The organism is Vibrio sp. SSH13-20 (assembly GCF_040104475.1).
Lineage (GTDB): Bacteria > Pseudomonadota > Gammaproteobacteria > Enterobacterales > Vibrionaceae > Vibrio > Vibrio harveyi.
In genome coordinates this window covers 574516-668247 of the sequence record NZ_JBECOU010000004.1, presented here as the reverse complement: position 1 = coordinate 668247, position 93732 = coordinate 574516, and the positions used below count along the sequence as shown (strand labels likewise).

The window sequence follows — 93732 nt, the reverse complement described above, 5'->3', positions numbered from 1 at the left end:
TCCAGTGTGGCTGATCATCCTCTCAGACCAGCTAGGGATCGTCGCCTTGGTGAGCCATTACCTCACCAACTAGCTAATCCCACCTAGGCATATCCTGACGCGAGAGGCCCGAAGGTCCCCCTCTTTGACCCGAAGGTATTATGCGGTATTAGCCATCGTTTCCAATGGTTATCCCCCACATCAGGGCAATTTCCTAGGCATTACTCACCCGTCCGCCGCTCGACGCCGTTATCGTTCCCCGAAGGTTCAGATAACTCGTTTCCGCTCGACTTGCATGTGTTAGGCCTGCCGCCAGCGTTCAATCTGAGCCATGATCAAACTCTTCAATTTAAAGTTTTTGATTCCCTAAATAAATAGGGAGAGGCTCAATGAATACTGACTTCAAAACTACTAATGTAACTTTAAAGCTATTATCGTTCCAACAGAACGATAATGAATTGACTGTGCCAAGTCCGAAGACTTGATTGGTCACTTCGTTTCATTGAAACCTAATTTGAAACTGCTCTTTATTAAGAGAAATTTCTAATTGGATTATCATCAACGAGTGCCCACACAGATTGATAGGTCTATATTGTTAAAGAGCTTGCTTCGTAAGCTTTGCTATCGAAGCGGAGGCGTATTCTAAGGAATTAATTCTTAGTGTCAAACACTTTTTTAAATTAATTTTTAGAAGCTTTTTCTTTCGCCTCATTGCCAACCGCTTTTGCGTTTCCGCTTTGCCCTGACAACGGAGGCGCATTATAGGGAGATGATTTTTCTTGGCAACCCTTTTTTAGAAAAAAACTTAAAAAAAAGCGTTGAGTGATGAAATCTCACTCAAACGCTTATTTTTAGCACTTAGTTGTTAACTTCAAGTAGCAAATAGGCAATCAATATGTGTCTATCCAAGACTCTTCAAAGCTAGCGATATCCAGATCCAGTGATTGCGCCGCTTCTATTTGTTCAATTGCCTCTAATTCTTTATTTACACTGCTCATCGTTAATGTGTTGTTGTCTAACTCAAACACCTGACTTTGAGTCGTATAGTAGAACTTAAGTATCGTCAGCGCTTTTACATCGTGCTCAACAGAAGCGGCTTTAATGCTTTTCAGTTTGCGAAAGATCTTGTTGTGCAGTTGCTTGAGTTTCCAGACATACAACACTTCTTCCATATAAGGGCGTGTTTTGAATTGGTTCAACAAAGACAGTGAAGTGGCTAAGGCGAGCACAACACCAATTAAGTTCCAATGAAAGTTCCCCGTCGATTGTTCAGGTACTACATCTGTATTACCGAACAAGATAATTAATAAAGTACTAAAAGCAAGAGAAGAGATCGCAAGCAAGGCAACAAAGCCACCAATCACTAGGTTGACCTTCTTTCTATAGACTTGTTTGTTTATTTTTTTGATTTCCATATACCGCTCCTAACAGGTTGCCTCTATTCTAACCAGCACACTCCTTACGACAATCGAAGCTTTGTAAGTAAGTTCACATTTGCTATTAAACTCGCATCCCTTCCCTGCTTGGGTATATACTTCCGCGCATTCACTCTTCCTATATAGAGGCTAAATTCATGCGCTCTTTTGTTTTACGAGCTCGCGCGGCGCCAACCACCAGCAAAGCACTGTTAGAAGGTGTTGGTAATGAAGCGCATACAGAGATTCTTGCTCATACCATGATGAACACTATGTTCGTTGCTCAATCGCACCGCGAAGATGTGGTTGTGCACTTGGTTTTAGAAAGCACAAAAGATTTCTCACGTACCATTACCATTCGCTCCAACGACATAACCAACATTGGCGGCTTCCATGAGTCAACTTTGATTGCAGCGGTGGCTCGCGCTTTAGACGCTTCGGTTGGTATGGGTAAAGAGCAGCTTCGTGAAGTCGAACCTGGTATCACCGTTCGTACAGTCAGCTTTGAACGCCTAGTGCAAGAACTGGCAGAAGATCACCAACTATATATGTTGGATAAAAAAGGCGAATTTGTTCGTGATGCAGAAATCGGTGGAAACCCATGTTTCTTGCTAACTGACCATATTCCGATGCCGAAGAAGTCTTTTAACAGCTTAAAGCGCCTTGGCACAGAGAAGATCAGCTTAGGTCCTAAGATGCTGTTCGCTTCTCAGTGTGTGGTATTGATCCACAATGAGTTAGACATTCGCGAATTTTAATTCTCACGAGTTAAAAGAAAGAGGACTCCATTGAGTCCTCTTTTTGTTTCTATAGGAATGCCGGAGTTATTTACCGCCAATGCTCAAACGAGCAAAACGAACGTCTGGCGAGAAGAAAGTACGGCTATCGTTAATTAGCTGAGTATCACCCACAGCCTCAACTTCTTGCAGCATCTTGTAGAAGTTACCCGCTACAGTGATACCACGCACTGGTTGAATGCGCTCACCATCACGGCACAAGAAGCCACTCGCACCAAACGAGAAATCACCACTCACCGCATCCGCGCCAGAGTGAACACCCTGCAGTTCGACTAACTCTAGGTACTCACCCGCTTTTACTTCTGACGCACTACTGTTGCCTGTCGCAATCACTTTGTGATTCGCTGATACTTCTAGGCTCGATTTTGCACCGCGAGCGGCACTTGCTGTCGAGACTGCACCCAAGTAACTTGCGGTCTGGCTGTTGTGTAGCAAGGTTTTCAACTCACCATTAGCAATCATCACATTGTCTTGAGTAGCAAAGCCTTCACTATCAAAACTTGCGATTGCCATACCATTTGGCATGTAAGCCGTATCAGTAAAGCTAATTAAATCACTCGCAACACGTTGACCAAGCTTGTCACCCAGTGGCGTAATGCCTTTCATCGCGCTTACGCCAGAGAAAGCACTGCCGAAAGCACCGAATAAACTTGCTAGCGCATTGATATGGAAGATAGCAGGGTAGTTACCCGTCGCAACCGGTGCACCTTCAAGAAGATCTCGAGCAAGGTTGTAACCGCCTTCTATACAGTAAGCTGGATTCAACTCATCAAAACGGCGACCAAGTGACATTCTCCCCGCCATTGACTGTTTGCCGTCTTTTTCAAACAAGGTATACGCGTAACAAGTGAACGAGCGCTCGAAGTGTTGACACAATGTGCCTTGAGTATTGGCAATGATTAGTTGTGTTTCGCCATCGCTGTAACCATTGTAAGGTGCGCTAGAAGCGTGAGGTAGAGCGACTACGCCTTGCTCAAGTGCGAGAGACAGTTCAATTTTTTCATCAACAGAAGTCGTATCTTCTTGTGAAATCTCAGCAACATCAGTCGCAATTTGGCTGTTCACGCAACTAATCGTCTGATGTTCATCTTGCTTGGAAAAGCGAGCGCTTTGCAGTGCGTTGGTCAGCATCAAATCTAAGCTTGGTTGCTCTAACGACTCAGAATAGCTTGTTGCAACACGCGCATCTTTCACAACACGAACACCCAGAACTTGGCTTGAGCTTACTTTGTACTCATCCAGCTTTCCTTGGTTCGCTTTCAAAGAAAAGCTGCTGTTGCGGTTTACAATGACGTCCGCTTCTGCACCTTGGCGTTTTGCTTCTGATAGGACGTAATCAACCGCATTAAGAAGTTGTTGTTCTTGGCTCATTAGTTACCGCCTCCTACCAGAATGTTATCTACTTTCAGCGTTGGCTGACCGACTGTTGTTGGCACTGAACCACTCACGGAACCACACATGCCCGGCGCAAGCGCCATGTCTTTGCCGACCATGCTGATTTCTTTCAACACTTTTGGACCCGTGCTGATCAGCGTTGCTGTTTTCAGAGGCTTGGTGATTTTGCCATTTTCAATGAGATAAGCTTCACGAACAGCAAAGTTAAACTCACCCGTACCCGGTTGAACCGAGCCACCGCCCATCTTCTTCGCATAGATACCACGTTCGATGCCTGCCAGCATGTCATCAAGTGAATGCTCGCCCTCTTCGATAAAGGTGTTACGCATACGCGAGGTTGGTGCGAACTTGTAGTTTTGACGACGACCAGACCCCGTAGGTTCGTAACCTGTCTTCATGCCCCCCATTTTATCGACCATGAAGCTGGTAAGCTTACCGTCTTTGATCAATTGAGTGCGCTGAGTCTTCATGCCTTCATCATCAACATGAATCGAGCCCCATTCGTTAGTCATGGTGCCATCATCGACTGCATTCACTGCGGTGTGAGCAACCATTTCGCCCATCTTGTCGTGGAAGACTGATGCTTTCTTCGCAACTGAAGTGGTTTCTAACAAGTGACCACATGCTTCATGGAAGATAACGCCACCAAAGCCGTTACCAATCACCACCGGCATTTCACCCGATGGACAAGCATCCGCACCAAGTTTAACCAACGCTTGCTGCGCGATAGTTTGACCTAGCTCTTTGGCATCAAGCTGTTCACTGAATTCCCAACCCGCAAGAGCGCCAGGACCTTCCATACCTGAAGACTGCTCATTACCTTTTTGAGCGACGGTATTACCAGCAACTCGGATGTAGTGGCGAGTATCGTCAACGTGTAGACCTTCTGAGTTGAAGATAGACACTTGCTGTTCGCGCTGAAGCACGCTGCCGATGAACTGGCTGATATGTTCACTCTCTGCGCGTGCGGCTTGGTCAACTTGCAATAAGAAAGCAATTTTAGAATCTAGGTTAGCGTCTTTGCCAAGTGGCATACGACAACCATGTTGAATTGGGTAGCGGTTCAGATTGAGAGAACCTGCTGACACGATTTGCTCACGCTTGTCTTTTGCTGCAAGCAGTGAGGTTACGCATTTAAGCTCGGCTTCATCGGTGCTGTTGGTGTAACCGTAAAGCACTTTATGACCGAAGAAGAGACGAATACCGATACCAAAATCGATACCCGAGTTCACCTTGTCCACCTCACCAGATGCGATCTGGACAGTGTTGGTTTGATGGTGTTCAACGAATAGCTCAGCGAAATCAGCCCCTAAAAAGAGGGCATGATCGATCACCGCTTTCGCTGTTACAGAATTAAGCATGAAATCTCCTTGCTCATTGATCGTCCTAGCCTTCCCCACCTTTGAGTTAGACTCTGTTTATAACAGTCATAACCTAAATTGGATGACTCAAAAGGATATTGGCAACGCGTTAAATATTAACACTTTTTTAACCTTGTTTTATGCTAATCCTTGCTAAATCAAAGAACGAATCGTTACGTATTATGTCGACATCTCACTATTAGATAGTGTCTTGAACTGCCAGTTTCAATGCAGCACGTTATTTACACTAAATTCTGCCACCACATTGCTGTTGGATTCGCAAAATAATTAGGGTTCAAGCTAGGCAACAAGCGAAAGAGTCCCATGAGCATAGTTAGCCTATGTGATTGAGCGAGCGAGCGCAGTTAACAACGCTGGGGCTCTAATTACGAAGAGAATCCAGTTCTCATATTTAAATGATGACTCTCTCTAGCCATAAAAAAACACGTGCACCGTAACTGAGTGAACTGCTATTATCTTGACGAAATAGTCGGGGGGCCCATGCAGTGAATGCATCGGCTGAGATCGAAATTCGAGACCCGTTGAACCTGATTCAGTTAGCACTGACGTAGGGAACTATCATCACTTTGCCACTAGCTTGCCTTGAGTCTCTACCAGTGCAGCTATCCCAATGGATCCGATCACCGATCTTCCCTTGCTTGGCCAAGTCAGTTCCTGTACGTCTTGTAATAGGAGCGACCATGGCGCAGCAGTCAAGCCAAGAAAAACCATCAACACAGCCGCAAGCAGCAACTTCAACAGACACACCGATTGTGTTAACGATTGCAGGTTCTGATAGCGGTGGCGGCGCAGGCATTCAAGCCGACATAAAAGCGATGTCCGCAACCGGCAGTTTTGCTTGCTCGGTAATCACGGCGATTACTTCGCAAAATACCCAAGGCGTTTCTGCGATTTTCCCAATCCCTCTCGACCATGTAGAGAGCCAACTTGATGCGGTATTTACCGACCTCAACATCGTTGCAGTTAAAGTGGGCATGCTGGCCGATTCCAATATCATCAAAGTCGTTGCAGACAAAATTAAACAATACCAGCCAAAACACCTCGTGATTGACCCTGTTATGGTGGCCACCAGCGGCGATCTATTACTGGAACAGTCGGCAATCAGCACTTTAAAAGAAGAATTGATTCCGCTCGCAGACATCATTACCCCTAACCTACCTGAAGGTGCTGCATTGACAGGTAAACCAGTTCCTCAATCAGAATCTGAAATGAACGATATGATTGCTGACTTGCGCGCATTAGGGGCAAAAGCGGTGCTGTTAAAAGGCGGTCATCTGGAAAAAGACGAAAACAGCAACGATCTGCTGATCATGCAAGACAATGCCGAGTTAATTAGCGCTAAACGCTTTCCAACCAAAAACACCCATGGCACAGGCTGCACGCTGTCTTCTGCTATCGCGTCTTACCTTGGTCAAGGCAACAACCTGCACAAAGCGGTGCACCTAGGTAAGCAGTACATCAGCCAAGCTATCGCACACGCTGACGAATTGGATGTCGGTAAAGGTCATGGTCCTGTGAACCATTTTTTTACAGGTCACACGCATGTGCGCTAATGCACTCGGCATTCAGCTTACCGAAGCAAGTCTGCAATACAAAGACAGCCAAACACCAACATTAGCAGGGTTGAGTATGACCATCCCTGCCAATCAATGGACGGTGTTACTTGGTCGCAGTGGTTGCGGAAAAACGACGATCCTTCGTTATCTAGCGGGTTTGTTAGACGACAAAGTCGAATGGCATGGCGAGTTAACGACCACGGATGGCATCACCTTACACAAGCGTATTGCCTACATGGCGCAGCAAGACTTGTTGCTGCCGTGGTTAAATGTGTTAGACAACGTCTGCCTAAGTTCTCGATTTTCTCAAGATCAAGCACCAGAACAAAATAAACAACGTGCACTGACTTTACTCAGCCAAGTGGGACTCGCCGATTACGCGGATGCTAAGCCAGCTCAACTATCTGGCGGCATGAGACAACGTGTTGCCCTTGCTCGTACTCTGATGCAAGACAAACCTTTGGTTTTGATGGATGAGCCTTTCTCTGCGTTGGACGCGGTTACTCGCCATAAATTGCAAACCTTGTCTGCCGAATTATTGAAAGATAAGACGGTCGTTCTTATTACCCACGACCCGCAAGAAGCGGTGCGATTAGCGCACCAACTCTATGTGTTGCAAGGCACACCTGCGCAAGCTCAGCACTTAGTCGTTCCAGACTCCAAGCCGCCACGAGTTCTCGATGGAGAGTGCGCAGCGCTACAACAGGCGATTTTGGATCAATTGGAGAAAGACTATGAGTGATATGACTCAGTACAACTCCGTTTCGGCACGTATTAATAAAAAAGAACGCGTGACCCATCCGGCTCTGCGCTTGGTCATAAGCACTGCGGTGATCTTGGGATTGTGGCAGTTGGTCGTGGTGATATTCGATATGCCAAGCTTCATCTTACCTTCACCAATTGAAGTGCTGGATAGATTGGTCACTCGTTACGATGTCCTACTCAAACATACTTGGGTCACCGCGCAAGAGATCTTACTTGGCTTGGCGCTTGGATTATCGATGGGTTTGCTGTTCGCATTGCAAATGCTGATGTTCGAGCCGCTGAAGCGTTGGTTACTGCCAATTCTGATTGCTAGCCAAGCGATCCCTGTGTTCGCCATCGCGCCAGTGCTCATGCTTTGGCTCGGTTACGGCATTGCTTCAAAAGTTGTTATGGCGGCGATCATCATCTTTTTCCCCGTCACGACATGTTGCTACGACGGCTTACGCAATACACCAACAGGTTACCTCGATCTTGCCAAGACCATGGGCGCGTCTAAATGGCAGCTACTTCGTCATATTCAATTGCCAGCCGCACTACCAACTTTAGCCTCAGGTATTCGTGTTGCCGTCGTTATTGCGCCAATTGGAGCAGTGGTCGGTGAGTGGGTAGGTTCAAGTGAAGGCTTGGGTTATCTGATGCTCCAAGCTAACGCTCGCATGATCATTGATGAGATGTTTGCGGCGCTGTTTATCCTCGCCGTGCTGTCTATCGCACTCTACTTCATCACCGATAAATTATTGAAAAAAGCCATCCCTTGGGAAAGCAAGTAATTGCCGAAAATAACCAAAGGAAATTGGGAAAGAAAAGGAAGAACCCCGTGAATAAAAACAAACTTATGAGCGCTGCTGCTCTACTCGCTTCAGTGGTATCAACCAACGTCCTTGCCGCTGAAAAAGAGATGACACTGATGTTGGATTGGTTCGTCAATCCAAACCATGGTCCTATCGTGATTGCCAAAGAGCGCGGTTACTTCAAAGAACAAGGTTTGAAGGTCAACATTCAAGAGCCTGCAGATCCAAGTACACCACCTAAGTTGGTCGCTGCTGGCAAGGTCGACATGGCGATTTCATACCAACCGAGCCTAACTATCGATGTCGCAGCTGGTTTGCCACTAATCCGCTCTGCGACTTTGATTGCTACGCCACTCAACACTCTGATGGTGTTGGATAACGGTAAGAATGAAAACCTTGGCGACTTAAAAGGTAAGAAGATCGGTATTGCGATCGCAGGCAACGAAGAAGCAACAATCGGCACTATGTTAGCTCAAGAGAATGTGAAGTTTTCTGACGTACAAATCATCAACGTAGGTTGGGCGCTATCTTCGTCTCTTGCGTCTGGCAAGGTGGATGCGATTTGGGGCGGTCTACGTAACTTCGAAACCAACCAACTGGCACTAGAAGGTTATAAAGCTAAAGCCTTCTTCCCTGAAGAACACGGCGTGCCAGCGTATGACGAGTTAGTCTTCGTAGCCAATGCAAAAACCTACGACAAAGAAGCCATCAAGGCATTCAACAAAGCACTGGAGCAAGCGACCACTTACATCGTTAACCATCCAAAAGAATCTTGGAAAGAGTTTGTGGCTTATTCACCAGACACCCTCAACAACGAGCTTAACCAACGCGCTTGGAATGACACGCTAACTCGTTTCGCTCTTCGTCCATCTGCAGTAGATCTGAAACGCTACGATGATTATGCCGAATTCATGTATTCACAAAAAATCATCGAGACACAGCCAAAAGCGAAAGATTACGTACCGAGCTTTGACTAATTCTACTGACCTTAGGCTCAAAGCCTAAGGTCTTTTGATAACGAGATATCCATAATGAAATACCAAGACTTGATCGACGCTTGCCACCAAGATTGGCAAGAATACACTGAGCATGCTTTCGTGCAGCAATTGGCGCAAGGCACTCTGGCTCAGCCTTGTTTTCTGCACTATCTAAAGCAGGATTTTCTGTTCCTAAAGCAGTACGCACGAGCTTACGCATTAGCGATCTACAAAGCGCGTACTTTGGATGACATGCGCCGCGCTCTCCCAAGCGTACATGCATTGCTCGATTCTGAAATCGCCCACCACGTGACTTACTGTGAGCAATGGGGGCTGACGGAATCCGACTTAGAAAACGAGCCAGAAGATTTCGGCACTGTGGCTTACACCCGCTACGTATTGGATGCCGGCATGACGGGCGATCTTGTTGATCTATACGCGGCACTAGCGCCATGCTCTATCGGTTATGCCGTTATCGGTAAGATGCTGATTGGAGATGAAAAGACAGTAATCGAAGGCAATCCATACGCAAGTTGGATTAATCTCTACGGTGGTGAGGAGTTCCAATCTGGTGTCGCAAAAGGTGCAGAACACTTTAACCAGTTATTGGCAGAAATTGATATCAATAGCCAGCGTGGTCAAAACCTGATTCAGGTATTCAAAACTGCAACGCGTATGGAAGTAGCATTCTGGCAACAAGGTCTGAATGCTCAGCAAGATTAATCGGAGAGTCTCATGTTAATTGAACAAATCACCCAAGCATTAACCGCAGTACGCCAGCAAAAGCCATTAGTCGTTAACATCACTAACTACGTGGTGATGAACAACACGGCAAACGCGCTATTGGCTATCGGCGCTTCTCCAATCATGGCGCACTCCAAGCAGGAAATGGCAGAGATGATGTCGTTCGCTGGCGCATTGGTTATCAACATTGGAACCCTAGACAGCGTCTGGACACCGCGTATGAGCTATGCCGTAGAACAAGCCAATGCCAATGGTAAAATCGTTGTACTCGACCCTGTCGGTTGCGGAGCAAGCTCACTACGTACAGAGACATCACGTGAGATCGCACGCCTTGCAGACAAACTCATCATTCGTGGTAACGCCTCAGAAATCATTGCTCTTGCTGGCGAGCAAGCACAAAGCAAAGGCGTCGATGCGTTAGACAGCAGCGACGCGGCACTTGGTGCAGCCAACTTCTTAGTCACAGAGTTTGATGCAAGCGTGGTGATTTCTGGCGAGACCGATTACATCGTCACGAAAGGGCAAACCGTGCAACTGAACAATGGTCACGAGATGATGCCATACGTAACAGGAATGGGCTGTACGCTCACGGCACTAACGGGCGCTTTTGCTGCCGCTGGTGATGACACTGGTCTCGCAGCAGCAGCGGTACTGGGTGTTGTTGGCGAGATTGCAGCGGAACAAGCTCGTGGTCCAGGTAGCCTGCAAATGAACCTGTTGGATGAGCTTTACCAGTTGGATGAAGAAACATTGGCGAAGCGCCTCAAACTGCACGTGCAATAAGCTTTTATCTCTTTTAACACTAGCCTCTCAACCCTCTTTCAATGAGAGGCTTAAAGGAAACCCAATGAACGCCTATCGTTTATATTTGGTCACCGATGACCAACAAGATTTAGCCACACTAAAGCGTGTTGTGAGAAAAGCGGTGGAAGGTGGCGTGACTATGGTACAAGTCCGCGAAAAACACGGTGATGTGCGTGCGTTTATCGAACGAGCTCAAGCCGTCAAAGACATCCTTAAAGATACCGATGTGCCTTTGATCATCAATGACCGCGTAGATGTCGCACTGGCTGTCGATGCTGATGGGGTCCACCTCGGGCAATCAGACATGCCAGCAATCATTGCTCGTGAGTTGATTGGACCAAACAAAATTCTCGGTTTATCTATCGAAAATGAAGAGCAGCTTGCAGAAGCCGACTCTCTGCCGATTGATTACATCGGTTTGAGTGCGATCTTCGCGACGCCAACCAAAACCAACACCAAAAAACATTGGGGTATTGATGGTTTGAAAATGGCGTTAGTGACCACTTCGTTACCGATTGTTGCTATTGGTGGTATTAATGAAAGTAACATTCCGCAGCTTAGCGCCACTGGTGTTCATGGCTTGGCTTTGGTTTCAGCAATTTGCCACGCTGAAGATCCAAAAGCCGCATCGGAGTACCTATTGGGTTTGATGAGCTAACCTTGCTCACTCCAGAGCAAAGCGCTTATGGATGAGCGCGTTCACCTCTCAAAACTTTCAAAAGTCCCTACTTTCACAGCGAAGACCTGCAATGTCACTTTCACACTCGAATTGACAGAGCGTTGATAAGTTTTTCACATCAATTGTCGTAAGATAGCCGCCTATTTTCGACTGCTGTATGACTTTTCATGAAAACAAAAAAATATGGTTTGATGATGCTCGCCTTGTTCATTCTTGGCATCATCCCGCTTTCGCTGTTTGCCTCGTTCCACGATCTTACTTCTCACGTTTCTGATGGTACTGGCATCCTATTCACCTTGCTGACAGACTCTGCAGGCAGCAAAGGCTTTTTAATTACCTTGACGTTGTTGGTGCTGTCCCTTTACCGCTTTAAACCATCTCGCACCGACTGGATGCAAAAACTGTCGATGCTGGGGTTGCTACTGGTGATTGGTTTTGCCAGCAAAACAGGCTTGAAGCTAATGACAGAAAGCCCACGTCCCTACACCGAGTTGCTTGCTGCAGAGCAATTAATTGAACATCCAGAAGCGTTTTATCAACTAGAAACCGCTCAGCAAGCGAATGTGATTGGGCAGATTTCTGAGAAAGTCAGCGAATGGCGCACTCGCCACTGGCAAGGTGAAAAAGATTACTCTTTCCCATCTGGTCATACGATTTTCGTTTCAATCTGTTTAGCCTTCTTCGGTGGGTTATTTTTGCAAAATAAGTGCTATTTTTCTGCTGCAACTTTGTGGGTGTGGGCTTTGGGCGTAGCGTACAGCCGTTTGTGGCTAGGCATGCACAGAATTGAGGATTTGATTGGTTCAGTGGTGTTTGTCGCTGTGGTATTTACCTTACTGCCTACGTTTCAAATTACAAAAAAAGCGCCTTTCGTTGCCTTAGCAACCAAGTAAAAGTCTTAAAAAATAGATAAAAAGAAGCCAGCAACTTGCTGGCTTCGTTCATTTTAAACATTGGATTCTAAACTGAGACTAAGCATTCTTAGGTGGTGTAAATGCCGTTAGCTCAAGGATTGGTCCTTCGTATTTCTCGATACGAACCAACGCAGAGTTTGCCGCACAACCGTTCGCAAGACGAGAAGTCGGAATATCTAGCGTTAGAACATTACAACCACCGTTTTTACAGATGCCTGTTTTCGGATCTAGATCTGGCCAACCACCTTCGTGAATACAAACAGAACCTTGCTTGATGCCATCAGTAACCAATGCCCCCACCAGAACTTGACCGCGACCATTAAAGGCACGAACAAGATCACCGGTCTTAATACCTCGCGCTTTTGCATCTTCTGGGTGGATAGAAATCGGCTCACGATCAGCAATCGCGTACTCTTCACGAATCTTCGCATAGTTGAACTGGCTGTGCAGACGATGCGCGGCGTGCGCCGTCATTAGCTGAAGCTCACCATCAGTGGCATTGCCCGTGTATTCTGTTGGCTCCATCCAAGTTGGGTGTGGAGGACAGTCTTCTAATTGGTAGCCTTCAATTGTCTTAGAGAAGATCTCGAACTTACCACTTGGCGTACCTAGTGGGCTCATGATTGGGTTTTCACGGAATTCAGCGTAACGTACAAACTGCGCGTTTTTCTCGTTCCACTTCATTTCGATCAACTGATTATCTTCCCAGAATTTACTGAAGTTTGGCATTGCGATGCGTTGACCACGACCGCCTTGCTGTGCTGCTTTATAGAAGCCATACAGCCATTCCATTTCCGTTTTGCCTTCGGTGTAGACATCACGTCCACCCGGAGCAAGCAATTCTGCCATGTCCGCAAATACATCAAAGTCGTTACGAGCTTCACCTTGAGGCTCTACCACTTGCTTCATTGGTACTAGGTGTTGGTTACTGTAGTCACCTGTCATGGTCATATCGTTACGCTCAAACGATGTGGTGATAGGTAGAACAATATCCGCGTGCTTCGCTGCCGCTGTCCAGTATGGTTCAGAGATAACGATAAGCTCTGGTTTTTGCCACGCTTTGATCAAACGGTTGGTATCTTGGTGGTGAGTAAAGTTCGCACCGCCTGCCCACCAAATCATCTTGATCTCAGGGAACGTTAAGTCATGACCATTATGATGGTAGCTCATTCCTGGGTTTTCTAACGCTTCAACAATACGTGCTACTGGGAACGCATTAACAGAGCCAGAAACCGCCCAATCGTTACCCGCAGAAGATCCGCCACCTAGTGATGCTGAAATCGCAGGAAGCACACCCGCATCACGTGCAGGGTTACCACCGTTTGAGTAATGGTAAGAGAAGCCAAAACCACCACCCGGTAAACCAATTTGACCCAGCATAGTGGCTAGCGTCACTAGCATCCAGTGGCGTTGCTCTCCGTATTGTTGGCGCTGCATACCCCAGCCCGCCATCAGCATTGTGCGGTTTTTGCTGAAGATGTCTGCAAGCAGCTCAAGTTGCTTAACTGGCACGCCACAAATCTTAGATGCCCACTCTGCAGATTTCTCAACGCCGTCTTCTTTACCCATTAGGTAAGCTTCGAATACGTCGTAGCCTGTGGTGTATTTCGCTAAAAATTCTTTGTCGTGCTTGCCTTGTTTCACAAGCGTATGCGCGATACCCATCATCATTGCCACATCCGTCATAGGATGCGGAGCGATCCATTCTGCGTTTTCGCCGAAGAACTCGATGGTTTCTGAACGCATTGGGTCGATAGCGATAACCGTCTTACCTGACTTCTTAAGCTGATGGAAGAACTCAAGACCCGCACAGTCTGTTGAGCTCCAAGCGATTTTTAGGGTATTGATTGGGTTAAGCCCCCAAAGCACCACAACGTCACTGTGCTCAAGAACCACAGGGTAAGTGGTTTGCTGTTCGTATACTTCAATAGAACCTACCACGTGCGGCATGATCACCTGCGCTGCACCTGTAGAGTAGTCACCAAGGTGACCTGAATAACCGCCTGCCATGCTCATATAGCGCTGTAGAAGCGTTTGCGCTTTGTGCAATACGCCACTTGAACGCCAACCATAAGAACCAGCAAACACCGATTCAGCACCATGCTCTTTGCGAATGCGCATGTGTTGTTCGTGAATCAGTTTGTAAACTTCATCCCAAGACACGCGAACGAATTCATCACTACCGCGCACACCCTCTGGCGCAGATGGGTTTGCCAAATAGCCTTTACGTACCATTGGGTACTTAACACGAGCTTTAGTATGAACTTGGTCAGGTCCCGTAGTTTGAAGACTGTTCGGTACCGTTTGTGGCAATGCGTTCGTGGTAGAAATCAGCTTACCGTCTTTCACTTCACATAGCATTGGACCCATGCGACCCGCTGTGAGTACACCTGAACCACGCTTATCGGACGCTAGCGCGCTCATTGGCGTCAATGAAGTGAAAGCTAGAGCACCAGCAGTTAGACCAGTGCCTTTTAGAAATCCACGACGAGTTAAATTAGTCATACTCTTATCCTTCTATTTATCTATTAGTGACCAACCACATCTTTCGCGTGGTGCTGGAAGAACTTAGTCAAAATTTCTAGGTTTTCTGCTGAAATATCAGTGCGATCACCCATACTCTTCGCTACAGGTCCCCATGCGTTCACAGTAAAGTGATTTGAAGGAATTTTCGCGTGGCAAGTTGCACAGTAAACGTTGTCCAACTCTTCCGCGTATGACCAAACTGGCTCTAGCGTATCAACGACTGGAGAATCAATCGTTGCCGTTAGAGTGACAGGGCGCCACTCGTTGCCATATACATCTGCCTTGAACTCACCAGCTTCAACTGCTTGTTGACCTTGTTCAGATAGTGTTGCGACAATCGCGCGTTGACCTTCACCCATGTAAAGCACTTGTTCTGCACCTTTCATTTGGAATGCGTTGATCTTAACCGTGCGGTTGTCTCCCTCAGCTTTCACAACGTCCAGCTTGGTTGTTGGATTCACCGTACCAAAGTCGCCCATGCTGATAGACGTCACTGGATAAACCACTTTCGCATCTGCTGCTGTCTTGGTTGTGAAGCTCATCAGTGTTTCAAACGCTTTGCTATCAAGTTCCGCTTCTGGAGCAAAGTGCGCTACACCTTTGTGACAGTCGATACACGTTTGGTCATTCGCTTTACCGTAAGCGTGCATCTTCGCCGCGTCACGTGATTGCTCGAACTCTTCCATTGCATCGAAATCGTGGCAAGAGCGACAGGTTGCCGAATCATTTGCTCGGAACTGCGCCCAAACCATCTCAGCAAGTTCAGTACGATGTGCTTCGTACTTCTCAGGCGTATCGATCTTGCCAGTCACAAACTCGTGGTAAATGTCTTTTGAGGCACGGATCTTAGTGATCAAGTAATCCATTGGCTCTTTCGGAATATGACAGTCTGAACACTCAGCTCGAATACCTTTAGCGTTACTGAAATGCACTGAGCCTTGATACTCTTTGTATGGAATTTCCATAGAGTGACAAGAAAGACAAAACTCAGTGTCCGATGTGTAATGCATCACTGCTGCGGTGCCGCCTAAAGTTAGCCAGCCCACACCAATACCCACTGCCACCATTGCGGCGATATAACGTTTTTTAATTGACATAATTAGAAATAAATACTCACAAAGTTACATGCTTTGTCGCATATTTACCCCTTTAGTAGTAATTTCGACTTGATCTGAGTCATGCCTATTCTCTATGTGGTGACTTATTTTTCGTTATTGAGAGGCTCCTTACCATATTCCATTTTTTAAAAAAATCTTTCTTGACCACACGTATTCGCCATAACGATAGATGTTGTTTATCAAAGCACTTTTGATATGTTTGTGTGAAATATGAAAACTCGATCACATGGAGGCGAATCGCACGTGCTATCTCAATCTATTTCTACCCCAAGAACCGAGCTAAAACCGCTCACTCAGGACAATTGGGATCTCTATCGACGTCTATCCAGTGATCCAGAAATCATTGCTCTTTGTTTTGATCCGCCAACAGAAGCTGACATGAGACAGAAATTTGAATCGCGTCTGCCAATATGGACTCCCCAAAGTGAACATTGGTTATGTTTGGTGATTTATGAAAAACACAGTTCACAGCCAATCGGTATCACTGGCTTTGTACTGCAAAATGGGATTGCTGAGGTCGGATATTTGTTGTTGCCAGAGTTTTACGGTAAACAATTTGGTACCGAATCTCTTGCGGGTGTAATTGATTGGGCATTTAACCAGCACAATATCTCTGAGTTTTCTGCCACCGTGACGGAAGGTAACATTGGCTCTGAGCGAGTACTGGAAAAGTGCGGATTTAAACTTACTGAAATCATCCCTGAAGCCTATGAAATCGGTGGGAAAAAGTACGCTGATAGGCTCTATTCATTACAAAAATAATATTAACTACAAAAACAAGGATATGTTATGCAGAAAGTAGTCATCATCACCGGAGCCAGCCGAGGCATTGGTGCAGCAACTGCTAAGCGATTGGCAGCACAAGGTTATTCTGTGTGCGTAAACTATCGTACGCAGACTGACGCTGCCACACAAGTTGTCAACGAAATAGAAGAAAATGGCGGTAACGCAATCGCTATTCAAGCGGATGTTTCCAATGAGCAGCAGGTACTCTCATTGTTTGAACAAACTGAACAAGCGCTTGGTAAAGTCACTCACCTCGTCAACAATGTTGGAATCTTATTCACTCAATCTCGCCTTACCGACATGAGTCTTGAGCGTTTCCAAAGCGTGATGAATGCTAACGTCACTAGCTGCTTTCTCTGCTGTCGAGAAGCGGCGAAACGATTTGAATCTGGCAGTGCCATTGTTAATGTCTCCTCTGCCGCATCTCGCTCTGGTGCGCCATTCGAATATATTGATTATGCAGCATCAAAAGGAGCAATGGACTCTCTCACTAAAGGGTTGTCTTTGGAATTGGCTGTGCAAAATATTCGCGTTAATGGTGTTCGCCCCGGCTGTATCTACACTGACATCCATGCCGACGGCGGAGAACCCAATCGCGTCGACAGACTCAGCGAAAAAATCCCTCTCAAACGAGGTGGTACTGTGGACGAAGTTGCCAATGCCATTGCTTGGTTACTGAGTGATGAAGCCTCGTATGTCACCGGCTCCTTTATCGATCTTGCTGGCGGAAATTAAGGAACAATCATGGAAATAAGACGAGCTACACCCAAAGATCTTGATGCACTATTTGTGTTAAACAAACAGATCAGTGAACTTCACCATCTCAATGCTCCTGAAGCCTTTGTCGCCCCCTCGGAGCAAGACAAACAATTTCTTGCCAATGCTCTGGAAGATAAGGAACGTTTAATTCTAATTGCTGAAGAAAACCAACAAGCGATCGGTTTTGTGACCGCAAGCATTACGCAGAATGAAACCATTAGTTTTCTGATCAAAGACCCAATCTGCCGTATCGGAACCATAGTTGTGGATGAAAATCGGAAATCAAATGGAGTGGGAAGTCTACTCATGAATCAAGTAGAGCAATGGGCCATTGAGTCAGGAGCCGTTCAAATTAGGCTGGAAGTAATGGAGTTTAACCAAGCTGCTCAGCAGTTTTATGACAAACTCAACTTTACGACGAGCTCGCGCATCATGTTGAAATGTTTGTAACGATCACGGCATTTAAGCGAAATTTACTATTAAAGCTAACCTGAATCGCAATTCTTTCTGGCACCTTCCTCCCCCTTTTTGAAAAGACGATATGATGTACGGATATACCCAAGTGACTTCAAGATGCGGGATTCAGAGCGTTGTCATTGATTCGAGAGCAAGGAAAATAACGCAGTGTAATAGCCAGCTATTTTCAAGTTGTTTGACGCAGCCATTGGTTTAATTAAAAAAGCGAGTCAATGACACGCTCCCGAAGGGCACTCTTTACAAATAGTAAGGTTACAAATAGTAAGGGCCTTGGCTTGTATACTTTGTTGCCGATTCTTGATTTAGAGTGACTAGATCTTTAATCGCCTCCGCGTCTACAAACCGAGTCATTCTCGCTGAACCAAGCATCTCGAGGTTACTTAGGTATAATGGAGATTCGAACATGATTTATCTTTTCGATTGGGGGAACACCTTAATGGTAGATTTCCCTCACGTACAAGGAAAAATGTGCGATTGGGAACACGTCGAGACCATGCCTCTCGCCAGAGAAACGCTAGAAAAACTGTCACAGCAGCATAGAGTTTATATCGCTACCAGTGCATCAGACTCCGCAATGGAGGACGTGCAAAAGGCATTTCAGCGAGTCGGACTGGACCAATACATCAGTGGTTACTTTTGTTTTGCCAATCTTGGTATTGCGAAAAATCAACCTAGCTTCTATCTCGCGGTCGCTGAGCAATTAAACGTAGTACCCAGCCAGCTCACTATGGTGGGAGACTTACCAGAAAAAGACATTTATCCCGCAATGGATGCAGGGCTAAACGTCATTTGGTTCAATCCTAAAAACCTTCCTGTTCCAAGTAAGCCTATTCCGTCTCAAGTGCATTGTTTATCGGAGCTGATGCTAGGCTAACCAACAAGGCTTTACTGGAACTCTCGTTTAACCAACTACACTTAATGCACTAATCAAGGAAGATGAATGCAGATCAGACCGATTACTCTCAACGATATCGACCATTTTATTGCGCTCTGGAACCGTGTATATGAAGAAGGCGAGTATTTACGATCTCCTGCGCCTGACCGAACAATGTTGAGTGATGTGATCACGCGAGTAGAAAAAGAATCCATCCCTCAGTTTGTCGCCTTTGATGGGAGGCAATTAGTGGGAAGTATTGAGATCTTCCCTGCCGAAATGTGCGGTTATGAAGGTGGAGAGTTTGCGAAAACTGGTATTCTTGGCATTCACATTGATCGTCATTATCGCAACCAAGGACTAGGAACAAAACTTCTAGCAACCGCCATTCAAAGTGGTTGGAAGTATGGTTATGATACCATTGTTCTCAATGTTTATAAGACCAACCAAGCAGCGATTGCTTTGTATGAACAATTTGGCTTCGAACATGGTGGTGAGCTAGGAGAAGTGTTACTACCCAATGGCAAATATCTGATGAGTCAAAAAATGGTGTTAAAGCAAGACGAAATGAACGCTAGCAGCAAAAGCCATTCTTGATAAGCTAAGATTCCAAGGCTACTTGGGTGCAAAGCCGACCTTTCGATATACTCGCTCGCCCAACGACTTAACACGTAATTGTGATGATTGAATTTAAACCTTTACCACCAAACCAAATTCCAATGACTTTGCTGCTAGAGGCAGACCCTAATCAAGATAACATTGAGCGATATCTTGATACATCCATTGGCTTTGCCGCTATTGAAGACAATCAAATTGTTGGTGCATGTGTGATATTACCTCATTCGAAAACACAAGCTGAAATCATGAACGTTTCAGTCGCGCCAATACATCAACAACGCGGCATTGGTTCAAATCTATTGCGTTTTGCAATTGAAGCCATGAAAAGTCAATCATTTCAAAAACTGATATTGGGAACGGGTACCTTTGGTTATCAACTGACGTATTATCAGCGATTAGGTTTTAGGGTAGAGAGCGTGGACAAAAATCATTTCTTACTCCACTACCCAGAACCAATTTGGGAAAACGGCATTCAACATAAAGACATGCTACGCCTTTATCTTGAGCTTTGAATAAAGAGACTTTCGGTTAACTTTTCATATCTAACTTTTTACCCAAGTATTCAATTTCAAATGTCGCATAGCCAAGCTGAACCGCTTCAAAAGAGTACATTAGGTTTTGTGCCTGCTGCGCATCCTTGGCTAACACAGCGACTGAATAGATTGGACGCTCAATGCCATTGTCGAGTACTTGGGTATTGATATAAGACGAAGTGATTAAACCAGAGTTGTTCAGATTGATAACACGCTGTAAATCGACACCCAATACGCGGTCCATTTCTAAAGCCTCAACCCCCTCTTTCCAACGCAATGTCACACTGTAGTTATCACTCTCAGGCGTGTTATCTAACCATTTAGCACCCAAAGGTTGGATACTCGCGATCTTCACCAAATCTTGTTGGTACATGGGTAAGTCTTGCAGTTTTGCTTGTACTTCCGCTTCGTTTTCTGCTGATAAAACAAAACGCAGAATTTGTACCACTTTACCATCAATACTGCTTGGTAAAACGAACATGTCTTTCACATCACCTTGCTCGATAAGTTGATTAAATGCGGCTTTCTGTTTTGGTAATGTCTGTAAAACCTGCTCCACATCGTTAGTATTCCAGGCTAGTTCAACGCCGTAATCAGCAGCAAAACTTGAGAAAGACGCAACAGCAAGTGTGCTCAATAGGATGATTCTGTTCATAAGGTTACCTTTCATTTTACGATTTTCTTATCTGCTTCAAGTTAAATTCAATGTGGTTGACTCTATTACCAGCGGCTACGATATGCGCGATGGCAACTACGACAAGTACTCTGGGCTTGTTTGAGTCCAGCCTCGGCTGCTGAAACTTGTTGATCTTGCGCTGCTTGATACAGTTGAACGAACCCTTCATCCATTTGCACCATCAAACGATTGAAGTTCTCTGGCTTGCTCCACACTTCTTTCTTCGCTTTGCTATCAGCTTGGCTACCTTGCGGAAACGCTTGTAGCAAATGTTCGCTATGACGAGAGAGTTCATTGCCGATCTGCGCTAAAGCTTGCCAATCGGTATTACTGCCATTCAGAGTCTTGTCCGCTTGCTTCGATAGAGATTCAATTTGCTCAAACGCATTCTGGCGCATGTCGATTTGAGAGCTGAAGTCTTGAGCAAAAAGCGTTGTTGGTACAAAAATGGTCGGTAAAAGTGCAATCAGTGCCAGTGTCTTTTTCATGTCTTTCTCCTAATCGTTCTTCATTGTTGGGTTGTTGGATTTAAATTTACACGACAATCATTGCGCACGCAACTATTGTTGTGTAAATTACCGTAAAGAAGATCATCACACAACAAAACGATCGAGGTAAATGATGAAGATTTGGGACTTAGCAACAAGGCTCTACCACTGGAGTCAAGTTTTACTTTTTATAGCATTGATGGCATCTGGGCTGTCTGGTAACGGTCCTCATATCCAACTTGGATTGGCATTATTCACACTGCTAGTATGGCGAATGGTATGGGGATTCATCGGCAGTGAGACTAACCTATTTCGTCAGTTTCTCCGCTCCCCGGAAGACATCATTTCTTATTTAAAGGGAAAATCGGCAGCCACTGCTGGTCACAACCCTGCTGGCGGCTGGATGGTAGTAACCATGCTGACAGCACTCTTGCTTCAATGTATTTCTGGAATGGCTCTTGGTGGCGTATTCGACACATGGCCTTATTCGGAAGTTTGGCTTAACGATGACGTATTCGCTGGCATGGAGTGGCTACATTTAACCTTGGTCGATCTTTTACCAATATTGATCGCTTTACATATTGGCGCGATCCTTCTTTATAAATTAAAAGGCAAACCATTAGTGAAAGCCATGATCACTGGTAAGCAGACCAAAACAATCAAAGAAACCTCTGTTGCTGAGCAAAAAATTGTCTATCTCGCACCGCAAAGCCGCGCGTTGGGGGTGCTAGTTGCCGCAACATTGGTTACCATGACAATCGTTGCTTTATCATAAGAGAAAGAAAATGAGCGAACAGTTTGATAGACAAGACAGTTTTGGTTGGATGATCAACGTGGTTGCACACGATGCGGCAAAGCGATTTGAGATCGAACTCAAGAAGCATGGTCTCACAGTAGCGCTTTGGCCAACCATGATGTGTTTATGGGAAGAAGAAGGCGTAACACAGCGCGATATTGCGGCGAAATCTAAGGTAGAAAACTCAACCACGACTCGCACTTTGGACAAGCTTGAGAAGCTTGGTTTAGTGGAGCGCCACCCTGATCCAAATAGCCGCCGATCATTCCGAATTTACCTCACGGAAGAAGGGCGAAACCTCAAAGAAACCTTGCTGCCAATTCCGTTGAACGTCAATAAAGCACTAATGAGCCCGTTAGAGCCGGCTGAACAGAAAGAGATGTTACGCCTACTAAAAAAGTTGGTCGCAGAGATTTAGCGCTTCGCTGAGTTTTCCAACCCAAGAATAAACAAAGCCCTAAGTTCTGAACTTGGGGCTTTGTGTTTTTAGGTGAACGCCAAGTTTGCCCGTACCTAACACCCTTCAGTAACATGCCCTCTTACCACTGAGCGATTTGATGCTTGATTAACGTAATAGAAATAACACGCCTCACTTTCCAAGGTATAGCCCTGCGGCCAGATGTACACCACACGATCTAGACCAGAGTGATCAATAAATTGGTATTTTGGGATCTCAACAAAGTGTGTACTGTTAGGAAATTGATTGCCCATAATACAAAAATCGCTGCCATGGCACGGCTTATCGATGGGTGAATTGCCCTTGGCGGGTAATCCTATTTCCAATAAAGCACGGATACTGTTCGCACTTGCTTCCGGCATGCCACTGAGCATCTTCACTTGATGGTCAACATAAGTGATTTGTTGACTATCCTGTGCATCATCAATAACAACTTTGGCATGAAAAAACTTAAGAGATGTCCCCAGAGAGGACTGTGAACTGTGCAGCATAGACGCGTATGCTTGGCGGTGGATATCGAGCAAGACAGGTAAAGCTGCGAGAGCAATGGACCCCAATGTTGCGAGCACAATGGTGATTTCCATCAACGTAAATCCTTTTGCTTTCACTTCTTATCTCTCGGCATACAGACAAATGATAGTTACCCAAGTAGCCTCTTGATGTTTGATTCAGCGAAATGGCCGAGGGTAAAGGTCGTCGCTCCCACTTCCATGTGAGAACCGAGCCAATATATCGCTGAAATTACGCAGAGAAACGCACTAACTGAGAGAAAAACCGAACCAATTAAGAACTTGAGACCAGCCACTAAGTTGTGCTGAAACATACTCAGCAATTAGCTAAAAAACTCGACTAAATTCAAACTACTACGGCACAAACGATCAGGTTAAGTATTTGTTTCTAAAATAAGAATCTTATTTAGTTAATACTTTTGATGTATTCAAATATGTCATTGACTTCGTTTTCACTCAGCACAGTTTTGAATGGTGGCATTGCACCGCCCTGCCCATTACCACCTTCCAAGACAGAACCAATCAGCTCCACTTTCGTCCCAAACGGGTTTAAGAGCTCGGCAGATATATTATCGGGTTTAATGTCCATGGCTTTGGCAACAAGACCATCTCCATGCCCTTTATCACCATGACAAGAGACACAATAAGACTCAAAACGCTGCTTTCCTGCGACTAGGTCCGCCTCGCCGTATTGGTTATCGGTAAACCATTTATAGCCTGCAAATCCAAAGCTGGATACAAGCAATAAGAAAACAACAGAGAAAAAGAATTTACGCATGGGTGCCCCTTGTCTTCATTTGCTATATCAATGAAGACAAGGTAACGAAGGGGATGTCGAAAAAGTGTTGATTAAGCGTTCAACAAAGGGACGTTATTACGTACTAGACCTCGACGCACGCTGGTGCACATTTTGCCAAAGCGACGAATTTCATCAAATTGAGGAGTGATACCGCGTTCCATCGCCGATTCCCAATAACTCAATTCTGAATCGACCATCTCCAACAGTTTTTTAGGACAACCAATGCATTGTCCTTCAGGACCACAAACAAACGTCTCTGGTTCATAAATCGGCAGTTCAGCTTTTACTTGTGCAATGATATCGCGCATTGCGGTCATTCGATCTGGCTTGACGGTCATTACCCGGCTCCACACAATATTGAGAGCCGGATTGTACTCTCTGGCACGCAAATGTCCCTACCTAATTTAGGTATATTTTACGTTTTTGCTTTGCAAACTTTGATTTAAGCGTTGGAAATTCAGGCTTTTTCGCCACCAAATATACTGCGGTCGCTGCCAACACAAAGCCAATAATACCCATCCAATCAAATGACTCACCGAACGCAAACCAAGCTTGAAGCGCCGTGGTTGGAGGCACAAGGTAAAACACAGAAGCAACGCTTGATGCCGCACCATTCTTGACCATGTACAGCAACAATAAAATTGCTACGCAAGACAGAACAACCACTAACCAAATCAAGGTGAAAATAAACTCCGCTGTCCATTGCACCTGCATGGTTTCAAACTGCATTGCAACAGGTAGAAACATCACCAATGCCGCCAAATATTGCACCGTTGCGCCTCCCACCATGTCCACTTGTTGACAGTATTTCTTTTGATACAACGTGCCGACGGTAATACCAAACAGAGATGACAAACACACACCAATCGCTAAAGTTTTGTGCAAATCCGACTGCCATTCCATCTTACCCATCAGCACCATCGCAATGCCGACAAAGCCCAATGACAAACCAATCCATTGTGATGGCTTAAATTGCTCAGAAGCGAACACTACCAACAGCACGGCAGTTAAAATGGGCTGTATACCTACCAATAACGAGCTTAGTCCTGCTGGCATACCCAAACTAATAGCAAAGTACGTCCCACCTAAATAAAAACCGTGAATCAATACACCAACCACACAACTGTGCCAAAAGTCCTTGCCCGTTGGAATACGACGACGCAGCAAGACCACTATCACTAGGAACAGCAAAACATTAAACGCCATGCGAATCGACAATAAGGTTGCTGGTTCAGCGTATTGCAAACCAAAGCGCGCGCCGACAAACCCAGAAGCCCAAAGGATAACGAATACAAAAGGAATGGCTCTGATTAACATGATGCGCCCTCACTCTACCTGTTTTTAAATTTTGAATGTTTTTCAATCTCGAATGTTGCTAATGTAGTTAGGTACAGTGTTTTCAAAAAGTGACAGATGGAAGTGTTTTTATGGGTACAGATTTAATCAGTACGCTTGATGCGAATAAGTACTTGATCGTCGAGCATCACCTCAAACAAGCGATCAGTAATGGGGTCTATCAACCGGACGATAAGTTACCTTCCATCCGTCTATTAAGCACCGAGCTTAAAGTAAGTAAAAACACGGTGATCCGTGCCTACCAAGAGCTGGAAGCGCAAAGCATGGTTTATTCTGTGCCCAAATCCGGTTATCGCGTAAAACCCACGGAACAAAGTGAAGCCAAGATCGCCAAGCCTACGCGTGTGGATTTACTTTCCGTGTGTAAGCAAATCCTCACTTACCCTGAGTATCAAGAGCGGCTTCCGACTGGTTCTGCACACCCAAATATTGATGCCCCAGCAATCAAAAGTCTGTATGCCGAAATTGGTCGCCATAGTCGCCAGCAAAGCCATATATCCAGCCATTATCAATTGCCACCAGGCGATGATTTGTTGATCAAACAGTTGGCTAAGATCACTCAAGATCTGGGAACCCCTGCGAATGTTGACGATCTTCTGGTAACCCATGGTGCCCAACAAGCAATCAGCCTTGCATTAAGAGCAACAACACAAGCCGGCGATATTGTCGCTGTCGAATCACCGTGCTATTTCGGTAACTTATTAATGCTTGAATCGCTTGGTTTACAAGTGGTTGAGATCCCAAGCTGCCCCAGAGATGGTATGGACCCAGACGCACTAGAAAAAGCAATGGCAACATGGGAGGTCAAAGTCATTGTCGTCACACCGAACTTTACCAATCCAACCGGCTCTCTGATGCCACTTGAAAGACGAAAGCAGCTACTCGCGGTCTCTAGAGACGTTCCCATCATTGAAGATGATGTATTTGGTGCGTTGAGCTTCGATAAGACTTTGCCAAGCCTACGAAAATTGGATGAAAAACAACGAGTGATCTATGTGAATTCTTTATCGAAAACACTCGATTCACGGCTTCGCATTGGTTGGATGCTGGCAGGGCGTTATCGTGCTCAGGTCGAGCAGTATTTATTGTGTGAAAACATGGGCAGCTTGAACTTGATGCAATCAGCGGTAGCGACCTTTTTGACGTCGGGGAAATATCGCACGCATACGGCGCGAATGTGTCGCGTGTACCAAGCAAACGTCCGTCGATATTTGCAAATGCTAAATCAATGTTTAGACGCACACTTTGAATTAAAAAATAATTATCAAATCAATGCCGTACAAGGCTCATTCTTACTTTGGTTACGCTTACCACCAAAAACTGACAGCTACGCGCTCTATCAAGCCTGTAATGAACACAAGATCAGTATTCTACCCGGCTCTGTATTTGGCACGCAGGGGCAGTACCAAAACTGTATCCGCCTCAGTGTGGCGAACTTCGGAGCTGAAAAAAACTGGCAGCCAGCTATGGAAACCCTCGCCAAGCTCATCGCGAAGTTTGCACAATAAAAACAAAGCCGCCCAAGTGGACGGCTTTATTGGGGTCTGTTGACGAGATTAGTTACCCCAAACCATTTCGACAAATTCCGGATGATCGATGTACGGGTTACGGTTACCCTGGAAATCAAATACCTGTTGGTTACGATTGATTTCTTTCGCGCTCACCGGATCGTTTTTGTGCCAACGCTTAAGCATGTTAAGCATCCATGGTTCAAATACCGTCGTGCTTGTGCCATTGAGTACAGCGTCTGAACTGCTTGAGTTCTTTTCCCAATTACCAATCACGTTTTCGTATCGTGTTGCCATGTAGAAGTAAGCACGAGCGAAGTCACCTTTAAACTCATCAATTGGCTCAAATACTGTGCCTGAGTAGCCCAAAGATGCAGTGGCTGAACCTAATTTTGAGCCATTATTAGAAACATAAGTGCTGCTACCCACCTCGCCAAATGGCCAGTTGCTACGCTTAGCATTCACATAACCATCGGTCGCAAACAAATGGTGACCGTCTGAGTTCATTGGTTCAACTTTGCCACCAAACCAGCTTTTCGGGAATGAGTGTTCGCGGTTATAGCAATCCCCTTCAGCTTTGTATTGACCACACTGATCTGTCACTTTGGTGAAGCTGACAGCATCATTACCCAATGGTTTTTCTGAGTACATGTCTAGGATTGTGCCGTCTTTTTCATAGTAGTTGTCCAGATCGGCATCTTTCACCAATGTCCAAATCGCAGAGTAGCCACGACCAGTGTGGTTATTGATGATATTGAACAACGCCGTTTTCAATGCAAAACCTGTTTTGCCTTCCGCCGCTTTGTAATATTCCCCGACGACCGGTGGTGTAGTTGTTTCACCAAGCGTGAAACTAGTGGTTTGCGTTTTAGTAAATTCACCACCTGAAGCAAGCGTTTTTTGACCAAGCATCAAAGCGTACGAGCCGTTACCGCTGCTGCAACAAATGCCGTCACCGTAGCTATCATTGATGGTAAATTGATAGTCACCATCGGTTAAGCACATGGTCTTTTCATAGGTTTTATAAGAGTCGAAACCTTGACCAGAGAAGAGTACTTTTGATTGACTGTCCTTCAGTTCCCAGCTGGTTTCTGAGCCGTAACTATCAGTCGTCAAAGTCAGTCGGATTTCATTATCATTGCAGCTTTCAACCGGAGGCTGAGTACCTCCACCGTCTTGGTTAGGTAGGAAGTTATCGACATACACTACTTCAGAGCCATCAAAGCCCGATTCATCATAGAATCTCAGACCAACGTTAATGGTTTTATTTGATGATGCGGTATAACTGTGTGTGAGCTGTTGCCATTGATTGGTTTGCTTAGGGTTTGAATAACCATGGTACCCATCAACAATCAGACGCGCTTTAACATTGCCTTCAGTGTGATAAACAGACACTGCAAATGGATAGGTTTTCCCTTGCTCCACATTAATGGTTTGCAGAAAGTCCGTGTTGCTTTGGGTACCCGTATTCACGACTACTTGCGCCGCTAAACCGCCGGACTGCACTTGGTTACTAGTGGGAGATACCGCAATACCAGAGTCAATCACAGCCCATTGTGTTGGCGAATTGCCATTCCACTGTTCGAAGTCACCGTTGATGACATCACTGTAGGCGAATGGAGAGCAAAGCAAAGGTAGGATAAAGAGGGGTTTCGCTATGGATTTCATTATAATTTTCCATTGGTTATATAAATCCAAGAAAAGATAAACATAATGATCGCATATAAATAAGCGTTAACTCACAATTTTACGTTGCACGAATGTGAATATTCTCATTATCGTGCAGAGCATCTCACAAATTGCGTACTGTTTCTCGATTTAGATAGCATCGTTTGTTCGATATAAAACAGTAAGATAGAACATGCGTATAGAGATAGAGATAGGAATCGAAACAACAGAACTTGTCATACCCAAGTCACTTCAAGATACAGGATTCAGAGCGTTGTCATGGATTTCCTGTTTCCCCGAAGGGTACTCTTTGCAAACAGTAAGACCTTGTCCTGTAGACTTTACTGTCGGCTCTTGATTTAGAAGAACTAAACCTTTAAATCGCCGCCACGTCTACAAACTAAATCACTCTCGCTGAGTCAAGCATCTTGGAATTAGCTGGGTATATGATTTCTAAAACGTACAAAAAAAGCCAAGTGAGTCTCTATGGGGGTAGAAGACTGCACTTGGCTTTGGATAGAAATAAAATACTAATGAGCAAGTAGCCTTAGATGCTATTGCACACTCGACGTTACTTTAAAGAATCGCCCTTGTAGTGCGGACATTGGGATCTGGTATTGCCCATTACTTGGTGTGATTGTTTGGTTCGTTAGCAAGTCCACCAGCGCTTGAGAGCTACCCACTTGCGCCTCGGTCAAAATAACGTTTCGAGCGCTTTCTAATGTATTAAGCGCAAACAACACCTGATCACTGCCAGACTTTTTCAGATCGACATAACTACCATTGCTCGCCGCTAAGTTAACGCGAGAACCTTGATACAGGGCTGGATGAGCTGCACGCATCGCCATCAAAGATTTAACGTAATTTTTTAGGTCAACTTGATTTGCATCCAAGGTTGCTGTCACACCCTCAATCTTAGCGCTGCTGCGGGCGACATGGTCATCGCACACGCCTCGCACGGCGCAGGTGTTATTGTCTTCTTTCGCAGCAAACCCATCAACTTGATCGCCAATTTCGTCGCCGTAGTAGAGCGTAATTGGTCCGGTATAAGCCGCTTGGAAAGCAAACGCAGCCTTATGACGTTGCCAATACTCGGCGTCATTAATATCGGCCATACCACCGCGTTGAAGTAAGTCACCAAAACGAACTAAATCGTGGTTGCCAATCATTAAGTTTGGCTGCGCATGGGATGGATACTGATTGTGCGTTTGGTAGCCATTATCTAACCAATCAACACCTCGCCCACCCACGCCACTTTCATTTACCGCTAACGTTTCTACAATGCGGTAACGCATTGGGAAATCGAACGCCGAGCACAACGCGGGATCATCCGCAGACCCATACGCTTCACTTGCGATATCAGATTCGCCCTTCCAAATCTCTGCAACCATATAGCCAAGAGGGTTAACGTCTTTGCCATCAGCATTGGTGTAAGTCACACTTTGCGAAGCATCATCGACGGCTTTGCGGATCTGTGTCCATGCATCCGTTGGTACTTGATACGCCTGATCCAAACGCCAGCCGTCGATCTTCAGCTCTTTCACCCAATAGGTCGCCACTTCTTTGTAGAAGTCTAAGCTGGCAGGATAATCAACAGGATTACTACCACCAGTAGGCAGCAAGCCAGACGGAGAAGGTTTGATCAATCCATCTTTGTGGTGACCGAATACGCCATCAAAAAAGACATACAAACCACGCTTGTGTGCCTCATTAACTAAGGTTCTTGCCGTTTCTAAATCGCCAAAGCGAGGATCAATCTTAAAATAATCCGTAGCAAAATAACCCGTTGCATCCAAGCGATCTGCCCAGTGATCTTGTCCCGTAATCGCTTGAGACTCAAAAACTGGCGTCAACCAAATCGCATTCATGCCTAAGTCTTGGATATAATCCAGGGAATCAATGATGCCTTGTAAGTCGCCATTGTGATGACTGGTACCATATCCGGTCCCATGACCTATGTTTGAATCACCATCGACAAAGCTCTCAACCATGATCTGATACGTGCGAAGCTGATTACTCTGCTCCATCACATTCGTTTGGCAGGCATAACTCGAATCTGGAAGTGGTGTACTGCCACTATCACTGCCGCCAGAGGAATTACATGCCGATAAAACACCGACAACACTCAACGCAATAAGCGATTTACCAAGCAGTTTATTATATCGGACATTGTGCATTAAACTCTCCAAAATAAAATTAACCCCGACACGTTCTCCATGTAGGGGTTAATAAAAAAGCAAATCTAAATAACGAAATGGAATATTATTGGCACTTATTAACCATTACATGAAGTGGTTTGCCTTCGCCTTCAAATTGAAGACTCCAAACATATTTACCATCTTCTTTAATATCAACCGCTGTATCCGTTCCGTAGCCACCGAAAGTCAGTGGTGTTAATTCACCCACGTTCATTCGATTGCCTTTCGCAGTAAATTGTGGGAACCACAACTCTGTCGCGTACTGCATTTTGTAAGAGCCTACTTTTTCTTGCGTCACAACTTGGTAGAAGTTATTACCTTTATAAGTGTATTGGCGTTGAGGTACATGCTTCCAATCTGAATCAGCAAACGTACCAACAACAAACAGTGGCTTAGAAATTGGACCTTTCGCCGTACTATCTGGGTTATCACAAGCCGCCATAAAAGCGACGACTTCATCTTGAGATAGATTAACAATAGGCTCAGCCGCCGCTTCTGGTTCTGCCGTTGATTGACAACCAGCAAGAGCAACAAGTAAGGCAGCAGCAAGTGATGTTTTCATCATGTTCATTTTCACGTTAATTCCTTTTTAATATTCCAAAGTAAATAAAAACTCACCAAGTTGGTAAAAGTTTAATATTTAAAAAGAACAAAATATCGAACCACCGATAAAGAATATTATTCTATATCTTGCTGAGCCAGATTACTTTGATAGGTTTAATTATTTCCTAATCGATGACGAGTAAGGTTAGGAACACAATTTAATTATTGATCTGTTAAATATAAAAAACAAAGTAAAACAAATAAATTTGTGAATAAGCTAACTATATGTAGGGGTGAGTTTTAAACACTCAAATAGAGTAATAAAAAAGGTCAGCATATCGCTGACCTTTTTTAAATTATTTTGTATTTACTGCTTTCACAAATACTTCTTGTGCACCTTCGATGCCCAATTCTTTCGCTTCATCAAGCAGTGTTAGTGCTTTCGGAATATCATTAGCCGCGACCGCTGCTTTAATCGAGCTGTGGTAGTAGCTGGTTAAATCCGTACCTTGTGGGATATTGTCGTTTTTCGCGACAATTTTAGTATTCACGATATCGTTCGCGGATACTGAGAAGCGGAACTGACCAAGTGGGCTGTGTTTCGCTTGAGGATCTGCAATATCTGGCGGCTGAGTGTGATTTGCCAGTGCGAAGGCTTTTGCAGGGTGAAGAACTTCTGAACTTCCTTTTAGATCATCGGAAGTGGTGTAAACCAACACATGCAAATCGTTACCTGTCATGTCTGGAATTACATTCATTTCAAGTACGAACTTATCGTTGTCCAGTAGTTTTGCTGGCACGTACTCAAACTTTGAAAAATCTGCTTGGTAAATAGGTTCACCCGCCGCATTCATTACAACGACGTTTGGTGCATAGAACTCTAGGTTCTTGTTTACGAATGTCTCTAGTTTGATATCGAGACTGCCGCGATTACCTGGTAGAGCGAACGCTGCAATTGCGCCTGCGCTATTACCATCTAATAGCATTTGGCTTTTATCAGTCAAAGCGAACTCAGTAACCGCAGGTACATCAATTGGTACCCATTGAATATCACCCGACTGCGTGATCACTTGTTGCTGACCTTTCGGGCTCATGTCTACTTGTTCTACAGAAGAACAACCCGTAGCCAACATTCCCAACAGCACGGGAGCAAGCCATTTTTTCATTACCGTCTACCTCGACTCGTTATTGTTTTTGAAATAAATACAGCCAGATAGGTTCTGGCTGTATCATTCTAGGACAATTTAGGACTTAATGGTTAGATGATTACCACCAAGCTTCCGCTTGTACACCGAACTGGAATGTATCGTCAGAACGACCGTTGTCGAATGTGTTTGAGTTGTCCGCTTTATCCGCTGTTAGGTAAGAAGCGTATAGACGGATTTCAGGACGAGCCCAGAAGCTAGAACCAGCAGACCATGCTTGAGCAACTGTTAGCTTACCGTATTTGTTTTCGTCACCGTCGTTATCATCAATCGCGTAACCCGCTTCGAAGATAGTTTTGTGGTTGTCGTCCCATTTGTACATTGGACGAACGACTACAGACATAGTTTCCCACTTGTCTTGACCAGCCCACATTTCTTCACCAACACCGTATACTAACTGGTGACCCATTTCCCAGCTGTCACCCATGCCGATTACACCCCAGTTGATTAGGCGGTAACCAGATGCGCCATCTTTCGCTTCTGCACCGTACCAGCTACCGTCACCGTAAAACGCCATTGTTTTAGAGTAACCTTCAGTACCGTACTGAACTACAGTTTTGTTGAAGCCTGAATCTAGACCTTGAGTCAATTCAGCTGTGAACATTACGCCATCTTTTGCATCTTTAGTGCTGTTTGGCGCAGCGTCAGTTTCGTTAACTAGTGCGTAGTTAAGACCTAGCTCTAGAGAAGCGTTGTTCCATAGTTGAAGACCTGCGTAACGTGCATCAAGTGTGTTTACGTTTGCAGCTTTACCGTCGTTACCTGGGTCAGTGATGTCGCTACGGTCGTTACGTACCCATGCTAGAGATAGTTTACCTGGACCCGCTTCGATGTTTTCGATACCAGCACCAGCACCAGAAATGTTCCAGTAGTAGAAGTCAGAGATATGGATATCGTGACGTTGGTAGTAACGTTTACCAGCCCATAGCGTTGCTTCTGGAGCGAAGTCTAGAACGCCTTTAGCTTGAACGTTGAACTGACGTAGAGCAAATTGTGCATCGTCAACACACTCTACTTTGTCGCCCTTAGCATTTAGACCACAGTTAGCCGAAGTGCTTTCCCAGTCGTTTGAACCGTTAGAAGTCATTGCGAACATTGAGTCAACGTAGAACGTTTTACCGTTGTTGTTGTAAACTTCTTTACCTAGTTGAACTTCACCGTATACATCGCCTTCGTTACCTAGACGACCGATTTTGTTCTTCTCAAATGTTACTTGTTGGCCACCATCAGCGCTCACACCAACACCAGCACGCATGTAACCGTGGAAATCCACTGCGAAAGCAGAACCAGCAGCTAAAGTTGCAGCAACAGCAGCAGCAATTACACTTACTTTTTTCATTCTTAACTCCATTAAGGGTATTTATAATTCTGTCTTCCCTGCTCACTCTTTTAGGTGAATATAGGCAGTAAAAATGCACCTAAAGAAAGAGAGGTAAGATGGGAACAAGTCCCCGTTTGTTTCAACAGTCTTAAGATTACCCAAGGCGTACAAGGATGACGTCCTCCACCCCAAACTAATTTAGGGGGGATGAGAAAGGATGAGAAAAATTACCGAATGGTGTTTTTTCGAGTCAGATCACCAATCTAGGGAGGAATTAGTAAGTTTCTTCGGTTTATAGTGGCTACAAAGTGATAGCCATTTCATATTTTCGTCAAAAATAGGACGTAGAAAGTAATTTAATTACAGTGATAATTTTCGTTCTAAGGTGGTTGACCTAAGTAAGACAAAGTTTTTTACTTATAGTTTCTTAAAGGTAGCAATAAATATTAAAAAAAGTATCTCTGATGACACGACTTCACTCTCGCCCCTACCCACTTGGTGCAACCCTAAATAAAGAAGGTTGTAACTTCGCTATTCATGCGCCAAGCAGTAAAGACATTCAACTTGCGCTCTTTGCAGAAGACGGCAGCTATGCACTGCACGACTTACCAAATGAATATGCAGGTATTCGTCATACTTTTATTCCAGACATTAAATCTGGGCAGAAGTATGGCTTTGTGGTGACGCATCAAGACCAACCTTTGCTGATTTCTGATCCTTACGCAAAGTCGATTGATAAAGCCCTCCACTACCAACCTCCTTTCTCTCCTGCAAAAAGCTTTGATATGCCTAAATGTGTCGTTATCGAGGATCACTTCGATTGGCAAGACACCGATCACCCTCGCATACCAAGAGAAGAGATGGTGTTATTTGAAACCCACGTAAAAGGGTTAACTCAACAACACCCAGAGGTCCCAAGTGATGACAGAGGACGTTACCTAGGTTTATCGTCACCTGAGATGTTGGCGTTTTACAAACAACAAAACATCAATACGTTGCAATTGCTACCTGTTGCTGCGTGTATGCACGAGCCGCATTTGCTTAAGATGGATAAGGTGAACTATTGGGGTTACAACCCTTACCTTTTCATGGTGCCAGATCCTCGTTATGCCGAAAAAGATGCCGTCACAGAACTCAAAACTACCATTCGAGAGCTGCACAAGCACGGCATCGAAGTGATTCTTGATGTCGTGTACAACCACACGGCGGAAGGCGGTGAAGGTCCGACTATCTTCAACCTAAAAGCACTCGATCCTCGCTGTTACATCAAGCATGGTCCTCACTATGCGAACTTCACTGGTTGTGGCAACACGGTGGACCTGACTTATCAGCCAGCACTTAACCTCGTTATGGATACGCTACGTTACTGGGTGAGCGAATTTAAAGTTGATGGTTTCCGTTTTGACTTGGCTGCAACACTCGGTCGCCAAGGGGACGATTACAACCCTGAAGCGGCATTCTTTAAAGCGGTCGCGCAAGACCCAGTTCTTCGCGAGACAAAGCTGATTGCAGAACCTTGGGACATCGGTCCTAATGGCTACCAAGTGGGTAACTTCCCATTTGGTTGGAACGAGTGTAACGACAAACTACGAGACATCTCCCGCAGCTTCTGGCGCGGCGATCAAGGTTACCTAAAAGAGTTTGCGACGCGCTTGATGGGCTCTCGTGATATCTACAGCGCAGCGAACTGGCCTTACAAACTCACAGTCAACTACATCACATATCACGACGGTTTTACCTTGCAAGATCTCGTGTCTTACAAGCAAAAACATAACGAAGCCAACGGCGAAGAGAACCGTGACGGTCATGGTGATAACCGCTCGGAAAACTATGGCGCTGAAGGTGAAACCGAAAACCTAATGATCATCGCCACACGCGAAAAGCAAAAACGCAACCTGATTGCTAGCTTGCTGTTCGCGTTCGGTATTCCTCATATCCTGACTGCAGATGTGCTATCCCATACGCAAGGTGGCAACAACAACGCCTACTGTCAGGATAACGAAACTAGCTGGTTGAACTGGGCGACATCTGAGCGCAAGCAAGATTTCAAAGCATGGATTTCACAAATGGTGGCAAACCGTAATCAATACATGGTGCCATTCATTCGTGCTTTTAGTGGTGAAAATCGTAATAACAACCGCATCTTCTGGCGTCGTATTGATGGCAGCTTGATGGAACATGACGATTGGAACCGTTTAAGCTCAGTCGCGCTGCATTTAGGCATTGGTAAAGAAGGGCAAGAGTTGGTTTACTTGATCAACCAAACCAATGCACCAGCGCGCTTCAAGCTGCCAAGTGAGCGTGGTCAAGAATGGGTGACGGTGTGCGATACCAACGTACGTAACCTAAACCCAGGACATGCGGAAGGAGAAGTCCTGTTGTCTCCAACTTCGATGGCAATTTTGCACTATAGCCCAAAGCAAGAAGCCTAACGGATTCGCCATTCATTACTACAAGTTCTTACAAACCCAGCTGCATGCTGGGTTTGTTTTATGGACGTTTCGAGCAAACATCCATCAATCAGGTCAAAGAACACACCATACGCATTGATGCAATAATGAAACTAATCTAATATCGTTAGCCAAATCACATTTATAATATCTACAACGTAATTTGGCACCATGGCTTTACCTAAATTCTTAATCCGTATTCTGCGGCCTTACCTGCTACTTCTCGCAGGATTTATGGTCTATCTGGCTTATGCTCAGTTAGTTGATTCTGAGTCGATGGTTTATCGGCAATCTCAAACCAATATCATCACCGCCGAGCGGCTAATCCACTCCCAAATCGAAGCGGCTTTCAGCAAATTCTATCTACTAGAAACCGCACTAAAGACGAGCAAGCAAGACCTTAATGATCCTGACTTTCATGAGCTAAGCCAAGGCATCATCGATTACTCACCACAGTACTCCAACATTCTCTACACCACGACAGATAGCAACATTGCCTATGGCCTTTCTGGTCAGGTAAAACAAGCGGATATCAGCAAGATCTTATGGCATAAGCTGAATACCGTCAGTGATAAATTTTCCATCTCTTCGCTATACCAAAACCCGCAACAACGCTGGGTATTTGCCATCAAACATGACAACCCAGACCTCAAACACCAACTTTGGTTAGAGTTCGATCTCCTCCATACGACTCAGCAGCTACGCGGTCTTAAAACTTTGAACAAAGGCTATGTGTTTGTCGTAGACAGAGACACCGAACGCTTGGTGTTCCATCCTGATCCAAGCCGAATTGGCGATAACTCTGTCAGTTATCACGGTGGCATTAGCGAGAAAGTAGCCGCAGGATTGTTGTTTGGTAAACATGAATACTATTACCAAGATAACTTTAAGATTTCGGTCTTCGACGCAGACAACGGATTAAACTGGGTGTTTGTGGCGGGCACAGACCGCGCCGACATCCTCAACAACAGTTATCCATTTACTCTTACTGCAGGTGTCATTGCTTCTTTATTAGCTCTAGCGATTGGTATCAATTACCTCACTTACCAACTGCATTTGTCACTCGCACGCCTAAATGGCACTGAGAGCGTTGATGAGTTCAAAACCCAACTCAAGCATGTTTTGGATCGTTTCTGCTATCACCGAGGCATACAGTTCTGTTTATACGACAGCTTGAATTACAGCTTTTACACCCTCGATTATCACGGTAACAAAAAGCTCGTCTTAAACGATGCCGAACTCGCGGCGCGTTTTTCTCATAGTGCGTTGACTTACCGCAACAAGAAGTACGGCGACGAGTTGACGAAAAAGCTCAAGATCAACAGTAACCACTACTGCATTCCGTTGTTTGATGGACGAGAACTGCTTGGGGTGACTTACGTCAGTTGCCGATTCCCAACCTACAAATGCGTGCTCAGTTTGATTCAGAACTACGCCCAAGTAGCGTTGGCAAACCTCAAATTGCATGACCGTTTACGCCATCAAGATCCAATGACGCAACTCGAAAATAAAGCGTGTTTAGCTGCAAAAGTGTCGAGAGAGCTTCATTCAGAGAACCGTTTTATAGCGATGGTCGATATTGATAACTTCAAATACATCAACGATAAATTCGGTCATCCAGTGGGCGATTTGGTCATCCAAAAAACAGCTGAAGTGATGCGCGACTGTTTCCCTAAACCAAAAGGGATTTGTTTAGCGCGCTATGGTGGTGAAGAGTTTGCAATCGTGTTCCAAGCCAATGACGAATTCGATGCCAAACACCAACTGGATAACTTCCTAACGGTGCTGCAAAGAAGCCATCTCACTTTGGGTTATGGCGATGTGCGATTTACGGCAAGTGTTGGATTTACACCATTAGAAACCAGTTACCATCACGTGGTGGAGCAAGCTGACAAAGCACTTTATCAAGCAAAAAGATTGGGCAAGAATCGCGTCTGCCACCTAAAAGCAGCATAACGCTTTTCTTTTCCAAAAACGACAAAGCCAGAGCAAACATCGCTCTGGCTTTTTTATTTTTATTACAGTCAGTTAAATCAAAAAAACTGACACTCCCCTTTCCTCTTTCCCGTCTTTTAACCGACTCAAGTTCTGCCCCCAAACACCTCTCGTTAATCAGTTCTGAACAGGTGTTTATTTTTCTTTGATTTAACTTAACGGCTCTCACCAATAACCTTAAATGCATCAGGGGATTGCATGAAGCCAATTGAAAATGAAAGAACTGGACGATTACATAGAGCAAATAAATTTAGACCTGACTAACGAGATGTTAGAGGAGCTAGGTTGGATTAGCGACAACGTTCATCAAGTGTTTTATTGGCTCATTGCCGCCATCCTATTCGTTGTATTGATTTGGGGTATTTTTTAATGAAGGCATCCAATCCATCTTATGGTCAGGTTTATTTGGTTGGGGCGGGCACAGGCGATGCATCACTGCTCACCATTAAAGCATTTCGTCTGCTCAATCGCGTTGATGTTGTGCTTTATGACCATCTGGTTTCGGAAGAAGTCTTGGATGTAATTCCACGAAAAACCCTAAAAATCTGCGTAGGCAAACACTACGGTAAGTGTTCGCAAACTCAGGCAGAAATCAACCAAATGATGAAGGGCTACGCAATCACAGGTCTGACGGTATGTCGCTTAAAAGCGGGCGACCCGTTTGTATTTGGTCGAGGCGGTGAGGAAGCGACCTATTTAGCTCAACAAGGTATCAACTATGAAGTTGTGCCGGGTGTAACTGCAGCGCTCGGGTGCTGTGCTTATGCGGGGATACCGGTCACTCATAGACAAGTTTCGAGGGGTGTCACCTTGGTAACGGGTCGAAACTGTAATGATGCTAGCGAACCAAATTGGAGCGCACTTGCCGCCATCGACCACACCCTAATTTTCTACATGGGGCTACACAAAGCAGAAGCGATCGCAGACAACCTGATTGCTCACGGTCTCGCGCCAGATACACCTTGCGCTATCGTCAGCAATGGGACACGAGAAAATCAAAACAAGATCGTCACTACCTTAGCTGGACTGTATGAAACCTGCAAAGCGCAAAAACCACCACTGCCAGCAATCATAGTGGTGGGAGACGTGGTTTCCCTTTCACAGTCACTGGAATGGTTTGAGTCCACCGCCGAGCCCTGTTTAGAACGCACGATTCATTAGTTTTTGAAAATAACGAGATAGAACAATGCCTAAGTTTTTAACTACTCAGCAAATGGGTTCGGCGATCGAGGCGTTACGTCAGAGCTATAAGGTGATGGCGCCCGTCTATGAAGAATACGCAGGTCGTTTTGCCCATACCCCAAATTTGGATTACCAAGAACTCGAACGTTACGATCAACTGGAGTGGAAAGAGAAAAGCCATTTCTCACCCAAAGAAATCGTCTTCCCAATTACCGAAACCCTGTTTTGGTTTAACGCCGACGAGTTGCGAGAATCCAGCGTCGATGCGCGTCCTGTGTTTCTGTTTCTCAGAGCTTGTGACATCAATGCGCTCAAAAGCCTTGATTACATGTTTTTAGAAAACGGCGGTCACGAAGACTTCTACTACAAACGTCTGCGCCAAAAACTCAAACTCGTACTGATTGAATGCAGCGAAAGTTTCGAAAACTGCTTTTGTGTCTCTATGGGCACCAATAAAACTGACAACTTTGCGGCTTCAGTTCAATTTAGTGAGCATGGCGCAATTGTCACTATTAAAGATCCAGAACTGACACCGTATTTTTCACAAGGCAAAGACGTTGAGCACAATGTCAGCTTCGTCAAGTCCAATCCTGTCAAAGTGCGTACGCCAGATTCGGTTTGCGATGATCCGGCTAAAGTACGCGAAGTGTTACTCGGTCATCCAGTGTGGTCAGAATACGATTCACGCTGCATTGGTTGCGGTCGCTGCACTTCCTCATGCCCGACTTGCGCCTGCTTCAACGTGTTTGATGTGGTTTATAACCAAGAAGCCAAAGTGGGTGAACGTCGCCGCCAACACGCCAGTTGCATGATTGATGGTTTCTCGGATATGGCAGGCGGTCACAGCTTCCGTCATAAAACTGGAGAGCGCTTACGTTATCGCGCCTTACACAAGGTCAACGACTTTAAGTCTCGCCAAGGCGAACACCATATGTGTGTCGGATGCGGGCGCTGCGACGACCGATGCCCTCACTACATCTCATTTAGCAACATCATCAACAAGATGACATCGATTGTAGAGGAGGCGCTCTAATGTGCGATTGTGAAAACAAAATGCTGCCGAAAAGCTACCCGATTATTCATATCGAAAAGCACACAGAACTGGAATGGAACTTTCGCGTTGCGTGTGACTTTCCGGTGCACTACGGACAATTTGTCGAAGTAGGTTTATCCCTTGTGGGCGAAGCACCTATTTCCGTCTCCGACTACGGCTTAGGTTACGTCGACTTGCTGATACGTAATGTCGGCAAGGTAACCAGCGAGCTGTTTCAATTAAACGCCAGTGACCGCGTGATGATGCGCGGCGCAATGGGCAATGGCTACCCGATGGAAGAGTACCAAGATAAACACCTCATTGTGGTCGCGGGCGGCACTGGCGTTGCTCCGGTTAAAGGGCTGATTAACTACTTTCACAACAACCCAAGTGATGTGAAGAAGATGTCTTTGATCCTCGGATTCAAAAACCAAGATGCCGTGTTGTACAAGAACGACTTGCTGAATTGGTCTTACTCCAATCACGTCATCACCACCTTGGATGACGGTGGCGACGAACACTTCTATGAAAGCGGCTTAGTTACCGAACACATCAGCAAACTTGATCTCTCTGACAAGGAAAACATCCGCGTCATCGTAGTAGGTCCACCGATCATGATTAAGTTCGTCGTGCAGGACTTCTTATCCAGAGGCATTCAAGAGGACCAAATTTGGGTCGACTACGAACGCAGAATGGCTTGCTCAGTTGGTAAATGCGGCCACTGCCGAATTGGCGACAAGTACGTGTGCTTGGATGGTCCGGTTTTCCGTTATGACCACGCCAGAACCATGATCGATTAGGAGGGAATCACAATGACGATGGACGTAGATATCATCAAAATGCGCGCCAATGGCGATTACCGCCTATCGAAAGTACGTGGCGAGTGCATGATCAGCGTGCGCATTCCGGGTGGCATTATGCCTGCTTACCTGCTCGGCGCTGCACAAGAGATCGCCGAAAAGTGGGGCAATGGTGTTATTCACCTCACCACGCGACAAAAACTGGCGATGCCCGGTATTCGCTATAAAGATATTCCAGAGGTCAACAAAGCGCTGGAGCCCTTCATCAAAGACATCACTGTCGATACGTGCGGCATTGATGTCGAAGACACACAAGCAGGTTATCAGTCGATTGGTGGGCGTAATATCGTCGCGTGTCAGGGCAGTCGAATCTGCCAGAAAGCCAATACCGATACCACTGGCTTGGCACAGCGAATGGAGCGTCACGTTTACCCAAGTAAATACCATTTAAAAATGGTCATGGCAGGCTGTCCGAACGATTGTGCCAAAGCCAATATGGCAGATTTCGGCATCTTAGGTATCGCCAAGATTAATTTCGAAAGTCATCGCTGTATTGGTTGTGGTGCTTGCGTCAAAGCTTGTGCGCACCACGCAGTAGATTGCTTGTCACTCAAAGACGGTAAAGCGGTGAAGGAAGAAAGCAAATGCATTGGCTGCGGCGAATGTGTGCTTGCTTGTCCGACACTGGCTTGGCGTCGAGATCCAAAACAATTCTATATGGTCAAACTGGGCGGTCGAACTTCGAAGAAGACCCCTCGCGTTGGCAAGATGTTCCTCAATTGGGTAACGGAAGACGTCCTACACCCTGTCATCGACAATCTGTTCGAATTTGAAAAAGAGATGTTGGGCGGTAAGCCGATTTACCTTCACATGGGACATCTGATCGATAAAGGCGGCTACTTGCGTTTTAGAGAGCGTGTCTTAGATGGCGTTAGCCTAAATCCAGAAGCCAAAGTCGCCGAACGTATGTATTGGGCAGAAGATGAATACGTAGCGAACATGCACGTGAAATAGGCATAATATGAACAAACTAGAAGAAATGTTTAGAGAGGCGTTAGCCCCGGCAGGTATTACCATTAACGGCTCGAATCCGTGGGATATCCAAGTATTTAACCCAAAAGTGTATGAGCTTGTGATGCAGTCAGGCTCCTTGGGTTTAGGGGAAGCGTACATGTCCAAGATGTGGGATTGCAGTCGCTTGGATCAGTTCTTTGAACGCGTACTTTTAAACGACATTGAAGGCAAACTGGGACTGGCTGAAAAACTCAAGTTTGCCTCTTCCGCTGCGAAACTAAAATTGAAGAGCTGGGTTAACCCGCAGAGCATTGAGCGCTGTAAATTCGATGTACCGCACCATTATGACATCGGCAATAAGCTTTACCAAAAGATGCTCGATTCACGCATGACTTACACCTGCGGATACTGGAATCGAGCTTCGACACTGGATGAGGCGCAAGAGCACAAGATGGATTTGATTTGTCGCAAGCTCGATCTGCAACCGGGGATGCGTATTCTCGATATTGGCTGTGGTTGGGGAAGCTTTATGATTTACGCAGCGAAGAAGTATGGCGTAATTTGTGATGGTCTGACTCTATCCAAAGAACAGAAGAAGCTCGGCAGCAAACTGGCAATAGAAAACGGCGTAGTCACGAACTTCATTTTGAAGGACTACCGCGAGTTCAAGCCCACCGTACAATACGATCGCATCGTTTCTATCGGTATGATTGAACACGTGGGACCGAAGAACTACGCGGAATACTTCGAGTGCGCAGAGCGCTTCATGAAAGATGATGGCGTGTTCTTGCTACACACCATTGGTTCACACCACAGCACTACCGCATCGGACCCGTGGATCTCGAAATACATCTTTCCAAATGGTGTCATTCCATCGATGAAGAACCTCGCAGAGGCGATGGAAGATCGATTCAACATCGAAGATGTGCACAATTTCGGTGAAGACTACGACAAAACCCTGATGTGCTGGTTCTCCAACTTCCAACAATCGTGGAATCAAATCAAAGGCGATTACAGTGAAGATTTCTACCGCATGTGGAAATACTACTTACTCAGCTGTGCTGGCGCCTTTCGCTCACGAGATTTGAGCCTATGGCAACTCGCCCTAACTAAGATTGGTCGCCGTCGTCCACTGACCGTACGTTCCATGTAAGCAATCTGCCTCCAGATTGTGTTTTGAGCACCTTCGTTTGGCTCCAAGCCAGAATGGGCGGTTTCATTCTGGCTTTTTTTACCGTTCACAGTTCACTTCCACAGTCCGAAAAGTCCCATTTAGGGGGCTTTTATAGTGACTCTCCTCGCAAAAACTAATACTTAGTAACGTCTAGTGTTACTTTTAGTCTTGTGCGCTATGACTTGTTGAGCATTGATGGTGCCGTTCGCTCGACTCAGGCAATCTTCCTCTCAACCAAGGCTCATCCCAACAAACAAAACCAGAGCCAAGATACCATTTTGAGAGTCACCACTATGAAAGCCATCAAATCAATCATCATCGCACTACTGTTTACATCGACACTTCCTGGGTGCGTTTCAACGCCCGGTCACTATCGCTTGGCACCCAACGTTCGTCCTACTTTGATGAATGCCAATATCAACGTTCAACCACTGGTTAACACCGCAGTCTCCGTCGGCAAAGTCGTACTGCCTTATGCGATATCAGCGGGACATGCTTACGTTAATACGCCTTACTTCTTATTGCGATAAACCCGCCAAACTCATTCATTTCCCAGAAAACTAGCCAATTTCTTCGGCTAGTTTTCATTTATGTATCATAGAGATAAAAAATCATTACCTTATATATGGGTCATTTGGTGTTGTGAGAACAAATGAACCAGTGTATATTTATGGACCATTACAGTATATGAGCCATTCAGACGAGGCAATTCGCGATCATGAACACCTTTCTCTATACGCGCCACTCACCAAAGAATCGAGCTTACCCCGAACAGCTTAACACTCTGCGAACTTTTGCCCCTAAAGCCGTTCACTTTGAAGACAAAGTACGTGGCTGCACACCACCAGCAGAACGGCACGCTTTTCAGCAACTCATCAACACCGTTCAATCCGGTGACACTGTCGTACTTTGGTGGCTAACCGCGTTTGGGCGCGATTTCAACCAAGCATTAAACACAATACAAGCTCTACTTGATCAAGGCGTCACCCTAAAAACGGTTTGTGAGCCGTTGACCTTTGAACCAGGTTCGGTACAAACACAAACCTTGATCTCACTGCTTTCTGGCTATGGGCAAGTCCAAACTCAACACCGTCTATTTGCCGCGGAACAAGGTCGCAAGGCGCTCAAAGACAATCCACAGATGTGGAAGCAGAAATTCCGAGGCCGTCCGGCAGATAAAGCAAAACATCAACACATCGCGACGCTATTGTTGGAAGGAAACACGCTCCAAAGTGTCGCAGAGCAATGTGATGTGAGCCTATCGACGGTAAAACGGGTGAAAGCCAAGCTGAATCAGTTCGATGAAGAAGGAAGCCTACGTCGCCGCGGTGATGGTGAAAAGTCATGACTCGAACATTCGAATTTAAAACCATCTTGCTAGCTTGTTTGATCATCAGCGTTGGTCAACTCAGCATGGGCTTGGTGTTTCCATCATTGCCTTGGATTGCGAAAGACTTTGATATCTCCCTCGACCAAGCTCAGCTATTGGTAAGTGTTTACTTACTTGGATTCGGTCCCTCTCAGTTTATCTACGGCCCAGTATCTGATGCACTAGGTCGTAAAAAAGTCCTACTGACCGGCTTGTTGATTGCTATGCTCGGTCTGCTGATGATCATCTTCTTCAGCAATACCTTCACTGGTATGGTGATGGGGCGTTTTCTGCAAGGTCTAGGAACAGGTTGTTGCGCCGTATTAGCTCGTGCATCCACCCGTGACCGCTTTAGTGGACCAGAGCTGCCTGTCGCCCTTTCCTACATCGCAATGGCTGCGTCTATCACACCATTAGTTGCCCCCGTTATTGGTGGCTTCATTAACGCCCACTTCGGCTGGACCATGGTGTTTATTTCACTGCTCGGTTACGTCTCACTAGCTTGGATTGTTATATTGGTGCGCTTTAAAGAGACCATCACACAAACCTCCCCACTGCCATCACCGAAAAAAATGCTGCTGCAATATCGTGATCTGTTGACTTCTCGTTACTTCATGAGTTTTGCCAGTATCGGTTGGCTTAACTTCAGCTTGATGATCACCACTGTTTCGGTAATGCCTTTTATCATGCAAAACCAAATTGGCATGACATCTGATCAATACGCGATGTGGGCACTGATTCCTGCATTTGGCATGATTTGCGGCACCAGTATTTGTAACCGTGTGCGCCCAATCATCGGCACGAAGAAGATGCTACTGGCGACGCCTATCCTGCACCTAAGCTCCGCAGTGTGGCTGTTCTTTTGCCCAGTCGAACCGCTATATTTGATGCTTGGTCAACTGCTGATGATCTTAGGCAATGCGATCGCTCTACCTTGTGCTCAAGCCATGGTTATGCAGCCATACAAGAAGCAAGCAGGAGCGGCGGCTGCCATGTCGGGCGGTGGTCAAATGGTGGTGTCATCCTTGGTCAGTATGGCGCTCGTGCAGCTCGGTTTGAGCCAAGCGTGGCACTTGTCGTTAGTGATTGTGGTATTCGCGACAATTACATTGACCAATATCTTGCGAGGCTTTGCAACTGAGCAGCCTTCAGAGCAATAGCAAGGATAGATAAACAAAAAGACAAGTTAATTTTGCTTAGCTTGTCTTTTTGTTTTTTAAAGCAGGAACAAATTAATCGTTATTTTTCTTTGCGTCTAAGATAGCTTGAATACGAGGATGCAGCTTATTACCGTGCTCATGTTCGTATTCTTCACGCTTTAAATCCGTCATGCTTTTCACCGAGTGAGTCGGTAAAGCAATAGGTGCTGTCGTGAGCTTTCCTTTCTCAAGCAATTTCATCGCCTGACGGTAGTATTCACGGAATTTCTTTAAAATCAGATGCTCAGGCAGTCGACGTAGCTCGTAGAACTTGCTTTGCATTAACCACAATTCAATATCGTCATTTGGCGTGCGTGCCACGACTCGGTTTAACGCATCCTCCAACTCAGATTCCGTTGGTAAATCTTTCAATACCACCAATTCACCCATAATTGGCGGCCATCGGTCCCCCGATTGCAGACGCTCGCGACAGTGCTGGATAATTCGCACTAACTCTTTATCTGTAAGCGAATCCGCGAAATCTAAAAAGCGACCTGTTGGACGTTTACCGTAGCTTTGCACCCATGTTGATTCATAGATACTAAAGAGCGTACCAAACACCTCATTGCATCGATCGCTCGCTTCTTGAGTAACGACAAGCGCTTGCTCAGAAAACGTCGGCTGTGGTTCAGTGACAATGGGTTGCTCCCAGCTTACGCTAGGTTCATTTTTCACAGTAAGAGATTGACTGGTAGATACTTTATCTTTGTTCAAGTGATCCACGTTAGCTTCAATACCAAGTTCACGAAGTCGACTTTCGAATGACGAAAAGTCCACTTTTTTTGGTTTTTTAGAATAGCTCATAGCTTCTATCTCTTTGGGTCAATTAGAAGGATGGTTTCTTGCCTTGCTCTCTCAAAAATTGTCTAAATTCTTCAGAAGGGCTGACATGTTTATCTCGAGCACTGCTGTGCTGTTGATATCTCGCTTGTTTTTGGCGATCTTTTTCCATCCACTGCTTCTTCAAGTTAATCGAATATCTTAGCTTGTTGACGAATTGGGTAACAGGACCAATAAAGTTTGCCTGCGTTTTTTGGTACAACACGAACTCTTTCCAGAATACACGTAAATCCATATCTAAAGCAGAGTGGTGCAGCTCTCTTTCCGCCCAGTTTGGAATTGTGTTTTCATCGAGATCGTAGGAGTTGAGATAACCACTATTCGGACGACTGCTACTTTCAACGTTTCGATAACTATTTGGCGCTGCTGGTTCTTCGGCTTGGTGGTTACTGGTTAGTTTTTCTAAACGCCCAGTCCGTTTACTTTCTTCAAGCCAGTTTTCAAAATTGCGCTCCAACCTTGAAATGTTGACATTGCCCCGACCATTTTGGCGAATAAATTCACGCCAAACATCGTCTCTATAGCTTGCCGGAACCTTATAGAAATCACATGTTTTATTTGCCCATTGCGGCAAGCCAGCTCCTTCTAACGTCGTGATCGACGGTTTCTCTGTCATTGGCGCGGCTTGTTGTACCGATGGTTGAGGCGCAGATTGAGAATCGGAGTCTAATGTGAGCTGACATGAATGTCTCTCTACACTGCCTTCGCGTGTGGTTCGCCCCATCGCGAGCAAACCTTTTTGCGATAAAGCAAACAAGATGCTACTTAACTTGAACTCTTCGCACAGACACTCTTGTGTAATATCACGCAAGACAAACGATGCTTGTCCATCTGCGCTTGCGATGTCCGATAGTTTTAGAAGAACCAGCTTCTCTTCAGCACTAACGTTGTGTGCCTGCCAAGCTAAATAGGTGTGTTTATAACTCATGTAATACTCCCAAGTTGCCCGCAGATTTTACTAAGATGCTACAGAGAAGAAAACAGATAACTTTTACTCCATCACTTTCATTGATGGTAAATCACACGCTTTTCAACATTAGCTTGAGCAAATGCGCAACAATCCTAATTAATTATATACCCAAGTGACTTCAAGATGCAGGATTCAGAGCGTTGTCATTGATTCGAGTTCAAGGAAAACAACACAGCGTAATAGCCAGCTCTTTCCAAGTTGTTTGACGCAGAAAGCGGGGCAATGACACGCTCCCGAAGGGCGAGCTGTCTTGGCTTGTATACTTTGTTGCCGATTCTTGATTTAGAGTGACTAGATCTTTAAATCGTCGCCGCGTCTACAAACCAAGTCATTCTCGCTGAACCTAGCATCTCGAGGTTACTTGGGTATATACAACGCCGTCCGCGCTGTGTCTCTGTTGGGTAATGAGTTGGACAGTTTTATACTTGGAAAATCAAAATAAAACGCCCACTTAAACAAAGTAGGCGCTGTTATTTTCAAACCATGTTGGAGGTTTCAACTAAGAACTTTGCAGGCTTACCAAAATCACGCCAGCGGTGATCAAGCCAATCCCCATCCAGTTAACCATACTGAGCTTCTCTCCCAGCAAAACCACACTGAAGATCGCAACTAACACCACACTCAGCTTGTCGATAGGTGCAACTTGAGAAGCTTGCCCCAATGACATAGCGCGAAAGTAACACAGCCATGATGCGCCGGTTGCTAAGCCCGACAACACCAAAAACACCATACCTTTGGTCGAGATCTCACCTATGGCACTGAATTGCTTAGTCGCGTAAGCAATCAAACCGACTAAAACAAGGATGACGCAGGTACGAATAAAGGTCGCCAAGTCTGAGTTGATATTGGCGACACCCAGTTTGGTCAATACTGCAGTCATCGCTGCGAACACAGCTGACATAAGCGCCCAAAATAACCAAGAAGTTTGTAGCATTGCCTTTCCCCATTCATCCCTAAAAGCAAAAAAGGCGTTGCAGAGTATACTGCAACGCCATGTGTTCAAATCAGTGTCTCACCAGAGCTTAGAAGTCTGCCGTCATACCAACGTAGTAAGTACGTGGCGCTTCTACATAGCCGATGTTCTCTAGTTCTTTAGATACACGTTCGTCAGTCAGGTTAGTGATACCCGCACGAATACGCAGCGCATCGCTCACATGATAAACCGTGCCTAGATCCATTGTGGTGTAAGCATCTTGAGTTAACTCTGAATCAATCTTACGCTCACCACGGTAGCGCGCGCTAGCAAACAGATTCAAATCTTGAGTTGGGTACCAGTTTAATCGTGCAAACGCAGAGTGCTTGTAACGCTCGTTCAACTCTTCACCTGTCGACTTATCTTCAGTATCCAGATAAGTGTAGTTACCTGACATCGCCCATTGCTCGGTAAACTGAATGCTACCGGTCAGCTCCACACCTTGAATTACCGCTTTTGATACGTTTTGGTAAGATTTGTACGGGTTAGACAACTCACGATCGATAGGGTCACCATTGTCATCGATACAGCTCATCACCGCACTCGACCATGTACCCACTTCACAGAAGATATCCGTTTGTTCGATCAGGTTTTCGATTTCGTTACGGAATACCGCACCTTCTAGGTTCCAGTTACGACCGCTGTACAATGCCGAGAACTCATAGTTAACGCTGGTTTCTGCTTCCAGATCTTCGTTACCTACGATGTTACAGTTGCCCTTACAGCTGTTCATCGAGAAGTCTGGATGGTTTTGCGTCATGGTTGGTGCTTTAAACGCTTTACCCACACCACCTTTCAATACCAAATCATCCGTTGTTTGATGTACTAGGTACACACGCGGACTGAACTCTTCACCGTAGTGTTCGTGCTTATCCAAACGACCACCAACCGTTGCCGTCAACGTATCGGTCATTTCCCATTGGTCTTGAACGAATACGGCACCTTGGTATGCCTCTGCTTTGTTGCCCTTAATATGCTCAGGGTTCGTAAGTTGGCTAGTTTGGTAATCCACACCAAAGGTTACTGTGTGGCTTTCACCTAGATAAGTCGTTGCTGACGCCTCAAAGATTTGTGTCAGCTCTTCAATTGAATCAGCACCATCGTTTGCCGCTTCAATGTTCTCTACGTTTTCACGTGAGTAACGAACTTGCGTATCACCCCAAGACCAAAACCCAGTGTGCGATAACGCTTGGCTGTTACGTTTAACGCGAGATTCAGAGTAAAGCACAGTCGTTGCACTTTCAGCCGCCGTATCACGTTCATCATCGCTGTAACCAAGATCTAAATCGATGAATTGGTTATCAGCCAAATGCCAAGAAAGTGTACCGAACATCGCTAAACTGTCACGACCTTCAAGAGCAGTAATTTCTGAACGGTCGTAATCTTGACCTTTCACGCTCTTAATTCCTGTGTACGGCTGCCATGCATTGCGGCTAGTTTGAGAAACCGAAAAACGAGCAAATAGTGTGTCGTCAATCAGAGCGCCAGATGTAGTCAAACCTACGGTGTATTCTTGACCGCCATTGCCATCATTCGGCGATGTGTTATCTAGGCTAAGCTGTGAGCTCCAATCGTTGTCTGGCGACTTGGTGATAATGTTAATCGTACCGCCCATGCCGTCTGAACCATAAAGCGCCGACATAGGACCACGGATGATCTCTACTCGCTCAATTGAATCCATTGGGATCGCAGAAAGATCAAAGTCGTTACCACGTACAATCGCACTTGCTGAACTCATGCGACGACCATTTACCATGATCAATGTGTACTTAGAATCCATACCACGGATAGAAATTTGCTGACGACCGGCACGTGTGCTGTCGAAGTCTGACTCCACGCTGGTTGCATTAGACACGATGTCTGCCAGCGTGATGCCCGGATCGTTTTCGATATCTTCAGCGGTGATCACCGACATAGAAGCTGGTGCGTCTTTCAGCTCCATCTGGGTACGAGTTGCTGTTACAACAAGCTGCTCATCAGCTTCGATTGGCGTTGTATCAGCAAAGACAGAAAAAGAAGTGCATAGCGCACCGATCACCACTGCTAATGGTTTTGGCGCAAACGGAGTCGTCTTCGACATGGTAAAAACCTATAAACTTTAATGGAACTTATAATGATAATGGTTCGCATTAAATAGCCTTTATTTAACGAAGACAAGCAACCGAGCATTTGCCGAAGTTATTACGATTATGTCAAATGTGAATAATGAATTCCTTTACCATTCACTCTCAGTTGAGCCATATATTTCTTTAAATAATGACTTAACCCAATTACACATCGGGTCGTTATGATAGCGCTTATGCCAGTACAAATAGACCGATTCACTGTCCATTCGAATCGCTTTCGGTACGGTTTTAGTAATCAATTTTCTGCCTTGACAAGCATCTTCCGCAAAGGGCGTTGGCAAGTGAAAAATCACATCTGTTTGTTCTGCGATCGCTGGTGCAGCATTGAAGTTTGAAAGCTGGACAGGAATCGATAATTGACGCTTTTTATCCACCACACCAAGCTCGACAAAACGATGATAAATCGACAGCGTTTTGCCTCCTTGAAGTGAGATTTGACCGAAATTGCAATCGAGCAGCATCTCTACCGTCAGCTCTTCAACATGCGCAAGCGGATGGGTTTCGCTCATCAGGAATCGGTAGTCGCGATTGGCAATTTTCATGCGGTACAAATTCTGCTCAGAGCTAGGCGGCTCGGCGGTTGAGAGCACAAAATGTACATCCCCTGCAATCAGTGCATCGAAATGGCGCTTCGGGATGGAGTCGATATCGACAATCATGTTCGGCGCTTCTTCACGGATACGCGAAACAATCGGTGGCAGTAAGAAAATTACCTGTGGAACCAAGCCGTAAAAACGGATCGTCCCGTTACTCTTTTCAGGTACAAATGACTGACCGTACATCAGCTTTTCTAGCCCGGTTAAAACGGTGTTCAAATCTTGCTTGATCACTTCGGCTTTTGGGGTCAATTCGTAGCCGTGTGCAGTGCGTACTAACAGCTCATCGTTGAACAAGTTTCTGAGTTTTTGTAAAGAGCGGCTCACCGACGGTTGGCTCATATTGAGCGATACCGCTGTGTTGGAAACATGCTTCTCTTCAAGTAGGTGTTTGAGAATAAACAATAAGTTCAAGTCGACTTGAGCTAAATTCATTTTTTGAATACTCACTATTCCGCTAATTCTGTTGCTGCATATAGACTATCTGCTAATGTGTCTGCAATCAATAATCATTCTTATTTGATTTTAATCAAATTAGTTATACCGCTTTACGACTAATCTCGCGCTCTATTTTTTAAAGCACTATTTGTTTTTTAAGGCACTAATGCGAGATTGCATCGCACCTTTTGGAAATCATTATGTTGGGTAAAACTTCTCTTCGCGTAGCAACGGGAGCTTTGCTGCTTGCATTGGCTCCTATCGGGGCAATGGCTAAAATCTACCAACACAGCTTGGGCACAGTAGACATTGATGGCGTTCCACAACGCGTCGTTGTTCTAGGCTACGGCAGTTTAGACTACATCGATGCTTTGGGCGTAACACCCGTCGGCATGCCAAAGACGCTGCTGCCAAAATCACTAGAAAAATTCCAAATCGACTCGTTTGTGAATACGGGTAGCGTAAAAGAAGTGAACTTCGAGACGCTGTTTATGCTCAAGCCAGACCTGATCATCGCAGAAGGTCGCATGGCAGATATCTATAAAGATCTGAGCGACATCGCACCAACTTATATGTTCCGTATCGACACCACCGACTACTGGAAAACAACCCAAGAACACTGGCGCACGCTGGGTGACATCTTCGACAAAGAAGAACAAGCTGAGCAGTTGATTGAAGGCGTTCAAGAGCAAATCGACCATCTTCACGCAAAAGTAGAAGAACAACCACGACGCGCACTGACGGTCTCAAACAGTGGTAACAGCTTGGCGATGTTTGGCACCAATAGCCGTTTCTCATTCGTGTATGAAGAAGCAGGCTTCGCGACTTCGACTTCTGAGAACGTGAAATCTGTACCACGCACTCACGGCAACTTGATTTCATTCGAATACATCGCTGATGCCCAACCTGAAGTACTGCTTATCCTTGACCGCGAACAAGCCATCGGTCAGAGCAGTGGTAAAGCAAAACAGTTGTTCGACAACGATCTCGTGAAGTCGACACCAGCGGCGAAAAACAACCGCGTGCTGTTTATGGACCCAGCAGCTTGGTACTTAACCGCAGGTGGCTACCAATCGACGCAAACCATGATTAAAGAGCTGAACCAAGTCATTGCTAACTGACAGTTTCGGTTCCTGCTCACTCTAAAAGATGACCTTTCCCGCTTCACGGTGCGAAAGGTCATTGTTGTTTTTATCACCCTATAAATACACCATGAAATTACATCATATCTTGGCTTTTTTATTGCTCGTCGTACTCGCCTGCGCCTCTTTGTTGGTTGGGGTGGCGAACGTTTCACTCTCGCAGATTTTGGCTGGTGACAGCCACAGTTTGAACATCTTGCTGGTTAGTCGCTTACCCCGCTTGCTTGCCATCGTCTTAGCCGGAGCAGGCTTGAGTATCGCTGGTTTGATCATGCAGCAGATCGTGCAAAACCGCTTTGCTGCCCCATCCACCACCGGTACGGTCGATTGGGCAATGTTCGGCTACATCGTCGCGCTGATTCTGTTTGCAGACATGAGCAGTTGGGTTCACCTGGTCACCATCTTCGCGTTTTCTGTGATTGGTACGGTGATCTTCGTGCGCTTCTTGCAACGTTTGAAGTTTAAGAACACCGTACTCGTCCCGCTGATCGGCATCATGTATGGCAACGTGGTGTCATCCATGACCACCTTTATTGCCTACAAGTACGACCTAGTGCAGACTCTTGGTTCTTGGACTGTGGCTAACTTCGCCTCGGTATTGCGTGGTAACTACGAGTTCTTATATCTCGCTCTTCCGGTCTCGGTTCTGGCTTACGCTTACGCTAACCGCTTTAGCGCGGCAAGTGTGGGTGAAAGCTTTGCTAAGAACATTGGTTTGAACTACCAACGCATTGTTTTGGTCGGTGTCATCCTTGTGGCTGTGCTGTCGTCATCGGTGGTGATGATCGTCGGTATGATTCCGTTTCTTGGGCTTATCGTGCCAAACCTTGTGTCACTGTTCATTGGTGACAACATGCGTCGTAACTTGCCTTGGACCGCATACGCAGGTGTGATTTTGGTGCTTACTTGCGACATCCTCGGTCGCCTCATCATCTTCCCTTACGAGATTCCAATTTCGATGATCATCAGCATCTTGGGTGGCTCAATCTTCATTTACCTAGTTCTGAGAGACAAATCGAATGCGTGATTCTATGAAAGTAACGCTGCTGGCAATCGCGGCGGTTTTGATTTGTGCGGTGTTCATCGGCAAGGGCTTAACGCCAGATAACTACCAGTTCTTCTTGTCACGCCGCATCCCGAAAGTACTGGCGATTGTCTTGGCAGCAATGGCGATTGCGTCTTCGTCATTGATTTTCCAGACCATCACCAACAACCGAATCCTCACCCCTTCGATTCTGGGTTTCGATTCCATGTACGTGATGATTCAAGTGCTGCTTGTGGTGATGTTTGGGGGCTTGAGTGCTTTGGTCATCAACAGCAAACTCAACTTCGTGTTGTCGACTGGCATCATGATTGTGTGTGCGATGACTTTGTTCAGCTTCTACTTTCGTGGTCGTCAGCGCAATATCTTCACCCTTTTGTTGATTGGTATCGTGTTGAGTAGCTTGTTCAACAGTGTCACTGGTTTCTTCACCATGATCACCGACCCAGATGAGTTCACCTTCATCCAAAGTTCCATGTTCGCGAGCTTCAACAATATCAACAGTGAATTGGTGTACTGGTGTGTAGTTCCGATGCTGCTGTGTGGCGCGTACCTAATGCGTATTGCCCACAAATTAGACGTAATGTGGCTTGGTGTCGATAACGCGAAAAGCCTCGGTGTGGATACCCACAAACTGACCATGCAAGTCATGTTCATCATCACTTTGATGGTGTCTATCTCGACCGCATTGATTGGTCCAATCTTGTTCTTTGGTCTGATTGTCGTGGCTCTGACTCGCCAAATCTTCACTGGCTACCAGCATCGCTTATTGATTGTGGCGAGTTCAGTCTTGTCGGTTGTGCTGCTGTCAGGCGGTCAATGGGTGGTTGAAAACCTGTTCGATTTCGACACCACCATCAGCGTTATTATCAACTTTATCGGCGGCGGCTACTTCTTGCTTCTGCTTATGAAAAACAAATTCGATTAAGGGCTTATCACATGATCCGTATTCAAGGTCTTAGCAAAAAATACAACGAAAAATACGTGGTAAAAAACGCCGATGCCCTTTTTCCACTTGGTAAAGTAACCAGCATTATTGGTCCTAACGGCGCGGGTAAAAGTACCCTGCTATCTATGGCGAGCCGACTAACAGAAAGCGATGCTGGTAGTGTCGTGATTGGTGATAAGCCGCTTGACCAATGGAACACCGAAGACTTGGCAAAGCGCCTATCAGTGCTGCGCCAATCAAACAACATCAACATGCGCTTTACGGTGCGTGACTTGGTGGCGTTTGGTCGCTTCCCGTACTCGCAAGGTCGTCTGACAGAAGAAGATCACCGCATCATTGATGAATCAATGCAACATCTGGAAATCGACCATTTGAAAGATCGCTTTATCGACCAACTGTCGGGCGGGCAACGTCAAATGGCATTTATTGCTATGGTGGTGGCACAAGATACCGACTACATCTTCTTGGATGAGCCGCTGAATAACCTCGACATTAAACACTCCGTCGACATCATGAGTACGCTACGTAAGCTTGCGGAAATGAAGAACAAAGCTGTAGTAATCGTAATTCACGACATCAACTTTGCGTCTTGTTACTCTGACCACATTGTGGCGATGAAGCTCGGGGAAGTCATTAAAGCGGGCTTAGTTGAAGAAGTGATTGATGCCGAAGTGCTGAGCGATATTTATGAGATTCCATTTATCGTGCAAGAGATTAACGGCAACCGTATTTCGTTGTACTACCGACGTTAACGTAACCAATTTGATTTCAAAGGCGACCTCGTGTCGCCTTTTTTAATTTTGGTCAATGAAGAAGCATTAAACGCGGAAAAGCGGTGTGTCTCGGCAGCAATAATGATACTGTACTGAACAGTTTTATTTAGGCTGATTTAGTTATGCGCGCATCTACTGAAAAGAAAAGAACTCGAATCATCGAAGTCGCGACCGAACTGTTTATTGAACAGGGTTACAAGGACACGTCACTCGATCAAATCGTTTCAATTTGTGGAGGTTCAAAACAGACCCTGTATCGTTACTTTTCCAATAAAGAAGGGTTGTTTGTTGAAGTGCTCGCGCATAACACCAAGATCAGCCTGGAATCCGTTTTCCAACTTGCCGATAAACAGAATGAACCACTAAGAGAAACCTTAGAAGACTTCGCTAAAAAGTATCTACGTGGCATTTGCTCTAACCCAATCTTATCGCTTTATCGCATCGTGTCTGCTGATTTTAATAAACACGACTCGGTTCCAAATCAGTTTTGGCAAACCGGACCGCAGCGTATTCACCAATACTTAATTGAGTTTCTAAAAACCGACACCATCAGCCAGCAACTTAACATCGATGATGCCGATTTAGCCTGCGGGCAGCTACTCGCGCTGATCAAAATGGATTACCAGAACATGGCACTGATGGGCTTTGATTTCTTAAGCGATGAAGAATTGGATTCGCACACACAAAAAGCGGTGACGGCGTTCCTTAAACTTTATCAGCGCTAAGAACCTCAAAACTAAAAAACAAAGGGAGCACATTGGCTCCCTTTGTTCTTTTACGGCTTAGTTACCGAGTTGTTTGGCTGGCTATTTGTTCTGTTTACCTAACCTCAGTGCGCTTCTTGTTTTGCGGCTAGCTTCTTACCAATCAACAAGATTGGCGCAAGCGCAAAAATAGACACAATAAACATCACCAACGAATTACTCAGCGCCAATGTCGTTGCTTGCTCCTTCACAACGGCACTAATCTGGCTCATGCCGAGCGCCGGATTAGGTAAGCGACCATGAGTTAGAATCGCGCCGCTCAACGCCTGCTCGTAAGCTACGAATACGTGATTAGAACCATCCAGAGTACGACCGATTTCGCCCGATGCTTGCGCGCTGTGGTTTTGAATCACACGAGAGAAAAACGCTCCGCCAATCACCCCGCCCATGGTTCGGAACAGATAGAAGTTAGCAATGCCTTCTAAGCGCTGCCCTACTTGGAAATACATCAACACCGCAATCGTCACCGACACGTTCAACAAGCCAACACCAAAACCGCGCAGCAGCATTGGGATGGGTAGTGACTCTGTACCAACAAAGCTTGGTAATTGGCTGAACTCATGCACCGACAGTAGAATCATCAGCACGCCAAAAGGCACCACAGCATCCGCCAGCGGACGGCGGAAGTAATACACCAATACACTTACCAGCATGCCGACCAACATGGCGTAAAACGATGGCAACTGCGCATAGCCCGCATTGAGGCTGTTATAGTGCATCGCCATTTTTAGGAAGTTAGCAAACAGCACCGTACTTGCCATCACGGCAAAGCCTGCAAGAAAGGCGTTGTACATAAACACGTTAGTCTTTAACTTGCCGTGCAATTGCATCGACGCAGTATCCAAATGGCGCGTTTTCACCAACTGATACACCACCAACAAAACCAGTGCTGCAGCGACAGAAGAAACCTGTACAAACCAGTCTGAATCCAACCAGTTGTAGTAACTGCCGCGCATGAGTAGGAACACCACCAAACTCATCGTTAGCGCGAGTACGAAGTAAACTGAAGCTGATGATTTTGGCTTAGCTTCAATCTCAATCGCCTGAGGTTTGTATACACCGATCATTACTAGAGCTGAAAAGTACAACCAAGCCGAGGCAACATTCAGAAACGACCAATCAAACTCTTCAACAATCTCAGCCACCAACCACGGGTAAGCGCCCATTGGTAACAGTGTTGAGAAGATCAGTATCAGCGCAATAATCGCAGGCAACCAACGTTGCTCAAAAGTATTGAGTAGATAAAGGTTCACCACCACCAATAACATGCTCATGAAAAAGCCACTTACTAACCAAGTTAGCGTAAACAACAACGCATGCTGACCTACCCAATAGAGCGCAACGTTTGTTCCCAAACCCACCAGCAATGCGGAATGCAATGGCAATGACGTACCAAGCTTACGCACCAAGATAGGGGTAAACATAAACCCCAACACTTGAGTAATCATAAAGCCGATTTTCACTAACTCGACTTCATCTGCAGACAAACCGGATGTGGCTGCCATCTCGTGGGACAACTCAGTAAACATCACTGAATTGATCCCAAAAGCCGCAATGGCGAACAGCGCAAAAATCAGCAATGGTGAACGTGTTTTCATGGCGATTAACCTTGCGTTGCGGTCTCAATCGACACTTCAGCCGACAAGCCAGGGTAAATGCGCTGTTTCAGCTCTTGTGGAATATCCAACTCGATACGCACTGGCACACGCTGAACTACTTTCACGAAATTACCAGTCGCATTTTGCGGTGGCAGTAAACTAAACTGCGCGCCTGTTGCTGGGGTTATGGAAGTTACACGACCATGCAATGGATGATCAGGGAACATGTCTAACACCACTTCCACGTCTTGCCCTTGTTCAACGTTTTCCAATTGAGTCTCTTTGAAGTTTGCCTCAATCCACACGTAATCCGGTACCATCACAATCAACCCCATGCCCGGTTGAACAAACTTACCCACTTGCACTTGTCTGTCTGCCACATAGCCATCAAAAGGCGCTCGAACGATGGTTCGCTCAAGGGCGATATTCACTAGTCTCAAGTTCGCTTCGGCTTGTTTGCGTTGCGCGGTTAGCTGCATCTTTTCTGTCACGAGCGCGTCAAGCTGCTTCTGTTCAGCGGCTAGCGCTAGCTTGGCAGTTTCAAGGCTGCTGTTCGCTTCAATAGAACGCGTTCTTTGCGCTTCAAATTGGTTCTTACTCACCGACTGCTTTTGTACCAAACGAGACAGACGTTTGAACTCCGCCGCTTGATGTTCCGCGTTTGCACTCGCACTGTGAATGCCCTGCTTCGCTTGCTCGATCTTTACCAACTGCATCTCAGTTTTGGTTTGGTTTGCGGTCAGCGCTGCTTTTGCGACATCTAACGCCGACTTCGCGATTTCTTGATTGGCAATGAAATCTTCATCATCAATCGAAAACAGTGGCGCACCTTTGCTTACCCACTGGTTATCTTCGACAAAAAGTTGGCTTACCTGCCCACCGACTTCCGGAGAAATCGCCGTCACATCCGAGTGAACATAAGCGTTATCGGTAGTCACCGTATTAGGTTGGTATAACGCACAACCTGCAGCGAACAACGAACCAATAACAAGCGACAACGCAATGACTTTCTTCTTCATTTTTGAAACCCAACTTAATGATTTTCACAAACTGTACTGTACCGTACAGTTTTAGTAAAGATACATTTGATCATTTATAAAGAAGAAAGATCCATCCCACTGATTTTTATTGATCTTATTTGGTGCCCACTTTTGAATGAAAGGGAGAGAATTGAAGTTCGTATATTGAGAAAAACAAAAAAAGGCGACACTGAGGTCGCCTTTTGATTATGAAAAAAAGCTTCGAGATTGAAGCCAGTGAATCACGCTTATTGCTGCGCTACCTTCACTTGTGGTTTCGTTGAACCGGTGTAATCAAAGTCGAACGTGATGCCATCTTTGGTTACATCCACCGCCATACCACCAACAAGTTGACCTTGAAGGCTCATCATCAGATCTTCTGGAACTGGTTCGCCAGAAACTTCAGATGCCGTTTCCATCACTTCCAATACACGCTCTGAATCCAGAGTGAAGCTCAATAGACCATTCGCTGTTAGCGATTGTGCCATCACCTTGTCACTTGCAGATGCTGCTGCATCACCGCTGTAAAGCGTCAAGTGACTGTCATTCAGACGAGCAAACACATCAATTGGCTTGCCAGCGTACGGTTCTAACAAACCACCAATATTCACAGGTTGGTTATCCGGTTGGATTTGGATTTGAGCAAGTTCAGGCACAAACATCTGCGCGGTTTGCAGCAACATGTTTGGATCGTCCGCAGAGATCGAGAAGATTGCGTCTAGCTGACCAAGCTCAGGACCGTATTGACCGCTCATGTCTACATCAAGACCGAACATTTCCATGCTCAAGCCTTTCAGACCATTCGCCATACCTGCACCCATGCTGATTGCTGGAGCTGGATTTTGACCACGCATATCTTGCTGTGCTTTGGTTAAAATTGAACATTGGTATTGAGGCGTAGTTAGATCGGTCCAGATCTTACCAATTGCTGGTGCAAGCGTAGCAACATCCAAGCCCAGCGCTACACTGAACATACTCTTCTCGCCGTTTGATTCCGCGAGTACACCACGCATTGATTGCAGTGCTTCCAAAATCACTTGGTTTTTCGATTCAACGACTAAGCTACCATTAATGCGCGCCTTGCTGTCTTGGACTGAGTATTCACCAAATACCACCATTTGCGGCCAGTTTTCTGCGATCTGAGTAAACTCGGTATGACACGCTGGCGTGCGAAGTTCATCCAACATTGGATCAGAACCCGCCGTGTTTAGTTGGCGAGCAAGGCGGTTACCATCCGTCGTAGTGAAACCTTTGATGACTTCACGAAAATCAACCAAGCCAAACGAGTTGTTGTTCGCACCGTATTTCGCTTTCAGCGCTTCCAAGCGACCAGAATCCGCAATGTTGTTCTTTGGCGATTCTAGACCAAATGCCATCTTAAGCGGGTTCTCAGCACCTAGCTCAGGAATATCCAACGTCACCGTCAGCACGTTGTTCACTACGCCCACAGCAAGACCAACACCCATTTGCGGATCTTGTGAGTCTGTTAGCTCATAGCGACGAAACTCAACCGTATCCAATTTCACGCTCTCGTGTTGAATGCCGGCTAATTTTTCTTGCTCATCTAAGCTTTTCCATAGTGATGCAGGAGTCTCAAGCTGCATCTTATAAACTGGAACAAAACCAAGCGTATAGATAATTGGGCTTACCATATCGCCAGTACCTAGGAAAGATTTGAGACTTTCAGGTGAAGAAGATGCCGCAACATAAGCATCGAAGAAGTTAACCGCAAACTCGAGACCTGGAGTCAACTCTTCTTCTACGAACAGATCAGCAAGAGGCGGCTGTTGTGTTCCACCGAAAGCAGTCATGTATTCGTAATGATTGAATGGTTCTGTTTGGTAAGTCAGAACAAGTGTATCTGCCGGAACTTGCGTGAGTAGCGAGTTTGAAGATTCACCTTGGGCAAGGTTGTTTTGGTACACATAAGCGGCACCACCAACTGCTGCGACCACTGCAGTAGCTAATAATAATTTTTTCACGACCAACTCCGTTGTCTTGGTTATATTTCCCCAAACCAACTAGCTGGTTTGAGAGAGCATTAAGCCTTCAATGAACGCTTTAACAAGATGAAAAATTTCATTTTTTGTTTCAGGCGTTTATTCGCGTGCAACGCCATCATAAACACCCAACCAGACTTATCAATTTCCCAAATGCTAAATTACTAAAATATCCAACATTTATAAGATAAAACGTGAAGTGAGTTAAATTGCTCAATCATACTATTGGTAATTTACTCAATCGAAAGGATAAGCTCCCCTTATCTCACTGACCAAAGCGGCGATAAGATTAAATCTACCCCCTAACTTTTATTGATTGTGTGAAAACAGATCACGATCTGACATTTTCATCAACATAATCAGTAGAAGCCGACGCACCTTTTCCTTAAAGTCTTGCTTTTCAACAAATAAACGGCAGAGCTACACCTAATTAAGCGCAATGAAAGACCAGCTAACGATTTCAATCTCCACCATTAACGGTTCCAAGCATTGGTACTTCAGTAAAACCATGCAACGCAACTTTAAAACTGGCGTAGTGGTGTTTGTACTGGCGTTAGCGGCGACTGCAATTTTGATAAACCACCTCTACTCACAAGTGGATGATGCGGTTCTTAAACAGGCAGAACTGACCGAACGTTCGCGTAGTATCGGGCAAGAACTCGATGATTTAAAAAATCTTAAATCCGAGTTAGAGAACGATCTCTCTGAACGAGAAGAACGCGTTCAACTCGTTTCTGAACGCTTAGGTGAGTTAGAAAAAGTGCTTGGTGTTGCCAAAGAGTCCTCCAGCGATAGTTTGGATGCGCGACTAGATACCGCAGCCATTACCTCACATGTACGTATGGCAATGCTTAATCAGATCCCTAACGGCTCGCCAGTAGGAAAGGCACGTTTTTCTTCTGGTTTTGGTAAACGCGTCCATCCCGTTACAAAGCAAGTCAAGATGCACCGAGGATTGGACTTTGCCGTAAACACTGGAACCAAGATTTACGCGCCAGCAGATGGCGTTGTTGAAGTTACTCGACGCAGTAAAAAAGGCTCGGGTAACTTCTTACGTTTACAACATTCATTCGGCTTTTCGAGCTCTTACTCGCACTTAACAGGGTTCAAAGTCAAAACCGGTGAGTTCGTCAAAAAAGGACAACTCATTGCAATCTCCGGCAACAGTGGGCTCTCTTCTGGTCCCCACCTTCATTATGAAGTGCGTTTTGTCGGACGAGCCCTAAACCCGAGGCCATTTGTCGATTGGAACCTCAATGATTTTGAAGACATCTTTACCAAGGAGCGAAGAATACGATGGGAATCTTTAATCAAAACCGTGGAACAACGAGTAGCCCAACAGCTTCAACTCTCATCGCCAAAGGCTGTACTGTTAGCGGAGAACTCAAAGTAGAAAGCGACATCCAGATTGATGGTATTGTTGAAGGTCAATTGCACGTCGAAGGCACCCTTGTGGTCGCAGAAAGTGGTCGCATCAAAGGCGACGTTTATGCGAAGCAACTTGTCATCAATGGCGTCCTTGATGGCAACTTCCATGCAGAGCACATTCAAGTGCTCGCAAAAGGTCGTGTTAGCGGCAAGATCTGGAGCAACAACTTGAGCATCGAACCGGGCGGTAAGTTCTTCGGTGAGGCAGCAGAGCTACCAGAAAAAGAAGTGGTGACGTTAAAAGACAAATCCACAGCAGTAAAAGGCGCCGCAAAAGCCGATAAGCCACAGGCGGTTAAAAGCGCTTAATAACAAACCAAAAGAGCACATTTAAGTGCTCTTTTTTGTTTATCCTCTTCATCACCTCTCCCACTCCTTCATATCGTTACGAACACAGCCTCGATAACGGATTCGCACTTGGTAGAAGAGAAGCCAGTACTTTTATTCGGGCAAAGTCAGCGGATTGTGAAACTTCATCTACATGCAAAAATATCGCTAGTAGATTTTCATTTCTCTCGACTATGATTCGCGCTCCTGTGTTTTGGTGATTATTTTAATGAGAATTTATACCGCTATTATCACGGCAGCACTCGCTGCAACAACACTTATCGCGCCTGCTCATGCGGACGATAAATTCACTTTGGGTCGTACCATTTTGCTTGAGCACGGTAACCTAGCAGCAAAAATCCCGATGATTGTTTGCCGCAATACCAACGCGATCAAAGTGAAAGCAGAGAAAGATATCGAACTACGAAAAGTGGTTGTACGATTCCAAAATGGTGACGAAAAAACCATTCGTTTCCATCGTGACCTTGATAAAGACAAAATGACAGATTGGCGTTACTTTGGTTACCGTCGCTGCGTAAAACATATCGAAGTTTACGGTAACTCAGAAGGCTCAAAGGCGGGCGTTCGCGTTTACGGCAAAGAGAAAAACGATTAAGTATCAGAGTGCGATCGTTCCTTTCATCGCAGACAAATACATAAAAAGACTCCCGCTTGGGAGTCTTTTTCGTTCTGTGACGAGTTTAAGCTGAGTGTTTATTGAGCGCTTTGTTTGATTGACTCAAACTTTTTCAACTGCTCTTGCTGGCGCTTCTCAAGCGTTGCTTTCTGTTCGTCAGTAAGCACATTGTAGATATCGTGCTGCGCTTTAAGTTGAGCAAGTTGTTTGTCCAACTGTTTTGCATTTGCTTGCTGAATCAGCTGTTTTGCTTTTGCTTCATCAAAGGATGATGCTTTAACCAGCTTCTCGAATTGTTTTGCACTCTCTTGAGCCGCTTTAGGATCTTGTTTGCCCGCTAATTCGCTGCTGAGCTTAATCTGGATGTCTTCAATTTTTGCTTGCTGCTCCGCAGTCATACTCTCTAAACCAAATGGTTTTGGTGCAACAGGCTGCGCTGGTGCGGATTCTGCGAATACATTCGCGCTGCTTAGTAGTAGAATCGTCGACAATAGGTAGCGTTTCATTGGGGGAACCTTCATTTACTGCTATTTGGAATTAGATGAGACTCAATCGATACCACATGGTTTCCTGTACCTAGTAAATATGAGGCATTCCTTCACAAAAATGATTTTCGATTGAAGCCCGAAGGAACCTTGTACAATTCCAATAACTGCGTCGTCTTTTCTCGTGATCATTGGTCTTATACCCAAGTAACCTCGGGATGCTAGGTTCAGCGAGAATGACTTGGAAAGAGCTGGCTATTCCGCTGCGTTGTTTTCCTTACTTGCTTTCGGTAAATAGGGAATCAATGACAGCGCTCTGAATCCTGTATCTCGAAGTCACTTGGATATAATCATTGTTTAACCCTAATTTAAGAGCTTATGTTTACCTTTAAACCCGCAATCATCGAGATTGATACCCATAAAATCGCTATTTCACCGGATGACCAGAACCTTGTTGATATTGCTCGTAAGGTCAGAGTGAATATTGCCGCACCGTGTTTAAAGAACAGACGCATCAAAGGCTGCTGTCATGTTTGTAAAGTAGAAGTGGATGGCCAGCCTCGCTACGCGTGTAAGGTAAAACCCATGCCGGGCATGAAGGTGACCGTGCGTCGTGCTGATTTAGATGCGGCGCGTAAAGAGGCAGCAAAAGCTTACAAGCAGAAGATTAAAGCGCAAGAGTCTGCCGCCAATGAGCAAAACTGACTGAATACGGCGGCATTCAAAAATAAAAAGGGCGACCATGGAGTCGCCCTTTGCAAATTATGATTTTGGATTGAGGATGATCGTCGTGCGTTTCGCTTTGTTACCGAAGGCACGTTTTGCCAACGCTTTGACTTCTTCTAAAGTGACACTTTGCGCCGCTTTGTCGATATCAAGCAATACATCCAGTCCATAGTCATGAACAAGGTAACGCGTGTATGCCCAACTGCGTTGACCCGGACTGTCGTCGATGTCTTTCATTGCAACCACCAACTGTTTCTTCGCAATATCGACTTCTTTTTGAGTAATGTTCGTTGCCAAATCATCGATGATGTTGCCAAGCTGCGCATCCATTTTACTCACGTCTTTCGGATCGATTTGAGATTCAAAGAACCAGTCAGACACCATCTCTTCATCTTGCGTGATTGGGTAAATGCTTGGGCTGTAATCCAAACTTGCCTCTTCACGTAATTGATCAGTCACTCGTGCTGCCGCAATGCGTTGAAGTATGTCAATAACAACCGTTTCTTGCGCCGTTCTTGGCTGTTCATTGCCGTTCGTTAAACGTAATAAATACAACGACGATGGCTCGTGCCCTTCTGCCATTACCAAGCGTTTTTGCGCATTAGGATTAAAATCGATGTGGTAGTCCACAGCTTCACTTGGTTTTAGATCAATCGATGCAACGTACTTACGCAATAACGGCGTGATCTGCTCTGGGTCGATGTCTGCAACCATCACCATCTTGTAACCGCGGTTGTGGTTAAACAATGTCTCATGCAAAGCGAAAACTTCCTCTGGTGTGACATCCTTAACCCCATCTGCAGCTAACAGAACTTGGCGACTGTTCGGCAGGTAAGCGTTTTCATTTGCCGCTTTGACCCACTTACCCATTGGTGATTCAAAGAATGCTCGACGCTGTTGAACAAACTCGCGTTTCACAGCGGCAAGTTGACGCTCGTCGACTTTAATTTCCGTCATGATGTTGTACAAACCATTTAGCGCACTCGCAAGGTGTGCTTTTGGTGCGATCACTTCTACACCATGATTGGTTGCACCCAAAATAGGAAACAGTGAAATGTCCGTTTTACGCAAGTAGCTGTCGAGCTCAGAACCAGAAAAACCACCCAAGCCACTGCGTGCAGCTGCCATCGTTGCCACATCAAAGGCAGGGTACAACGACTTATCTAACGCCGCTTTACCACCTTGGCTTGCTAAATAAACGTATGCGCGATTGGCTGCTTTCTCGTCTTTTTGGAACCACACCTCAATGCCGTTCGATAGAGTGTAAACTTGGAATCCACCCTTCTCTTCACGCATTTTAGTGATCGTGCCTTCTTTGGTTGGTTGAATAAAACCATCCGTCTGCGCATACATGTCCAATGGCTTCTCACCAGCTTGTGCATATGCGGCGCTCAAGGCTGCAAATTGACCTGAAAACTGTGCTTTGTCTTCGTTTTTACCCAGTCCAATTACAAAGTTTGCTGGTTCAGACAACAGCGCTTTCAGTTCATCATTGGCATGATCTAATGTGTTACTGTCGATAAAGCTCGACAAGCTTTGCTCATACCCTTGCTTCGATTGGCTTACCGAATTGATTTCTAACTGGTAAGTACGCGCTTCGGCATAACCTGCTGGCTTACGTTTCGACCAATCTGAATCAAGGTTAGATAGCTCGCCATACCAACCAGACATCACACCATCAAGCTCTTGTTGTGTCACTCCGTAGTCGCGTAAAGACGTTAGCGTATTTAGGAAGATTTTCTGAATATTGTCACGACGCTCTGGCGCAAAAGAAACACCGGCAGACATGACACTGTGGTAGTTGGACGTGTAAGGCTGTGCATACGCGTATTGGAAAGATTCCGCCGCATCATTTAACACCGCAAGCAAACGTTGCTGGATAAGCTGAGCACTGACTTCGTCTTGCCATGCGCTATGTTGTTGAGCCAAGGTTTGGCGCATCACAGAATCACGGTCGATGATCAGATGCAGACTTGGCGATTCCATTTGGCTGCTTGGCAGAATGCGATTGGCGTTATTCGCACGAATATCACGTCGCTTCTCAACCACAACGTCAGACGTGCTCTCCCAGTTTGAGAATTTTTTCTCGATAATCTTAGCGATCGAGTCCACATCAACATTACCTGTGATGATCAACTCTGCGTATTGCGGCTGATACCACTTGTCATAAAAGCGCTTTAAAGCGGGTGATGATGTATTTTCAATCGAGCTACGCGTACCAATTGGATCGTGCTCTGCGTAAGGCGTCCCCTCAATTGTGGCTTCGTACGCAGTGAAAGACAGCGGCTTATCATCCGGACGAGAACGTCGCCACTCTCCCAAAATCACGCCTTTCTCTTTTTCTACCTGCGTTGGGTCAAATTGAATGCCATCACCGATGTCACGCATCCACGTTAGCGCCTCATTCAGCTTGTCTGGATTGGCGAGATCCAATTTGTACGTCGTCTGCTGATAGGTTGTCGTGGCATTAATATCTGCACCAAAGCTGCCGCCTGATGCTTCAAACAGCTTTACAACATCATTGCCAGAAAAGTGCGTACTGCCATTGAACGCCATGTGCTCAATAAAATGAGCGTAGCCTTTTTGGCTGGCGTCCTCTTGGAAAGAGCCGACATTCATCATCAAACGTACTGAGACTTCTTCGTCTTGAGTCGGATAGATGTGGTACTTCATCCCATTGGCAAGTTGGTCGACATGCCAATTTGTATCGGCTTGGAGAGGTGTTGATTGGGGAGTCAGAGCGCACCCTGACAGTAATAATGCGGGTAATAACAACGTGCTACGCATAACTATTGTCCCTAACAATGAATAATTGAGGCAATATATCGATCACGTCATATGCTTGATATTTAATATGCAATATACGCCCTTATAGTAAGACTTTGATCACACTTTATAAAAACAAGAATCATTTACAAAGATGTAAATAACGGTTTGCTAATAAACAAGTTAGCGCAAAAAAGCAAAACAATTTGAACAAAATGTGTGCATTAGCATGAGTATGAATCAAATACGCGACACAGATCGGTATTTATTTTGAACACTAAAATATAATATCGGCGCGAAATACAAATTTTTATAAATAATAAAGAGCCAATCATATCTATATGTTTAAGAACTTATCTTTGAAGAACAAGCTGGCGATCTCTGCCAGCGCTGCCATCATCCTCGGGGGAGTGTTGGTAGAGGGGCTGTCTTTCCGTGACTCTTTGCAACGACTTGACGTTGAAGTTGCACAGCGTTTAGAAAGCACAAGCGCATCTTACAACCAATATGTAAGTGACTGGATTCTATCCAAAGAACGAGCACTGACTTCACTATCACAAGACGCTAAAAAATCGGCAATCGTGACGCACCTAAAACAAGTTCGCGATTCTGCCAAGTTTGATAACGTCTTCTTAGCTTACCCAGACGGTTCACAAGATAACGCAAACGGCGTTGTTCTACCGCCAGGTAACGATGACCCACGCAAATGGGGTTGGTACACCAATGCCATTGCTAATCCATCCAAAGTCTTTATGGATAACCCAACGGTTGCCGCCGCAACAGGCGCAAACGTGGTGTCTTTGGGTAAAGCGATACAGCTTCACGGTCAAACCTCAGTATTAGGTGCTGACGTAGAAATCGGCGATATCCTAAACAGCCTAAACCAAGTAATTTTACCGGGCGAAGGCTACATGTTCATTGCGAACGACCAAGGCAACATCTTCACTCACAACGACAGCAAACTGCTTAATCAACCTGTGAGCAAGCTTGGTTTGAGCAACAATGACATCGTTGCGGCAGCAAGATCTGGTCAGGATCGAACTGTGTCTATTCAGGGTAAAGACTTTGTGGTTTACGCAAAAGCCATCGACGGTACCAAGCTAACCACAGTAACCGTTCTGGATAGCGACTCACTTGTTGCACCACTTTACGATGCCGTTTGGGGACAAATTATCGCGACGGCTATCGTTGTGATCATCTGTGTGGCGTTGTTTAACTTGCTGTGTAACATCCTGTTCCGCCCGCTTTACAACGTCTCTCATGCACTGTCGCAAATCGCTAACGGCAGTGGTGACTTAACTCAACGCATCAAAGTAGAAAACCGCGATGAGGTAGGTGAACTGGCAGAGAACTTCAACCAGTTCGTTACGAGCCTTCAGCAGCTTATTGGTCATATTCGTCATCAAGCCGAAGACCTAAACCAACAGTCTGAGCTAAGCACTAAGCGTGCAAACCAATCAGTTGATGAGCTAAACCACCAGCAACAAGAAATCACGCTTGTGGCAACGGCAGTGACAGAAATGGCGTCTGCAACTCAAGAGATCGCCTCTCACGCTGAACAAACAGCGAAAGTAGCGCAAGATTCATCAGTAAGCACACAAAACGGTCACTCACTTGTGGTAAACACGAAAGACTCGATCAACAACTTGTCTTCTGAAGTGAACCAAGCAAGTGGTGTTATTAGTGAACTAAACCAACACGCACAAGACATCAACACCGTGCTGTCGACCATCCGTGATATTGCTGAACAAACCAACCTACTTGCGTTGAACGCGGCAATCGAAGCGGCACGCGCTGGTGAACAAGGTCGTGGATTTGCAGTCGTGGCTGATGAAGTTCGCGTACTATCGCAACGTACACACACTTCAACAGAAGAGATCAAATCCACCATCGAAACGCTGCAACGCACCACTCAACGCGCTGTGACCTTGATGGAACGCAGTTCAGAACTGGCGATGGGTTCGGTAGAAGATGCCGACCGTGCTTCGCAAGCGTTGGATGAAATCAATTCAGCGGTTGCATTGATCAGCGACATGGCGACACAAATCGCTACAGCAGCAGAAGAGCAAACGCACGTGACCAACGAGATCACGCAGAATGTTACGTCCATCAAAGACGTGACCGATCACTTGGTGATTGGTGCAGAAGAATCCATGAACCAATCTTCTGAGCTGAAATCACAAGCTGAAGACCTCAACTCGAAAGTAGCGACATTCAAACTGGCGTAATACTCGTTTCTAAGCTCAATATCAAACCCCGCCTAGCTGCGGGGTTTGTTTTTCCCACCGATACTTCTCTCTTAAATTGACCTCAAAGCCTTAAAAATCCGTACATATATCCAACCAGTATTTTCACCTACCGCCACGAGCAAGCTTCATAGAAAGCGTGGTAGGACATCATTTAGGGAAACGGCTTTTCAACCTTATTCTGAATACGTTCGAAGAGGTGCGCTTATGAATCTTATGGACCTACCCAAAAAACGGGGGAAATGGAATCTCGAACTGTGCAAACGAAGCGCAGCACAATACAAAACCCGCACCGCATGGAGCGAAGGGAGTAAAGCGGCTTATAGTGCTGCTTATCGTAACGGTTGGCTAGACCAATGCTGTGCCCACATGCAACGCGTTGGCGTTAAGTGGACCTACGAAAAATGCGTACGCAGCGCCGCTCGATATAAAACCCGCTCTGAGTGGAACCAAGCGTGCAAAAGCGCCTACCATGCAGCTCGTAAAAATGGCTGGGTAGAAGATTGCTGCGCTCACATGCTTCCCTCTCGTACAGGTAAAAAATGGACCTTTGAAAACTGCGCGAAAAATGCCAAGAAGTACAATACCCGTTCTGATTGGCAACGCGGTTGCAGCGGTGCTTATAACGCAGCAAATCGTAATGGTTGGCTAGACGAATGCTGCACTCACATGAAGCCCATCGAACTGAAATGGGACTTCGCGGCGTGCCTCAAAAGCGCTCGAGCGTTTCGGACCCGGACCGAGTGGATCAGCGCGTGCAAAAGTGCGTATCAAGCGGCACGAAACCGAGGTTGGTTGGAGCACTGCTGCGCTCACATGGGTGCGCCGAGAACGCAAAAGAAATGGACACTCGATGCCTGCATCAAAAGTGCTTCTGAATTCAAGACTCGAACCGCATGGCAAGAAGGCTGCAGTGGCGCTTACTTCGCAGCACACCGTAATGGATGGATGAAAAAGTGTTGCCAGCATATGCGCTCTGCTCGCGCCAAATGGACACTGAAAATCTGTAAGGGCAGCGCCTCTTACTTCTCAACCAAGAAAGATTGGCTTCGCTGCTGTCGAGGCGCATACAACGCCGCACATCGTAATGGATGGCTGGTCGAGTGCTGTTCACATATGAAGAGAGCAACCAGCTCGCGAGTGTCTTTAAATCCAACCGTTTAACACAACAGCCGGTGGGCAACGTTTTTCGTGATCCTACTTCGCGTTTTAACCACATGAATCCCTTCGTTCGGCTGAGTTGGGATTCATTTCACAGTTTATTCATGAAGCGAACCTAGACTGAAAAAATCCATCGAACTCGTTCGACCTACAACAACGTTAGGCACGATAAAAACTAGGTACTACAGCACCTCTAGGACATTTCATGAAGAAGAACTTACTTGCTATTGCTCTTTGTAGCGTGATTGCGCTAACGGCTGCTCCATACTCCATTGCAGCAAACGATGCTGCTATCCAATCTTCAGCCGACTATTCACAGATCGTCACCAAGCGTCAGGTTGTCGACCAACTGCTCAACGACGCGGTAAAGGCATTCAAATCCCCTGCGCGTATCTCGCACGCTGGTTTTACCGCCAAAATGCCGAGCAACATGGAGATTGTTACCGACCGCTTACTAGAAGCCTACAAACTTGAGCCATACCGTACTGACCTGCTGATTTCTGCGGCAAACGCGCAGATCTACAACAAGAATGCAGACCGCGCGATTGAACTGTTCGAACAAGCCCTTTCGGTCGCACCAGACGATGTGGATTTGCACGCTTACTTAGCGGTATGGCAACGCTTTGAGGGCAACCAAGCGGAATCAGCGAAACACATGGCGACGCTCACGAAGCTCAATGCAGGTAAAGCGGCAGACATCCAACGCATCTTCGACACTGTAGACCGCGTGCTTGCCACGCCACTAAAAGAGAAAGCCGACAAAGGCAAGCTGGATGACAAAGGGGCGATCGTCACACTGGGATACGCACTGAATCCGGATGGTTCAATGCACCAAATCTTGGTTGAGCGCTTAGAAACCACGCTAGCCATGGCGAAAGCAAACCCAGACGCGTTGATCGTATTGACGGGCGGCGTACCAAAGAACCACAAAACCGAAGGCAAATTAATGGCAGACTGGTTGATCGAAAAAGGCATCAGCAAAGATCGCATCATTGAAGAAAACTATGCCACCAGCACGGTAGGTAACGCCCTATTCAGCAGCTACGCATTGGCACGTCACAACATCAAGCACGCGACCATCATCAGCTCAGCGAGCCACGTGCGCCGTGGTCAAACGCTATTTGAAATCGCAAGCTGGCAAACTGGTCCACAAGGCATCACTTTCGACACCGTAAGTTACCCAGACAAACCGCTTAAAGACTTAGCCAAAGCCAGCGATGGCGAACTACTTGGTATTTATCGCGATGCACTGCGTACTTACGGCATGTGGAGCTACCGCTCTTACCCACTAGAGTCGCGTTAAGTATTCTCGCTTCATACCAATCAAAAAAAGCCTGCGTACTTGCAGGCTTTTTTGTCTTTGTACCGTGGTAAGACCCGCTTAAATCGCTTCGCCGTTTACTGTTACTGCTACATCAATGTTGCCACGAACTGCGTTTGAGTATGGGCAAACTTGGTGTGCAATGCGCGTTAGCTCTAGCGCTTGTTCTTGTGGCATATCTAGCTCTACCGCTAGGCTCACTGTTAGAGCGAAGCCGCCGTTGTCGTTCGGACCGATACCTACTTCCGCTGTTACGGGTGCGCTTTTCAGGTCTACTTTACCTTCACGTGCTACGTGCAGAATCGCGTTAGAAAAACATGCCGAATAGCCCGCTGCGAACAGCTGTTCTGGGTTAGTTGCTGCGCCTGTGCCGCCCATTTCCTTCGGGTATGACAGCTCTAGATCGAGAAGACCGTCATCTGTTTTTACTTGACCATTACGACCAGCCAAAGCGGTAGCTTGAGTTTTGTATAGAGTAGTCATGCGAGTATCCTTCTTAATTTAAGTTGCGCACAATTTAATTGCCCACAATCTTAGATCGAAGTAAAGATCGTTTGCAACTATATTGTACACAATTTATTTTATGACTCTCTTTTTCTATGAGCAGGTAGGCAACGCCAATGAGCCAGTGTTACACCGACAACACCATGACCGACGACGATAAACTCTTACTCGAAAACCAAGTTTGCTTCCCGCTCTACAGCGCAGCAAATGCAGTGATCCGAGCTTACCGCCCGTTGCTGGACGAGCTTGATCTGACTTATTCGCAGTACTTAGTGATGATGGTGCTATGGGAGAAAGACGGTGCCAGTGTGAAAGAATTGGGGTCACAACTGCATTTGGACTCAGGCACACTCACACCGCTGCTTAAACGCTTAGAAGCAAAAGGCTATGTAGAGCGTGGTCGCAGTGAAACCGATGAGCGCGTCCGCGTACTCAACCTCACCGAGCAAGGTCTTGCTCTCAGAGAACAAGCCAAGGCAGTGCCAAACGCCATGATGTGTAAAATCACATTAGAGCTGGATGAAATGATCATGCTGAAGAAGCTGTGTGGCAAAGTGCTCGACAATCTGAGCTAATCCTTTGAAATCTTGCCCACTGACGAAATAAGTGGGCGATGAGACGTTAAAGGTTGATTGAAATCATATTCAACTAGTAGCATTTATGTAAAACTCCGCGCGCTCAAGTTTGGGCATACATTTCGGAGTATTAAATGAAAAAGGCAGTATTCGTTCTTCTTGTTAGTTTCGGTATGGTTTCTGCGGCGTTTGCCCATTCTGGAGGCACCGACGCAAATGGCTGTCATACAAACAGTAAAACTGGTGAGTACCACTGTCACAACCGCAAATAATTCCGTTTGCATAATATGAGAAGGCGCGGCTTATCGCGCCTTTTTAAGCGGGAATCACACGTTATACCTCCATCCTCCCTCATCGCCCTTCTCAATCAACATTATCTATTATCGCTCTGCATTCATCTTCAATAAAACCTATCAAAGCAAACTCACCTACATCGGATATGCCTATCAAGTGAAATAGGAAATGGCTATCAATAGGATAGTTACAAGCGATTTTCCTTAAACACACTCCGATGAGAATATACTTTCCGAAAGCAACAACAGCTCAGCTTAAAACATTCAAAGGAAAGTAAATTATGATTAATACTCAAATCAAACCATTTGCAGCTACAGCGTACAAAAACGGCGAATTCGTTGAAGTAACAGAACAAGACGTTCTAGGTAAATGGGCAGTATTCTTCTTCTACCCAGCAGACTTTACGTTTGTATGTCCAACAGAACTGGGCGACCTAGCAGACCACTACGAAGAGCTACAAAAACGTGGCGTAGAAGTTTACTCAGTATCAACTGACACACACTTCACTCACAAAGCATGGCACGACAGCTCAGACACAATCGGTAAGATTCAGTACTACATGCTTGGCGACCAAACAGGCAACATCACAAACAACTTCGGTGTGATGCGTGAAGGTCAAGGTCTTGCAGACCGCGCTACGTTCCTAATCGACCCAGAAGGTACTATCCAAGCAATGGAAATCACTGCTGAAGGTATCGGTCGTGACGCAGAAGACCTACTACGCAAAGTGAAAGCAGCTCAATACGTAGCAGCACACCCAGGCGAAGTTTGCCCAGCTAAATGGAAAGAAGGTGAAGAGACTCTAGCTCCATCACTAGACCTAGTTGGCAAAATCTAAGTCACTGAAATTTAAGTTCTAATCAGTTCCCGATTTCCTTTTTCTGATTAGAACTGAATTAGAGAGCACTTCAGGTTAGATACCTTGACGACCTTCTGCCTGATTTGCTCTCTCCCCCTCAGGTTTTATCTACAGTAACCACTTTTTAGTTTTAATTAAGGTAGTAACAACTATGTTAGACCAAGCGATCCAACAACAACTCAAACAATATCTGGCTAATGTAAAAGAAGAAGTTCGTTTAGTGGTTAGTCTAGATGAAAGCAAAGCATCGAATGACATTTTGTCTCTAGCGAACCAAATCGCAGAGATGAGCGACCTAATCACCGTTGAACGTGACGACAACGCAAGCGCACGTAAACCAGTGATGGCGGTAACTAACCCAGCAAAAGGCACAGCACTACGCTTTGCAGGCTTGCCAATGGGTCACGAATTTACCTCTCTAGTATTGGCACTGCTTCACTCTGGCGGTCACCCAATCAAACTAGAACCGGAAGTGATTGAGCAAATCGCAGCACTAGACAAAGATCTAGACGTAGAAATCTTCATTTCTCTGTCGTGTCAAAACTGTCCCGACGTAGTTCAAGCGTTCAACATGATGGCGGCGATCAACCCGAAAGTAAAAGCAACCATGATCGACGGTGGTTTGTTCCAAGATGAAGTGAAACAACGCGACATCATGGCAGTACCAAGTGTATTTGTGAATGGCGAGCTATTCGGTCAAGGTCGTATGTCTCTGACTGAAATCCTAAACAAAGTGGATGACGGCGCGAGCGAAAAAGCGGCGAAAGCACTGAGCGAAAAAGACCCATACGACGTACTTGTTGTCGGCGGTGGTCCTGGTGGTAGCGCTGCTGCTCTATACGCTGCTCGTAAAGGTATTCGTACTGGCGTTGTTGCTAAGCGTTTTGGTGGTCAGGTTATGGACACCATGGCAATCGAGAACTTCATTTCGGTAAAACGTACTGAAGGTCCAAAACTGGCAACTGATCTAGCAGAACACTTAAAAGAATACGACGTAGACGTAGTAACTGAGCAACAAGCTGAGAAGCTAATGGGCGCAGCACACACAGAAGATGGTTTGATTCACATCCAACTTGAAAGCGGCGCAACGCTGAAGAGTAAGAGTGTCATCCTAAGCCCTGGTGCACGCTGGCGTGAAATGAACGTTCCGGGTGAGCAAGAGTACCGCAACAAAGGTGTCGCGTACTGCCCACACTGTGACGGCCCACTGTTCAAAGGTAAGAAAACTGCGGTTATCGGTGGTGGTAACTCAGGCATCGAAGCTGCTATCGACCTTGCTGGTATCGTCGAACACGTAACGGTTCTTGAATTCGCAGACGTACTTCGCGCAGACCAAGTGCTTATCGACAAAGCGAATTCACTACCAAACGTAGACATCATCACGATGGCGCAAACTACTGAAGTTGTGGGCGACGGTACTCGCGTAACAAGTTTGAAGTACAAAGACCGCAACACAGACGAAATCAAAGAGATTGAACTGTCAGGTATCTTTGTTCAAATCGGTCTAGTACCAAACACAGAATGGCTAAAAGATTCAGAAGTAGCCCTATCTGAGCGCGGCGAAATCGAAGTCGGTAGCCGTGGCGATACTAGCCTAGAAGGTGTGTTCGCAGCCGGTGACGCAACAACCGTTCCTTACAAACAGATCATCATTGCGATGGGTGAAGGTGCAAAAGCAAGCTTAGGCGCATTTGACTACCTAATCCGTAAGCAAGGCTAATCTCCAAATTTCTTGGACACAAAGCGCACAGTGCTGTGTTTTCTTCCCCAGAAGGCCAATCGGGGCACTGTGTAGAACGGAGTGGCAAGAAATAAAAGCAAAAACCTAGAAGCCCAAAGACTTTGCCAGCAGCTACTACTGCTGGCTTTTTTTGGTTTGTGGCGAAAGCACTGAGCACACAACAAGAAAGAACAGCCCTCCCCCTTGATAACCACATTCAAATACTTAGCTAAAACACGAACGACTAAAAGGTAAACAAGGTCGCAAGCACCTAACCCAACATTCAGCCTCAAACCAGCAACCCCACCTAACCTACCCTTGTATCAAACTCCGAAGCTCTCAAAGCAACGAACTCAAAGGGGAGGAACTGGTTCTACACTCGCGGATAATTCAATTCACAATGCAACATCACAACGCGCTGAAAATTGATTCTGAATACTCGCTTAGGCTCCTTAAGAATGACGCTGCTCGTTTAGCTCTCTTTCCGTCATTCCCGCGAACCTAGGTGAGACTGGGAATCTATTCACCAAAAACTCGATCCAAATAATTAGCCAAAGCACTTACAATAAAAAATTCCAAAAAAGCCCTTTACCTCAACTTAACTTGAGGTTTTAGCATGTTCATCGTTGGCTAGGAAATGACAGAAAGGAGCACACAATGATCCAACTAGAACATGTGAACTTAGTGGTAAAGGATATCCCAGAAATGCTGAAGTTTTATCAAGCGGCATTTCCACATTGGTATGTACGTGATGAAGGTACTGGCGAATGGAGTGGAAAGCCGAGAAACTGGCTGCACTTTGGCGATGAGTACCAATACATTGCAATGAGCGACCACGGCGAAGGTAGCAACCGAGAATTAAGTGGTCACCAAGTTGGTCTCGCACACTTCGCCTACGTGACTAATGACATCGACGGTGTGACAAAACGATTGATTGAAGCAGGTTATCCAATTGCCCAACCCGGCGCAAAAGAGCCATACCGTAAGAACATTTACTTTGTTGACCCAGCTGGCTTTGAAATCGAATTTGTAGAATACCTTACCGATGATCCAAAACTACGTAACTTAACGAGTTAATACCAAGTATAAAAAAAGCCAGCAGGAATTCCTTGCTGGCGTTTCGTTTATCAAGGGGGCGTAATTTAACGATATTCGTATCTATTGAGAAAGAGACGGGCGGTAAGGCTCTTCTCGAACACCGTGTGAGAGCACTAACTTAATAATGAAGATTGGTGCTAACCATTCTAAACCAGTCGGAGCCGGGACTAATGTCGAAAGAATGATGGATAACATGACTGCAAGTAGCGCAACCGGACGTTGTAGATAAAGCGGCAGGAAGTGCAAAAACACAACCGATACCATCATCACGGCATACCAGAAAAACGCGTAAGACCAAGTGACATCAAAACATAGCGGCACAGCAAACAATTGAAAGTGAATAGCAGGGAACAAGAATTTGCTGCCTACCAATTTGCCCATCCAAGTCAGCTCTAGTTTTTGGTCGGTATGTAGAAATCGCTTCATCGAGCCTAAAGAGTTCGTCAGAACACCTCCAATCATATCTAACGTGAGCAATGACGCGACAATAATTTGAAGCCAACTCCACTCCAAGGTTTGCCATGCAAAAAAGTAGAGGATCACTGGAGCAATAAACGCTGCGTAATTGGCGATCATGGATTCCGCTTTGGTTGCACCAAACCCAGTCGTGAAGTTGAACTTACCCTCACAATCCCAATTGATATGCGCATTCTTTATCGTAGTTTTACTCGTAGACATCATTCGATCCCCTTCATTTAAACGGCTTATTCATTTCAAATCTTTTGAGACCACTTGGTCTATAAAAAGAATAATCGACCAAAACTTATCTTGTCAATTTTTTTAGACCAACTGTACCAAAATAAAAATAAAGCCAGTTGAGTCTCCTCTACTGGCTTTATCTGTTTGTTGTCCAGACTGATCTATTTGTCGTCATCAACGCTGCTTGGCGAAGACTTGGGTCCAGTAATAGCGATAATTCGTCGATTGGTTCTCCACCATGGATGAGCCCATCTGGTCGAAGTCGGCGTTCATGATATTAAGGCAGTGCCCTTCACTCGATAGCCAAGAGTTCATTACCGCATCGATTGAACGTTGCCCTCTCGCGACATTCTCTCCTAACCTGCTCCAAGCATAACCTGTGGCATTGACGCGACTGGAAAGCGTGCTGCCATTTGATCCGGTATGGCTCATAAAATCACTGTTTGCCATATCGCTAGAGTGTCCATAAGCTGCGCTTTCTAAATCGTAACTCCAAGTAAGCGCTCCAACGGGAGGCATAGTTCTTGAGCCACATTGCTGAGTTTTAGATCGAGCATCGTTAACTGCGGCAAGCATTTTCTCGGCAAAAGTGGTGGCTGTAGGTGGTGTATCAGGGGATTGTGAGCCGCTGTCTGCAGGTGATGACGAATCTCCATCGCCACCACATGCACTGAGAAGTAGCGCCAAAGTAGGCACTAAGATCTTTGTTGGCATTGTCTGTCCTTATCTGTTTGACGAAAGGCAAAAAACGCTTTCGATAACCAAGTTCAATAACCTAACAAAAACCAATAAAAGCACCATATGGTGCAAGGTGTTTTAACCAAATACTCACGCTACGCTTTCATAGCTCGAATTTGCTTACGACTGGAGATTCAATTCCATATCGATACGGTGCATATCGACACCCCAACCATCAGGGATGTAGTTCAGCTCTACGGCACCATATTTGGCAAAAAACGGCGCAGATAAATGACTTGCGGCGATTTTGATTTGGGGGATGTTCAACTGCTCAGCTCGGTGAATCGCTCGGCTCATAAACTCATGACCAACCTTCATGCCTTGCGCTTTTGGTGAGATTAAAATCCAGTTCAAGCTATGAAATGCCTGTGTTTTGCCACTCAAACCATAAGCACCAACGAGTTCACCATTTAGAAAGCACACTTCATAACCTTGTGGGTCACTATCAAGAAACTCCGCGTAATCCTCTCTTTCATTAGTTGCGAAATATTCAGGGCAGTTTTCATCGAAGATGCGCAGGCAATCCTCTTTATCACTTGGTAGGAAGGCTCTGAAATTTATGTTGTTGGTCATAAAATTATCTCTTTAGAATCGATTCGTGCTTACTATGAGGGTATGTAAGACCCTACTAAATCTCTGTCGTCATGGTCAGGATTTCATTGATAAGGAACTGAGCTTTGTCGTTATCTAACTGGCGTTTGTGATAGATACCGACGTTACCGATTTTACTGGTATCTGTATGCAAACACTTCACGCCGTTTTTCTCCATCCAACCGTTCATCTTATCGCTGTAAGGCATAATAGCATTGGTCGTTTCGAGCAAATCCAAGCTAGCAAGCAGAGAACCGACTTCATAAACCACAAGTGCAGTTTCATTGGATTGGTTGAAGATTTGATCGTACTCGAATGCGTTGTTGAGCACCGAGCTGTATCGAGAATGCCCCGGCGTTACGCGGATCAGTGGATAAGCAGACATCGCCTCGGATGGTGATTCCAAAAACATTTTGTCATTAAGTAGAGGGTGGTCTCGATGAACAAAGAAAGACTCTTGATCTTGGAACAGCGGTCTGAACACCACCGGCATAAGATCTTTCAATCCGCCGATTTCGTGACCAATAAATAAATCTATATCACCTTGAATCAGGTGCTGCATCAAAGAAAGGTTGTTGCCAAATTCAATATAGAGTGAGCTATGAGGATGCGCTTCTTGGTATTTGGTGATCCCATGTCGCACAAAAAGCTCCCACCACGCTTCACCAACACCGATCTTCAGTTTGCCATGTTCCCTTTGATGCATGTCTTGAATTTTGTGCATCAAATCGAGATGTTTTTCTTGCTGTTCCTCGACATAACGGAGAAACACTTGCCCGTATTCTGTCAGCTCTACGCCTTTAGAACGACGTATTAATAGCGATACACCCATATCGCTTTCTAGCTTCTTAATCGCCGTAGTCAGGGTTGGTTGCGTTACATGCAGCAGCTCAGACGCCTTCTTGATGTTTCCGGTTCTGGCTACGGTCAGAAAATATCGATTCACTCGATTCATCATCGCCCACTCATTTAGGTATCAATTTTTCCTATATCATAAGCAAAAAGTTCAATTTCTACTAGCGGGGAAAAGACACTATATTTTGTCTTAGATTTTTGATTGAAAAGGCACAAATAACATGGAAAAAACGTGGTGGCATAATGCAGTCGTTTATCAGATTTACCCACGCAGTTTTTACGACTCCAACAATGATGGCATCGGTGATCTAAAAGGTGTCATCAGCAAACTGGATTACTTAAAAAACCTTGGCATCAACGTGATTTGGCTCTCTCCTGTTTACCAATCGCCAATGGATGACAACGGTTACGACATTTCAGACTATCAAGCCATCGCACGTGAGTTCGGCACCATGGAAGACATGGAACAGCTATTCAAAGAAGCTGGCGAGCGTGATATCAAAATCGTTATGGATTTGGTGGTTAACCACACTTCGGATGAGCACCCTTGGTTCGTTTCTGCGCGTGAATCTAAGGATAGCCCGTACCGCGATTACTACATCTGGCGTGATGCAGACTCAGAAGGCAATCTACCAAATAACATCGAATCGATTTTTGGTGGCGATGCTTGGCAATGGGACGAGAAAACCGAGCAGTACTACTTCCACCTCTTTTCAAAACGCCAGCCAGATTTGAACTGGGAGAACCCGAAAGTTCATCAAGAAGTATTCAAGATGATGAACTGGTGGATTGAAAAAGGCATCGGCGGTTTCCGATTGGATGTGATTGATCTGATAGGAAAAGAAGTCGACAAAGGCATCACGGGCAATGGCGATCGCCTGCACCCGCTGCTGCAACAAATGAACAAAGAAACCTTCGGTGGCAAAGATGTATTAACGGTCGGTGAAACTTGGGGGGCAACGCCTGAGATCGCTAAGCTGTACAGTGCGCCAGAGCGTCATGAGCTGTCGATGGTGTTCCAATTTGAACACATTACCCTAACCTGGCAAGGTGGCGACAAATGGCAGCCGATTCCGCTCGACCTTAAAGAATTCAAAGACGTGCTAACCAAGTGGCAAGTCGAGCTGCAAGACACGGGTTGGAACTCCCTATTTTGGAACAACCACGATTTGCCTCGTGCAGTGTCGAAGTTTGGCAATGACAAAGCCTATCGAGTCGAGTCAGCCAAGATGCTAGCAACAACGCTGCACTTTTTGAAAGGCACGCCATACATCTATCAAGGCGAAGAGATTGGCATGACCAACGTGGCGTTCGACCAACTAAGCGATTACCGCGATATCGAAACGCGACAATTCTACGATGTGAAAACCGCTGCTGGTATCAGCCACGAGCACATGATGGATGCGATTCACAAGAACAGTCGTGATAACGCGCGTACACCAATGCACTGGAACGCATCAGATCACGCGGGCTTTACCAGCGGAGCACCTTGGATTGCGGTCAACCCGAACTACCCACAGATTAACGTGGAAGCAGCGCTTAACGATTCGAACTCGATCTTCTACCACTACAAAAAGCTCATTGAGCTGCGTAAACGTCATGAAACCATCGTCTACGGAAGCTTCACTCCAGTATGGCAAGAGCATCAACACGTGTTTAGCTACGTGCGCGAATACCAAGGTGAACAGTTGTTTATCGTGAGTAACTTCTCAGAGCACGAGCAAACACTGCAAGTTCCAACCCAATATCAAGCCGATCAGGTAGAGTGCTTAATCAGTAACTATGCGACGCCTTGCGCGATTGCAGCGACGATAACCCTCGCACCTTACGAGTCTTTCGCAGTCAAACTGAAATAAATTTTGGAGGATATGGGAGCCACGAGCTCCCTTAAATATCTATGAATTCCGCAGCGAACGTTTATCAAGTTTTCACCCGACTATTTGGCAACACCAATACCACCAATCAACCTTGGGGCACCATTGAGCAAAACGGCGTCGGTAAGTTCAGTGACTTTAACGACAAGGCGCTCACTGCCATTCAACAGCTTGGCATTACGCATATTTGGTACACCGGAGTACCACACCATGCGGTGATCCGCGATTACAGTGCCATTAGCATTGAGAACGACCATCCAGCGGTGGTGAAAGGACGTGCAGGCTCGCCTTATGCGGTGAAAGATTATTACTCCGTGAATCCCGATTTGGCGGATGATCCAGCACATCGATTAGAAGAGTTTGAAGCCCTTATCGAGCGTACGCATGCGCACAACATGAAGGTCATTATCGATATTGTGCCAAACCACGTTGCCAGACGTTACCAAGGTTTGAACAACCCTGTCGGTGTACGAGATTTTGGTGCCGATGACGATACGAGCGTTGAGTACCATCGTGACAACAATTTCTATTACGTTCCTAATCAAGCGTTTGAGTTACCTAACATTCCTGAGCAATTTTCCCCGCTAGGTGACCCGACGCTGATTAGGAACCTTTCTAACTTTGAAAAATTGCCTGCCTTTGAAGAGTTTCCCGCCAAATGGACCGGCAACGGCTCTAGGCTTGCTCAACCGCAATTTGATGATTGGTATGAAACCGCCAAAATCAATTACGGCGTGCGCCCAGACGGCAGCAAAGATTTCCCAGAACTGCCAGCCGATTACGCAAACAAATCCTATGCTGAGCATTTGCAATTCTGGCAAGACAAAACGCTGCCAAACTCTTGGTATAAGTTCCGCGACATAGCGCTTTACTGGATAGACAAAGGCGTCGATGGCTTCCGTTATGACATGGCGGAAATGGTGCCTGTCGAGTTTTGGAGCTTTATGAATTCCAGCATCAAAGCGGTCAATCCAGAGGCGTTTTTGATGGCAGAGGTGTATCAACCGCACCTGTATCGCGACTACATTCATCTCGGCAAGATGGATTATCTGTACGACAAAGTTGACCTCTATGATTGCCTCAAAGACGTGATGCACAGCAAACGGCATGTGAGCAAAATCAGTGAGATTCAAGAAAGCATGATGGATATTGAACACCACATGCTGCACTTTCTTGATAACCACGATGAGCAGCGTCTCGCCTCACCTGAGTTTGCGGGCAGTGCAGAGAACGGCTTGCCCGCTATGTTGATTTCTACCCTGCTTAGCACCTCACCAACCATGGTGTATTTCGGACAAGAAGTGGGAGAAGCAGGAAGAGAAAACGCAGGCTTTGGGCAACCAAGTCGTACCTCCATCTTTGATTACATCGGTGTCCCAGAACACCAAAAGTGGATGAATCATGGCAAGTTCGACGGGGGCTTGTTATCGCAACAACAGAAAGAAGTAAGAGCCTATTATCAACGCTTACTCAACTTAGCTTTGACCTCGCCAGCCAAAATGGGAGGTTACTTTGACCTGTATCCAAGTAATCAACAAGCCTTGGGGGAAGAGTCATTCTGCTTTGCTCGCTATTCGAGTCAGCAATTGATTTTGGCAGTCGCACGATTAAGGGGAGAACAACCTCAAAACATAGAGTTGGTCATGCCATCTGAGCTGATCAAAAAACTCGAACTGCGCGATGGCGAGTACATCTTAAAAGACGCTATGAATCGTCTTTCTCCACTCACCTTACGCGTCGAAAATGGTGTCGGTAAATGCCAACTGAATATCGAGCCACAGTGCGCTAGTGCTTTCACACTAGATATAGACACTTCCATCGCAGATTAAATTTGGCTGCTGTTCACAAAAACAGTCAAAACCTTCCAAATCCCTTCTCTACATCAACCACCACAAAGCATTGGCTACTGGGTATCGCCCGAGCCAATGCGCTTCCCCGATCACATTCCAACGCATTGATATAGAAAAATGTAATACCAACGACAAAGAAATCAATTTTAACCGCAGAGTGCATCCCCGTATTATCAAACCGTGAAACAACAGCTGACGTCCAGTCACTAGGTTTGAAACAAGGAATCTATCGCAATGAAACCTATTCTAAAAACACTTTCGCTTTGCACTTTATCTGTTCTTTTAGCGCCTTCTGTTTCTGCAATGCAGGAAGGTGAGATCATCATTTGGATCAACGGTGATAAGTCTTACCAAGGATTGAGCCAAATTGGTCAACAGTTCGAAGAAGATACGGGGATTAAGGTTAATGTTCAGCACCCGGATTCTCTAGAAGAAAAGTTCCAACAACACGCCGCGACAGGCGGTGGTCCTGACATCATCTTCTGGGCACACGACCGTTTTGGTGGCTACGCTCAAGCGGGCTTACTGCAAGAAGTGAAACCGAGCCAAGAGTTTAAAGATAAGCTTGTCGATTTCAGTTGGGATGCAGTCACTGTAGATGGCAAAATCTTTGGCTACCCTCTGGCTATCGAAGTCCCTTCTCTAATTTACAACAAAGACCTGTTGCCAAACCCACCTAAGAGTTGGGAAGAGCTGGAGTCCATCCACCAAGCGATGCAAAAACAAGGCAAGAAAGCGATCATGTGGGACGTGAAAAACGCTTACTTCACTTGGCCAATGATTTCAGCTGGCGGCGCTTATGCTTTTGGTAAAACAGCAGAAGGCTACGATGCTAAAGACACGGGTGTAAACAATGAAGCGGGTGTGGCTGGTCTGCAATTCCTTGTCGACATGGTCAACAAAGGCATCGTCGATCCAAATATGGATTACTCAGTATCCGAAGCGTCGTTCACCAAAGGTGAAGTGGCAATGACCATCAACGGTCCGTGGTCTTGGGGCAACCTAGACAAAATGGATGTGAACTACGGCGTTGCTGTGTTGCCAACCTTAAACGGCGGTAAAGGTAACCCATTCGTTGGCATTTTGAGTGCGGGTATTAACGCATCAAGCCCAAACAAAGATCTGGCTGTTGAGTTTCTAGAAAACTACCTATACCAAGACGCCGCATTGAAAATCATGGATGACGATAAGCCACTTGGTGCCGTGACACTAAAATCGTTCCAGAAAGTGCTGGAAAGTGACGAACGCATTAAATCAACCATGATCAACGCAGAAAACGGCGAGATCATGCCGAACATCCCTCAAATGACGTCTTACTTCTTTGCGGAAGGTGCTGCTATCGATAACGCGATGCAAGGCAAGCAAACCGTGAAAGACGCCCTAGACACTGCAGCAAAACAAATTGTTCGCTAATTCTTTCATGTTCGTATTTGGCACAGTTCGCTGTGCCTTTTTTATTTTATGAGACTCTAGAATATGCCCCAATACCCAACGTTATATCTGAAAGGCACACTAAATGGTTGGGGGCTAGATACGCCTTTCCAGCCAATTGATGAGCACCAACTACAAGCTAGCGTAGTTTTCCCAGCCGATAGACACCAATTCAAAATCGCCGATTTGAATGGCAGCGAAGAATGGACGTTCGCCGCAGATGATATTAAAGCAGTGAATATCAGTTTGAATCAAAAGCTTTCGCTTATTCCAACTCAAGGCATTGGTAATGATTTGGTGTTTGAACCAAAACAATCAGGTCGTTATTTGCTGACGCTCGACTTCAGCACAGCGTCGCCAAGTCTAAGCGTCAAACCCGCAATGGCAGACACCGCCTCCTTACTCACTCAATTGAAATTCGATCATCTCATCACTTCGCAATCAGGTCCTATCCCCGCGAAATCATTACCAAGCACAGCCAAAATCCTTCCGCTCGATGAGTTGTTCGAGGCGTTGGCGATCAAGAGCGAAACGCCTTTCCCATTTGTGTTTGGTGATAACCTCGACGGCTACTATGAAGGTACCACACACAGCGCTTTGGGCACGGCACGTTATCGCCATCATCAAGGTTGGTATTTAGGTGGTTTCGCCTCAAGCATTGGCAACGTATTCAACGACAAAACACAGGCGCAGTATGCCTGCTTAATGCCATATGGAATCGAGCATCATTATGAGAATGCCAGTAAAGATGGCTTGTCCTTGATTGCAGGGCAACGCCTTGCTGCACTGAATGTGGAATCCACCAGCAGCGAAATGTTGGCACTGTTTCCTGAACTCAACCTCAATCCATCGTACTGCCAAGTAGAAGCGTTGGAAGATTGCCTGCTTATCTCTGTCGATCCAGACATCTGCCCTGAAGGCTCGCTCTCGTTTATCGCGATCAGCGCAAACCAAAGCTTCCGAGCACAAACGCTCAATGAGAGAGATTCGAACGTCAGTGATAACGTACTATCCGGCAGCCAAAACATTCAAATTAAGCTCAGTTCAGAGACCACAACGAACCGCTTTACTGCCTACTTTGCGTTCTCCAACAGCAAAACCGATGCAATCCAACAAGCACAAAACGCAGCCCTCGAACATGCAGAGTTGAAACATCAAAACGCAGTATTTGAGTTTTTGACCAAGAACTATTTTTGGTGTGACGATCTGGAATACAACCGCGCCGTTATGTGGGCACGATTGGCCAGCCGAACCTTCGTCAATAAAGAGCTGGGTACCGGCATCTGGGCGGGGTTGCCATGGTTTAAAGACTGTTGGGGCAGAGACACCTTTATCGCGCTGCCCGGCACCAGTTTAGTAAATGGCGAGTTTGACGAAGCCCGCGACATCATCACCAACTTTGCTTCGATGCAGTTAGATGATCTGAAAGACAAAAATCATGGTCGAATTCCAAACCGTGTCACCAGCGAAACTAATATCATCTACAACACGACCGACGGCACACCGTGGATGATTCGCGAGATCTTCGAATACATTAACTACTCCGGTGATACACAGTTCGCCCAGCAAATGTTGCCCATCATAGAGCGCTTTATTGAAGGGGTTGAAAAGCATTACCTCGATGATGATGGCTTGATGCGACATCGCGATCCCGATACCTGGATGGACGCCAAGATCAACGGTCAGCTCCCATGGTCTCCTCGTGGACCGAAAGCCAACGACATCGAAGCATTGTGGTTTGAGAGTCTACAAGTGGCAAACCAACTTGCAAAATGGAATGGTGACCACGCCTTAGCGGAACATTGCCAAACTTTGGCGAACAAAGTGAAAGCCAGCTTTATCGACAAGTTCTGGGATAGCGAATCCATGTGCTTAGCGGATCATCTCAAGCAAGACGATGTGAAAGACATCAGTATTCGCCCAAACCAGCTAATGACATTGACCATTCCGACCAACCAAGCCTTAATTCCAGAGTATATTGGGCAGCACATTGTGAAGAACAGCGTCGAGCATCTGCTTTTCCCTTGGGGCATCTGCTCTTTGCAACAAGAGCACCCAGAATTCCACCCCTATCATGACAACCGCCCTGAGTATCACAAAGATGCGGCATACCATAATGGGACCATTTGGGGTTGGAACGCAGGCTTCACTGTGGGCGCACTTACCCGTTACCAGCAACAGGATTTAGCGTATCAACTGAGCAAAAACTTAGCCCATCAGATTTTATATCAGGGACATCGCGGCACCATGAGCGAAAACTTGGATGCTTACCAAGCGTCTGCGACGTCCGTCATTCAAAGCGGAACTTATGCTCAAGCGTGGTCAGTGTCGGAATTTGCTCGTAACACTCAGCAAGACTATCTCGGCTTTACGCCACAGCTCTCGCGCAACACCATCAAGCTTTGCCCAAGCTTACCATCAACTTGGAAACACCTAAGCGCTCGACTGCCGTTTGGTGATAACAACGCCCTGCATGTTGACGTCGAACAAGCTGAGAAAACCAAGTTCTCATTTGAGTTTGAACGCCCTCAACCTGAAGTTCAGTTCATCGTGAAACTGCGCGGTCAGGAATATGAGGTCGGCATTGAAGCCGATGTGATTGACGGTTCAATTGAGATCGAATGGTACCCAGAGTCCGGGAAAGTGAGGTGTAATCGTGATGGTGTAAAAACCATATTGAAACCATTAGCACCAGTTACTTTGTTGGAGGGATTAACCTTCACTCAACCTAACCCAGCACTATCGCACCGAGCGCTTGAGGAAGAGAACTACTTGCTCAACAAGCGTTCTGCAGAAAAGCTATGTATTGCTAGAGACTAAAAAAACTCAGAGGGCGCGAAAGCGCTCTCTGAGGTCCAAAAATAGACACTTTAATAATGGAGTTACTTGTTATCTACGGCGTCAACAAACACTTTCTGTGCGCCGTCGATACCCAATCGGTTGGCTTCTTCTAGCAGCGTCATCGCTTTTGATGTTTGGTTGTTCTTCACTGCTGCTCGAATAGATTCAAAATAATAGGCTTGTGTATCAGCATGAACACTCGTTGATGCCGATTTCGTGTTCGAACCTACTGCTGACGATGTTTGCATGGTTGCTGAAGCTGGCGCTGACAATTTTACCGGAGCCACCACAACTGCCGCTTTCTGTGTCTCTGTGGTACGTGAAGGCGCGGCTAACGATAAGGTTTTGATCGCCACTTCCAAAGAGCCAAAAGCTTCATAAGTATATTTCGGGTCGGTCACCATCGGCATTGGCTGACCCAACTCCACAGCACGCTCTTTGGCAGGATGAGGAATTTGAATCGAATCACCTAGCTCGCTTTCATCAGTATAAACAATAAAGTAAGGCGTTTTCTCAACGTCGAGCGTAAAGCTCAGCTGGTATTGAGTGCGCGTAAGCATGCCCGTGGTTTCGATATCAAAGCTATCATGATCATTGATATTCACGATATTGAACGCTTTATCTAAAGTGATCAGCTTAGGCGCGAAAACCTCGCCATTGACCATATGGCTGACAAGCTGAATATTCACTTTGCTTGAACGCGCTGGCAACTTAAACGCAGCAAAATAGCTGTTCCCTTCAGCGAAGCGACCTACCGGCGAATCCGCATTAATCGAAAACTCAATTTGCTCATTAGTGCCGAGCTCTAACCATGGAAATTCAGAGAAGTTATTGCAGCAAACTGCCGCTTCCGGCACCGATTGCAACGTCGTCGCTTCCAATGTTGGAGAAGCCGCACATGCGGTTAACGCCGAGCTCAACATGAGGGCAAGGATTACACGGTTTTTCTGCATGATTTATCTCTCTTTCTCAAGGTAAAACAGATCTGCTAAACAATCATTCAAAAGCAAATAAGGCAGCGCTATTCGCTGCCTTTTGCAAAGTGTGGTTAGAACCAAATTTCGGTGTGAACACCAATCACGGTTTCATTTTTACCATCCTCGATGCCAATCTGACGCGCGCTCGCTTCATCATCAGCGGTAATGTAGCTCACGTAAGGTTTGATTTGAGGACGACCAAAGTAGTCTGCGTTTACAGTAAACGCCGCCGCGAGTTCGATGTTGTAAATATCACTTTCGACATCATCCCCTGTACGTCCCCAGTAGCCTTCAGCCCCTTCTTCATGACCATAAGACGCCGTCATCTCAAGACGAAGGTTATCGTTCACTTTATAAGAAGGACGGACAGCCACAAGGTAGCGTTTTAAGTCATCAGCACCAAACAGTTGGTCGAGTGCACCGATATAGGTAATTTCAGAACCCATCTGCCAGTTTTCAGAGATGTTTAGCACACCGTAAGAAGTGAAGAATAGAGATTCAGCTTTATCGTCACCGCCAGACCAACCACCAAAGTTCACGCCACGGTTTTGCGCGACACCTTTACCGTAGGCAAGTGCGTTTTGCGTCCAACCGTCTAAGCCGTAGTAACTCGTGTTCAAAGTAATTGCAGCGCCAAAGCCATCATCTGAAGAATTGTCTTTGCCTTCTTGCTGCATGTATTTAAAGTCGAAATCTACGCTACCGAAGCCCACATCTACGCCATAGTAGTAGAAATCCAAAGTAGAAACGGTAGTGCGCTCAGCATTGGCTTTAACAATCTCACACGTCGACGCATTGCTGTTGTCTTCACACACCAACACATCTGGTGCGCCTGCGTCTGGATCGGCAATCACATACGCGATACCTGCGGTGTTGCCAGCGAGCTTAGTTTGAATACCGGCACCAACACCTGATGACTGCTTCCAGAACTCACCAGATAACAGACCAGACGCACGATTTAGGAAGCGTTGACCACCCCAAATCGAGGTGTCTTCCCCAAAGTAAGGCAGCGCACCGATTTCAACAAACGCTTCCTTCACTTCAAACTGTGCAGTGGTATTGTCTTTTTGGCTACCCGCAGAAGAGTAGGCATAAGAGTTGCCGTTGCCATATTCAGAGCGAACAACAAAGTCAGACCAAACACCGTTCGCGTGCTCAGTATGCTTTTTGATGATGAATTCAACTTGGTTGGTACTCTTACCGTGTGTACCTGCTGTTTTGTAATCTGGTTTGCCAAATTCAGTATCCACTGATTTGCCATCAACAGTTCTAAAGTTCATTGACGCATAGCCGAAGATTTCCCAACCATCAGCGATAACATCGGTACCATTTACTTTTTCAACAACGGGTGCGGCTTCATCACCAGCGATCACATCTAACGCCACTTCGGTCTCAGCAAAGACGGCACCTGTCATTAAAACAGATGTAATTGCGGCAGCCACTGCACTTACTTTTTTCATTCTAAACTCCGATACGGACAACTAAATTCGTGTGCTTCTCTTGCGGAAAGCATTGCTGTTTCTATGACGTATGATGGAGTGAAAAATAAGCGGCTAAAAATTGATTTAATTGACGATGATATTGTTATTTTTTATATCAGAGCGGTTTGAGATGGATTTTAAAAGCATTGATAGAATCAATTACAACGTAATGCGCGTTAAACGAACTAAGAATGATTCACGGTAAATAGTAAGGAAGATGAGAATTTGTGAACACTGCCAAATTTAGCGTTTTAAGCGCACGGCGGTTTTGAGATCACGATGCAGCACATATTTGCCCCGCCAAACACAACTTACGGAAATAAAGCAATATTACCGTCCCATTTCATAAGTCGTTACACAACTCGGGGCTTTAAGACTTTACATCTGGCGCAAGGAGTAGAACACTTCTCACAAAGTAAAACCCAAGCCGACATAGTAGAGTCAGTAAAATTATGAGTAACACCACGGCGAAAAAGTCGAATCCATTATTCGAAGTCCTGTTTAACGTCATCATCCCTTCCTTCATTTTGATGAAGTTCAGCGGTGAAGAACACCTAGGTACAGCAATGGCACTCGTTGTTGCCTTGGCGTTCCCATTGGTTTATGGCGGCATGGATCTTATCCGCAACAAGAAATTCAACTTCATTTCTGCACTTGGTTTTATCAGTGTGCTGTTAACCGGTGGTATTGGCTTGTTAGAGCTAGACACACGTTGGTTAGCGTTAAAAGAGGCGTTGATTCCAGGCCTGATAGGTATTGCAGTGTTAGGCTCAACCTTCACTCGTTATCCGCTAATGCAAAAGCTTGTATTGAACGATACCATCTTGAACCTACAACTGATTAACGAACGTTTAGAGCAGAATGGTAAAACGCAAGCATTTGAGCGTTGCCTGATGTCGTCGAACTATCTGTTCGCTAGCACGTTCGCTTTCTCATCTGCGATGAACTATTTTCTAGCAACTTGGATTGTGACTAGCCCATCGGGCACAGCGGCGTTCAATGAAGAGTTGGGTAAGCTCACCCTTTACAGCTACCCAATGATTGCTATCCCAAGTATGTTGATGATGTTTGGTATTTTCTACTACATCTGGCGTCAAGTTCGCGCGATGACGTCGCTAGAAACCGAGCAGATCTTCCATACCAAGTAATGCTTGTTGCACCTTGATAGGCAAAGTTAGATAAAAAGAACCCCGATAATTGATAACCAATTATCGGGGTTTTGTTTTTAAGAGTAATTTATCACTTAGAAGCTGTAAGCCACTGACGCTTTGAAGTTACGACCAGCTTCGTAGCTAGTGTACTTATCTGAACCCCAAGAAATACCAAAGCCTGTATGCTCTGCGTACTGCTTGTTGAATAGGTTGTCTACCGCTAGGTTAAGTGATAGGTCTTTTGCAAAATCTGGTACGTAAGCCGCCCATAGGTTGTGCGTTGCAAAACCTGCACGTTCAATCTTGTCACCATCTTCGTCTTTGTAATCATTACCCGGAACGAAACGTGAATCCCAGCCGAACACAAACTCGCTGGTTAGATCGTACTTGAAGCCCGCCTTGATGTTATGGATACCAGTTTTGTTCATGTGGCTCTTCTTGCCATTCTTCAGGCTCGTTTGCTCACCATCAGAGTATGAGTGGTTTGCGTAAAGCGCGAAGTCTTCAATGCTGTAGGTGAATACCGTCTCTACACCCCAAACTTCAACATCGTATTGGTTTACCAAAGTTGTGTTGTTTTTGGTTGGGTGCATTTGGTTATCTAGATCATACTGGTAAGCAGTAAAACCAAGGATTGCATCGTCTGCCATCAGCAAACCAGACATGTCGTAATCAAAGCCTGCTTCGTAGTTGTTACCCGTCATCGCTTTGGTATCAGACTGTTTCACATCGCTCGCCGCTTTCATGGTTAGCGTTTCTGGCAATGAAGCCCCTTTGAATAGACGACCGTAACCAATACGAAGTTTTAGGTTGTCTGTGGTTTGGTATTCACCTTGGAACTTAGGCGATAGTTGATCGTATTTACCTTTAAACACGCCACCCAGCTCATGAACATCGTAGCGAAGACCAGTTACGAAACGGAAGTCATTAATCTCAAACGCATCTTGAGCGTAAATACCGTAAGCCGTTACAGTACCGCCATCCATGTCGTAGTTCTTCGTTTGACCTTGTTTTGAACCTGAGGTGTAGTGACCTAAACCAGAGTCAATCCACTGCTCCGCTTTGTAGCCTTCGAAGCCGTAAGTCAGCTCGTGTTCACCAACCCAAGAGATATTGCGGATGTCACCACCAATGGTCGTCACGTTGTATTCGCGATCAGGAATCGATAGGTCACCATCTTTGGTGAATTCCCAAGCGCCGTTCACCTTCTTCCAATCGCCGTACTCTTCGACTAACGCGTCGCGTTCCATGTATTGACGGTTGTAGTACAAGTTGGTTTTTAGGTTAACCAAGTCGCTTCCATTATCGAAACGGTGCTCGAACGTCACGGTATCACGGTTAAGTGAGTTGTAGTTGTGATCATCATGTAGGTAAAGTGCGCCTGCTTTTTCACCCGATAGCTGACGCTTACCGCCATCTTGGTAGGTGTTAAAAGTAAGCTTAAATTCATTAGCATCGTTTGGAACGAAGACTAGCTTCACCAAGCCAGATTTCAGTTCACCTTGCTTTGAAGTCACGTCATCTTTACCAGGAATGTAAAGATCGCCGTCTTCTGAGTAGTTGATGATACCCATCAACTGAAGTTCATCATTCAACTGCGCGTAAACCGCAACATTCGTCGTGAAGCGCTCATAAGCCGTTTGATACCCCGTTTTAACGCGAGCACCGACGCTTTCGCCTTCCGAAAGTAGATCGCTGGGATCTTTCGTTTCGTATTTAAATGAGCCGTTAATCGCACCAGCACCAGACAGTACAGAGTTACCACCTAGCGTGATTTCAGCTAACTTAAGCATCGCAGGATCGAACGTTTGGTCGCCCGAGTGGTGGAATAGCTGACCTTCTTGACGCGCACCATCAATGGTTACGACAGAGAATTTGTCTTCCATACCGCGAATGTAAACTTTACGAGAGTAACGAGCGTTACCGTCAACCGTAACACTCGGCATGGTGTTCAATACGTCTTTAATATCCGACGCTTGTTTGAGCTCTAACGTTTCAGCGTTGATCTCAGTTTGAACAAGTTGATCAAGGGCAGAACCGACAACAACGATATTTTCATCGGAAGCGTGAGCAGCAAAAGAGGCAATGGCAACGGTGATGGCTGCTGATAGTGACTTCAGTTTCATAATACTACTTATATTTTATAAACAACAACGTGGTGCGAAGCATAATACACAACATTAATGATAATTAATCTCATTTACATTCTTTACGTTAATGAGTGATTTATTTTTATTC

Annotated in this window: 85 protein-coding genes, 1 rRNA gene and 1 riboswitch; of the genes, 51 read left to right on the top strand and 35 right to left on the bottom strand. The window is 45.8% G+C overall.

Annotated elements, in window-relative coordinates; all coding sequences use genetic code 11:
- Positions 1 to 330 (bottom strand): 16S ribosomal RNA (locus ABMY42_RS15110); the annotation flags it as partial.
- A 539-nt stretch (positions 331 to 869) separates the two neighbouring features.
- Positions 870 to 1394, bottom strand: a complete 525-nt coding sequence (locus ABMY42_RS15105; RefSeq protein WP_005449505.1) for a DUF3087 domain-containing protein — start codon at positions 1392 to 1394, stop codon at positions 870 to 872.
- 158 nt (positions 1395 to 1552) lie between these two features.
- On the opposite strand from ABMY42_RS15105, the gene trmY reads away from it, so the two are divergent.
- A complete protein-coding gene (trmY, locus tag ABMY42_RS15100) occupies positions 1553 to 2152 on the top strand; it encodes a tRNA (pseudouridine(54)-N(1))-methyltransferase TrmY (protein WP_005374282.1) in 600 nt (199 codons plus the stop codon).
- Positions 2153 to 2218: 66 nt separating this feature from the next.
- Here trmY and ABMY42_RS15095 read toward each other — a convergent pair whose 3' ends face one another.
- Both ABMY42_RS15095 and ABMY42_RS15090 read right to left on the bottom strand, forming a co-directional pair.
- Positions 2219 to 3562: a TldD/PmbA family protein gene (locus ABMY42_RS15095; protein ID WP_045485733.1), complete on the bottom strand. Its 1344-nt coding sequence runs from the start codon at positions 3560 to 3562 to the stop codon at positions 2219 to 2221.
- Positions 3562 to 4947, bottom strand: coding sequence for a TldD/PmbA family protein (locus tag ABMY42_RS15090; RefSeq protein ID WP_349266501.1), 1386 nt, complete (start codon positions 4945 to 4947; stop codon positions 3562 to 3564). The genes ABMY42_RS15095 and ABMY42_RS15090 overlap by 1 nt, the downstream gene beginning before the upstream one ends.
- Positions 4948 to 5428: 481 nt before the next feature.
- Positions 5429 to 5539: riboswitch (TPP riboswitch) on the top strand.
- A gap of 109 nt (positions 5540 to 5648) precedes the next feature.
- Between ABMY42_RS15090 and thiD the strand changes: the two genes are divergently transcribed.
- The 8 genes from thiD (at position 5649) to ABMY42_RS15050 (ending at position 12177) form a co-directional block, all read left to right on the top strand.
- Positions 5649 to 6521 carry a bifunctional hydroxymethylpyrimidine kinase/phosphomethylpyrimidine kinase gene (gene thiD / locus ABMY42_RS15085; RefSeq protein WP_029788742.1) on the top strand — a complete coding sequence of 291 codons (873 nt, stop codon included), beginning with the start codon at positions 5649 to 5651 and terminating at the stop codon, positions 6519 to 6521.
- The gene (locus ABMY42_RS15080) at positions 6511 to 7266 is read left to right on the top strand and encodes an ABC transporter ATP-binding protein (protein WP_017189900.1); all 756 of its coding nucleotides are present in this window, start codon (positions 6511 to 6513) and stop codon (positions 7264 to 7266) included. The genes thiD and ABMY42_RS15080 overlap by 11 nt, the downstream gene beginning before the upstream one ends.
- On the top strand, positions 7259 to 8059 hold the full coding sequence (locus ABMY42_RS15075; RefSeq protein ID WP_005428301.1) for an ABC transporter permease: 801 nt from the start codon (positions 7259 to 7261) through the stop codon (positions 8057 to 8059). Before ABMY42_RS15080 ends, ABMY42_RS15075 begins: the two co-directional genes overlap by 8 nt.
- Positions 8060 to 8106: 47 nt before the next feature.
- The gene (locus ABMY42_RS15070; RefSeq protein ID WP_349266500.1) at positions 8107 to 9057 is read left to right on the top strand and encodes an ABC transporter substrate-binding protein; all 951 of its coding nucleotides are present in this window, start codon (positions 8107 to 8109) and stop codon (positions 9055 to 9057) included.
- A gap of 54 nt (positions 9058 to 9111) precedes the next feature.
- Positions 9112 to 9780 (top strand): thiaminase II, encoded by a 669-nt coding sequence (gene tenA / locus ABMY42_RS15065; protein ID WP_009697281.1) that lies wholly within the window; start codon positions 9112 to 9114, stop codon positions 9778 to 9780.
- Positions 9781 to 9792: 12 nt separating this feature from the next.
- The gene (gene thiM / locus ABMY42_RS15060; RefSeq protein ID WP_349266499.1) at positions 9793 to 10584 is read left to right on the top strand and encodes a hydroxyethylthiazole kinase; all 792 of its coding nucleotides are present in this window, start codon (positions 9793 to 9795) and stop codon (positions 10582 to 10584) included.
- A 64-nt stretch (positions 10585 to 10648) separates the two neighbouring features.
- Entirely contained in the window at positions 10649 to 11263 is a 615-nt protein-coding gene (thiE, locus tag ABMY42_RS15055) for a thiamine phosphate synthase (RefSeq protein ID WP_050923891.1), read from the top strand.
- 188 nt (positions 11264 to 11451) lie between these two features.
- A complete protein-coding gene (locus ABMY42_RS15050; RefSeq protein ID WP_069217909.1) occupies positions 11452 to 12177 on the top strand; it encodes a phosphatase PAP2 family protein in 726 nt (241 codons plus the stop codon).
- Between the two features lie 78 nt (positions 12178 to 12255).
- On the opposite strand, the gene ABMY42_RS15045 is transcribed toward ABMY42_RS15050, so the two are convergent.
- Positions 12256 to 14703, bottom strand: coding sequence for a molybdopterin guanine dinucleotide-containing S/N-oxide reductase (locus tag ABMY42_RS15045; RefSeq protein ID WP_069687974.1), 2448 nt, complete (start codon positions 14701 to 14703; stop codon positions 12256 to 12258).
- Between the two features lie 23 nt (positions 14704 to 14726).
- Entirely contained in the window at positions 14727 to 15821 is a 1095-nt protein-coding gene (locus tag ABMY42_RS15040) for a NapC/NirT family cytochrome c (RefSeq protein WP_349266498.1), read from the bottom strand.
- Positions 15822 to 16052: 231 nt separating this feature from the next.
- Between ABMY42_RS15040 and ABMY42_RS15035 the strand changes: the two genes are divergently transcribed.
- The 6 genes from ABMY42_RS15035 (at position 16053) to ABMY42_RS15010 (ending at position 19868) form a co-directional block, all read left to right on the top strand.
- Complete coding sequence (locus tag ABMY42_RS15035; protein ID WP_017189892.1) at positions 16053 to 16604, top strand: GNAT family N-acetyltransferase; 552 nt, start codon at positions 16053 to 16055, stop codon at positions 16602 to 16604.
- A 27-nt stretch (positions 16605 to 16631) separates the two neighbouring features.
- On the top strand, positions 16632 to 17363 hold the full coding sequence (locus tag ABMY42_RS15030; RefSeq protein WP_239924473.1) for an SDR family oxidoreductase: 732 nt from the start codon (positions 16632 to 16634) through the stop codon (positions 17361 to 17363).
- 9 nt (positions 17364 to 17372) lie between these two features.
- Positions 17373 to 17837 carry a GNAT family N-acetyltransferase gene (locus ABMY42_RS15025; protein ID WP_349266497.1) on the top strand — a complete coding sequence of 155 codons (465 nt, stop codon included), beginning with the start codon at positions 17373 to 17375 and terminating at the stop codon, positions 17835 to 17837.
- Between the two features lie 430 nt (positions 17838 to 18267).
- Positions 18268 to 18738 carry an HAD family hydrolase gene (locus ABMY42_RS15020; RefSeq protein ID WP_349266496.1) on the top strand — a complete coding sequence of 157 codons (471 nt, stop codon included), beginning with the start codon at positions 18268 to 18270 and terminating at the stop codon, positions 18736 to 18738.
- Positions 18739 to 18804: 66 nt separating this feature from the next.
- Positions 18805 to 19335, top strand: a complete 531-nt coding sequence (locus ABMY42_RS15015; protein ID WP_005449536.1) for a GNAT family N-acetyltransferase — start codon at positions 18805 to 18807, stop codon at positions 19333 to 19335.
- Between the two features lie 83 nt (positions 19336 to 19418).
- A complete protein-coding gene (locus ABMY42_RS15010) occupies positions 19419 to 19868 on the top strand; it encodes a GNAT family N-acetyltransferase (protein WP_017818231.1) in 450 nt (149 codons plus the stop codon).
- A gap of 16 nt (positions 19869 to 19884) precedes the next feature.
- Here ABMY42_RS15010 and ABMY42_RS15005 read toward each other — a convergent pair whose 3' ends face one another.
- A complete protein-coding gene (locus tag ABMY42_RS15005) occupies positions 19885 to 20544 on the bottom strand; it encodes a hypothetical protein (RefSeq protein ID WP_029788729.1) in 660 nt (219 codons plus the stop codon).
- Between the two features lie 65 nt (positions 20545 to 20609).
- Positions 20610 to 21053 (bottom strand): cytochrome c, encoded by a 444-nt coding sequence (locus ABMY42_RS15000; protein ID WP_005449549.1) that lies wholly within the window; start codon positions 21051 to 21053, stop codon positions 20610 to 20612.
- A gap of 133 nt (positions 21054 to 21186) precedes the next feature.
- On the opposite strand from ABMY42_RS15000, the gene ABMY42_RS14995 reads away from it, so the two are divergent.
- Together ABMY42_RS14995 and ABMY42_RS14990 are read left to right on the top strand one after the other, a co-directional pair.
- Positions 21187 to 21828: a cytochrome b/b6 domain-containing protein gene (locus ABMY42_RS14995; protein ID WP_269984963.1), complete on the top strand. Its 642-nt coding sequence runs from the start codon at positions 21187 to 21189 to the stop codon at positions 21826 to 21828.
- A gap of 10 nt (positions 21829 to 21838) precedes the next feature.
- Entirely contained in the window at positions 21839 to 22267 is a 429-nt protein-coding gene (locus tag ABMY42_RS14990; protein ID WP_009695880.1) for a MarR family transcriptional regulator, read from the top strand.
- A 95-nt stretch (positions 22268 to 22362) separates the two neighbouring features.
- Here ABMY42_RS14990 and ABMY42_RS14985 read toward each other — a convergent pair whose 3' ends face one another.
- The 4 genes from ABMY42_RS14985 to ABMY42_RS14970 all read right to left on the bottom strand — a co-directional run bounded on the left by ABMY42_RS14985 (position 22363) and on the right by ABMY42_RS14970 (position 24931).
- Complete coding sequence (locus tag ABMY42_RS14985) at positions 22363 to 22890, bottom strand: hypothetical protein (RefSeq protein WP_017818234.1); 528 nt, start codon at positions 22888 to 22890, stop codon at positions 22363 to 22365.
- Between the two features lie 331 nt (positions 22891 to 23221).
- Positions 23222 to 23593 (bottom strand): cytochrome c, encoded by a 372-nt coding sequence (locus ABMY42_RS14980; protein ID WP_050903296.1) that lies wholly within the window; start codon positions 23591 to 23593, stop codon positions 23222 to 23224.
- A 71-nt stretch (positions 23594 to 23664) separates the two neighbouring features.
- The gene (locus tag ABMY42_RS14975; RefSeq protein WP_005449568.1) at positions 23665 to 23952 is read right to left on the bottom strand and encodes a hypothetical protein; all 288 of its coding nucleotides are present in this window, start codon (positions 23950 to 23952) and stop codon (positions 23665 to 23667) included.
- Positions 23953 to 24013: 61 nt separating this feature from the next.
- Complete coding sequence (locus tag ABMY42_RS14970; RefSeq protein WP_005449569.1) at positions 24014 to 24931, bottom strand: DMT family transporter; 918 nt, start codon at positions 24929 to 24931, stop codon at positions 24014 to 24016.
- Between the two features lie 110 nt (positions 24932 to 25041).
- On the opposite strand from ABMY42_RS14970, the gene ABMY42_RS14965 reads away from it, so the two are divergent.
- Positions 25042 to 26478: a PLP-dependent aminotransferase family protein gene (locus ABMY42_RS14965; RefSeq protein ID WP_349266495.1), complete on the top strand. Its 1437-nt coding sequence runs from the start codon at positions 25042 to 25044 to the stop codon at positions 26476 to 26478.
- 48 nt (positions 26479 to 26526) lie between these two features.
- Here ABMY42_RS14965 and ABMY42_RS14960 read toward each other — a convergent pair whose 3' ends face one another.
- The 5 genes from ABMY42_RS14960 to ABMY42_RS14940 form a co-directional block, all read right to left on the bottom strand.
- Positions 26527 to 28146, bottom strand: a complete 1620-nt coding sequence (locus tag ABMY42_RS14960; protein WP_349266494.1) for an endonuclease — start codon at positions 28144 to 28146, stop codon at positions 26527 to 26529.
- Positions 28147 to 28700: 554 nt separating this feature from the next.
- Positions 28701 to 30323: an alpha-amylase family glycosyl hydrolase gene (locus ABMY42_RS14955; protein ID WP_349266493.1), complete on the bottom strand. Its 1623-nt coding sequence runs from the start codon at positions 30321 to 30323 to the stop codon at positions 28701 to 28703.
- Positions 30324 to 30408: 85 nt separating this feature from the next.
- A complete protein-coding gene (locus ABMY42_RS14950) occupies positions 30409 to 30915 on the bottom strand; it encodes a hypothetical protein (protein ID WP_017189880.1) in 507 nt (168 codons plus the stop codon).
- Positions 30916 to 31243: 328 nt separating this feature from the next.
- Positions 31244 to 32053: a MalM family protein gene (locus tag ABMY42_RS14945; RefSeq protein WP_005449574.1), complete on the bottom strand. Its 810-nt coding sequence runs from the start codon at positions 32051 to 32053 to the stop codon at positions 31244 to 31246.
- 100 nt (positions 32054 to 32153) lie between these two features.
- A complete protein-coding gene (locus tag ABMY42_RS14940) occupies positions 32154 to 33431 on the bottom strand; it encodes a maltoporin (RefSeq protein WP_005449575.1) in 1278 nt (425 codons plus the stop codon).
- Positions 33432 to 33877: 446 nt separating this feature from the next.
- Between ABMY42_RS14940 and glgX the strand changes: the two genes are divergently transcribed.
- From glgX to ABMY42_RS14885, 11 genes are all read left to right on the top strand, one after another.
- Positions 33878 to 35845, top strand: a complete 1968-nt coding sequence (glgX, locus tag ABMY42_RS14935; protein WP_349266492.1) for a glycogen debranching protein GlgX — start codon at positions 33878 to 33880, stop codon at positions 35843 to 35845.
- A 252-nt stretch (positions 35846 to 36097) separates the two neighbouring features.
- Positions 36098 to 37819 carry a diguanylate cyclase gene (locus ABMY42_RS14930; RefSeq protein ID WP_349266507.1) on the top strand — a complete coding sequence of 574 codons (1722 nt, stop codon included), beginning with the start codon at positions 36098 to 36100 and terminating at the stop codon, positions 37817 to 37819.
- A gap of 253 nt (positions 37820 to 38072) precedes the next feature.
- On the top strand, positions 38073 to 38228 hold the full coding sequence (locus ABMY42_RS14925) for a hypothetical protein (protein ID WP_009695888.1): 156 nt from the start codon (positions 38073 to 38075) through the stop codon (positions 38226 to 38228).
- The gene (cobA, locus tag ABMY42_RS14920) at positions 38228 to 39019 is read left to right on the top strand and encodes a uroporphyrinogen-III C-methyltransferase (RefSeq protein ID WP_005449578.1); all 792 of its coding nucleotides are present in this window, start codon (positions 38228 to 38230) and stop codon (positions 39017 to 39019) included. The genes ABMY42_RS14925 and cobA overlap by 1 nt, the downstream gene beginning before the upstream one ends.
- Before the next feature lie 25 nt (positions 39020 to 39044).
- Positions 39045 to 40073, top strand: a complete 1029-nt coding sequence (asrA, locus tag ABMY42_RS14915; protein WP_009695890.1) for an anaerobic sulfite reductase subunit AsrA — start codon at positions 39045 to 39047, stop codon at positions 40071 to 40073.
- Positions 40073 to 40873: an anaerobic sulfite reductase subunit AsrB gene (gene asrB / locus ABMY42_RS14910; RefSeq protein WP_202984191.1), complete on the top strand. Its 801-nt coding sequence runs from the start codon at positions 40073 to 40075 to the stop codon at positions 40871 to 40873. Before asrA ends, asrB begins: the two co-directional genes overlap by 1 nt.
- Positions 40874 to 40885: 12 nt before the next feature.
- The gene (gene asrC, locus ABMY42_RS14905; RefSeq protein ID WP_349266491.1) at positions 40886 to 41887 is read left to right on the top strand and encodes a sulfite reductase subunit C; all 1002 of its coding nucleotides are present in this window, start codon (positions 40886 to 40888) and stop codon (positions 41885 to 41887) included.
- 7 nt (positions 41888 to 41894) lie between these two features.
- A complete protein-coding gene (gene cfa / locus ABMY42_RS14900) occupies positions 41895 to 43040 on the top strand; it encodes a cyclopropane fatty acyl phospholipid synthase (RefSeq protein WP_349266490.1) in 1146 nt (381 codons plus the stop codon).
- 314 nt (positions 43041 to 43354) lie between these two features.
- Positions 43355 to 43591, top strand: coding sequence for a hypothetical protein (locus tag ABMY42_RS14895; RefSeq protein ID WP_009702792.1), 237 nt, complete (start codon positions 43355 to 43357; stop codon positions 43589 to 43591).
- Positions 43592 to 43779: 188 nt separating this feature from the next.
- Positions 43780 to 44409, top strand: a complete 630-nt coding sequence (locus ABMY42_RS14890) for a recombinase family protein (RefSeq protein ID WP_005449602.1) — start codon at positions 43780 to 43782, stop codon at positions 44407 to 44409.
- On the top strand, positions 44406 to 45590 hold the full coding sequence (locus tag ABMY42_RS14885) for a multidrug effflux MFS transporter (protein ID WP_009695901.1): 1185 nt from the start codon (positions 44406 to 44408) through the stop codon (positions 45588 to 45590). The genes ABMY42_RS14890 and ABMY42_RS14885 overlap by 4 nt, the downstream gene beginning before the upstream one ends.
- 72 nt (positions 45591 to 45662) lie before the next feature.
- Here the strand turns inward: ABMY42_RS14885 and ABMY42_RS14880 are convergent, their stop codons facing one another.
- From ABMY42_RS14880 to ABMY42_RS14860, 5 genes are all read right to left on the bottom strand, one after another.
- Positions 45663 to 46433 (bottom strand): hypothetical protein, encoded by a 771-nt coding sequence (locus ABMY42_RS14880; RefSeq protein ID WP_005449606.1) that lies wholly within the window; start codon positions 46431 to 46433, stop codon positions 45663 to 45665.
- Positions 46434 to 46455: 22 nt separating this feature from the next.
- Complete coding sequence (locus ABMY42_RS14875; RefSeq protein ID WP_349266489.1) at positions 46456 to 47397, bottom strand: hypothetical protein; 942 nt, start codon at positions 47395 to 47397, stop codon at positions 46456 to 46458.
- 541 nt (positions 47398 to 47938) lie between these two features.
- On the bottom strand, positions 47939 to 48373 hold the full coding sequence (locus ABMY42_RS14870) for an EamA family transporter (protein ID WP_005449610.1): 435 nt from the start codon (positions 48371 to 48373) through the stop codon (positions 47939 to 47941).
- 88 nt (positions 48374 to 48461) lie between these two features.
- Positions 48462 to 50492 (bottom strand): TonB-dependent receptor, encoded by a 2031-nt coding sequence (locus ABMY42_RS14865; RefSeq protein WP_009695903.1) that lies wholly within the window; start codon positions 50490 to 50492, stop codon positions 48462 to 48464.
- Positions 50493 to 50627: 135 nt separating this feature from the next.
- Complete coding sequence (locus ABMY42_RS14860; protein ID WP_005429183.1) at positions 50628 to 51569, bottom strand: LysR family transcriptional regulator; 942 nt, start codon at positions 51567 to 51569, stop codon at positions 50628 to 50630.
- Positions 51570 to 51772: 203 nt separating this feature from the next.
- Between ABMY42_RS14860 and ABMY42_RS14855 the strand changes: the two genes are divergently transcribed.
- From ABMY42_RS14855 to ABMY42_RS14835, 5 genes are all read left to right on the top strand, one after another.
- Positions 51773 to 52693 carry a siderophore ABC transporter substrate-binding protein gene (locus ABMY42_RS14855; protein ID WP_349266488.1) on the top strand — a complete coding sequence of 307 codons (921 nt, stop codon included), beginning with the start codon at positions 51773 to 51775 and terminating at the stop codon, positions 52691 to 52693.
- A 91-nt stretch (positions 52694 to 52784) separates the two neighbouring features.
- Complete coding sequence (locus tag ABMY42_RS14850; RefSeq protein ID WP_017189870.1) at positions 52785 to 53741, top strand: iron chelate uptake ABC transporter family permease subunit; 957 nt, start codon at positions 52785 to 52787, stop codon at positions 53739 to 53741.
- Positions 53734 to 54684: an iron chelate uptake ABC transporter family permease subunit gene (locus ABMY42_RS14845; protein WP_009695905.1), complete on the top strand. Its 951-nt coding sequence runs from the start codon at positions 53734 to 53736 to the stop codon at positions 54682 to 54684. The genes ABMY42_RS14850 and ABMY42_RS14845 overlap by 8 nt, the downstream gene beginning before the upstream one ends.
- A gap of 11 nt (positions 54685 to 54695) precedes the next feature.
- Positions 54696 to 55457: an ATP-binding cassette domain-containing protein gene (locus ABMY42_RS14840; protein WP_005449633.1), complete on the top strand. Its 762-nt coding sequence runs from the start codon at positions 54696 to 54698 to the stop codon at positions 55455 to 55457.
- 143 nt (positions 55458 to 55600) lie between these two features.
- Entirely contained in the window at positions 55601 to 56203 is a 603-nt protein-coding gene (locus ABMY42_RS14835) for a TetR/AcrR family transcriptional regulator (protein ID WP_029788701.1), read from the top strand.
- 104 nt (positions 56204 to 56307) lie between these two features.
- On the opposite strand, the gene ABMY42_RS14830 is transcribed toward ABMY42_RS14835, so the two are convergent.
- The 3 genes from ABMY42_RS14830 to ABMY42_RS14820 all read right to left on the bottom strand — a co-directional run bounded on the left by ABMY42_RS14830 (position 56308) and on the right by ABMY42_RS14820 (position 60841).
- Positions 56308 to 57840 (bottom strand): MFS transporter, encoded by a 1533-nt coding sequence (locus ABMY42_RS14830; protein WP_349266487.1) that lies wholly within the window; start codon positions 57838 to 57840, stop codon positions 56308 to 56310.
- Between the two features lie 5 nt (positions 57841 to 57845).
- Entirely contained in the window at positions 57846 to 58859 is a 1014-nt protein-coding gene (locus ABMY42_RS14825) for an HlyD family secretion protein (RefSeq protein WP_349266486.1), read from the bottom strand.
- A gap of 248 nt (positions 58860 to 59107) precedes the next feature.
- Positions 59108 to 60841 (bottom strand): hypothetical protein, encoded by a 1734-nt coding sequence (locus ABMY42_RS14820; RefSeq protein WP_349266485.1) that lies wholly within the window; start codon positions 60839 to 60841, stop codon positions 59108 to 59110.
- A gap of 457 nt (positions 60842 to 61298) precedes the next feature.
- Here ABMY42_RS14820 and ABMY42_RS14815 point away from each other — a divergent pair, with 457 nt between their 5' ends.
- From ABMY42_RS14815 to ABMY42_RS14805, 3 genes are all read left to right on the top strand, one after another.
- On the top strand, positions 61299 to 62252 hold the full coding sequence (locus ABMY42_RS14815; RefSeq protein ID WP_005449635.1) for a peptidoglycan DD-metalloendopeptidase family protein: 954 nt from the start codon (positions 61299 to 61301) through the stop codon (positions 62250 to 62252).
- Positions 62156 to 62596, top strand: a complete 441-nt coding sequence (locus tag ABMY42_RS14810; RefSeq protein ID WP_074051870.1) for a polymer-forming cytoskeletal protein — start codon at positions 62156 to 62158, stop codon at positions 62594 to 62596. Before ABMY42_RS14815 ends, ABMY42_RS14810 begins: the two co-directional genes overlap by 97 nt.
- 247 nt (positions 62597 to 62843) lie before the next feature.
- On the top strand, positions 62844 to 63230 hold the full coding sequence (locus tag ABMY42_RS14805) for a DUF2541 family protein (RefSeq protein ID WP_005449637.1): 387 nt from the start codon (positions 62844 to 62846) through the stop codon (positions 63228 to 63230).
- A gap of 98 nt (positions 63231 to 63328) precedes the next feature.
- On the opposite strand, the gene ABMY42_RS14800 is transcribed toward ABMY42_RS14805, so the two are convergent.
- A complete protein-coding gene (locus tag ABMY42_RS14800; RefSeq protein WP_005449638.1) occupies positions 63329 to 63757 on the bottom strand; it encodes a Spy/CpxP family protein refolding chaperone in 429 nt (142 codons plus the stop codon).
- A gap of 357 nt (positions 63758 to 64114) precedes the next feature.
- On the opposite strand from ABMY42_RS14800, the gene ABMY42_RS14795 reads away from it, so the two are divergent.
- Entirely contained in the window at positions 64115 to 64441 is a 327-nt protein-coding gene (locus ABMY42_RS14795; protein WP_069217896.1) for a 2Fe-2S iron-sulfur cluster-binding protein, read from the top strand.
- Positions 64442 to 64498: 57 nt separating this feature from the next.
- On the opposite strand, the gene ABMY42_RS14790 is transcribed toward ABMY42_RS14795, so the two are convergent.
- Entirely contained in the window at positions 64499 to 67249 is a 2751-nt protein-coding gene (locus tag ABMY42_RS14790) for an insulinase family protein (RefSeq protein ID WP_349266484.1), read from the bottom strand.
- Between the two features lie 320 nt (positions 67250 to 67569).
- Between ABMY42_RS14790 and ABMY42_RS14785 the strand changes: the two genes are divergently transcribed.
- From ABMY42_RS14785 to ABMY42_RS14775, 3 genes are all read left to right on the top strand, one after another.
- On the top strand, positions 67570 to 69456 hold the full coding sequence (locus ABMY42_RS14785; RefSeq protein WP_349266483.1) for a methyl-accepting chemotaxis protein: 1887 nt from the start codon (positions 67570 to 67572) through the stop codon (positions 69454 to 69456).
- 225 nt (positions 69457 to 69681) lie between these two features.
- Entirely contained in the window at positions 69682 to 70638 is a 957-nt protein-coding gene (locus ABMY42_RS14780) for a hypothetical protein (RefSeq protein WP_349266482.1), read from the top strand.
- 202 nt (positions 70639 to 70840) lie between these two features.
- On the top strand, positions 70841 to 71938 hold the full coding sequence (locus ABMY42_RS14775; protein WP_349266481.1) for a YdcF family protein: 1098 nt from the start codon (positions 70841 to 70843) through the stop codon (positions 71936 to 71938).
- Positions 71939 to 72016: 78 nt separating this feature from the next.
- On the opposite strand, the gene ABMY42_RS14770 is transcribed toward ABMY42_RS14775, so the two are convergent.
- A complete protein-coding gene (locus ABMY42_RS14770) occupies positions 72017 to 72439 on the bottom strand; it encodes an organic hydroperoxide resistance protein (RefSeq protein WP_005449644.1) in 423 nt (140 codons plus the stop codon).
- Between the two features lie 137 nt (positions 72440 to 72576).
- On the opposite strand from ABMY42_RS14770, the gene ABMY42_RS14765 reads away from it, so the two are divergent.
- From ABMY42_RS14765 to ABMY42_RS14745, 5 genes are all read left to right on the top strand, one after another.
- Entirely contained in the window at positions 72577 to 73035 is a 459-nt protein-coding gene (locus tag ABMY42_RS14765; RefSeq protein ID WP_005449645.1) for a MarR family transcriptional regulator, read from the top strand.
- 134 nt (positions 73036 to 73169) lie between these two features.
- Positions 73170 to 73307: a YHYH domain-containing protein gene (locus ABMY42_RS14760; protein ID WP_005449646.1), complete on the top strand. Its 138-nt coding sequence runs from the start codon at positions 73170 to 73172 to the stop codon at positions 73305 to 73307.
- A gap of 302 nt (positions 73308 to 73609) precedes the next feature.
- Positions 73610 to 74167, top strand: coding sequence for an alkyl hydroperoxide reductase subunit C (gene ahpC / locus ABMY42_RS14755; protein WP_005374632.1), 558 nt, complete (start codon positions 73610 to 73612; stop codon positions 74165 to 74167).
- A 172-nt stretch (positions 74168 to 74339) separates the two neighbouring features.
- The gene (gene ahpF / locus ABMY42_RS14750; RefSeq protein WP_005374617.1) at positions 74340 to 75908 is read left to right on the top strand and encodes an alkyl hydroperoxide reductase subunit F; all 1569 of its coding nucleotides are present in this window, start codon (positions 74340 to 74342) and stop codon (positions 75906 to 75908) included.
- Between the two features lie 657 nt (positions 75909 to 76565).
- Positions 76566 to 76985: a VOC family protein gene (locus ABMY42_RS14745; RefSeq protein WP_114320387.1), complete on the top strand. Its 420-nt coding sequence runs from the start codon at positions 76566 to 76568 to the stop codon at positions 76983 to 76985.
- Positions 76986 to 77066: 81 nt separating this feature from the next.
- On the opposite strand, the gene ABMY42_RS14740 is transcribed toward ABMY42_RS14745, so the two are convergent.
- The 4 genes from ABMY42_RS14740 to ABMY42_RS14725 all read right to left on the bottom strand — a co-directional run bounded on the left by ABMY42_RS14740 (position 77067) and on the right by ABMY42_RS14725 (position 79992).
- Positions 77067 to 77684, bottom strand: a complete 618-nt coding sequence (locus ABMY42_RS14740) for a hypothetical protein (RefSeq protein WP_281187854.1) — start codon at positions 77682 to 77684, stop codon at positions 77067 to 77069.
- Positions 77685 to 77879: 195 nt separating this feature from the next.
- Positions 77880 to 78419 carry a CAP domain-containing protein gene (locus ABMY42_RS14735; RefSeq protein WP_281187768.1) on the bottom strand — a complete coding sequence of 180 codons (540 nt, stop codon included), beginning with the start codon at positions 78417 to 78419 and terminating at the stop codon, positions 77880 to 77882.
- A gap of 144 nt (positions 78420 to 78563) precedes the next feature.
- Positions 78564 to 79016, bottom strand: coding sequence for a GNAT family N-acetyltransferase (locus tag ABMY42_RS14730; RefSeq protein WP_281187769.1), 453 nt, complete (start codon positions 79014 to 79016; stop codon positions 78564 to 78566).
- A 55-nt stretch (positions 79017 to 79071) separates the two neighbouring features.
- Positions 79072 to 79992 (bottom strand): LysR family transcriptional regulator, encoded by a 921-nt coding sequence (locus tag ABMY42_RS14725; RefSeq protein WP_080640346.1) that lies wholly within the window; start codon positions 79990 to 79992, stop codon positions 79072 to 79074.
- Positions 79993 to 80110: 118 nt separating this feature from the next.
- Here ABMY42_RS14725 and ABMY42_RS14720 point away from each other — a divergent pair, with 118 nt between their 5' ends.
- The 4 genes from ABMY42_RS14720 to ABMY42_RS14705 all read left to right on the top strand — a co-directional run bounded on the left by ABMY42_RS14720 (position 80111) and on the right by ABMY42_RS14705 (position 87864).
- Positions 80111 to 81745, top strand: a complete 1635-nt coding sequence (locus ABMY42_RS14720) for an alpha-glucosidase (RefSeq protein ID WP_349266480.1) — start codon at positions 80111 to 80113, stop codon at positions 81743 to 81745.
- 41 nt (positions 81746 to 81786) lie between these two features.
- Entirely contained in the window at positions 81787 to 83592 is a 1806-nt protein-coding gene (locus ABMY42_RS14715; RefSeq protein ID WP_349266479.1) for an alpha-amylase family protein, read from the top strand.
- Positions 83593 to 83847: 255 nt separating this feature from the next.
- The gene (gene malE / locus ABMY42_RS14710; RefSeq protein WP_005450011.1) at positions 83848 to 85026 is read left to right on the top strand and encodes a maltose/maltodextrin ABC transporter substrate-binding protein MalE; all 1179 of its coding nucleotides are present in this window, start codon (positions 83848 to 83850) and stop codon (positions 85024 to 85026) included.
- Between the two features lie 63 nt (positions 85027 to 85089).
- A complete protein-coding gene (locus ABMY42_RS14705; RefSeq protein WP_349266478.1) occupies positions 85090 to 87864 on the top strand; it encodes an amylo-alpha-1,6-glucosidase in 2775 nt (924 codons plus the stop codon).
- A gap of 62 nt (positions 87865 to 87926) precedes the next feature.
- On the opposite strand, the gene ABMY42_RS14700 is transcribed toward ABMY42_RS14705, so the two are convergent.
- Entirely contained in the window at positions 87927 to 88838 is a 912-nt protein-coding gene (locus ABMY42_RS14700; RefSeq protein ID WP_349266477.1) for a MalM family protein, read from the bottom strand.
- Between the two features lie 95 nt (positions 88839 to 88933).
- A complete protein-coding gene (locus tag ABMY42_RS14695; protein WP_005450008.1) occupies positions 88934 to 90322 on the bottom strand; it encodes a carbohydrate porin in 1389 nt (462 codons plus the stop codon).
- A 473-nt stretch (positions 90323 to 90795) separates the two neighbouring features.
- Here ABMY42_RS14695 and ABMY42_RS14690 point away from each other — a divergent pair, with 473 nt between their 5' ends.
- Positions 90796 to 91491 carry a VC0807 family protein gene (locus tag ABMY42_RS14690; protein ID WP_005450007.1) on the top strand — a complete coding sequence of 232 codons (696 nt, stop codon included), beginning with the start codon at positions 90796 to 90798 and terminating at the stop codon, positions 91489 to 91491.
- A 95-nt stretch (positions 91492 to 91586) separates the two neighbouring features.
- Here the strand turns inward: ABMY42_RS14690 and ABMY42_RS14685 are convergent, their stop codons facing one another.
- Positions 91587 to 93620 carry a TonB-dependent receptor gene (locus tag ABMY42_RS14685; protein WP_009695861.1) on the bottom strand — a complete coding sequence of 678 codons (2034 nt, stop codon included), beginning with the start codon at positions 93618 to 93620 and terminating at the stop codon, positions 91587 to 91589.
- Positions 93621 to 93732 lie beyond the last annotated feature (112 nt).

Excerpts from the sequence above, each read along its gene's own strand:
- ABMY42_RS15010 (WP_017818231.1), top strand. The coding sequence starts at position 19,419 with ATGATTGAATTTAAACCTTTACCACCAAACCAAATTCCAATGACTTTG.
- ABMY42_RS14735 (WP_281187768.1), bottom strand. The coding sequence starts at position 78,419 with ATGCCAACAAAGATCTTAGTGCCTACTTTGGCGCTACTTCTCAGTGCA.
- ABMY42_RS14830 (WP_349266487.1), bottom strand. The coding sequence starts at position 57,840 with ATGAAAACACGTTCACCATTGCTGATTTTTGCGCTGTTCGCCATTGCG.
- ABMY42_RS15025 (WP_349266497.1), top strand. The coding sequence starts at position 17,373 with ATGGAAATAAGACGAGCTACACCCAAAGATCTTGATGCACTATTTGTG.
- ABMY42_RS14745 (WP_114320387.1), top strand. The coding sequence starts at position 76,566 with ATGATCCAACTAGAACATGTGAACTTAGTGGTAAAGGATATCCCAGAA.
- ABMY42_RS14690 (WP_005450007.1), top strand. The coding sequence starts at position 90,796 with ATGAGTAACACCACGGCGAAAAAGTCGAATCCATTATTCGAAGTCCTG.
- ABMY42_RS14865 (WP_009695903.1), bottom strand. The coding sequence starts at position 50,492 with ATGTCGAAGACGACTCCGTTTGCGCCAAAACCATTAGCAGTGGTGATC.
- ABMY42_RS14825 (WP_349266486.1), bottom strand. The coding sequence starts at position 58,859 with ATGAAGAAGAAAGTCATTGCGTTGTCGCTTGTTATTGGTTCGTTGTTC.
- ABMY42_RS14970 (WP_005449569.1), bottom strand. The coding sequence starts at position 24,931 with ATGTTAATCAGAGCCATTCCTTTTGTATTCGTTATCCTTTGGGCTTCT.
- ABMY42_RS14835 (WP_029788701.1), top strand. The coding sequence starts at position 55,601 with ATGCGCGCATCTACTGAAAAGAAAAGAACTCGAATCATCGAAGTCGCG.
- ABMY42_RS14975 (WP_005449568.1), bottom strand. The coding sequence starts at position 23,952 with ATGACCGTCAAGCCAGATCGAATGACCGCAATGCGCGATATCATTGCA.
- ABMY42_RS14855 (WP_349266488.1), top strand. The coding sequence starts at position 51,773 with ATGTTGGGTAAAACTTCTCTTCGCGTAGCAACGGGAGCTTTGCTGCTT.
- thiD (WP_029788742.1), top strand. The coding sequence starts at position 5,649 with ATGGCGCAGCAGTCAAGCCAAGAAAAACCATCAACACAGCCGCAAGCA.
- ABMY42_RS14695 (WP_005450008.1), bottom strand. The coding sequence starts at position 90,322 with ATGAAAAAAGTAAGTGCAGTGGCTGCCGCAATTACATCTGTTTTAATG.
- tenA (WP_009697281.1), top strand. The coding sequence starts at position 9,112 with ATGAAATACCAAGACTTGATCGACGCTTGCCACCAAGATTGGCAAGAA.
- ABMY42_RS14775 (WP_349266481.1), top strand. The coding sequence starts at position 70,841 with ATGAAGAAGAACTTACTTGCTATTGCTCTTTGTAGCGTGATTGCGCTA.
- ABMY42_RS14725 (WP_080640346.1), bottom strand. The coding sequence starts at position 79,992 with ATGATGAATCGAGTGAATCGATATTTTCTGACCGTAGCCAGAACCGGA.
- ABMY42_RS15095 (WP_045485733.1), bottom strand. The coding sequence starts at position 3,562 with ATGAGCCAAGAACAACAACTTCTTAATGCGGTTGATTACGTCCTATCA.
- cfa (WP_349266490.1), top strand. The coding sequence starts at position 41,895 with ATGAACAAACTAGAAGAAATGTTTAGAGAGGCGTTAGCCCCGGCAGGT.
- ABMY42_RS14740 (WP_281187854.1), bottom strand. The coding sequence starts at position 77,684 with ATGTCTACGAGTAAAACTACGATAAAGAATGCGCATATCAATTGGGAT.
- ABMY42_RS14795 (WP_069217896.1), top strand. The coding sequence starts at position 64,115 with ATGTTTACCTTTAAACCCGCAATCATCGAGATTGATACCCATAAAATC.
- ABMY42_RS14875 (WP_349266489.1), bottom strand. The coding sequence starts at position 47,397 with ATGAGTTATAAACACACCTATTTAGCTTGGCAGGCACACAACGTTAGT.
- ABMY42_RS14815 (WP_005449635.1), top strand. The coding sequence starts at position 61,299 with ATGAAAGACCAGCTAACGATTTCAATCTCCACCATTAACGGTTCCAAG.
- ABMY42_RS14700 (WP_349266477.1), bottom strand. The coding sequence starts at position 88,838 with ATGCAGAAAAACCGTGTAATCCTTGCCCTCATGTTGAGCTCGGCGTTA.
- ABMY42_RS14880 (WP_005449606.1), bottom strand. The coding sequence starts at position 46,433 with ATGAGCTATTCTAAAAAACCAAAAAAAGTGGACTTTTCGTCATTCGAA.
- ABMY42_RS14950 (WP_017189880.1), bottom strand. The coding sequence starts at position 30,915 with ATGAACATGATGAAAACATCACTTGCTGCTGCCTTACTTGTTGCTCTT.
- ABMY42_RS14955 (WP_349266493.1), bottom strand. The coding sequence starts at position 30,323 with ATGCACAATGTCCGATATAATAAACTGCTTGGTAAATCGCTTATTGCG.
- ABMY42_RS15075 (WP_005428301.1), top strand. The coding sequence starts at position 7,259 with ATGAGTGATATGACTCAGTACAACTCCGTTTCGGCACGTATTAATAAA.
- ABMY42_RS14985 (WP_017818234.1), bottom strand. The coding sequence starts at position 22,890 with ATGGAAATCACCATTGTGCTCGCAACATTGGGGTCCATTGCTCTCGCA.
- ABMY42_RS15045 (WP_069687974.1), bottom strand. The coding sequence starts at position 14,703 with ATGACTAATTTAACTCGTCGTGGATTTCTAAAAGGCACTGGTCTAACT.
- ABMY42_RS14845 (WP_009695905.1), top strand. The coding sequence starts at position 53,734 with ATGCGTGATTCTATGAAAGTAACGCTGCTGGCAATCGCGGCGGTTTTG.
- ABMY42_RS14730 (WP_281187769.1), bottom strand. The coding sequence starts at position 79,016 with ATGACCAACAACATAAATTTCAGAGCCTTCCTACCAAGTGATAAAGAG.
- ABMY42_RS14805 (WP_005449637.1), top strand. The coding sequence starts at position 62,844 with ATGAGAATTTATACCGCTATTATCACGGCAGCACTCGCTGCAACAACA.
- ABMY42_RS14995 (WP_269984963.1), top strand. The coding sequence starts at position 21,187 with ATGAAGATTTGGGACTTAGCAACAAGGCTCTACCACTGGAGTCAAGTT.
- ABMY42_RS14940 (WP_005449575.1), bottom strand. The coding sequence starts at position 33,431 with ATGAAAAAAGTAAGTGTAATTGCTGCTGCTGTTGCTGCAACTTTAGCT.
- ABMY42_RS14770 (WP_005449644.1), bottom strand. The coding sequence starts at position 72,439 with ATGACTACTCTATACAAAACTCAAGCTACCGCTTTGGCTGGTCGTAAT.
- malE (WP_005450011.1), top strand. The coding sequence starts at position 83,848 with ATGAAACCTATTCTAAAAACACTTTCGCTTTGCACTTTATCTGTTCTT.
- thiM (WP_349266499.1), top strand. The coding sequence starts at position 9,793 with ATGTTAATTGAACAAATCACCCAAGCATTAACCGCAGTACGCCAGCAA.
- ABMY42_RS14965 (WP_349266495.1), top strand. The coding sequence starts at position 25,042 with ATGGGTACAGATTTAATCAGTACGCTTGATGCGAATAAGTACTTGATC.
- ABMY42_RS15015 (WP_005449536.1), top strand. The coding sequence starts at position 18,805 with ATGCAGATCAGACCGATTACTCTCAACGATATCGACCATTTTATTGCG.
- ABMY42_RS14960 (WP_349266494.1), bottom strand. The coding sequence starts at position 28,146 with ATGAAATCCATAGCGAAACCCCTCTTTATCCTACCTTTGCTTTGCTCT.
- ABMY42_RS14840 (WP_005449633.1), top strand. The coding sequence starts at position 54,696 with ATGATCCGTATTCAAGGTCTTAGCAAAAAATACAACGAAAAATACGTG.
- ABMY42_RS14885 (WP_009695901.1), top strand. The coding sequence starts at position 44,406 with ATGACTCGAACATTCGAATTTAAAACCATCTTGCTAGCTTGTTTGATC.
- asrC (WP_349266491.1), top strand. The coding sequence starts at position 40,886 with ATGACGATGGACGTAGATATCATCAAAATGCGCGCCAATGGCGATTAC.
- ABMY42_RS14925 (WP_009695888.1), top strand. The coding sequence starts at position 38,073 with ATGAAAGAACTGGACGATTACATAGAGCAAATAAATTTAGACCTGACT.
- ABMY42_RS14850 (WP_017189870.1), top strand. The coding sequence starts at position 52,785 with ATGAAATTACATCATATCTTGGCTTTTTTATTGCTCGTCGTACTCGCC.
- ABMY42_RS14790 (WP_349266484.1), bottom strand. The coding sequence starts at position 67,249 with ATGCGTAGCACGTTGTTATTACCCGCATTATTACTGTCAGGGTGCGCT.
- glgX (WP_349266492.1), top strand. The coding sequence starts at position 33,878 with ATGACACGACTTCACTCTCGCCCCTACCCACTTGGTGCAACCCTAAAT.
- ABMY42_RS14780 (WP_349266482.1), top strand. The coding sequence starts at position 69,682 with ATGAATCTTATGGACCTACCCAAAAAACGGGGGAAATGGAATCTCGAA.
- ABMY42_RS15040 (WP_349266498.1), bottom strand. The coding sequence starts at position 15,821 with ATGTCAATTAAAAAACGTTATATCGCCGCAATGGTGGCAGTGGGTATT.
- ABMY42_RS14870 (WP_005449610.1), bottom strand. The coding sequence starts at position 48,373 with ATGCTACAAACTTCTTGGTTATTTTGGGCGCTTATGTCAGCTGTGTTC.
- ABMY42_RS15105 (WP_005449505.1), bottom strand. The coding sequence starts at position 1,394 with ATGGAAATCAAAAAAATAAACAAACAAGTCTATAGAAAGAAGGTCAAC.
- ABMY42_RS14810 (WP_074051870.1), top strand. The coding sequence starts at position 62,156 with ATGGGAATCTTTAATCAAAACCGTGGAACAACGAGTAGCCCAACAGCT.
- trmY (WP_005374282.1), top strand. The coding sequence starts at position 1,553 with ATGCGCTCTTTTGTTTTACGAGCTCGCGCGGCGCCAACCACCAGCAAA.
- thiE (WP_050923891.1), top strand. The coding sequence starts at position 10,649 with ATGAACGCCTATCGTTTATATTTGGTCACCGATGACCAACAAGATTTA.
- asrB (WP_202984191.1), top strand. The coding sequence starts at position 40,073 with ATGTGCGATTGTGAAAACAAAATGCTGCCGAAAAGCTACCCGATTATT.
- ABMY42_RS15030 (WP_239924473.1), top strand. The coding sequence starts at position 16,632 with ATGCAGAAAGTAGTCATCATCACCGGAGCCAGCCGAGGCATTGGTGCA.
- ABMY42_RS14765 (WP_005449645.1), top strand. The coding sequence starts at position 72,577 with ATGAGCCAGTGTTACACCGACAACACCATGACCGACGACGATAAACTC.
- ahpC (WP_005374632.1), top strand. The coding sequence starts at position 73,610 with ATGATTAATACTCAAATCAAACCATTTGCAGCTACAGCGTACAAAAAC.
- ABMY42_RS15000 (WP_005449549.1), bottom strand. The coding sequence starts at position 21,053 with ATGAAAAAGACACTGGCACTGATTGCACTTTTACCGACCATTTTTGTA.
- ABMY42_RS15035 (WP_017189892.1), top strand. The coding sequence starts at position 16,053 with ATGAAAACTCGATCACATGGAGGCGAATCGCACGTGCTATCTCAATCT.
- ABMY42_RS14980 (WP_050903296.1), bottom strand. The coding sequence starts at position 23,593 with ATGCGTAAATTCTTTTTCTCTGTTGTTTTCTTATTGCTTGTATCCAGC.
- ABMY42_RS14890 (WP_005449602.1), top strand. The coding sequence starts at position 43,780 with ATGAACACCTTTCTCTATACGCGCCACTCACCAAAGAATCGAGCTTAC.
- ABMY42_RS14945 (WP_005449574.1), bottom strand. The coding sequence starts at position 32,053 with ATGAAAAAATGGCTTGCTCCCGTGCTGTTGGGAATGTTGGCTACGGGT.
- ABMY42_RS15080 (WP_017189900.1), top strand. The coding sequence starts at position 6,511 with ATGTGCGCTAATGCACTCGGCATTCAGCTTACCGAAGCAAGTCTGCAA.
- ABMY42_RS15050 (WP_069217909.1), top strand. The coding sequence starts at position 11,452 with ATGAAAACAAAAAAATATGGTTTGATGATGCTCGCCTTGTTCATTCTT.
- ABMY42_RS14705 (WP_349266478.1), top strand. The coding sequence starts at position 85,090 with ATGCCCCAATACCCAACGTTATATCTGAAAGGCACACTAAATGGTTGG.
- ahpF (WP_005374617.1), top strand. The coding sequence starts at position 74,340 with ATGTTAGACCAAGCGATCCAACAACAACTCAAACAATATCTGGCTAAT.
- ABMY42_RS15020 (WP_349266496.1), top strand. The coding sequence starts at position 18,268 with ATGATTTATCTTTTCGATTGGGGGAACACCTTAATGGTAGATTTCCCT.
- ABMY42_RS14760 (WP_005449646.1), top strand. The coding sequence starts at position 73,170 with ATGAAAAAGGCAGTATTCGTTCTTCTTGTTAGTTTCGGTATGGTTTCT.
- ABMY42_RS14685 (WP_009695861.1), bottom strand. The coding sequence starts at position 93,620 with ATGAAACTGAAGTCACTATCAGCAGCCATCACCGTTGCCATTGCCTCT.
- ABMY42_RS15005 (WP_029788729.1), bottom strand. The coding sequence starts at position 20,544 with ATGAACAGAATCATCCTATTGAGCACACTTGCTGTTGCGTCTTTCTCA.
- ABMY42_RS14990 (WP_009695880.1), top strand. The coding sequence starts at position 21,839 with ATGAGCGAACAGTTTGATAGACAAGACAGTTTTGGTTGGATGATCAAC.
- ABMY42_RS15090 (WP_349266501.1), bottom strand. The coding sequence starts at position 4,947 with ATGCTTAATTCTGTAACAGCGAAAGCGGTGATCGATCATGCCCTCTTT.
- asrA (WP_009695890.1), top strand. The coding sequence starts at position 39,045 with ATGCCTAAGTTTTTAACTACTCAGCAAATGGGTTCGGCGATCGAGGCG.
- ABMY42_RS14800 (WP_005449638.1), bottom strand. The coding sequence starts at position 63,757 with ATGAAACGCTACCTATTGTCGACGATTCTACTACTAAGCAGCGCGAAT.
- ABMY42_RS14895 (WP_009702792.1), top strand. The coding sequence starts at position 43,355 with ATGAAAGCCATCAAATCAATCATCATCGCACTACTGTTTACATCGACA.
- ABMY42_RS14860 (WP_005429183.1), bottom strand. The coding sequence starts at position 51,569 with ATGAATTTAGCTCAAGTCGACTTGAACTTATTGTTTATTCTCAAACAC.
- cobA (WP_005449578.1), top strand. The coding sequence starts at position 38,228 with ATGAAGGCATCCAATCCATCTTATGGTCAGGTTTATTTGGTTGGGGCG.
- ABMY42_RS14715 (WP_349266479.1), top strand. The coding sequence starts at position 81,787 with ATGAATTCCGCAGCGAACGTTTATCAAGTTTTCACCCGACTATTTGGC.
- ABMY42_RS14930 (WP_349266507.1), top strand. The coding sequence starts at position 36,098 with ATGGTCTATCTGGCTTATGCTCAGTTAGTTGATTCTGAGTCGATGGTT.
- ABMY42_RS14785 (WP_349266483.1), top strand. The coding sequence starts at position 67,570 with ATGTTTAAGAACTTATCTTTGAAGAACAAGCTGGCGATCTCTGCCAGC.
- ABMY42_RS14720 (WP_349266480.1), top strand. The coding sequence starts at position 80,111 with ATGGAAAAAACGTGGTGGCATAATGCAGTCGTTTATCAGATTTACCCA.